Consider the following 115343-nt stretch of genomic DNA (forward strand, 5'->3'; position numbering starts at 1 on the left):
CACGAAAAATTATTTTAGTAATGTTATATATTTGTAGGCAAAATCTATGATAATAGAGAATTTGAGAAACAGGTTTTCTATATGAAAATATTAGGAAGGTGAGAGAATTGTATAATGAAGAATTATTTATTGAGGGTTTTGCGGATGAATTACGTAGGAAAAGAGAACAGCAGTCTTTAAGCTTAAATCAACTGTCAAAAAAATCAACTGTTAGTGCTTCTTTTATTATGCGGATAGAAAAGGGAGAGAGAACAAATGTCAGTATTGAAGTTTTATTCAAGCTTGCGAATGCATTATGCATCAATATAGTTCAACTACTTGAAAATAGTCAGAAAAATTAACAAGGTAACTATTTTGAAGACGCTCATGTCGACTATAAAGGACATGAGTGCTTCTTTTGACTATAAAAGACAGAATATTTTGACAAATGTTCATATTCCCTTTATACTATGGAAGTTGAATTTCTGGGAGGGGTGAGAATGAAATCGAAAGGAATAGTCAAGAGAGTGAAAAAGCCATCTTTTTGGGGGAACCACGAAGAGAAAGTTCCTTTAGAACTAAAAGAATGGGTACTTAATCAATACTTTAGTCAAGGCTGGTTATATATTTACTGCGATAGCTCATGCAGTAAATTGAATCATGGGATGTCTGTTGCTTGTACATACGTAGGTAATGGTTCTGTGATGGTGACACAACAATTAGTTTATTCACCAGCGGATGTTTGTGGGAAAAATGTGTTTGGAGAACTTAAATCTGTCATTTTTGCCCTTTTAAATTTTTCTAAGTACATAGAAACAGCACACAAGGGTGTAACTATATATTCTGATTTGGATGACATTGAAATGTTGCTATCAAAACAGATTGTATTTAAAAAAATTGACACACTAAAAACGGTACAAAATGAATTGATTGATCTTTTTGTAAAAATGCAAACCGAAAATCCAGAATTAACGATAGAGGTAAAGTATTTGACAAGACAATTTAAAAAACATAATCCCTTTATGAAGGCATCACATAATGCGAGCAGAAGATTATTAAAAAGAAGTTAATAAATTGGAGGAATAAGATGAGCGATATAAATGTGTTTAGAACACAATTATGTGGTACAGAAGATGCCACTAATATAGAAATGGCAATTGAGAATATTATCAAAGAGGTTAATTGTTTAAACCAATTATTAATTTTTGATAAAAGCTATGAATTAATCTACTTTGAGGATGATGTATACAAACATTTAAAATGCCTGTCTATCAAAGAAAAGAACAACCTTATTAATAAACTGTTGAGAATCTATTTTAGGGAAATTGACACAGCTTAACAGCTTAATAAGGTAGTGTGTTTAAATAATATGGATGACTTTTTTGAAGATGGGTATTTGTCGTACTACAAAATAAATATGAGCCATAAATAAAGGTGTGAGCTTTGTATGAGTATAATCAGACCTAAAATAAGATAACACAGGACCTATCACAACAGGAATGAAATAAGTTTTTGGAACGAAGCAATCCTAATTCAAATGAGGGAATAGAAGGATGAAAAAAGGAAGGAACTTGTAAGTATTTTGCTAACAAGTTTCTTCCTTTTATAAAACATATGTTCTTCTCTGTGTTAAAATAAAAGGAGCGTACCAAAGGGTTGGGAATATCCTCAAGACCAATGGGGCTCCTTAACTATCGTTATTATTATTTGGTATACTTTAGATATTATATACATGTTCCAGGTGAAATGTCAACGAAAAATTTCGGGGGTGAAATAAGTGGAAAGGCAATTAAACAATATAGATATACTGCAATATGGGGACTTTAACTCAAATCAAGTATTTTTTATTCAACGTTGGATTGAACTTCTCAATATACATACTCATAGTAAATATGCTGTAAGATATTTGAATACTCATCAAGCTCTAAAAGAGTTAAATTATGTTTGTAAAGAAATGATTGAAGGTAACATAAAAAGGAATGATAATCATCTTTTTATTGTTTTTGAAGAAGTGAAGAAAGTTATTAATGGTGATGAAGTGCTTAAAAAGAATGCAGTTTCATATTCAAGAATTTTAGAAAACTCTCTTCAGAGAGCCCCAAAAGCAGAAAACATCACAAAGCTTTATTCAATTATTTATCAAGTTGAATATGTTATTCGATATATAGAAAAGCATTACTTGACATGGGTGATCACTGAAATAGACGGTTTGCTGTCAAATAGTGAAGAGCGGTTCGCAGAAATAGAAAATGCTATGCAAACCTTAGCGAGTGAACTGATGGGAAGGGGATGGTCCGTAGATGAATTATATTTGTCTGCCTTCGAATCATTATTGACAGCTGAGGATAGTGTTAGTAAAAAATTTGAAAAGTTTTTTAGTAAGTTGAGTAGTGAACCACTGCCGTTTGTATTTTTATTCTCAGTAAAAAAGGATTTAGCAAAAGGTACAAAATCAAGGTTAGTTGAATTGAAATTAGAATTTTTATCTGGTCAAGAAGTATTGAATACTTATTCTGACTATGAATTAGAAAATCATATTTCTAAGAATAAAGAGTATGTGAGGGTAGTATATGATTCCTTAGATGCCTATTCTGGTGTAAATAATGCTTGGCAAAAAATTGTCGGAAAATTAGATATATTAAACTTCTATGGGTTTCCTATTCCAGATTTTGATACGTCACCTATCATACTGTTACCCGATTCTCCTAAATACTTGCGAAATGTTGAAGTAGATTTGTCAACTAAGAAAAGAAAATTCAGGGCTCCAGATTCTATGATGAATAGAGTTCTAAATCAACTTGAGACTGGGGATAAAGAGGTTAATAGGAAGTTGAAAAGCTTATTTGAGTTTACAAGAATAAGTGATGAATCTCTGTCTCCTCAATCTACATTCATAAACCTTTGGATAGGCATTGAATCTTTTGTTCATTCAAGAGAATTTGACGGTGGTATAGAGAATGTAAAAATGTTTGTTTCCGCCTTTTCAACTCATAACTATATTTATAGCCTAATTAAGAATTTTCTTGAAGATTGTAATCGTTGCGATGTGGAAATAATCTATAAAGAACGAAACTATAAAATAGGAAAACTGACTCCACAAGATGCACTATCTCTTTTTTGGAATGAAGAGTTTCTCAATAATATGACAGAAGAGTTTAAAGATCATAATATCTTGCTATCTTACAGACTTAGAGAGCTCTGCAATATATTAAAAGATAGTAAAAAATGTGCAACCCTTCTTGAACAGCATAAAAAGAATGTTCAGCAACATGTTCATAGGTTGTATCGAATAAGAAACTCGATCGTACACTCTGGTCAAATGCAATACAATAATACAAATTTATTCTCAAAACATTTATATGAGTATATAGAGTATGCTATGTCTGTTGTCATGCATCGCTTAGAAGAAGATTCATCTGCAAGTTTGGAGCAGATTTTTGCACAAGTAAGAGATAGTGTTGATACTACCATTGAAACATTGAGTAATAGTAGACTTTTAGATCAAGACACATACATTAATCTTTTATTAAGAGGTGCTTTCTAAAACTGGATCATTCATTTTCTACAGAGTTGTACAAGCAGTTATCAAACAAACTCGATAACTGCTTGTGGGGAAAGTGAAATTTCGACTGGCTTTGTATCTTAACCATTGCCTTTAGATTGATACGGTGAACCGTACCATAAGTAAGTATGGTTTTCTATTTAAGATCACTAATACTGTAAAATAGTTGAATAATTTCCCCTTTAATAGCAGCGTAGTGTGTAAAATTATACTACGCTGTTTTATAATATATATGAGTGATATTGAAAAAATTGGTAATACACTATTGAACAATTGTGGCGTAAAAAATAGGTTTGTCTCAATCAGGGATAACCATTCGATGGGGTGAATTTATGAAAGAGAAAATAATAAGGTTAGATAATAATATTTTCTTAAATTATCTATACTCGGAGAAAAATGCACCTACCGTTTTATTTCTCCACTTTAGTGGTGGGACATCACATATGTGGAATGGTATATTTCCGTTATTTCAAGAACATTACCAACTTATTGCCCCAGATTTTCGTGGTCATGGTAAATCTAGTCGCCCTATGAAAGGGTATCATATTGAGGATATGGCAAATGATATATTCCTCCTGTTACAACAATTGGAAATTCCAAATTGTCATGTTATTGGAAGTTCATTAGGGGCTGAAGTAGGTGTCTGCCTTGCTTCAAAGTATCCGGATTTTGTTCTATCTTTAACATGTGAAGGGGCTTTGTATAATGAGTTTGGCGAATATGGAATCTTTAATGGCAGTATTGAGGAAATAGAAGATGAAAAGTCAAAAATTAAACTAATTTTAGAAAAAAGAAAACTGAATACTTATAGCTCATTAGAAGAGTTTATATCAAGTGAAAGGGCCATTTTCGATAAACACGGAATTTGGAACTCTCATGTGCACCAATTTTTATCTAGTTGTGCAGAACGATTAATAGACGGCTCCTATGTTAGTCACTATAAAAATGAAGTAAGAATTGAATATATTCAAAAATACTGGGAAGTAAAATTCGAGGAATATTACAAAAAGGTTGTGTGCCCCGTTCTCTTTATGGTAAGTGAAGAAGAGTCGAATAATGAGAAAATAAGAAATAGTTTAACCTACTTTAGGAGCTTAATTCCTTTATCAGAGATTAATCAAACTAAGGGATCAATACACGCTTATGTTTGGATGCAGAAGCCTGATGATGCTGGTAATGTAGCTTTTAAATTTATACAAAAATACTATTCAATCTAGTTAGTAGATAAGTAGAAACAAATATACATTCCACTTAGGATAGTTGAAGTAAGCACAATAGTACTGCTTTAATCAGAACACCGTTGCATAAAAAATACCACAGTATCAATTACTGTGGTAAAATCCTAATTTAATAATTTCATGCACTTATTACAAAGGCTTAAAAAAATCTAGAGCGGTCGTGCATTCATCGATGTGGAACCACTCCACAAAAGTATTTCGCCAAACCGATGAGGTGACTCTCCTACTTTCCAATTATAGCCCAGTTCCCCTTTTAATAGTTCGATCGGGTAATCCTTATCTTTCGTTTGGCGCCACTTGCCCTTAATTACTTTACCTTCAATTAAACTATTCCATACATAAGTGCCATCACTCTGGATGATTAGTCCACCATTCAAGGCGCCAATGCTTGTCGTAGTAATATAATAATCCTTCGTTTCTAAAGTTGCGGTTGAGCTTGGGGCATACACTTGATACGTATTGAACAAGTGAGAAACATCTCCTGGATTAATGGTGAATTTAATCTTCCCCTTTTGCCCCTCTCCTGGGATGGTCCATGTCCCACTTAAGTGATTCACATCTGTCATTTTCACGGTGATTGTATTTGCAGGAAGTTCGGTCACTCTACCATTCTTATCTGTTCTACTAACTTGGGAGAATACAAGCTTATCACCTTGCACTTTTCCCTTAATGGTATCAACAAAACCATATACCACTTCATCCCATGTTATTGTTCCTTCAAACGTGCCTGCGTTTTCATTATAGTTATTAAAAGCAATAAAAAAGTAATCTCCATACGCATGTCCGTCTTGAAGAGATGCGCCGTAATTTGATTTGCCTGATTTTAAGATAGTCTTAATATCATATTTAACAAGCGTTCCTTTCAAAAATTTCCCCTTCACACTTTTTCCGTTTGCTAATAGCAATGTCCCACTGCCTTCGAATTTCCCATTCTTGAAATCCCCGGTATATTTTTTATAAACAGAACCCTTTGGAAAAGTAAGTGTTCCTTTTCCATTTGGAATTCCCTTTATAAGCTGGCCAACATACAAGGCTCCACTTTTGTATTCCACAGTATCCTTATTAGATGCTGCTTCTACTTTCGTTGAGTTAACGGACCAGTACACTGCCGTTGAAAGCAACAAACCCAAAATAAGTAAGATGTTAACAATGCGTTTCACTTCAATCACCCTCTCAGATATATTAACCTTACTTTTATAACGCAGCATGTCCTACTAAATTACATTCAGGTAGGATAAGGGAAAATTACACACCAATTCTCTCTTTATTTTGGTAATAAATTCCTTTAAAACAACTATATGTATAGTTAACTGAAAATTCAATCAGATAAAGTGGCATTTCTGTGAATCATTCTTATATGGGCTACACATTTTGAACTAATAGACTTTTAGAGAAGAAGTTATTTGAATCAATAACAATAGCGAATATTACGAAACTCTTTATCAAAACCATATTTAGTGCGTATAAAGAAAATATGTAATCAATAAAAAGCCACTAAGCTTATACTCAGCGGCTCATATTATTTTTAAGATTAATTATTTGATAAGAAGTTATAAATGTTTGCTTCGCCAGCCCCGTATAGTGGATCATGCCCGACTTTGCCAAAATCAATGGAACTTTGTCTGATAGCTGCTGCCACTTGGGCTGGAGTATACTCAGGGTGTACAGCTTTGATGACTCCAGCAATTCCAGCAACTTTCGGAGCCGCCATGGAAGTTCCATGTAAATAGGAATAGCCATGCCATTGTCCGTCACTGAACTGTGTAGTTGCATTCCCACCTGCTACTGGATAAGTAGGGTAGGTAGATAAAGTTCGATAAGTATAATCACGTTTATCTAAATAGTTTCCAGTTGGATCTTGACGATATAAACTATCATATAATGGACCATTATCCCCACCTGGAGCAGCTACATCTATACTATTTCCATAATTTGAGTAGAAGGCAATGCTATTATTGGACCATTCATTTGAAGAAGATACGGTAATCACCCCTGGAATTTGGGCTGGAACAACACGAGATGGACCTTTAATGTCTATGCCGTAAGTATCCTTCCAGTAGGCTTGCATATCATGTAAATCACCTAAGTTTTTCGAGTCATTTCCAGCAGATACTACAACAGTTACACCTTTTTGGATTGCATACTGAATAGAACGTTGATATGCAACCATTGAAGCAGAATCACCTTTCTCATCTAAGTTGTGGGCCATCCAACGCCAACCCCCAATTGACATATTAATGACTTCTACTCCATCATTTGCTGCAGTTACAATTGCATCGGTAATCCATGATTGTTGTGCTCCACCAGTAGCTCCAAAAACTCGGTATGCTCTGACCGTTAAATCCGGACCTACACCTTTCACCTTTCCATTAGCTGCAATAGATCCTGCGACATGTGTACCATGGCCATTTTGATCCCAAGCATCTGTTGTGCCAGGTACAAAAGTTTTTGATCCCGCTAAATCAACATTTTCCTTTAAATCCGGATGACTAAAATCAATTCCTGTATCAATCACAGCTACAACCGTATCATGATTACCTTTATTTAGCTTATATGAATCTCCTTCATGTGTTATACGTTGCATGTCCCATTGTTTGTCCCAATAGCTTTCAGCGTCTGAATCTAATGTAACTTTCTGACCATCTGGGGTACCAGGAGTAAAATTCATAGCATCATCAGGATCGGGTTCTAAGTATGCTTCGAGCTCTCTTCCAGCTGATTGAATGTTTTTATCTTCCTTCACTTTTGAAAGGAAGGATGGATCTTCTGACGCTACTTCAATAACTCCAATTTCAGGTATAACTCTTTCAACAGTTCCTCCTGCATTAGAGATTGTTTCTGAGTAATTATCAGGTACCTTTCCTTTATACGCTACTACATAGTGCTCCGTTTTAGGTGCTGCCTTTGTTATTTTTGTTGGGAATCCAACAAATAAAGAGAATGATAGAGCCGAACAAATAGATAGAATTGCTAGTTTTTTCTTCATGTAATCTCTCTCCTTTGATGAAATAAAAAATATAAACACTATATTAATACTCTATTCATCTTATGGAAGGATTATATTAAATCCCCTAAAAAACGAGAGGAAATGCCTAACTTCTAGTTATCATCCTTCAATTTAATAGTTAATATGGTAGTTCTACAAATTACTGCTATAAGACTATGGATAGTTTTAGAAAAGCCACATTTATATTCATTGATTCATCGACAATCTATCGTTTTGAAGAATCTAATATTATTTGAGAGGTACTATACATGGGCTAAAATGCTACAAGACATCACTTCCTCCCTTTTAAACAACCTATACACCTAGTAAAATTTGTAAAATGTAGTCCGATATTATAATAAGGATTTACTAGGGATTGGGGGATGTAGAATGTTTATAAAGCAAAATACCTTGCTGAATTATGAAGGTTATAAAATTAATATGAGTAAATTAATTCATAGACAACACCAAAAAGAGAAATTAGAACCTAGTAATATAACGGAAGAAGAACTGCTTAATAGGAGAGCGAAAAACCACTTTCAACAGATGAAGGATGTAGCTTTAAATCCGGAAAGTATCGAAAATGATTTATTGATGTCTTTCCAATCGGAAGGATTAACATTTATGAAGCCTGAGATGAATGTGGGTCCACAATTGATGTTAAATGAAACGGAATTTCATAAACCGGAAATAACCGATGTACAATTTATACAAAATTTTGTGGTGAAAGAAGCATTTTACCGTGATCAAATTAAGAATAATTTTTCTGGTGAAGATTTAAAAGAACGTTTAGCTCAGTTTGAACAATCGGTTACTCGTGCAAAGGAAAAGCTTGTTGGTCTATATTCTGAGTCAATTGGTCGTTTTTTTAATAATGAAGAAAGCTGGATTTACAATGATAACCCCATTTTTCAGGAAGTAAGTCAAGAAAAGGGAGAAAAATTATTCAATGTAGAAAGTTTTAAACAACATGTTATAACTATAATGGAAAAACAAGGTGAACAATTAAAAAAGATCAAAGATGCAAATAAAGACTTATGGCAAACGATGATTGAAACAGGGGGAAGATCTTTACATCTATTTCAAAATGAATTAAAGAGTACCACTGACCAAACCATGGCGACAAATTTTTCTTTGGAAGAAATGAGTTATACAGATATGAAGGAACTTGGAACCTTTATCGATGCAATAGGAAAGGGAATCTCGACGAATTCAGAAATCTTTCTCGGTGCTTATCTTGGTCAAATGCAAGGGAAAACATCGTTATTTTTAAATAACTCTTCTTTGTCTGAGAATATGAAGAAAAAGCTACAGGAAACTGTACAAAGTAAAATCGGTACAAAAATAAAATGGACAAAGCTTTCACCGGAAATAAATGCACAATTATCTGCAAACAGGGGAAACAAAAGTGATTGGGTAGATGATTTTCGTGCTATTATTGAACGAATTGATGTTGAAAAAATCCTCTCACAAAAAAATGAGGCTTTAGAAGATACTTTTCAAAAGTTCCAACAACTAGCTTTAAATCCAGCTGAGCAATTTCGTTTCAACTATATGAATGCATTGAATTCATTAAAACAAACGCTTGGTTCAGATCGGTTTGCTATAGGATCCATTGATATCCTAACTCAAGATTGGAACACATTTACGAACGCCTTATCTATCGAACCATCAATTAAACAACAATATTTAATACCTTCTAAGGACTTTAGTATTTTAGATGAAAGAGTCTAGTATAGAAAATAGCATCTTCTAATTTGAAGATGCTGTTTTGCTGGTATTAGTATTCATTTTTAATTACAAAGAATGAGCCTCGAATTGTTCCGGCTAGTTTAGACTTCTTCCTAGCAAATTTAAATTTCTCTTCTAACTCATTTGGAACTTCCATACCCTCAGAAAGCTTAAAACCAACTGATTAAACTTAAATATTTCTCTCGAAGGAATCACATCCATTTCCTCTCTCTAATAACGGTAAATAAGAAGAATGAACTAAAAGAATACCCGAATGGACTAAATTCAACAGTAGTGTTAGTTAGGAACTTATATCCGTTTTTTACCAATTCGACCAATTGTCTTCTCGATAATGCTATGATTATCTCTATTATCATAGTGTAAAAGGAGAAAAAGAATGGGAATGAACAAATTAGCGTTATTTGGAACGATTTTGACGGCTCTTTTATTAGGAGCATGTGGAAGTGACACAGATGTTAAAGAAGAAGTGGTAAAACCGGTTACAGCTGAGGACCAAAAAGAAGACGCGATTGAAACAGAAAAGGAATCAAATAGCAATGACGATGGAGCAATCTTAAATCCATTTATCGCAAAAGATTTAAATGCAGATGTGGAAGTTGTTTATACAAATAAAAACCCCGAATTGAAACATGAGTTTAGTAAAGATGTAACCATTCAGATTGACGAATATCAAATTGTCCATGTGTCTAACATGAACGAATCGAGTAAGACGAATTTTGATGGAGAAGATGAAGGTTACGTTCTAACATATAAAATGACATTGGTTAATAATTCTGAAGAAGATGTGTATTATGCTGGTGGAGTTTCTTTATTGTCAGATGATGGGGTAGATTATATCATTCCGAGACAGCATCTTGTTGATCGTGATCAATGGCTTAAAGATGATAGTTCAGAAAATTTTTCTCAATATTCAAAAGGGCAAACCTTCACTGGAATGAACGCTCATTCCATGACAAAAGCACAATTTGAGAAACTAAGCTCACCAACATTGAAAATTGATGCGCTATTCTTAAATGATGATGTCTCGCAAAAATTAGGGGAAGATGTTATTTTCAAAATTCCATTTAATGAAGAGGGTGTTGAAAAAGCCGCATTTTCATCACAGCTTTACCAAGATAAAATGACAACTGATAATATTGCGGAAAAAGAGTTAATTTTCGATAAAGCTGATATTAATGAAACAAAAGAAATCGATGGAGTTAAAGTTACGTTAAATGGTGTTCAATATGCTAACATAACACCAACTGAGGCATATAAAGATAGTTTTTCCGACTTTGGTGAAAGTGGAGTTGTGGCGTTGACGGCGAAGATTACTGTTGAAAATGGAAGCGATACGCCGTTTGATAAGTTTTTTGTTGATAGAAAATTGATCATTGACGAAAATCGCGGAACAATGTTTAATCAGGGCATGCTAGAGCCAAGTTACAGAGGTATCTTCAATCCTGGTGAGAAAGCAGAATTCTTGACAGTTTTCTTATTCAGGAAGGATGAATTTGATATCTTTAAAAAGTTTGAACTTGTAGTCGGCCCTTTAAAAGATAGCGAAGCAAACCCACTATTTAAAGAGAAGACGATTACATTTGTTTTGCCTATGAAAAAGTAATTATTAAATATAACAACCTTCCAGAATTTGTCTGGAAGGTTGTTTTTTTGTGCGTCATTACAAAATAAAGCTAACAATAATACTTGAAAGGATGCTTACAAGTGTGGCCCCATATAACAGTTTCAATCCAAAACGTGCAACGGCATTTCCCTGCTTTTCATTCAGACCTTTAACTGCCCCTACAATAATTCCGATAGATGAGAAATTAGCGAAAGATACGAGAAATACAGAGAGAATTCCCGTTGTTCGTTCACTAAAGTTATAATTGCCTTCTGACAAATCTAACATCGCTACAAATTCATTCGTTAATAGCTTAGTCGCCATTATCGCCCCTGCATTAACTGCTTCTGAGAAAGGAACTCCCATAATAAAGGCAATTGGTGCAAATAGATAACCTAATATTGTCTGGAAGGAAATGTTAAATATTAGTTCAAACACTTGATTGAACCCAGCCATTAAAGCTATGAACCCAATCAACATTGCCCCGACGATTATTGCAACCTTAAAGCCATCCAAAATATATTCACCAAGCATTTCAAAAAAGGATTGCCTTTTCTGCTCATGTATTTCTAATATATCTTCCCTAGGGTTGATCTCGTACGGATTAATAATAGTCGCAATGATAAATCCCCCAAACAAATTTAAAACTAAGGCTGTGACAATATATTTTGGTTCTAACATTGTCATATAAGCTCCGACAATGGACATTGACACTGTCGACATCGCAGAAGCACATAAAGTATACAAACGCTGATTCGAAAGATGGCCAAGCTGTTTTTTTAAAGTGATGAAAACCTCGGATTGTCCGACCATCAATGAGGCAACTGCATTATAGGATTCGAGTTTCCCCATTCCATTCACCTTACTTAAAAGCATTCCAATCCCCTTCATAAGGAAAGGCAAAATTTTAAGATACTGGAGAATACCAATTAATGCAGAAATAAAAACAATTGGAAGCAATACATTTAAAAAGAATGGAGACTCTCCCTCGTTTGCAATCCCGCCAAACACAAAAGAAATTCCCTCGTTTGCAAATTTAAGTAACCCGTTAAACACAGCAGCTATCCCTTTGATAATAATTAGTCCAAATTCTGTGTTTAACAATAACAATGATAAAAGAACTTGAATAACAAGCATACTAATTATTGGTCTGAATTTTATTTCTTTTCGATTAGAACTTGCCAACCAAGCCAAAAACAATACAATTAAAATACCTAAAATAGAGATAGCGTATTGCATATGTAACCTCCTGATGATAAATAACGCTAGCAATAAAATTGTTTGAGTATAAGCGACTTATCTGTCTTATAAATACAATAGATATTTTAACCATGTTATATAAAAAAGAACCGGAGATCGTTTATTTAAATAAATATATCTACTAAAGAAGAGGTGTTAGAGGCAATTCTTACATTAAGCAGTATGGTTGGCTTTAATCGCATTGGTGAATAGTAAAACGCTTTATAAAAAAATCTCAAAGACACTGTTTTTAGCAGTATCTCTGAGATTGGTTTTTCAATTTAATAATTGTTTTGGCTACTTCTTCTTTCGTAATCTTCAAAGATGCATATTTCCGTACATCATTATTGCCCACACATACACTAAAGTGAGCCTTTTCAAATAAACATTGATCGTTACTGTCATTACCAAAAGCAATGAAGTCCCTTATGTGCAGTTTTTCAAGTCCATATACTTTATTAATACCTAATGGACTTATGTCAATTGCATCTTCGCTTTTATAGGGTGTAATACTTACTGGTAATCTACTAAGCTTATCAATGATTGCTAGAGAAGGTTTAAATAAAACTAATTTACATACCTTTTGTAGCTCTAAAAGTGAGTAATTTTTTGCAGAGCTATGGTTAATATTTTGATATATTGGATGGGTTGTATTTCCGGTAAATGCGTAATCCCACTCACCATCTGCTAAATAGGTAAGCTGGTATTGTTGAATAATTGCATATAAATGTTGTAATAGATCAGATGTGAAAAAATTAGCTGTAATCTTTTCATTTTGTGAAATAAAGCAACCGTTCCCACCAACTAATTTCCCTTTTTTGAATTGCTGCGGTAATACGGGTATTAAATCACGAATTGGTCGGGCTGAAGCAAAAATAACTTCATGGCCATCCGCATTAAGTTCTATTAGCGCATCAATAATTGTTTCATGAATTGTTTTACCATCAAAGCATAGTGTCCCGTCAATATCGAATACAAAGTTCATTTCCTCGCCTCCCAAAGTAAGTATAATGAGATTGAAGTGCTGTTTGTTGAAAGGACAGGTGTCTCCAGTTATGGATTTAGAGAAATTTTACAATCTATATAACTATAAATTCCCACATGAAGTAGAAGGGCAACTATTATTGAAAACGTATCAAACGAATGAAACAATGGAGTACTATCTAAAAGAAATGGTGCTCCATTATTTTCATATTTAAGAATAAAATAACTTGTTCTGTAAAATATCCATTGCACGTTCAAGTTCCTCTAAATCCTCATTCGTCATATTTTGAATACGTTCGAGAAAGCGAGAATTTATTGACTTAAACGCTTTATCCATTAATACTTCCCCTTCAGAAGATAAACGAATAGATTGTTTCCGTTTATCTTTACTATCACTAAATTTTTCAATTAAATTCTTTTCACTTAACTTGCTTAGTTCACGACTAGTGTTTGGCATAGACATTTGCATACAATCATTAATTTCACTAGGTGTTACAGGTTGACTAACTGCAATATTCTCTAAAATTTTATATTGAACTTGGGTAATAGATTCAGGTTTTACATCTTTCGTTAGTTCATAGGTTACACGATGTACAGATGCCGAAAATGACACAAGTTTATTAAATAACATATCTTTGTCCATTTCTCTCACCTCTTAATGTAAAAGGTAACAAAAAAATTATCAAAAAACAATTATCAATTGATAACAAATGAAAAAGGTGGTATTATTTGGTTATCAAATGATAAGTAAGAGGTGCGCTATGAAAATGCTAATCGTTTATACTCATCCAAATCATACAAGCTTGAATTATGCCTTTTTACAAAGTGTATTAAAAGGAAGTAGTGAAAACCCCTATATTACAGATATAAAAGTGATAGATTTATATAAAGAGGGATTTAACCCTCTCCTAGTGTTTAACGAGGAAAAACGAAGACGTGATATGCATATTGATCCTAATACCGAAAAATATAGAAACCAATTAACTTGGGCTGATAAAATTGTATTTGTTTACCCAATTTGGTGGGGAAGACCGCCAGCAATGTTACTTGGATATATCGATCAATTATTTGCTTCCAATTTTGCTTATAAAGATAAAAAGGGGTTACTTCCAGAAGGTCTTTTAAAGGGAAAATCTGTTGTATGTGTTTCCACAATGAAGGGGCCAACACATTATCCACTGTTATGGTTAAATAATGCACATAAAGTTTTAATGAAAAAGGCATTATTCAATTTTGTAGGGATTAAAAAAGTGAAGTTTTTTGAATTTGGAAATATGGAAAGTGCGAAGGGGAAACAAGAGAAGAAATTAGAAAAAGTTTATAATTACTTTAAGCAACTTGACCATTAGCGTTTACAAGTAAAAAAAGACATAGCAACAACGCTATATCTCATTAAAATACTTTATTTTAAAATGTTCTGTTCTTAATAATTGTTGTATTAATGCTCTATCAAAATCATTTTCTATAGGTTTATTAATATAAATGTAGTCAATTTCAGATAAAGGTGAGTTAAGTAATTCCATTAATTCGATACTTTCATTATATCGATCAATAAATACACCTTTAACTGTATGATGGGTTTCTAGTAGTTGAATCAATTCATTAATGTGGTTGATCGCCATTTCAGCAATTTCATTTTCACTTTTTTGATAATAAATTGCGATTTTCATCCATTATTTCACCCTTTCTTAGTAGGGTATGTTAAAAAGTAACTTTATAATTTTAACATCATTATCGATTATAATACACGAAAATATGTTAAAATCAATTCACTAGAACAAGTTGAAGGGAGATAAAACTATGTTATATAAATTCATTGACTTGTTCGCAGGGATTGGTGGGATTCGTCTAGCATTTGAGGAATACGGTCAATGTATCTTCTCATGCGAATGGGACGTAAAAGCTCAAGAGACTTACCATGCAAATTTTGGAGAAACACCAGTGGGCGATATTAGAACCGTTGATGAAAAAGAAATTCCAAATCACGATATACTTCTTGCAGGGTTTCCTTGTCAACCTTTCAGTATAGCGGGCGTTTCCAAAAAAAACTCTTTAGGTAGAAATCACGGTTTTCTTGATGAAACACAAGGGACATTATTTTTTGATATTGCCCGTATTATTAGAGAAAAACACCCTCAAGCCTTTTTGTTAGAAAATGTAAAAAACTTGAGGAGTCATGATAAAGGAAATACCTTTAAAGTCATAAAAAATATTTTAGAAAACGAATTAGGGTATACGGTTTATGATGCAGTATTAAATGCAAAAGGGCTTGTTCCACAAAACCGTGAACGTATATATATAGTTGGATTTAAGAAACCTTTAAAGTTTGAATTTCCAGAAATTCCAAAAGAAGGTCCGCCTCTACGTTCTATTCTAGAAGAAAACGTAGAAGATAAATACACGTTATCTGATAAACTATGGGCATATTTGCAAGCATATAAAGAGAAACATGCCAAAAAAGGGAATGGATTTGGGTATGGGCTTGCAGATCTCGATTCATACAGTAGAACATTATCAGCCCGATATTATAAAGATGGAAGCGAAATTCTTATTCCTCAAGAAGGGAAAAACCCAAGAAGATTAACACCAACTGAATGTGCCCGCTTGCAGGGGTTTCCAGATACTTTCAAGATTGTCGTTAGTAACACTGCGGCTTATAAACAATTTGGCAATAGTGTAGCTGTTCCAGTCGTTCGATTAATTGCAGAAAAAATGATACAAGCAATTGAAAGTGATGATTTACTACAAGTTGAGGAAAAAAGGGGAATGGCACATGCAGGGAAGTGAAATACTAGTAAGTGCAATTGAGGCGGCCAATCAAAATGGTCGCTTTTTTTGTATTTATTTCAGCAAATGATGTTGGAATCAATGGAGCACATCAGGAAGGGATTTATTTAAATAAAAAGGCTTGGAACCTGTTTTTTGATGAACCAATCCCTCCAACAGGAATTCTAGATAAACAGGTAAAAATCCATATAAACGATTGGAAACCATTTGAAAGTAGGATTGTTTACTATTCTTCCAAAAAGGAATTCCGAATAACTCAATTTTGGACAAATACACCATTCGAAAAAAGTGAAGCAGTTGGGACATTACTTGTGTTTATACCTGTTTCTCCACAAGATTATAACGTTTATTTATTTAATACAGATGATGAAATGGAAGAGTTTATTGATACATTTTCATTATCTCTGCTAAATAATTTTGCCATTTATCGTAAAGAAAAAGGACAAGAAATTGCAGTAGAGCAAACATTAGAAGATATCATTGGTCAAGTAATTGAGGGGATGGGGAACTTTCCGACAACTACTGAAATGTCTAAGTTAGCTAGAAGTATTTATAGGAAAAAAATGACCCCTGATAAAAACTTACTGAAATGGGTGGAAACAGAATATACTGTTTTTAGAATGTTGGAAGAAAGAATATATAAGGACCAATTATCAAAACCTTTTAGGGATATAGAGTCCTTAATTGAATTTGCAAATATGGCTTTGAATAGAAGAAAAAGCCGTGCAGGGAAGAGCCTTGAAAATCACTTGAATTACATCTTTGCATCAGCAAACCTTCCTTTTGAAAACCCGGGACGAACGGAAGGGAATAAGAAACCTGACTTTTTATTTCCATCAACAAAAGAATATCAAAATAATCATTACCCAGAAAATAAGTTGATTATGCTCGGGGCAAAAACAACATGTAAAGATCGATGGAGACAAGTTTTAAATGAGGCAAATCGAATTCCCCATAAGCACCTACTCACATTGCAGCAAGGTATATCAAAGAACCAAATGGACGAAATGAATGAAGAAAATTTAACTTTAGTCGTTCCTAAACCTCTCCATCGTTATTATCCCAAAGAATATCAAGACCGACTTTGGACAGTAGAGCAATTTATCCAATATGCAAAAGTGAAATGTTTATAATAGTAAAAACCTTCCAGATGTCAGGAAGGTTTTTCACGTTAATTTTGTTGTGTGTTTCTCTTATTTCCTTTTTGCATGACGGTCTCATTTTTCAAGCCTGTTAATAAGGAATAACTCATGACGAGCATGATAATGGCAAACGGAAGCGCGGCTGCGATGGAAGCAGTTTGTAATACGTCCAAACCTCCTGCGAGTAGCAAGACAGCAGCTAAAGCAGATTGGATAACTCCCCATGTCATTTTTATTTTGTTGGAAGGATTTAAGGTCCCTCCTTCACTGAGCATCCCCAAAACAAAGGTTGCAGTATCGGCAACAGTTATATAATAAATGGCAACTACAGCGAAACCTAAAATGCTTAACAGTGTACTCAATGGTAAATGATCAAAAAATATAAAAATGGATAATGATTCGTCCTGGGTGATAAGTTTGGCTAAACTATGGTCCCCTTGAACAAGGTCAAGAGCGGTACCGCCAAATACGGACATCCAAAGACAGGTACCGAGTGTTGGAACGATTAATACACCAATGACAAATTCTTTAATTGTTCTACCCCTTGAAACTCGCGCAATAAACATACCTACGAAGGGTGCCCAAGCAATCCACCAAGCCCAGTAAAACAAAGTCCATGAAGCGATCCATTGCTCTCCTTCGCCAAATGGGGTAAACCGTAAACTCATTTGTAAAAAATCACTTAAATAAAGTCCAGTTGTATTAAAGAATACTTTAATAACCGTTAAAGCTGGGCCGACCATTAGTACAAGTAACATGATGGCAACGGAACAGATGATGGCTGCGTTCGATAAGAACTTGATCCCTCTTTCCAAACCGGTATTAATGGAAATGAGAAAAAGGATTGTAGCAACTAAAATGACAAGCAGTTGGACAAATAGCGTATTCGGCATGTCAAATATGTCATGCATACCTGCAGTCACTTGCATTGCCCCAAGTCCTAAAGAAGTTGCAATACCAAACACTGTGGCAAAGATAGATAAAATATCGATTGTTTTACCAATCGGGCCATGAATCTTATCGCCTAAGATAGGATGGAACGCTGAGCTAATTGCTGCAGGAAGTCGTTTATTATATTGGAAAAAGGCGAGGGCTAATCCAATGACCGTGTAGATGGCCCAGGGATGCAAACCCCAATGGAAGAATGTAAATTTCATTGCAGTATTCGCTGCTTCAACCGTATACCCTTCTCCATATGGTGGAGTTGTAAAGTGTGTGACTGGTTCGGCAACGCTCCAGTACACAATACCAACACCCATACCTGCACCAAACAACATCGCGAGCCAAGAAGCGGTTGAAAAATCGGGTTTGTCGTTTCTCCTACCAAGGCGGATATTTCCATACCTGGAGAACAATAAATAAATAGAAAAAAACACAAAGAACAGGGTTGTACCGAGATAAACCCAACCAAGATAATCAATAGAGCCATTATAAACGGCATTGGTAACTTTGGTTAGATTTTCAGTGAAAAATACTCCCCAAAAAATAAAAATGAGGGTCAACAATAGAGAGACAAAAAAAACACTATTTTCTTTAACCTTATTCATGGGAACCTCCTGCTGCTTGAAGAATACTTATTAGTTTAGCTTTGTCCATTGTTAAAGGGATTGTATTGAAATTCCCATTGATCCGTATTCATCAACTCATCATGCGGCACTTCATAACCGCCACCTAAATAAATCGTATGCCCCTTAATCGCAATGACCATAGCTTCAATTAACATATCATTATCCTTCTTTTTATAAATGTCTCCTATCTGTGTTGATAGCTCGGCGTATGGATGAATAATTTGTGGTCCGGCGTCATCATAATTTTCATCGATACCAGCCATATCTTTATAATCAATAGGATGGCTGTCAGGAGCACGTCCAGGAGCCATTAATAAATATTCACTATGCCGGATGCCATCCAAATCACTTGTTACGACTCCTTTATTATCAACAGTTTCAACCACTTCAATTTCATTTAATGAATAATGATCTAATGTATCTGGGGCAGGGTTATTAATTAAAATAAAGTCTCCAGCAGATGGGCGTTGATTTTGCCGAAGTGTATATACTTTATGATCAAAAATAAAGCTGTCGTTTTCTTTTGGTATATATTTTTCTATACTTGCTGCACTGGTGATATGTTGCGATAAATCCCTTAGTTTTATTAGATGGATCGAGAGTTTATACATTGGTTTTACGCCGTATACTTTGTGTAATTCGTTGTTATAGTAAACAAATTGCCCTTTTCGTACTTGATAAAGTTTCACTGCTAAATCTCCCTTCAATCATAGGTGGAGTAATATTTATAAAACTGCTAATTAAAGGCACCAAATTTCTTTTAGCATGCCTCTTTTTTTGAAAACCATGAAATTTAAAGGGAATATATTTTTTAACTATAATTAATAAAATTTGTTATAAAAGGAAGGTCAAGAACTCGCGGCGAATCCATCGTAACGATTTTTATAGGTAGAATTCAAAAGGAGAAGTAATTTCATCTTGGCAAATTAGAACGTTCGTACTCAAAAAAATGAAAGGGGTTTTTTAAAAATGATAACTCAAATTGCGGATGTTACTGGTGAGCTTCAGGTATAGGAAGAGCAATGTGCTAAGAACCGTTGTTTTCAATCGTTCAACGATAGTTAATGCACATTGTGTGTAATACTGCATGTTAAATGGAATAATAAGTGCACAAAAAAAGGGTGTGGGCATCACACATCACATTGCGAATGCTCACACCTAATGCCTACCACCAAATGTTAATCGAAATACTTTTGTAAGTCTTCCTCGGTTAATTTAGTTTGGGTATTTTCCTGGGTTTTCAATTGACTAATCATTTTATTGATAAAGTCGATTTGAAGCTGATATTGGTTAAACATGTTTTCAAATTGAAGTTTGGCGATTGGATCAAGCGTAATATGCTGTTCTTTCGCTTTTTGTCCTGATTGAAGGATTGCCAATTCCTTTTCTAAAAGTGTAAGCTGTTCGTCAAGTCCTGCAAGCTTCTCTTCTAGTGATAGCTCATGCATAAAAGACATCGCAGTATAAAAAGTGACAGGTAACCCAACAGATTTCTCACGTAAACCTTCTTTTACTAGTTGGTAAAATTCCTTTTGCCCTTTTTCCGTAATTTTATAAATTGCTTTAATGCGGTGACCCGTTTGTTCGACAGCATCGACCTCAACTAAGCCTTCCTTATTCATTTTTTTCAACGCGTGATAAATGGACCCTGGGAGAATTCCTGCCCAAATATCGGATTGATTTGTTTGCAAGATTTGCTGAATTTCATAGCCGGAAAGTGGTTTGATTCTTAGCATTCCGAGCACCATTAGACGTACCATGATAACACCTCAAATTTATTTAATCAACTTTGACTATTATGCTAAAAATAATATACCATTTCCGCCTTTATCAGACAACAGTACGGTGCTTATACTTTTTCACTTGTAGCTGTCCGTTTGATTCCCACTTGAAGGTAAATGCTGCTAATACTAGCAGTGCAACAGAATAAATCACTAGGATGATAATCATTTCTAATGGTGACTCATTTGAAATTTCTAATACAGCCCTTAACCCCTTCACGTAATAACCAAGTGGGAACAAGTCACCCATAGTGGAAACCCATTCTGGTGCTTTTTCTAATGAATAGAAAGTATCTGTCCCAAAAATCATAGGGAAGAAGAACAGATTTGATATCATATTAATTTGACCTTCATTATTGGCAAAATTAGATATTAAAAAGCCTAGGCAAGTGAAGCATAAAATCCCTATAAACATGATTCCAATGGATCCTAATAAAGAGATAATAGAGATTGTCACATCAAACATTAGAACGCCAGCTGTCAACACAAGCAAGTTAATCATTATTCCTAAAAGTGTTCGGGCAGCCGTCATAAGAAAAATAAAACTAATCGTTGGGTATGGAGTTAATTTTAACAGCTTATATACGCCTCGGCTACGTTGCCAGTGAACTTGAAAAGCTATACCTGATACTCCCCAAAACAATGAACTTAATGCAATGACCCCTGTGACAAGTCGAGGTGAATAGTCTTCGTTGTCGAAATAATAACCTAAACCAATTAACAAGGCGATTGGAAAAATTACCGAATAAAACATCGTAATTTTATCCCTCAGAGATGTTACCAACATAGTTTTAAAAATAGTTGTCATCATTCAAGACCTCCAATAGTTAATTTAATATATAACTCTTCTAAAGTTTTTACGTTGTGCAATTCACATAATTCGATGGCCGATCCTTCTGCAATTATAGTCCCTTGATCAATCATCATCACTCTGTGAGAAAGCTTGCTGACTTCCTCCATATCATGAGAAGTAAAAACAACGGATGCGCCTCTATTGTGTAAATTCTTGACTAGTTGATGAATTTCCCGTCTAGATACTGGATCTAGTGCAGCAGTTGGTTCATCTAAGAAAACAACTTTTGGGTTATGAACTAATGCTACTGCAATTGCGAGTCGTTTCTGCTGCCCACCGGATAGTTTTGATCCTTCTGTTTTCATAACATCACCTAACCCACATAAAGTGAGCAGTTCGATACCTTCTTGTTTGGAAAGTTTCTTTTTATAAAAGGCTGCAAATAGTTGTAAATTTTCAAATGCCGTTAATCCAGGGAAAAATGGAGTTGATTGTAATTGAACTCCTACAGATTTGCGAAATTCTTTATTCCAATAGTTTACTTCGCCTGCATCTTGCTTTTTTAATCCAAGAACCATTTCAATCATTGTCGATTTACCAGCTCCATTAGGTCCGATGATGGCAAGAATTTCATTTTCAAAAACACTCATAGAAATCCCTTTCACCACGGTTCTAGAACCATAGTGTTTCACAAGGCCCTGTGCTTTCAATAAGGTAGTTGACATTTGTACCCCTCCACTTTAATTATTATTGAATACTCAATGTTGACTACAGGTGTAAAAAAATAATACTCAACGTTGAGTAATTAACTTTATATTAACAATATATACATTTAATTTCCAAATGTAAACACAAAATTTAAAAAAATTAAAAAGCACCATTCCCAGTTAATAAGGAAAGTGCTATACGACTAGGATTGATTTAGTGTTTGCTTACTGGAGAATTAGATTATTTTTGCTTCCTTGTAGTTTGTAGCATAAGCTTGTTCGATTGGGGACGTTAAGTTTTTGATAAATGTTTTGAAGGTGTTTTTTCACGGTATGAATACTAATAAAAAGTGTTTGTGCGATTTCTTTGTTGGAAAACCCCCTTTGGACTAGTTCAATCACTTCACGCTCTTTTTCAGAAATACATGTGATTTGATCTTGTTGTTTTTCCTCAAAAGTAATCATACATTCAGATAAATATCTTGTAATAATTTCCAAACTTTTTACATCATTTAAGGAGAAAGGCTTATCCGATTTCGGTTTAACAAAACACACTCCTCCTAGTAATTTCCCCCCATTAATGATGTAAGCAACCATTTGATGATAAAATCCATGCCTTCTCATAAATTCATTATAATAGGCTTCATGTTCATACCGTTCTACTGGGATAATATCTTCTATCCTTAATACACGCTGTTTGGGTAGTTTGTGAAAAATTTGTTTTGGCATGTGGTAATCCCATTGGAAACAACCCTCTAAATAATCATTCATAGTTGATTGGTCTATGTTTAGGCGAATGGGATTTACTAGATTTGAATGATCATCGATTAGCCAAAAGTTTGATTGATGAAAACCGAATAACTTTTCAAAGGTTTTTAATACATGTGAACGAAAATCAATAATTGGTTGAGTCATTTCATCCATAAAATTAATGACTTTTTCATAGTCCCCGTTATTCAATGCTACCACCTAATCACCTCTAGAATTATTACTGTAATTTGACTATAATCACTCTTAACTTCTATTTCAAGACTATTCCGAAAATTATATTTAAGTGTAATTGAAAACAATCTTTCATCTAGCAATAATAGTCTTATAACGAATGAAAGGTAGTGAAAGTATGAGTTATTTAAATATGGCATTAGTTCAAATTGCCTCTCCAAGTAATCACCCCGAATTTGAACAAAGAAAGCAAGAGAACTTCGAAAAAATGGAGTATTATATTGATACAATCGCTAATATGAATCCTGCGGTGGACTTAATTGCCTTTCCGGAGTTATATTTACCGGGGTTAGATCCTGAAAACTGGTACCAGATGTCAGAAACTATTCCTGGTGCATTAACGGATAAACTTTGTCAAAAAGCAATCCAACATAAAAAGTGGATAGCACCGGGTTCATTATTTGAAAAAGCTGAGACGGAAGGAGAAGCATATAATACGGCGATTCTAATCTCCCCAGAAGGTGAAATTGTGATGAAATATCGAAAAGTATTTATTCCATATCCTTTAGAACCGTCTATCCCAGGAAATGAATTCCCAGTGTATGAAATTCCGAATATCGGGAAAGTCGGGTTTATGATTTGCGCGGATGGACATTATCCTGAAGCAGCTCGTAATCTTGCTCTAAAAGGTGCAGAGGTCATCATTAAACCTACATTACAAGGAGATTGGATTGGAGGACAACGAAATAATCTTCCTATCGCTATTACCCGTGCTGTAGAAAATCAATGTTTTGTTGTAAGTATAAATCATCCAAACCCAATTGGTATGGGACACTCTGTAGCAGTTGACCCAGAAGGTAGAATCATCGAGGAGTTAGGAGATTCAGAGTCCTTTACAATTGTGTATCTCAACCTTGATGAAGTTCGTCGAGTTAGAGAGTACGGATCACTGGGCATGTTTGGTTTCCTCAAAATGTTGAAGGAATTTAAAGAAGCGGGTAAACAAGTGGATGAATGTTATCAAGTTGGTATTGAGAATGCGCCAATTTACCAAACCTTCGAAACACCAAATGCAAAAACACCTGCAGATATTCGAAAGTACTCGCCTCAAACGCAACAAAAAACTTATAGTGTTTAAATGGCTTTATAGAAGAAGGCATCTTATAAAAAGCACCTTCTTCTTTTTTTAATACAATGCCCGTGAGAATGCTGGCTGCCATATTCCATCTTCATTTTTCCTCATATTGAATGATGTTTCGCTTCCATCGATTGTGGAAATGTACGTAATCTCACCACTTGTAGCGTTTATTTCTCTAAACGTACCTTTTTCTAAACCTGCAAATACATAGGCACTAATTAAATATTGAATTTCTCTTGTGAAATAAGCTTCACGTATTTTCTGTGCTTTCTTATTGTACTGTCTAATTTGTTTTGTAGAAGGGTCTTCCACAGTAGTAAATAATGCACAGGACATTTCATATTCAAGCTCCATTTCTGCCATGATATAAATCTTAGCGATAGAAAGAGGAGATACATCTTTGAATAATTCAATGTTCAAGCTTTCTTTAAATGCATCGTATAATACCTTTTCATCTTTATTTAAACTAAATGTTGGTTTGAAGTTTTGAACACCTACCACTTTACCTATCACTTGAGCATCGGTAATCGTTGTAATTGTATGTCCACTTTGATTATCGTAAATAACAAGTTCACTCTTTTTAGCCAATAACTCTTTATTTATAAAATTATCCATTACTTTACTAATATTATGGAAAAAATATGGATTCTGAAGCGGGTCATCTTGATTATTCTTATCAATCTTCTCTCCTAATCCATGGACTTTTAAAATTTTGCTATTCACTGAGATCTGCCCTTGTTCCATATGTACTTGATCACCGGCAAGCCCTAGTACTGTCGAAACAGCAATTCCATTTACCGTGTAATAAGCAACATAATCTCCATAGTTTAATGGCACATTTTCTTCGATAATCATCGGTAGTCCTCTGAGCATCCATTGGTTCCCTAATAGAAACGCATATTCTGGATTGATAATTTTAGAAGAATCCGCTGTTATAATTGAGAGAGGCTCCACTTCACTAGATAAAGCTTGTTCGGATTTTGGCGATAGTTGGGTGATGAACAAAAAGATGAGTAAAACGCAAGCCGATACAGTAATAGTGTGCACCTGCCAATTTGTTCGTTGTCTTTTTGGATTAACTTGCATTAAACGCCCCTTTACATCAGCAGTAAAAGGTACTTCATTTCGTAATTCTTCTTTTAATTTGTCCTTAAATTCCTTCATAAAACTCCCCTCCCAATGCATCATACATATCTTCTAAGGAATCATTTGTTTTTAATAGTTCACGTGCACGACGCAACCTTGTTCGAATAGTATTTGGCGATACATCTAATAGATTTGCAATTTCGTTTACTTCAAACTCTTCGTAATAAAACAGAATAATAACCTCCCTGTAATGCAAGGGTAAAGCAAGAACACTATCTTTCAATGTCTCGTACACTTCTTTTTGTACATACATTTTTTCGATAGAAGGTTCGCTTTTTCTAAAAAACAATATTTGATTCAATATTGTTTTTCGTTTTCTTTTTCGGAGTTTGTCATGACAACAATTTATTAAAATTCGGGTTAAATATGTTTTTATTGAAGAATCTCCACGAAAATTCGTACGATGAACTATATATTTCATTAAAGTATCTTGGGTAACCTCTTCTGCAAGTTGCCGGTCTTTAACGTATAAGAAACTTAGGTGATATAAATACTCACCATGTTTTTCGATAATTTCTTCAAGTTCCAACACAACCACCTCCTTTTTGTATTGTAAAGCTTAGACGTTGTATCTTTTGAAAATTGTTCAAATTAATTGATTTAAATATAAAAAGCAAGAGATCATTTCCTCCCTTGCTTTCAATCTTCCTATTTTAAACTAAAGTCACCTGAAGTTGTTCGTACCTTTAAGGATAGTTCCCCTTCTCCTGTTGCTCCAGAAATACGGTTTTTGGACTTTTCTTTATATTGAAATTGGGATACTTTCACGTTTCCTTCTCCGGATGTTCCTTCAAAGTCTAATGTGTAAGTAATATCGCCCATATCTAATGAAACGTCTCCACTTGTAGCATTAAACAACATATCAGTTGCTTTATTTCTAGCCGAATGAATATCCCCGCTAGTTGTTTCAAACTTTAATGCTTTTTCTCCTATTAAATTCTTACCGATAATATCGCCTGAAGTAGCTTTTAAGGCAATGTTAGTAGCTGATAAATCACTTAAATGGATGTCACCTGATGTTGATTCAACGTTTATGTCCTCAAAAGCTTTTTCAGGTACACGGATTGTTAATAAGGTGCCTTTATTTATGGCAAATACCGTAAAGGAAGATTGTTTTTTTCGCTCTACCTCTACTTGTAAATTTCCATTCTTCTCAGAGATTTTTAATTCAAAGGCATCTTTTAACTTTTCACTAACTGTACCTTCGAATTCCACAGAAATATTAGAGTGTGAATGTGGAAGAATTTCTATGTCAGTAGAGCTAGATTTTATAACAATAGAATTTACTTCTTTTTCAGTAACATAGTTATCTTGTATTTCCGTTAATTTTGTAGAAAAGGCAGTTGCACCTTCTGAAAAATAAATAAATCCTACACCTGAAATAACAATAATTGCTAGAAAAAGAACGATTGATCCGAGTATTTTCATTTATATGTTCTCCCTTTATTCCATAATAGTTTGAGATTATCAGCTGGCGTAAATAGGCCATTTTTTCCGTAAAATAAATAGGTTAAGCCTAACAATAAAACCCCTAGTATGAATTCGTAAACTAGTTTATCCGACGTTGCCACCTTTGTATTTAAGAGAACTAATGCTCCATCTGCCCCGTGAATAAAAAGGTCATTTACAAGGTTATGTGCTGCATGAACAATAGTTGCAGTAGTGAGTGAACCACTTTTAACATAAATATAAGCGTAAACAAGTCCTCCTTTTAGCCAACTTGCTGCTTTAAATGGGTCAAAGTCGCCCATGATAAAATGTAAGGCCATAAAAAGAATAGCTGAGATGAGAATCATACTAGGAATGCTGAAACTTTTTAAATTCAACATAAAATAACCGCGAGCTAACACTTCTTCTTTTAAAGCTGCGAAAAAGTATCCCACAATTGCAATGCCTAATAATTTGTAAAAGCCCCCTGTAAACACAAGGTCAAACTGAAATTGAGCTTTAACAATTCCGATGTGAGCTAAAGCTAAAATGAATACCCAAACAGTGATAAACGTGATGATAATGGCAACAGTTGAAAATAGAATATCTTTTTTTCTAAGGTGAAAACCTAGCATCTTAGGACTCTTTTTATCAACTGTTTTAATAAACCAAAATATTAAAATCGTATTCAACAAGCCTAAAGTGAAAGCCATCGTATGAAACAACAAAAAGTTTGTTTGTAAAGCATCAAATAGATCAAACCAAATTAATAATCCTGTCAAAATTGCAATAAGAATATTTGTTAAAAGGATAGAGGCAAATATTCGTAACGGTCCACGCAAGTTTTTCTTCAAAACTATCAACTCCTTCTACAAACATCATATAGAAAAAAAGTCATATGACCGCAGTGAGTGGAGTCATGATTTTGTATGACAATATCTATACTGTATTTCCACCATTTAGTAATATATAAGTAGGAAATTAGACGAGGTGTGGTGTTAATGTGGACAATAAACGCTGGATGTGGATTGATTGGTTAATCTTCTCCTTAAGGTGCAGTTGGTATGGTACAGGTTTAATCTACTATTATGTGTATAACGAAAGATTAGGGGAGCTGTCTTACCTTGATTTTGCCCTCTTCGTGTCGCTTGGATTCATCCTTCCGTTAGTTTTTTGGCGTCCGGGATATCGCAATCCAAGTCTATATTTACTAACAGAACTTTTCCTTTCTGGCGGGTTTTCAATCTATGTAAATATCATATTAGGTATTAATTTAAGTACCTCAATTATTCTTATGCCAATTCTAATGAGTGGTTACTTACTAACTAGAAAAACGGCACTGTGGACAATTCCATTTTTCGTCTTTCTTCTGCCTGCTAATCGTTATTGGACAATTGATAACCAGTTTAGTTTCTTCATGCAATATATTGATGTTCTTCTGTTCTTTGGAATAGGTTTAGGCTTTAATCTCATTACAAAATCACAAAAGCGTTACAAACATCTATTATCTGAGAATATAAAGCAATATGAACTTATCAAGCAGCAAAATAAAGCATTAGAGCAATATGCAGCAGAAGTAGAAAAACTAGCTTTGTTAGAAGAAAGAAATCGTATGGCGAGAGATCTGCATGATTCAATTGGTCATCATTTCACCTCCGTTACAGTGGGACTTGATGCCATTTCTTATATGATAAAAATGAATCCGAACCTAGCTGCAGAGAAGATTAATCGTTTAGCAGAAGTAGCTAGAACAGGATTAGAAGAAGTAAGAAGAACTATTCATCAAATTGCACCTATTGAAGAGGATGTACCGCTAACAGAGTTGCTTCAAAAATTGGTTAACGAATTTGGAGCTCATACAAATACGGAATTTTACTTTGAGACGATAGGTGACGAACCAGTGTTAGCTTCCCACGTAAAACTAACATTTGTCCGCTGCTTACAAGAATGTATGACTAATGCAAAGCGTCATGGTGAGGCTCTATATATAAAAGTGTGTGTTCAATATCTAGAAGATAGCATCAATCTACAAGTTTTTAACAATGGGAAAAGTATGGATCCCCAAAGTCTTGGTTTTGGACTATCCTCAATGAAAAATCGACTAGAAGAACTAAATGGAAAGTTGTTGATTGAAAGTAAGGAGATGGAGGGAGTTACCGTAATTTGTACCCTCCCGATAAGGAGATAACGTATGAAGAAAATAAGGCTACTTCTTGTAGATGATCAAGAATTAATTCGTGAAAGCTTAGCATTTGTTTTAAATACAGATGAGGACATAGATGTAGTTGGTTTAGCTGCAAATGGACAAGAAGCAATTGACCTTTGTGAAGAATTACAACCAACTATGGTGCTGATGGATATTAAAATGCCTGTGTTGAATGGAATTGAGGCAACGAAGGTTATTAAACAAAACTGGCCCGAAATCAAAATTATGATTTTAACGACATTCCAAGAAGTGGAACAAGTTGTGGAAGCTTTGTCAATTGGGGCAGAAGGTTACTTGTTAAAGGCAATTCACCCGAAAGATTTGATTTCAGGAATCAAACATATCCAAAATAATGGAACCCTGTTATCACAAGATTTAGCAAAAGCATTGGTAGAACAAGTTCATACTTCAAGAGCTGTGGACAAGGCATCTAAACCTAAATACGGGCTAACTGAGCGAGAAGAGCAAATCCTTCAATGCCTTGCCAATGGGTTAAGCAATAAACAAATCTCAGAAAAACTTTTTTTATCTGAAGGTACTGTAAAAAACTATATATCAAGTATTTATCATAAGCTCGATGTTAAAGATCGTTTCCAGGCTGCCCAAAAGGCAAAGGATGAGGATATTGTGAAGTAATGGTATTTGAATAAAAACAGTTTCTAAACAGAATAGAAACTGTTTTTTATTGTTCAAGTGGCAATAGCAAGGCACTAGTTCGAGTATTTAGACTCATAAAATTTAAACTCAAATCTTTCAAACATATACCAGATCAAATGAAATAACATATGACACATAATTGCTGCTAAAAGTCCATTTTGCCAATACAACCAGCCACAAATTAAACCGACCAATAGATTCATGCTGGAAGAATAGAAAAGTATTGTTTTTGTCACAGGATTTTTCATCTGATAGATTCAGGTAAGTGGGCAAGTGCAAATAAAACGGCTTACGTTTAATTCCCGACACAAAAGAAGACAGCCCTACTCATTACATGATGATAGAGGCTGTCTTTAAGGTCGATGTATGATTTTAGAACGAGTAACTAGTAGATTTATTCGCTTCAATCGTTTCTATGAATTTTTCAATGGTTGACGTTAAATAGGTATCGGCTTTTCTTATAAAAACAGTTTTAATTTTACTATATTCATCAGGTAGTGTATGGCATTTGATAAGCCCACTTTGTTCCATATGAGCAACAGAAGACCTTGGAACAAAGGAAACACCTAGCCCCATTGAAACACTACGTAGAATCGTTTCTAATGTACCGAATTCCATCACTTTTTGAGGTTTAATGTTATTGTCTTTATACCATAATTCAAGGCGTGCGCGGTATCCACAGCCTTCACTGAAACAAAGGAATGGTTCGTGTTTTAACTCTTCCTGCGAATAATCTCTCATATCAGAAATTAGTACAAGCTCCTCGTGAAACACTTCATGCGTTACAATATCAGGATGAAAATCAGACTCTGTAACAAATGCCCCATCCAGCTTATGATTTAGTACTTCCTCTTGTAATAGTTCTGTAACCCCAGTGAATAACGATAGATCCACATTTTTATATTTTTTCATATAGGAAGATAATATTTCGGGTAAGTGATAGACTGTTTCGACAGTGCCAATTTCTAATTTTCCAGAGGGTTCTTCATTGCTTTGAACAGCTTTTTTCATTTCATCTGTTAATAAAAGAATTTTTTTGCTATAAGTTAATAGCTTTTTCCCCTCAGGTGTCAACGTCATCCCCCGACGATGCCTATTAAACAATGGAGTGTTAAGCTCTGTTTCAAGCTTTTGAATTCTCGATGTAATATTCGATTGAACATAATTTAACGCTTTTGCCACTTCTGAGATGGTCCCCTTATCTGCAACCATTTGAAATATTTCCAAATCTTTAAGTTCCATGTTGCTCACCCCATCCTAAAAAACATATTAACTTTATGATATCAAAAAAAATGATAGTAAACATCCTTTTTATTCATTTTACGTGATATAGAAATGAAGATAATATGTTGAATATGACAAATTGGTGAAAGGGGTAGAAGAGCATTGAAAAATAGTGTCTTATTAGGGGCTGTTTTATGTTTTATTGCTGCAGTTTCATGGGGGGCAATGTTTCCTGTAGCACACGCGGCTTTTGAATATATGGATCCTTTCTATTTTACAATCATACGATATGGATCGGTTTCTATAATTCTAGTTGCAATTTTATTATGGAAAGAGGGCAAGAGTGCTTTTCGTTTTGAAGGAAAAGGTCTACAATTATGGTTTTTTGGCACAATGGCCTTTACAATCTATAATTTATTTATTTTCTGGGGGGAAGATTTATTAGGTCACTCAGGAGTAATGGTAGCATCGATTATGGAATCGCTCATGCCGATGATATCTATTGTGATTGTTTGGATGATTTTTAAAAACCGCCCACACTCTTTTACATTAGGATGTGTTTTAGTTTCATTTGTCGGTGCGGTATTAGTTATTACAAAAGGCGATATTCAAGGATTTCTTGGGGCAACAGAACACTTTATTCCTTCTATGCTTATCTTCATTGCAGTGATTGGATGGGTAATTTATACAATGGGGGGAAGTGAATTTAATGATTGGTCAGCTTTACGTTATTCCACGTTAAGTTGTTTGCTAGGAACGATTACAGCAATTGTAATAACAGTAGGAACAACGCTATTTGGTTTTACAGATGTTCCCACAGTAGATGACATACTAGTAGTAAGCCCGCATTTATTGTTTATGATAATTTTCCCTGGGGTTATTGCACTACTTGGATGGAATATTGGAGTAAGCATCTTAACACCATTAAATGGCTTATTGTTTATTAACTTTGTTCCTGTTACGACTTTACTAATTTCTATTTTCCAAGGTAATTCTGTAACAGTATTCGATCTTATTGGTACAATCTTAATTATTATTTCGCTTCTATCAAATAATATCTTTGTACGAATGTTACAAAAGAAAGACTCAAAACAGAGTGTCCAAACGATTTTACATGAGCGGATATCTTAATAGCTATTCTAGAGGGGGAATATGGTGAGTATTCGCCCCTTATTTAATTAAATTGTTGATACCCATTTCATAGAAGGGATACATATCATCCAGTTCCATAATATGAGTTTGAACTGGCACACCATACATTAAAGCTAATAGTTGACATACTAATTCGTGATATTGGGAAGCATCAATTGATTTTATACCGGAAAGATAGTAAATAAAAACTTCCTGTAAGTTAAGAGGCTTTACCTTTTGTTCAAATGCTTCTTGGTTAAACAGATAATATTCATAGGGTGAAACTTCAATAATAGCGGGTTTTTCCGTAAGTTTACTATAGTAGTTGACGAGTGACACCATAATTTTCTTTCCAGGTGTAGCATCGTCACAAATGGATTTAAATAAATGCAATAATCCATCTTCACCATAAAATTGTTTGCAATGAATTTCAAAACTTCTATCATAAAGCCACTTCATCACAAAGTAATCTAAAACTTGCTCTTTGTAATGAAAGTATTTAAAGAAAGTCACTTTAGTCGTATTAATGTTCGTACACAATTCTTCTATCACAATATCATTGAGATTTTTGCTTTTCAGTTGATTGAGCATCTCTTCCAATATCGATACTTTCAAAAGCGCTGTCTTCTTCTCTCTTACTCCGAATGTTTCCATTAGTTTGTTGCTCCTTATTTCTATTTTTAATCCAAGTAATACCATATATTATACAAAGAAAGATAATAATCATATAAAAAATAGTAGTAGATATGCTTTTACAAATTGTAAAAATATCTGAAATATATACAATGTGTATGGGTACTGCAGATTTATAGGAAAGCATTATAAAAATCATTATATTTTCGAGGTAATCAGCTACCATAGCGATAAATGGTAAGGACAAAACAATCATTGAGTATTTTGATTTACTATTTTGAGAAAGGCGGGTTAATAAAATAAAGGTACATAACCCAGTTAAGCAATTAAGAAGAGGAAATAACAAATCTAATGGCAACTGGACATAGGTATACAATTCATAGCCTTTTTCTGTTAGGTGTGAAAGAAATGTTGTTGCATATTCATGAGTATAACCTAGAGGCTTCATATCAAAGATGAAAAGACCTGCAGCTTCATGACGTATACGTGGAATCGTATAGATTTGCATAAACAAATAAATAGCCTGAGACAGGATTAAAAATAACAGCCACATCTTAATTGTTACTTTGTTAATCAACCGATTTAACATTCAAATAACCCTCCATAAAATTTACTTAGGTAAATAAATTAACCCGAGTTAACAAAATGGTAAGGTAATTATCCACTGTAGTCAATACATTTTTAATTAAAAAAACCAATTCCAGATCCAAATGTTTAGGCTATAATTTAAGCCTTCCCCAAACTATATTAGAAAGCCGCTTTTCTATACGAAGAAAAACGGCTTTTAATATTGTATAAAAATTCATAGCTCTCTATTTAGGTATTATGCTATATTTTACTTAAATTGGATATTAACAAAGGGGATGAATTTTTGAAAAAAGTCTATTTATTTTCTGTCAGTTTATTTTTCTTACTGATATTTGCTATACAAGTATCAGCAGAAGGAAACTTAGTTGCAGATAAAACACACGTTTATTATGTCAACCATTGGGATAGTAAAACGGGGATATATAAAGAAAAATCAGATGGGTCTGGTAAGGAACTTATCCTTCCAATCGCAGTTGATGTTGATGATCAGCAGCTTGAGATAATTGGTGTGAAGAATGATTGGATTTATTATAGTTACAAAAATTACTATATTAAAGAGCACGGGATATATAAGGTACAAACGAATGGACAAAATAACGAATTAATCTCAAATTTAAATTATGAAAGTTATGATATGAAGCTATCAGGCAGTTGGATTTTTTATGTCGAGAGATTTTATTCCAACAATATTGAATGTGACTATATACTGTATCGAGTAAACATTGTGAATGGGAAGCAAGAACAGCTTGATAGTTGCATGAAATATCCAAACTTTGAAGTAATAAACGGCTATATATACTTTGTAAATATGGTTAAAAACAAGGATGTTGTATTAACAAGAGTAAATTTGGATGGCAGTAAAAAGCACCTTTATTCGAACATAGACATGGAGGGAATTTATTTCGATATCGTTGGTGATTGGATTTATTATCGAGATGATAACACTCCAAGTAATGTTTATCGTGTGAATTCGAAGACAGGTAAAAAACAAGCTTTAACTTCTCATAAAGAACGTTCATTTTACAGTGCAGATGCGATTGAAATTTCTGGGGGCTATATATATTACAATATTTGGAGCGATAAACAAGAGGTTTTTGAATTATATCGTACAAAACTAGATGGAACTGGTGACCAAAAGATTGGACCTATTTACAACTCCTTTTATATTGCAAATAATCGAATTTATTCATTTTCCCTCTTAAAAGAACAAATGAAGATTTATACAATTAACGGTTCAAAGGTTACAAACGTTAAAGCCAATGGAAATTCTACTGCAAATCAAAAGATTGAAAAGATAAGTATTCAACCAAAATACGGAAATCAATTGTATCCAGGCTTTGGTAAGGGAATTAATTCTACAGCTCGATTTGTGCTTGGAAAAAATAAGCGAATCTATTTATTAGAAAATGGTACTTTAAAGAAACTAGATGGAAATTTAACAAATGTTCATCAGTTTGCGGAAACAACAGGATATAATCTAGTTGTTTTAAGAAGTGACGGTACTGTTTGGCAATGGGATGGGAATACAGATAATAAGAAGGAAAAATTCTTGCCTGCAATTGGGATAAAGAAAAAAGTGAAAGATATAACGGGCAATTCATTATTTGATTCATTTGCATTATTAGAAAACGGTAATGTTGTAAGATTAGTTTTTAATCCTGTGCAACGTGGAACTACTGAAAAAGAAATACTCATTCCTGGTCTTAAGGATATCGTCCAAATTAGCGCTTCAGATAGTTATGCTTTAGCGTTGAAAAAAGACGGAACAGTTTGGGCTTGGGGAGAAAACGAGTATGGTCAGCTTGGTAATGGAAAGAAGAGCTACCAATATCAAAACCCAGCAAAAATTGCAGGCTTAAAAGATGTTGTACAAATTTATACGGACGATACTTTTGCGTTAGCCTTAAAAAAGGACGGAACGGTTTGGGCATGGGGAGAAAATGAAGTTGGACAACTTGGAAAAGCTGGTTCAACAAAACCAATTATGCTAAAAGGGCTTTCAAAAATTGTGAAGCTTTCTCCGGGCGATACTAATTTCGCAATTGATATAAACGGCGATGTTTGGGCTTGGGGTGCGAATCATTATGGTCAAATGGCTAACAATAATATTAAGTATAAATGGAGTAGTGATGACGACCCAGCATTTTTAACAATCGACACATACTATATTCCACTTCCAAATCCAACACCAGTGAAGATAAAAGGAATTTCCAACGTTGAGGATATTGCAATTGAATTCCCTGGCCAAGTAACAGCTTTAACGAAAAACGGGGAAATTTATAAATGGGGAAATCTATCTGACGACTATCTTACTTATGATGGATACTATGACGAATCGATGAATGAGGAAATGATAAATCAACGGAAGCTCCAATTAACTCCAAAACTTATTACAACAATGCCGAAATAACAATCTATTGAAAAAGGGCAACTTTTAATTTCAACTAAATCAAAAGTTGCCTTTTCTTTATGAAAAATTCCTAGGAAATTTTATTTCAGCACATATGTTTGTTCTAATTTAATATCAGTGCCATCTTTTAATTTATAGTCAAAAAACTGTAGTATCAGTTGATTCTCTTTTTCAAGACATTTAATTGGATTAATGTCTGCTTTTCCACCTTGCAGAAGATTGGAAAGTAACGGAGAAATCATTGATAAATCGGTTAAGCTTAAGTGTTTTGCCCCTTGGAAATAAGTTGTATAGGATTCTACAAAATTACGATTCTCAGCTTTGTTTGCAGCATAAGTCGGATTACTGTCAAGTTGATTCCAAACATCGTCAGTGTAGATATTTAGCACAGGGGTTGTATACGTTTGGTTGCTTGCCTCTAAATTATTTTGTTGGTAATTAAAGATAAGCTCACTGAAAAATGGAGCATCTAAATTTACAACAGCATCTACGTCTTCTCGTTCTCCTCCAACCCAAACACTTGCTGAGCCGCCCATAGAGTGCCCAAATATCCCGATTTTTTCTGGATTGATAAGTTGATAAACAAGGTTATTGTCAGTTTTAGACTTTTGAAGAATAGTATCAATAACAAAATTCATATCGTCTGTTCGCAGTTTCATCCATTTTTGGATCAGCCCAAAGACCTCTTCATTTGTATAAATACCCTCTTTGTTCGCATCAACAACTTCCTTCATATATTCAGTGTTAATGGTCGTAACTTCTCCTTTATCTGAAACAGTGAATAAAGAATGATAAGGGTGGTCGATGGAACAAACAACATAGCCATGACTTGCTAGTTCTTTAAATGTAGATGCATTACTTGCTTTAACACCATTAGCTCCGTGGGAAAAGACTAAAAGTGGATAAGTGTCATCAGCTTTTTGAGGATACCAAAACTCAACATTAACACTTCGATTATTGTTAGGATTTCCAAACTCATCTTTACGACTTTCATCAACATATGTGACCGTCTTTGTCGCTACTTTATATTCACCTGTTATTTCTGGCATTTGATATTGCGGAAAAATGATTGCAGGTACAAGCGCCAAAAAGAAGATACATATCATAAAAATTGCATTTAATATAATTCGAAAGTTTTTAATTTCTTTTGTATATGCTTTATTACGAACTAGCGAAATTGCTGCCAACCCTGCTAATAGTACAAGTACAATCGTAATCATTACCCAACGAAAACTCCAAGTGATTACTGGTGAAAGTACAAGGATTAAAAATAAGATTAATACGGCAATTCTAGACCAATTTTTACCTCTTTTATGGTGTTGCCTAGTTACGATACAGTAAATAGCAAAACCTACTTCTAAAATTAAAGCAATACAAAACAGTACGATACCCATAGTTTTATTTTCCCCTTCATCTCAACTTATAATTTGAGAATAAGAAATTGCGGAAAGAAAATCTATAAAAAATCAATAAGATGCATTTTCAGCTATGTAAGATGCAAAAGAGGTGTCTCAAAAGCAATAAGACACCCCTAAATTTATGGCTATTCCTCTAAGCCTTTTTTTAATAAGTTAAGTTTTTCATTTATTTCATCTGACACTTTTTTATCCTGATGCCAGGAAAGTAGACGAACAAGGCCATAAATTACAGCAATTTGTATCGCAAGGGTTAGTCTGCTTGATGCACTATCTACAATACCTGTCACCGAACCAAGAATTATTAATAATGCTTCTAACGCTAAGAAGTGGATGGCCATTCTAATTTGGGTATTTTTTGCACTTAAATTATGCGGTGAATACAGTATAAAGCCTAACAAAGAAGCAATGAATGAAAAGGTCATAATGATATAAATGGACTTCAAATCAAAAGTTGACTCTGGATAATATAGTTGCCTTAAAAATGTAAGGATGATAATTATAAGTGTAAAGATAATAAAGAATTGCTGAATTACTTTTTTTATGAATTCGGATAATTGCATTGTGCCCCTCCTCTTATAAACCAAGTATCTTTTTAAGATCTGGTACATACTTCCGAGATATCATAAGACGTTCCCCGTTATCTAGCACTGCTTCAAACCTACCGCTAAAGGATGGTGAAATATGTGAGATTTTTGTGATGTTAATAATAGTTGATTTTGATGCCCGAAAGAACTTTTCTCCTCTGTGCATTTCTTCAATCTCATAAAGTTTGTGTTTCACTTCATATACTTTATCTTTGCAATAAATAAAAACTTTCCCTTCTACTGCCTCAAAATAGTAAATATCGCGAAGTTTAATTTGGTGAATTTTATCATCCTCATGACCGACAAGAATAGAGTGATTCATTTTCAGTTGGTTTGCAATTTGATGGATTTCCTTATTTACTTCATGACACCGAATACAAATTTCCTCTTCTTGATCTTTATTAATTACTTCAATTGAAACTTTCATAAGCTGCCTCACTTTTTAATGGCTTTAATAGTATTTTAATTCATAGAGAAGCAATGGAAAATCCTAATTCATGCCAAATTATCATTAAAACTGTATAATGGGAGCGAAAATAAAGACTTTTAGAAGGGAGATATGAACATGGCACAATCATTAGCAGGAAAAGTGGCATTTATCACAGGTGCAGCAAGAGGAATTGGTAAGGTAACAGCACTCTACTTAGCAAAAGAAGGTGTGAATATTGGACTGGTTGCAAGAACAGAATCGTCTTTAAAAGATGTGGCTGCAGAGATTGAAGGTTTAGGTGTCAAAGTTGCCTATGCAACAGCGGATGTATCCTCGAAGGAGCAAGTTGATACTGCAATCGCCTCATTAACAGACAGTTTAGGAACTGCGGATATTTTAATTAACAATGCGGGAATTGCCTCATTTGCTTCTGTTTTAGATATGGACCCTGAGGAATGGAAAAAGATCATTGATGTAAACTTAATGGGTACTTATTATGTAACTCATGCCGTATTACCACAATTAATTGAGAAAAATGGTGGGGATATCATTAATATCTCATCAACAAGTGGGTTAAGTGGAGCTGCTACTTCAAGTGCTTATAGTGCTTCAAAATTCGGGGTTATTGGGTTCACAGAATCATTAGCACAAGAAGTTCGTCGAAATAATATTCGAGTTTCTGCTTTAACTCCAAGTACTGTAGCAACGGATTTAGCTCTTGACTTAAATTTAATTAAAGAGAATGATGAATCTAAACTAATGCAACCTGAAGATATTGCAGAATTTATTGTAAACCAATTAAAATTAAACCCACGTATTTATGTGAAAACAGCTAGCTTTGTGGCAACAAATCCGTTTTAAAAAGATATTCACTAGTTAGCCTAAATAAGGAAAGTCATATAAACTATAAATTATATTAATTTTTCTTGGAGGATTACCTAGTGAATTTAAAAAAGAAGTGGATTTTATTATCCATAGTGATCATCATTCTTATTGCCGGATTTTTAGATATTAAATATCAAGGATTATTCTATCAAATACTACCGGATTCTTTACAATCTTATTTAATGGACTTATTCTAGTCTCAAAATCAAAGCCAGAGAAAATTTACGCTAAGTAAACTTCTCCGGCTTTTTTATATCTATTTACTGTCTTATGGATATATGCGCTTATTTATGACAATTATTTACTTCGATTGTTGGATTCGTTTGTAAAAAAGTAGATTTATATTAAAATAACTCTATTAATTAGAGAGAAGGATTGTTCATGTGGATTGTAGCAGCAATGTTAACAATGTTTTGTTTTGGAGTAGTGAATATGGTTTTCAAAGTTACCTCAGGGAGAGGGTTATCAAAAGTACATATGCAATTCTTCTTTTACCTTATTGCCTTTTTAATCGTGCTCTTTTATGGGATTATTGTAGAGTTTTCACCGTTTAATGGATTAACAATTATTCTTGGTGCGACCATCGGAATTTTAAATGCAAACGGGAATATTCAAATGTCTAAGGCTTTTGAAAAAGGACCAGCAAGCATTACTTCTCCTCTAATAAGTACAAATACAATTATTCCATTATTAAGCGCGGCACTTATTTTTCATGAACATATCACACTATTGCAATGGGTGGGTATTATTGTAATGCTCGGTTCTGCAGCAATCATTCAATATGTACCTAGTCACAATATGCAAATTGATTATAAACCATGGCTATACCGTATTTTATTGTCGATTGCTTCTTTTGGGATACTTGGGGTGCTGATGAAAACTTCTTCTAACTTACATATTGATTCGGTTAATACACTTGTTTGTATGTATGGTGGTGGAGCTATCTATTTATTTTTAAATAGCTTCATCATAAGGGAAAAATGGCGTCGCAGTGAATTAACATTAGGCACTGTTATTGGCTGTATCAGTGTTGTTGGTTATAGTAGCTATTTTTTCGCCCTAAAGACAGGGATTGCTAGCATCGTCTTTCCAATTGTAAGTTTAAGTTGTTTAGTTGTCGTCCTAGGTAGTTGTTTACTATTTAAAGAAACACTTAAAGGGTATCAAATCGTAGGGATTGTTACCGCACTAGTTGGGATTGTATTAACTAAAATTTAGCAAAAAGCCACCCTTCGCATATGAAAGGTGGCTTTCTATTTTATAACTCTATTTTTCTAGAGCGAATAATGAAAGATTTATTTTCAGAACTTTCTAGTGAAAATGTATTGCCTAGTCCATCAACCACATCAATTACAATTTGCATATGCTCCCAATATGGAAGGTTTGAACGATGCATATAATATGGAACGTCTAAAACCATCCCAATTTGTTCATCTTGACTACCAAGATAAAAATCACTCTCGGTCATACATACAGGTGAAGTACCGTCACAGCAACCTTCTGAATGAACAAAGATTAGTTTTCCAAAACGTTCTTGCAATTGTTTGATTAAGCTTAGAGCATTTTCTGTCGCAATGACTTTTTCCATATTAGAAGAAGCCCATTGATCCTTTATTGTAGCCTACTAAAATACATTTTGTTTGTTGATAGTGGCTAAGCATCATTAAGTGGTTTTCGCGACCGATACCAGATTGTTTGTAACCACCGAATGCAGCATGTGCTGGGTATTGGTGATATGTGTTTGTCCAAACACGGCCAGCTTGGATAGCGCGGCCTGCACGGTATGCAATTTCGCCATTACGAGACCATACACCTGCACCTAAGCCGTATAATGTATCGTTAGCGATGGCAATTGCTTCATCAAAATCTTTGAATGTTGTAACAGATAGTACTGGACCAAAGATTTCTTCTTGGAAGATACGCATGTTGTTTGTACCTTTGAATACAGTTGGTGCTACATAGTAACCTTCAGCTTGGTCACCTTCTAATTTGTTTTGGTAACCACCGATTAGAAGTTCAGCACCTTCTTCTTTACCGATTTCGATATAAGAAAGAATTTTATCTAATTGTTGTTTAGAAGCTTGTGCACCCATCATTGTTTCTGTGTCTAATGGGTTACCAATTTTAATTGCTTTTACGCGTTCTAATACTTTTTCCATGAATTTATCATAAATAGATTCATGTACTAATGCACGTGAAGGACAAGTACAAATTTCGCCTGAGTTTAGAGCGAATAATACGAAACCTTCAATTGCTTTATCTAAATATTCATCATCTGCATCCATTACATCTGGGAAGAAGATGTTTGGTGATTTACCACCAAGTTCTAATGTTACAGGAATAATGTTTTCAGTTGCATATTGCATAATTGAACGACCTACAGCTGTTGAACCAGTGAAGGCGATTTTTGCGATACGTGGGTTTGTTGCAAGTGGTTTCCCAACTTCTAAACCAGTACCTTGAACGATGTTAAATACACCTTTTGGTAAAATATCTTGGATTAGCTCGATTAATACACACATAGAAGCTGGCGTTTGCTCTGCTGGTTTCATCACGATACAGTTACCTGCAGCTAATGCTGGAGCAATTTTCCAGGCTGCCATTAGTAATGGGAAGTTCCAAGGAATAATTTGTCCAACAACACCCAGTGGTTCGTTGAAGTGATATGCTACTGTATCACCGTCGATTTCACTAATACCGCCTTCTTGGGCACGAATAGCACCTGCAAAGTAACGGAAGTGATCTACTACTAATGGAATGTCAGCATTTAATGTTTCACGTACAGCTTTACCATTGTCCCAAGTTTCAGCAACAGCAATTGTTTCTAAGTTTGCTTCAATACGATCTGCAATTTTATTTAAAATTTGTGCACGGTAAGCAACAGTTGTTTTACCCCAAGCATCTTTTGCAGCATGTGCAGCATCAAGTGCTAATTCAACGTCTTCTGCTGAAGAACGAGGAACTGTAGTAAATACTTTCCCTGTTACTGGAGAAATTACATCAAGGTATTGACCTTTAACTGGTGCAACCCATTCTCCACCGATGAAATTTTGATATTGTTCTTTAAAATTAACTAAAGCACCTTCTGTATTAGGATTTGCATAAATCATGTGTTTAGTGCCTCCAATGTTGTTAGTATTTTAATATATTAGTTAGTTGTCATATTTTCGACATAAATAACTATGAATCTATAATGCTCTTTTAATTTAAAAAGTGCAAGCGTTTACACTTGGTAAAAATATTTAGTATTTTTTATAAATTATCAAAAAAGTATCATCGTTTATTTTTAAGTTGGAGTGAAAGTTTTCTAAGGTATTATATTAATAGAATTTTAATCACATAAAAAACGTTATTCTACAAAAGTGAATAACGTTTTAGAAGGTGCTATTAATTAGTTAATGTATCTACTTCTAATGTAAACTCCATGTTTCTTCTTTTTTCTTCGGCATAAGGCCAGATTTGGTTTGCCTTATTGACTAATTCCTCTAATTTACTTTTATCAATATTACTTCCCTTTACTTGTAACTCAATTGCCAATCGATACCCTTGATCTGGTTCGTCTTCTAGCAATGTTACATTTGCTGTAACTTGGGATTCAAAATCAATCCCTTCTTTATTCGCAACGATTTGTAAAGCACTATCGAAGCAAGTCGCATATGCAGCTGCAAATAACTGTTCAGGGTTTGTCACTTGATCTAATTCCTCGTCTCGGTTGCTTCCTGGTATTGCAGTTGCCATATTAATAACACCATCAGATGATTGAACTTTCCCTTCGAGACCACCGTAAGTCGTTGCAGTTGTAGAATATAGTATTTCAGACATAAGCTATCACTCCTTAAATTAATGGTATATAACCATCATTACTTTTCCCAATAGATGTATCTTTTATGTAGTAAAGTCACAAGAATGGATTTCAATATATATGGCACAATAGTCTAAAAATAAATATTGATAAGTAGGTAAAAATGGTACTTCCTACTAATGTAATATTTTGGTATTATTTTTATATTAAATACTATATTTATAATAATATTTACAGTTGAAAATAACTAAAGTAGGTGAAAAACAATGTCAATGTCGTTGAAGAAAAAATTGGTTATCCTATTAATGTTATTAATGACAGCTATTATTGCATGTACGATTCTTTTTTCATTCATTGAGAGTTCAAAAATGAAAGATAGTTCTCAAAAATTGACCAATGAAATTGATCAACAATCGAAAGAATTAGTTAGCCAACAATTAGAACAGCTCACAGGCTCGATATCGAATCATATCGTAACAGTAGAGAAAGAAATTGATAAGAATATGCTAAATTCAGCTTATCTTATTCAGCATATGGACTCTACGAACGACCTTTCTACAGATGACTTGGAAAAGTTAAAACAACAAACAGGTATGACAGATATCTATTTGACTGATGAAAACGGTATATTTACAACGAGTACAGAAGAAGCATCAATTGGTCTAAACCTATTTGATATATGGGATGGATATAAAATGCTTCTTACAGGGGAATCTACTTATTTACCATCATTTTTAAAAATTAAAGAAGAAACAGGAGAAATTTTCAAATTTACTGCTATTCCTAGAGCAGACGGAAAAGGTATCATTGAAACAGCTCTAAATGCTGAGGCAATTGAACAATCCATTGCAACGTTTATTCAACAAGATAGTGCGATTCAAAGTATTAATTTAGTTGATGAATTTGGACTAGTATTAACTGAAAATATAAATGGTGATTATGAAAGTAAGTGGAAAAAAGGCAGCAAAATAGAAGATAAAAACGTTCAAGCGGTCATCGAAAATGGCAAACCAATTATAAATGTACATAAAGATCAAGTTTCAGAAATTTATTATCCAATAAAAGTTGATGGGAAAACGATTTATGTTATTAATTCTCAAATCGACGCAAACCCATATTTCCTTGCTTCTGTTTCCGCAAATGATGCATTAATAGAGGCACAAGGAGCGTTTTCAAAATCTAGTACAAATATTGCCATTGCAGTAATTGTAGTGACAGTGTTGTTCATTAGTCTTTTAATTTTCATCATTACGAAATTCTCTAACAAATTACAAAGATTCTCTGGGGTTTTAAGAAATATGAGAACTGAAGCAGATTCCATTTCTGTAGGTACAAGAGATGAAACAGAACTGAAAAAAATTCAAGAATCGATACAATACGTAATTGATGAAAGCAAAAATGTGTTTAAAACAATTGAGAAAAGCACGGAAAATTTAACATATATACAAAGTGATTTTAAAGACAAAATGATCCATATGTTAGAAAATATCGGCCAACTTTCCCAAGCAGTTCACGATTCGGCTGTGATTAATCAAAAGCAATTGGAAAATGTAGAATTAGGGAATGACATCGTTTTAAAGATGAGTAAAGGCGTAAATCAGGCTAGTATTATTAATAGTAAGTTAATGGACGCTTCAATTAAGACAACAAACAATGCCAATAGTAGTATTGAAGGTCTTAAAAAAATGTCGGACTTTATTCGAAAGATAGACTTTGAAACGAACACCAACCAGCAAAGGCTCGAAAAACTACAAAATAACTCAACTGAAATTAGTGGTATTATTTCGGTTATTCAAGGGATATCTGAACAAACGAACCTTTTAGCTTTGAATGCATCAATCGAAGCCGCAAGAGCAGGAGAGGCTGGTAAAGGTTTTGCTGTTGTAGCAGGGGAAGTTAAAAAGCTTGCCGAAGATAGTAAGGCTGCAACAGAAAAGATTGGGGAAATCCTTTATGAAATTCAAGTAGATGTTCGTGCTACAAATGAAGCCAACTTTGAACTGACAGATTTTATTAAAGATAGTCATCAAGATGTGGAGTCTGCTGTAGTTCAAATTGAAAACTTAATTGATGAATCGAAAAACACAGCACAAGAAATTAATAATTTAAACAAACAATTTGCTAGTTTATCAACGAATGAGAAAGACGTGCAACAAGTCTTCGCGCATTTAAATGAAAGTATCGAACGAAATGCAGCTAATAGTGAAGAGCTACTTTCGATGATTATTGAAGTTGAGGAAACGTTAGAAAAATTAAGACAACTATTTGAAAAGGTAAATAATAGTACAATAGAGTTAGAGCAAGTAATAGCATATTAACTATCGACCCACTCGATTTTTTTCGGGTGGGTATGTTTTTTCTTCTAGTTGTTAGCCCTAGCTTGAAATTATTAATTCGTTTAAAATTAATAATTATATTAAACGAATCGACTAAGCATGAAATAAGCGTTTTTCGTACAATAGAAATAGGGGGGGAGAATATGTTCCTAGATCAACTGAAAAACCAAATTCATCAAAGTAAATCCCAATTTATCGGTGAAGAAACCGCTTTTAAATCAGCAGTTTTAATTCCGCTAGTAGAAATAGATGGGGAATGGCATATTCTTTTTGAGGTCCGTGCATTTACTTTGAGAAAACAACCAGGGGATATTAGTTTTCCAGGTGGTAAAATAGATGCTACAGACCCTACTCCATTGGATGCAGCTTTACGAGAAACCCACGAGGAGCTAGGCGTAGACCTGAACACAATAAATGTTATTGGAGACTTAAGCCCCTATATTGCTTCCCCTTCATTTATCGTCTATCCGTTTGTAGCAACACTCGATTATACTCAGATTTCTTACAATAAAGCAGAGGTTGAAGAGGTATTCACGGTCCCTGTTAAATGGCTCTTAAATTATAAACCTTATATGCATCTAGTGTCTGTTGAAATTGTTCCTGAAGCGGATTTTCCCTTTAATAAGATCATGAATGGACAAAACTATCAGTGGAGAGGTCGTTCAGTAGAAGAATGGTTTTATGATTATGGGAAGTATACCATTTGGGGATTAACTGCAAGGATATTAAAACATTTCATTGGGCAAATAGAAAATTGTGACATCTAGCCTAAGAGTGACAAGATAATTATGAAGTTAACATGGACTTATTGACGAAAAATCAATTTCACTGTTTATGTATTGCCAAGTTTTTTGTCATTATAGTTTTCCACTATTTCGAAATCCTATGTATACATACTTTGTGTGCCTCTTTACAATACTATGTTTTAGATATGCATTATCTAATTTAGTAAAGGAGGAAGGGATTTTTATGGCGAAACATACGGATCAAAGTTGGAAACAAGACCACCCAAGTACTTTGTTTAGTAACTCAGTTCAAAAGGCAGACCGCGCAGTAAAGCAAGCAATGTCACATCCAGAAGAAATCGCGGTAGAGCATGCATTTAATTCAATCTCACACGCAGAAAATGCACAAATGAATGCAGTACAACATAATGAGCATATGGACATCGTTGAACAAAATATAGAACATTTGGATCAATTAAGACAGCAAATTGAGGGAGTACAGGATATAGTGGAAGATAAATAATAAAAATGAAACGTTATTCTAATCAAACAGAATAACGTTTCATCCTTTCATTATTTAACTTTGTTCACCACATCTACTATTACATCCACCACGAGTTCTGGCTCATCATGCATAATTGCATGGCCGCTATTTTTTGCAATAATAAGTTCGCTGTCTTCTGAAAGCTCGAGGGTTTGTTTTTGTTGCTGTTGCCAGGTTTCCTCCATTTTATTACTATCCTTTTCAGAGAGCCCAATTGCTGTTCCATCAATCGCAATCCCATGTGTCACAATAACTAATGGAATATCTCCAAGGGATTGATTACGAATAAGATCTTCTACCATTCCCATATTCCTAAGTTCATCTTCTTGTGCATGGAAGAATTTTGGACGAAACTCAATATTAAGAAATAAATCACGGTGTTCCTCAGGTATATCTTTCAAAAGGGAGTCTTTCATAAGTCTAATTACACCACTTTGCTTCATTAAACTTAGCGTATTTTTTGAAGGGTTCCCCATTGTCATAGGGTCAATTCCAGCATCGATTAATAATTGATTTGTTTCATTTGAATAATCCTCATGTCGCGAATCTAACAATACAATCCCAGCCACCTCATCTTTATAGGTTTGGGCAAATAATCTCATGTACATACCACCAAGAGAGTGACCCACTAAAATGTAAGGACCTTCAATGTTTTCCTTTTTTAAAGCTGTGTATAATTCGTTCACAATATTTTCGCCTGTTCTTTCAGTATCAGCCTTATCACTCCAGCCGTAGCCTGCACGGTCATAGGTAACAACTGTTCCATATTGTGAAAGTTCCTCAGGTATGTCTAACCAAATGTTGCTTGACTCTCCGCTACCTGCTTCGAACAGTATTGTCGGGCCACCTTCACCATAGCGTTGAAGGTGAAGATTAAAACCGCCGACATCAACAAGTTTCCCTTCTGGAGGATATTTTTTTGCTCCGTAATAACCGGCAATTGCCTCAAAGGAAAAGCCAACAACTGATAAAAGAACTAGCAAACCAACAACACTGATAAATATTTTTTTAAATAACCCTTTCTTCTTTTTTTGCATCATTATAAACCTCTACTTTCTATTGGATTAGATAAAGGTGAAACAGTTTTATTCGGATTTTTTGAGAGTGCTTTTTTTACTAAAATCATCGAAATAATTAAGATGGGAGTAAGCATCAAACTAGACTCAACGCCAAATCCTGCACCATTCCAAATGGATTCTTTAATAAATGTTATTTCCATAAGCGATTCTACTTGTTTGCCCCCATTTAAAAAGCCAAAAACAGAAGATTGAATGAAGTTGATCATAAAGTGAAGGCTAATTGGCATCCACAAACTTCCCGTCATAAAACGTACTTGTGCAAACAATACACCTAATAAGAAAATATTAAGTAGTTCAATTACGATGAATTCGAGAGGTTTTGCAAATGCATCTGGATTCATGAGATGAACAGTTGTAAATAACAATGCGCTAGTGATAATTGCTACCGTATTATTAAATGATTGATTAAGCATTCCATATAAATAGCCCCTGAAAAATGTTTCCTCACCGAAAGCGATAACAAGGAAAAGAAAACATTGAAAGGTTAATGCTGATAAACTCCAACTTTGTAACTCAAGTGAAATGCTATTGTTTAATAGCATACTTATTACACTAAATGTTGGGATGATTGCAGCGACTAATCCTCCAAAAAGTAAAAATCTTAATATTTTGTTCATCTCAAACCCAAGAGACCATTCGTTATTCTTTTCAAACCATACAAACATCGTGATCGAAGCAATGATTAAACCAAATTGTGATGTAAAATAACTGCTTTCTTTGTAGAAAGGGTTAAAAACAATCGTAAGGATGATTGCAGTTGCAAACATAATGCCAAATCCAAGAAGTATCTTCCCTATAACTTTGGAAATGTTCATTTGTAAAACCTCCGTTAATTAATTTCTACACTCATATTATTTATTTTTAGTCACAGCAAGTTAGTGAGGGGAGTCATCAATAAGGTCATTAAAAACTACAACTGCTTATTACTTTCTAATGATTGTTATCCGTTCATCGAGGAAAGTTTCTGAAATATCGTTCGTGAGTGTTGATTTAAAATATTGAAGTAGTAACTTCGACGTTAATTTCAATTCCTTTTTCGGATTAACTTTATCTCTTATAGATAGATAAGGACTATAAAAATAAACATCGGTAAAATTCATGTGGGTAGCTCCGTCAATCGTTGCGAAATATTCTTCATGATTTCCCATGTGAAATGTAAGAAGAGGTTTCCCGCTCTTGTCGGAATTTATTGAAACTCCTGATTTAATATTGGCTCTATGGAACAGAGTCGGATAGTTGGCAATAGAATGAGCAATCACCCCGATATTTTGTAAATCTAAATGAAATGGAGATTTTCCATTCAATGAGGATAGGTATTCAACAATTTGTTTTGTATCTTGATTTTCGGTTACGACAACAATAAATCCATGGCTTGCTAGCTCTTCTCCAATGCCAGTGAAATAAGAATCACTTAAATCGTGGGAAAGAATAATAACTGGGAAGCCATCATTATTACTTGCTACGGGGGTACCAAATACCGAATTTGCTTTCACCTTTTCCAGATGGGATTGAAAAAAAGGGGAAAGATCCTTTATCTCTTTAAAAGACAAATACGATGCTTTTTCTTCTCCAGATGCTAATGTGGGGTACCAAATTTTCATTGTTTCACCACTTAAACTCTCATGAACAACTCCTGTTTCAAAATTTCCTGTTGGTTTTGGTAGTTGGAAAATTGGCAAAAGAATTGGGAGAAGAATGGACAATGGTATCCAACAAACTAAAAATGATACGTAGAAATGACTCGAACGTTTTCTGATAAGTAGGTTCCTTTTAGAAATAAGGAAAATGATGAATACACCTAAAAGATAGGAAGGAACCATTTGCCACCGAAAGCCTTCAAAGAAAATTTGAATGAAAGCTAAAGCGACGATAAAAACAAATATCTTGTAAATCACCTTCTTATTCTCTTTAGGAATTATAAATAATGAAATTGCAATTAATGTGATTGCAGATATATAAGATAATTCCAATATCCTCATTCGTATCCCTCTTTCTCATCCTTTCAAAATTAGTGTAATCTTTGAAGGTCATATACATGGAGTGAGGGGAGTAATAAAAATAGTCATAAAGAGATTCTCGAGGCGTTTCAAAATTGTTTATCAAACGTAAAACTGCCTTTCATAACAAGCGTTATATTACTAAATTAATTATCATCTAGTGTTTTAATGAATTACCGTAGTAACTAGGAGAGATGACTTATATTCAATAAACTTTATTAGAGTTATTTAATAAAGGGAGTTGTGTTTATGGAGGAGCAGTTATCAACAAAAAGTATTTTAAATCTTTACCTTATGCCGGGGGTTTTCATGACGGCAGGGTATATTGTTTTAGGAGGTTATTTTTTCACACAAGGGTATCCAGTTCTCTTAGCATTGCTTCTTACTATTCCATTTGTGTTTTTGCCCACATTTATTATTCACTTTTGTAGGTTAGCCAAAAGGCAGAATGGAAGGTTGTCTTTTAAGGGGGTCATTCTATATAGAGAGAAGTTGTCCTTTTTTCAAATCATCTCTTATAGTTTATTAACAGTCATTTTAATATTAATATTTTTTGCAATCGGTTCTCCCATTGATGCATTTCTTACAGAGAACTTATGGAGCAAAATCCTGCCAGAGTGGTTTCTAAACAAAGATGATATTTCTTCATTTTCACCTATCTTTATAGTATTAATACTTATATTAAATCTTGTTTTTAATAGTTTAATAGGACCTATTGTAGAAGAGCTTTATTTTAGAGGTTACGTATTACCAAGGCATGAACATCTAGGTATTTGGTCCCCAATTATCAATGCAGTTTTATTTGGTCTATATCATTTTTGGCAACCTTATATTTATGGATCTGTCATATTAGGGCTCATCCCATTAACATTTATTGCTTGGAAAAAAAAGAATATTTATATCGCAATTATCGCTCACTGTACCTTTAATTTAATTGGATTTTTTATGCTATTAAAATCAATTTCACCCTTTTGAAGTATATTCGAAAATGTAATTATTAATGGAAAAGTAGAAAATGAAAACGCAAGAATGTGGATTTACCAGCATTCTTGCGCTTTTATTTTGGCTATATACTACTTAAAATTCTTTCAAAGATATCTCTTTTAACTTTGTAAAAATCAATTCAAGATCATTTCCATTTGGATAGTGGGCAGATTGTTCTAAAGTAATAATTTCTTTTCCTGCGGGTGCTATAAGACTTTCTGTGTATTCCTTTGTCAGCTCGTAGTTTGTAATTTTATCATGCTTACCTTGGAAAATATAAACGGGCACTTGTAATTCACGGACTTCCTCTACTAGGTTCAATTGTTTCATTTCTTTTTGTAAGTCTTTTGCTTTAAATAAACTAAAAGTTGCACCGGAAATCATCGCTTTATATAAATCTATTAAAGTATAATCTGGAGATATTAAGGAGGGTGCAATCAATCCATAAATACTTGCTTTCTCCACAAATTGATCACTATAATTGTCTCCGCCATATTTGGAGATGTATTTTGAAAGCATTTTGTCTTTTTCGTCAAAATACGGAGGCTCCTCAAGGCTTTCCATATCATTTAGCATTTTTTCATTCTTTTCCGAAGAGGCAATTTCGGTCAGCCATTCTTTCGCTCGTTTTTGGTTTTCTACATCATTCACAAACTGGGAGATCCCAATATATGCATGAACCTTCGTAGGGTAACTTTGACTATATTTCGTTCCTATAATTGACCCCCATGATACACCTGCAATGATGACATTCTCTCTATCAAATCTTTCTAGTAAATAATCAACTATAACATCTGTATCTTTTACAAATTGCTCAATGTTCATGCTATCTAATGGAATATCCTTGTGATAGCTTTTGCCAGAACCCCTCTGATCATAATAGACGGCAATAAAATCTTCTGTTATTTGTGGGAAAGCACCTCGAGCACTCACTCCAAAGGGAAATGGTTGACCAGGTCCGCCATGTAAAAACAAAATGATTGGTTTTTCTTTCTTCTTGCCTTCTAATAATAAATATTGTTTCGTACCATTCACTTCGAGTTCAACTAATTCGCTTAAACCACCATTGGCTTCTAACTTGTTCCCTTCCTTTGCAATTAAATACTGATTAACTGCTCGTATAGCAAGAAGTAAGACAACTAAAACCAATACTAATATGCAGACTACTTTTAATAACTTTAATGTAAAAACCATCCCTTGATTTCCCCTCGTATTTTCTTACTACTATTAACGTTTGTAGATGGTAAATGATGGCAACAATTTAATGTAAGATAAGGAAAAAACCAATCATCACTCTTCTTGCATTTTCTTTAACGCACTAGTGCGATCACTAACCTCTAACTTTGCATATATTTTTGAAATATAGTTTTTAACTGTTCCCTCTGTCAAAAATAATCTCTCTGATATAGCCCTATTACTTAATCCGTTTGCTATCAATTGTAAAATTTGCCCTTCCCGTTCAGACAATCCGAATTTTCGATAGAGCGATTCGTCTTTTGTTTCATTTGGAATGCTTGAAAGTAGCTGCCTTGCTAACTGTTGTGGGATAAGCATTTCACCACGGGACACAAGTCGAATACTAGAGGCAAGATCTTTTGGATGAATTGCTTTTAATAAATACCCTTCTGCTCCGTAACTAAGGGCAGTTTTAACATAATCGACCTCTTGAAATGTTGTTAAAATAATTACTTGGATATTTGGCCATTTGGACTTTATTTGTTTGGTTGCTTCAATTCCATTCATAACAGGCATATTAATATCCATCAAAATAACATCTGGCTGATGAGATTCACATAGAAGGATAGCTTCTTCACCATTACTTGCTACTCCCACCAAATCCAAATCTTCTTCCATGCTCAATACTATTTTTAAACTTTCTCTAATTAATTCTTGGTCATCAACTAATAGTAGTTTTATTTTGTTCATTATAAACTCCTTTCGAAGGGATCATGCAGGTGATGGTTGTACCAACATTTTTTTCTGATTGAATAATTAAATCCCCACCTAATTGGGATAAACGTTCTTTCATTGTCTGTAACCCAAACCCAATTTTTAATTCTTCAAATCCTTTCCCATTATCTTTTATTTCGAGCATTACTGACTCTGGATGAAAAGTGAGGTTAATAGCTATGTTTGTTGCTTCACCATGTCTTTTGGCATTTGTTAAGGCCTCTTGTAAACAACGATTAAGTGTCATTTCTATTGCTCTTGTTACTGAATATTGTGTACCTAATAATTCAATCGTTACTTCTGTATTTGTATATTCGGAAAACTCTCTCGCTAATTTTTCTAGTTTGTTCGAGATTGAGAGCTGATCATCTTCGGCCATGTTATGAATTTGTTGCCGAACTTGAGTGAGCCCATTTTTTGTAACTTCTCTTAATATCGTTAACCTTTCTTTTGCATCATTCGGTGAAATATCGATTAAGTACATGACCGCATCCATACCAACAATAACAGAGGTAAAGGTGTGACCAATCGTATCATGTAATTCACCAGCTATACGATTTCGTTCTGCAGCTAAAGTTAGTTCTTCTACTTTTTTAGAATATTGTTCAAGTACTTTATTTTGAGATTGAATCAATGCAGTTTTGCTTTGATTTTCTTCCAATAGGAGTCTCATTTTACTTTGAGTTGTAAGAAAATGATTAAAAATATAACCGAAAGTAAATAACATAAAAACAATAAGGGTATAATTGATAATCTTATAAAAATCAGGCTCTTGGTAATAATTAAAGCAAGACAATAAAAGTAATGTAATGGGACCAAAGATAAGTGTACGTCTCCGCCCAATAAAGCCGATTATCAATGCTGGCATAAATAAGAAAGAAATCCCGATTGGCTCTTGTAAATAAAATAAAAAGTATAGATGAAAACTTCCAACTAACATAAATTCGGTAATTGAGAATAAAACATCGTTAATATATCTAGGACGCCAAAAGAGGTGGGGGATGATGATACATAATGCAAACCATAAATAGAAGAAATAATTGTTTGAACCAATTAAATCAGGATTATTTAAAAAATAGAAAATTCCGCAACCGTAATAGATAAAGCGTATTGTAGCTAAAATATAATCTATCCATATCCAGCTTCTGCTTGTATTCATATTATTCATCCTTAACATATTTGAATTTTTATTTAATTTTAACAAAATTAACCATATTGAGGAATTATATGTTTTATGGACTATATTTTTTGGCATATAAAGTTCTTCTCCAACATGTCTTATGTATCAAATTTGAACAGAAAATGGCCCTTATTGGAATGAGATATACTACATATTCGAATTACTATGTCACAAATTAATTGTCATTTTTAATTAAACAATACTGTAAAAGGTATGATATTTTCTCTTACCTGTATATCTTTGGATATAGGTGTAAATAATGATGGCTTAAAATTTAGATTTTTAATGGTATAATAGTTGACGTTAAGAAACTTACTTTTAATTTTCTTGTTTTTTTAATGTATTTTTATGAAGTGTCTTTTGACTAGCATTTTAAAGCTAATATCATATAATAGTAGATATTTCAATCTATAAATATTAGTGTTATACTAAATTGAAGATTTAATAGATACAGAAAAGGTGTGTTCTAGGACAGTCGACTTTTGAAACACCTAAGGAGAGCGCCTACATCTTTTTTGCAAATATAGGGGAGATAAGGAAGGTTATTATGAGTAACAGACATGAACAAACAGACGTTATCTTAATCGGTGCTGGGATTATGAGTGCGACTTTGGGAACGTTACTGAAAGAATTAGTACCAGAATGGGAAATTAAAGTGTTTGAAAAGCTCGAAAAAGCTGGAGAGGAAAGCTCTAACGAATGGAATAATGCAGGTACTGGTCACTCTGCATTATGTGAGCTGAACTATACTGTTGAGAAACCAGACGGCTCTGTAGATATTAGCAAAGCTATTAAAATCAATGAACAGTTCCAACTTTCTAGACAATTCTGGGCATATCTTGTTGAAAAAGGATTAATTCGCAATCCACAAGATTTCATTATGCCACTACCTCATTTAAGTTATGTACATGGGGAAGATAATGTTAAATTCTTAAAAAACCGTTTTGAAGCAATGTCAAAAAGTCATTTATTCGAAGGTATGGAATTCTCTGATGATCCAGAGAAATTAACTGAATGGCTTCCACTTATGATGAAAGAGCGCGTATTCAACGAGCCATTAGCAGCTACAAAAATTGACTCTGGTACGGATGTAAACTTCGGTGCATTAACACGTATGCTTATTGACAACTTAGCACAACAAGAAGTTGAAGTGAGCTACAAACATAGTGTTCATAGCTTAAAACGTACAAACGATGGCCAATGGGAAGTTGCGGTGCACGACCTTGATGGCTGTAAAATGAAATATTATAAAGCGAAATTCGTCTTCCTAGGTGCTGGTGGAGGAAGCTTAGAATTACTACAAAAATCTGGTATCCCTGAAGGAAAACATATTGGTGGATTCCCTGTAAGTGGATTATTCCTAGTATGTAAAAACCAAGAAATCGTAGAACAACATCATGCAAAAGTTTACGGTAAAGCTGCAGTTGGTGCTCCACCAATGTCAGTTCCTCACCTTGATACTAGATATATTGATAACAAAAAATCATTACTATTCGGACCATTTGCTGGATTCTCACCTAAGTTCTTAAAAACTGGTTCATATATGGATTTATTTGCATCAATCAAACCGCATAACCTTACAACGTTGTTAGCAGCAGGTGTTAAAGAAATGTCTTTAACAAAATATTTAATCCAACAACTGATGCTTTCAAAAGAGCAACGTATTGAAGAATTACGTGAGTTTATTCCAAATGCTAAATCAGAGGATTGGGATATCGTAATTGCTGGCCAACGTGTACAAGTTATTAAAGACACTGAATCAGGAAAAGGAACTCTACAATTTGGTACTGAAGTTGTAAGTGCTTCTGACGGTTCAATCGCAGCATTACTAGGAGCGTCACCAGGAGCTTCTACAGCTGTTCACGTAATGCTTGAAGTAATGAAAAAATGTTTCCCTCAAGAAATGAAAAGCTGGGAACCAAAAATTAAACAAATGATCCCATCATATGGTGTTTCATTAGTAGAAAATCCAAAACTTTTCAAAGAGCTTCTTGACTCAACTGCGAAATCTCTTGGTTTAGACAAAGATCAAGAAACTTCTAAAGAAGAAGAAAAAGTATTAGAAACAGTTTAATGTAAATTAAGAACCTTTAATCGAAACTTGGTTAAGGGTTCTTTTTTATATAATACTCTAGAATTATAAATGTAATGTTAATTCTCAGTAAAAAATGATAAGCTGTTTGACGTTTATAATAATTTACTATATTATTATTTGAGTAAAAGAATGCCCGGACTTGAACGGGAGAGGTTCATAGCTGTAAACCCTCTATAAAAAACTATGGAAACATGTCTATTACGCCATGTCCATAATGGATGTGGCTTTTTATATGTTTTTTCATATTTTTATTAGATGATTTGAAGCCTCTCTTACAAGTGTTGGGAAACATCATTAAGGGAGGCTTTTTTATGTCTGGTAGAGGCCATGAAGAAGGATTAAAAGACTTAACATTACTAGGAAATCAAAATACAAAATATGCATTTAACTATGCACCTGAAGTGTTGGAGGCAGTAGACAATCTTCATTCAAATCGCGACTACTTCGTTAAATTCAATTGTCCCGAGTTTACTAGCTTATGTCCATTAACAAATCAGCCGGACTTTGCAACAATGTATATTTCTTATATTCCTGATAAGAAAATCGTAGAAAGTAAATCTTTAAAACTTTATTTATTCAGTTTCCGTAATCACGGAGATTTCCACGAGGATTGCGTGAATATTATTATGAACGATTTAATAAAATTATTAGATTGTCGTTATATTGAAGTATGGGGGAAATTTACACCACGCGGAGGTATATCAATTGATCCATGGTGTAATTACGGAAGACCAGGAACGAAATATGAGGAAATGGCAAATTACCGTTTAATGAATCATGACCTTAATCCAGAAAAAATCGATAACCGTTAATAAAGAATTCAACTTATAAAAAGAGGTTCTTAGCTGACCCTCTATAAAAAACTAAGGAGATTAAAACATGAGAATTTTATTTTACTTATTATCAATAGTCATTGCAAATGTAATAACTGCTGCATTTGCGCCGATGCAATTAGGCATCTTTATCGTACCAATGGGGACTCTTCTAGTTGGGGCAACATTTATTTTTCGAGATCTTGTACAAAACAAGTATGGTCGAAAAAAGACATATTTGTTCATTTTGTCTGCTTTAGTTTTATCCGCAATTGTTTCATTTATGTTGGGAGATACACTAATGATTGTTGCTGCTTCAGCTATTTCCTTTTTAATTTCCGAAACGGCTGATACAGAAATCTATTCTCGTCTAAAATTATCGATGGCGTGGCGTGTGTTCTATAGTGGAATAATAGGTGGATTTCTAGATTCGTTAATATTCGTAATCATTGGTTTAAGTCCAATTGGAGCAGGTGTGTTACCTTGGGAAGCAATACCAGCTGCTATAGCAGGACAATTTATAGTGAAATCAATAATTCAGATGATTGGAGCTATTCTTTTAGGTCAAATTTATGGATTAAATGGGAAACAAGCCATTACTGAATAGCAGTGAAAAAAGGATCATCCGTGGATGGTCCTTTTTACATGTGAATTGTTTAAACTGGGTAAACGGTTTTATGGTCAGCAAAAATAGATATTGTATTGTTGCCCTTATCAAAATGAACTATTCCCTCTGAAGAATAATACCAAGTTTTTTGATGTTCCCCTTCAACATGGAAAATATTTAATTCATCGTGAAATTGCAATAAATTATTTGCAGACTCTTTATCCGCTGAAAATGAGATTTCCCATTCATTGTCTACAGGTTTAATTTGATATTCATTTGTTTCAAAGAAAAGTCTACTGCCAACCGTATGACGTACATATAACATTTATTCTTCACCCCCTGGAAGGTCGATTAAAAGAATAAATGAATCTTGTTTAGCTTGTAATGTGATTTCATGTAACTCTGTTATACGTGCATCGTCCCGTTCATTTAACGTTACTTCCTCATTAATCGTAAACGAGCCTTCAATAACAAAAAGATAGATTTTCCGTCCCACTTGTTGTTCAAATTGAATCTCTTTTCCCGCATCTACTTTAGACAAATACATCGTCAAGTCTTGATGAATACGTGCTACATGATCTCCACCATTAGTTGATACAATAGGCAATAACTGATTCGTTAATTTTTTAGGATCAAATGAAATATCTTCGTAGGATGGAGTTAATTGTTTTTCATTCGGCATGAACCATAATTGTAAAATATGCGTTTCCTCATCTGATGTAGGATTAAATTCGGAATGAAGTACCCCAGTTCCAGCTGTCATCCTTTGAATATCCCCGAATTGAAGAATACCGACATTATTTAAACTATCCTCATGCTTTAATTGCCCTTTTAAAACGATGGAGACGATTTCTGCTTCTCTATGTGGGTGAATGCCAAACCCTTTTCCAGGTTGAATAATGTCGTCATTTAACACACGCAATGGTCCAAAATTAGTATTATCAGGATCGTAATAAGGGCCAAATGAAAAACTAAAATTACTTACTAGCCAATCATTTTCAGCAGTAAAACGTTTAGTAGAAGGAGTATGTTGAATCACAATGATCACCTTTTATCATTTATTTTGAATTCAAGATAATTATACAATATATAAGAGATAATTACCAAGAATATAGAAATTGGTTGTGTATACTAATATACATAAACTTTTTGAGGAGCTACTAAATGAAATATAAACAAATTGTACAAGGTCGGTTACTTAAGAGAGTTAACCGATTTATTGCTGAGGTAATTATTAACGGTAGTATAGAACGGGTCCATGTTAAAAATACAGGAAGATTAAAAGAACTTCTTTATCCTGAGAATGCTGTAATTTTGGAAGCTAGTGATAACCCTAAAAGAACGACAAAGTATTCAATTATTGCGGCCAATAAAAATAACAAATGGATTAATATCGATTCTCAAGCACCGAATGCAACTACCTTTGAGGCATTAAAGGAAGGGAAAATAAAAGAGATTGGAGAAGTGAGTTTACTAAAAAAGGAGGTAACATTCGGAGACTCACGATTTGATTTCTATTATGAAAAGGGGAATGAAAGAGGATTTTTAGAGGTGAAAGGTGTAACTTTGGAAAAGGATGGGGTAGCTAGTTTTCCAGATGCACCTACTTTAAGGGGAACAAAACATGTACTCGAAATGTGCCAAGCAGTTCAAGAAGGGTATAAAGGGATAATTTTATTTGTTATTCAAATGCAAGGATGCAAAAAGTTTGTACCGAATCAAGAAATGGATGCAAACTTTGCAAAAGCGCTTCAACAAGCCTCTCAACAAGGGGTGAAGATTATTGCCTATGATTCAATTGTTGAGGAAGATGGATTACTTTTGGACGAGCCAATTCCAGTGAACTTTGCACAGAAATAAAAGGGGGACTATTTAGAAATAGCCCCCTAAGCACATACATTATTGCGGGAAATGAAAGGCATAAATAAACTGTACAAAGTCTTCAAAAGGAAGAGAAGATTCACCAGGTAGTTCACCATTTCCTGTTACACTTGTTCGAATAGATTTCCCCCAAATTTGTAAACTATCGTTATTTGGATTATAAAAATAAACACGAGTGACCCCTTTTGGATCGTTTTCAACTCGTTGGATAAGTATTGCATGGGCGCCAAGTACTTGACCTGAACGATTATAAATTGTGATGCCAACCGGTTGTGGTAATCCTTTGTTGACACTCGGGTTATTCGTAGGGTGATAATAATAATAAAAATTATCTAGGAAATTCAAATCGCTATAAATATCTGAAAACCCTGACCATATCCCCGTCATATGGAAAGCTGGATTAATCCACTTATGAGGATCTTGCCCACGTCCATCTGCAGCTTTTAACATTTCAAAGTAAATTGCATCAAGGTGTGGGACAACCAAATAAGAAATAAAATCAATATGGTCTTCATCTTCTAAAGGAATTAGTGAAAGTGCATTAGATGAGATTGTTTTCCCTTCAAAATCGATTGAAAAGTTGCCTGTCTTTAAAAATTTATTCATCATATTTAACAACATAACCGGTTCTTTTTGTGACCAATAACTAATGGCTCTAGTTGATTGGCAAGTGGGATTAAACCCTTGCCCGATGCCCAATGGTGTACCTAAAATATTCACCATTTCAGATACGATTAGAGATTTTAAATAATCATTACCTCTTATTTCCTGTAATTTGTTAGTTCTAACGAGAATATCTTCATGAATAGGTGACGTCATTAATTGTTCTAACTCATAGACAAACTCATTAGTAAATATATCCCTTTGTAATAAACAAAGTAATCCATAAATGCTTCTTCGAGTATCTATCGTAACCGAAGTTGATATAAGCGATAAAATAATGGGGAGATTTGACTTTAAATTGTCCCGTGATTTGTTATCGATTGTTAGCAAGTTTTCAAGCAAATGTTGTTTTTCATTGGCGGCAAATTTCAAGAAAACAACATGATAAGGGGAAACAAGACCTGTCTGCAACATTGAGGATTTTAGCTGATGTGCTTCCTTTACTAAGGCATTATCATCACAAGTTTTTAGTTTGTTTTCATAACTTTCTATAGTGCTCGTTGCCATTGTTGTTGGTGAATACACAGCTTTTTCGTAGCGAGTCAGTTTTGAGTCTGTTTCTTCTAGTCCGCCAGCTAATTTTTTAGCACTTGCAATCAGTTTTAATATTTTCTCTGTAACAATGGGTCTTTGCACAGCGAGATTATCAACTTCTTGGTAGAGGTTTTCAAATACCCTTTCTGAAAAACAATGTTCAGAAATAAATCTTAATATTTCTGACGCCTGTTCGTCTTTATAAAGTTGTTTTACTCGGTTTTCTTCCGTTTCTTTCATAATCAATAAATCAATATTTAAAGCCAAAACCTTCGTTAAAAACTCGGTTGCTTCGCCGGCTGTCATTTCTGGATGTATATATTCCCCTCTAGCAATTGCAAGGATTCTCAGTTCACTTAAGATCTCTGCTACCCCTGTCGTCCCTCCAGCTTGAAGAGTTCCTCTAACAAGTGTTGGATTTAGTTTTTTCACATCTTCCCATGGCTTTCCAATAAACAACCCAGAGGAATCAAAGAGATGTGCGTACCGATAAATCTTTTCCAATCCATTTGGTTCTTTCAAAAGATCTGAGGCAATGTCAAAAACGGTTTGCTGAAAAAACTTTTTACTTAGTAACGGTGCAAGCAATAGCTGTTGAAAGGCTTTTTGAAATGAATTCTCTGATGAGTAAAGGTAAAGTCCCATTTGTTCGTCCTCCTTTCAGCAATTTCCAAAAGTGCAATCTAAGTTGGTTAAAAACTTCTTATTTTAGAATATTTAAAATTTTGATTAATGTACCATGAAATAAATACTATTTCAAATTGTTTTAACTCTTTAGGAATAAAAAAGACCTCGAAAAAATTTCGGGTCTTTTGTCTAATTGTTTATTAAAATGTATGATTTAGGAAGCTATCTTATTATGCCCATTCATAATTTTTGCCCCAACTTTCCCTTGCCAAAGTTTCCACTTTTTCAACGATCGTTTCTTCTACGATATAAGCATCACCTTGTTCATATGGGTTGTAATGATATGCATACATTCTTGAAACAAATTCATGGAACGGTAAGGATGACTCCCCTTCAAGCTCGCCAAAGCCAGACACGCTTGCTTTAATATTTTGCCCCCAATTTTGTGTGCCATCATTATTCGGATTGTAGAAGTAAATTCGGCACTCGCCATGTTGATCTTTTTCGATTCTTTGGATAGAAACAGCGTGAAGACCAAGTAGTTCTCCGTGTACATTTGTTAAGAAGATGCCTACAGGATTTGGATAAAGCATTTTGTAGCCTTCATTGTAGTCAGGATGATGTGTTGCATAGAAGAGTTTTACGAATGAAGAATAGTTTGTAACATTTAATGTAAGTGGATCAATAACATTAATAAAACCACTTGGAATCCATTCACCATAAAATTCACGGTTAACCCATTTATGGCCGTCTTCACCGCGAAGAAGAGTACGTTTCATCATTTCGGTATAAATTTTATCAAGGTGTGGAACTAGAAGAATAGAAACTGGGTCTAAATCTTGTAGGTTTTGAGTTGCAACACCATCAAGAAGAAGACTCGAATTTATTAGTTCTCCTTCAAAAGCCATTTCAATGTTATTATCACGGATTGCACTTGTAATCAATGTAAAAAGTTTATCAATATCATATTGTGCCCAAAGAGAAATTGCTCTAGCAGATTGGCAAATTGGATTTACCCCTTGCCCGATACCTAAAGGCTGCCCAAGAACACTTACTACTCCAGCTACTAATATACCATTGATGCTAATGCCATTTAATCCATTTACATAGTTTGATAGCGCAATTTTCACTTCTGCATGAATAGGTAGTTCAAACAACTGTCGTATTGCAGGAATTAGCGACTCTAGTTTGAGAACTCCGCGATTTAGCATTTTAGAAAGACCATAAATTGCTTGCTTTGTTTCAGGGTAAATAGACAGCTGAATAATATCATGAATTAATTCTTTATTTTCGTTAAAACTTGTCACACCTGTTTCTGATAAAAGCAATGCACTCGGAATAATTTCTTGATACTTTCGATTTAAGAAACGAAGGAGTATTGCATGATAAGGTGAAACGAGACCAGTTTCGTACATTGATTCTGCAAATAGCTCTGCCTCACTAATTAATTCTTCTTTTGAAGCTTGTTCTAATTTCAATCTATATTCTCTTTGGCCAGCAGCTTCTTCACTTAATGGTGTTGGAGTATCTGTAGCTCGAGAGTACTTTTCTAGTTCCTCAACAATTTTACTATCAATCTCGTCATTGATTAGTAACTTAGAATTTTCGATTAACTCAATGATTCTCCTCGTTAAAATAGGACGTTGGACAGTCATTCGATTTATTTCCTGAACCATTTGCTCTGCCACTGATTCAAATGAAAGTTCTTGTCGGAGGTAGGTAAATAAATTTTGAGCTCTTATTAGATGTTCTTCTAGTTCAGTTTCTTGTTCCTCAGGGAAGAGTAAATCAAGATTTAGAGCTAAAACTTCATTAAGGAATGAACTTGCATGCTCTGGACTTAAACTTTCATGTTGATAAGTCCCTTTTGCAATTGCAAGCATTCTCATTTCGCTTAAAAGTTCAAGAATTGAGTAGATTCCTCTAAGTCTAAGTGAACCTCCTACAAAGGGAGGTTGTAATTTTGTTGGGTCTTCCCAATCTCCATCAAGGAAAACACCTGCTTGGTCAAATAAATGAGCATATTTAAAGAGCACTGACATTCCTTCACTAGTGGATGCCAGCTCGTTTGCTAATTGGTAAACATCCGTTTGATATAAGCTTTTTGCAAAGGGTTTTGCTTGATTTAATGTATCAAGAGCCGATTCAAATTTCACCTCTAAAGGGCTGATTTTATTTGCAATCGGTTTTTTTCTAGTAGTTGCTTTTCTTTTAGGGGCAGTAGTTGTCTTTCTTTCTTTTATTACCGTATTCATTCTTTGAACCACTCCTTATAAGTAGAAATTATGTTTTTCATATTCTTCTAAAAGGCTTCGCATCTCAGTGCTATCTTCGCCGAAAAAGTAAATTGATCCATAATGATTTCCAAATCCAACTCGTTCAGCTACTTTCGCCGTTGTAGGTATGAACATATTGTGTTTTAAGAAATACGGATGTTCCTTCAGTTCATCAGGGATATTGAGCTTTGAAATAGATTTTACTTTTGGATAAACCATCAAATTTCCGGAATGCCCTTTTGCAGAGACAACTTCTTCTGGGAAAAAGGCATTTAATTCTTCCTCCGTTGTTTCAGGATCGCAGCATAATATTTGCCCTTGATATGGACTAAATCCATAAACTCTTTCGATATGCTCAAAAATATGACCGCCTGGAATACGTGCAGCTACCTCACCGAAATAAATTGTTCCATCTGGTGTGATGAAGAATTCCGGGTGTAAGATTCCATTTTCTACTTCAAAAGCACTCACAAGTTTTTCAATTTGTTCTCTAATTTGTGGTCTCCATTGTTCAAGACTAGGAGATGCAGGGACAAAATTGGAATGTCCAAGTTTAACGTATTCCGTAATGTTTAGGAAGTGTACTTTACCGTTATGAATAAATGCCTCACAAGAAAATTCTTGACCTTCTAAATGGCTTTCCATAAGGAGAGGGAATTCAGAATCGTCTATTTCCTCAATATCTTCTCTCTTTTTAATCATTCGATGACCAACAGTCCCAGCCTTATCAAAGGGTTTTACATGGATAGGCTCGTAATTTTCCTCATCCATATTTAATAAAGCTTCATTCATTCGTTTTAGGAAGTGTGCCACATCTTCTTTAGTGAAAGCTTCCTCAAAGACTCCAACACGAAGTCCAGCTAAGTGGGCTCTTCGTTTCATTAAAGATTTGTCCCGTAGTAGTAAGGATTTATTAAAGATTCTAGGATTTTCCCAAAGTAATGAATTTAACATACCTGCCCATTCAACTGTCTCTTCATATATAGGAACTGCAACTTTTGTTTTAAAATCTTTTAGTTGTTCATAAAGCTCCATTGAGTGCTCAATTGGAACATTGAATTGCCATGGTACAAATTGTATCCCGTTTTTATCAGCAAAAGGCTTAAATTCAGGAGGACCAACAACGACATACGGGCGGTTCATTTTATCGATCGCCTCTATCGCCTGTAAACTCCATCCTAAAAGTGCTGTTGTTTTTTCGTGAATTTGTTTCATCTCCATAATTCAACCTGCCTTTTGAAATGTATTGTAAAAATTAGCAAATAAAACATTGCAAATACTATTTTACTGATAATAATCAGAATTCAAATTGTTTCGACAAATGATTTCAATATTCTTACAAAATTTAATGTGTGTAATATTTTCTTAACAATTTTTTAAAAATCAAATTACCAATTTGATGGTAGAATAGGTCTTGCTCAATATTCAGATTTAAATGAAAATTGAAGTATTACCGGAACAAAAGGGGTATGTTACATTGCTAATGCAAAGAGGAGAAAGTTTAAAGGCAAGCTTAATCGAGGAAGTATTTAGTACTAGTAACTGGTTTAATAGGTTGAGAGAGTATTTCCCAGAGAGAGAAATGAAATCAAAAGAGCACTTTGAAATACTTTTTCAAGAACAAGCAATGTATCAACTAATGGAAGGCCCAGATTATATTGTGGTTTATTTTGAGCAGCAAGATTATATTTTCATCGACTATATTTTAGTTTCTGGGACAAATCGAGGTAAAGGTGTCGGCAGTATAGTACTAAACGAATTAAAGAGTAAGGGAAAAGCAATAATTCTTGAAGTTGAACCTATTTGCATGGATGATCCAGATTCGGAAAAACGAGTGCGATTTTATGAACGCCATAACTTCGAAAAAATGGATATTGGGTATGAGAGGATCCATAATGTAACAAGTGAGTTGAACAAGATGGATATTTATTGCTGGTCTCAATCACCTGTTTCAGAAAAATGGGTACTAGATCGAATGAAGGAAATCTATACAGAGGTTCATGCTTACAAAGTAAAAGAAATTTACGGTCGCAATCCGCAGCCAGTCTCTGAAGTTCTTTGGCTTAAAGGAAGTATTGAAAAATTAGCTCAATAATGTCTAACGGAAAATTATTTAACAAAAATATTAAATAAATAATATAAATCTGCACTTCTTTTATAGAGGTGCAGTTTTTTTCCTTATTTTTAGGAATACCTAATCATCTACCTCTTAAGACAGTATCCTCCTTCATATGTATCTAATCCTTTTTAAACACATCTCGATTATTAAAATTTCCTATCACCTAAGAATTCAACATTTCAACCTTCTCTGAATGAAAAAATCTATGAAGTTAAGAAGAAAATTATTATTTTATGTCATCTTTCTCTTATTATAGGGTAGGTTATTAATGATTATTGATTATATAAATGCTAAATTATAGTAAAAAATAATATACTACTTCTATCGTTAACTAGGTTATAATAACCATATTAATAAACTAAAAGTACTGCTATCTCGAAGGGGGATAATGATGTCAAATATAGATATACAATATATAAGGGGATTAAAAAAGGGGGAGGTTATTCCCAACGATATTTATTTTAATAAAACGTTATTAATAAAAGCTGGAACTCAAATTGATGATATGATCTTAAAAAACTTAAAAAGTTGGGGTATAACAAAGTTAAATAGCTTATATATTAAGAACGATAATCATCCAGATGAAGAGCTATTGCAATCATATCAAACTGCTGTAAAAAAGAAAGAAAAAATATTTTATTCTAAAGAGCTATTTGATATAAAAAAATTATTTTTCGAAAGTTTGCAGTATGTTGTAAGTGAAACAAGATACGGTTTGATTTTAAATAGTGACACAAATATATCATGGCTTGAGAATTTATTTATTTCATCATTATTAAATACCGAAATATCTATCGCCCTATTTAATCTAAAGAAAAAAGACCCATATAGTTATTATCATACCTTCGATGTATTTTTATTAGGATCTCTTTTAGCTGAAAAGTCTGGGATTAAAGATGTTCGTTCCTTTGCAATGGGCTGTTTACTTCATGATATAGGAAAGTTAGATATTGGAAATGAATTGCTGCAAAAAGAAGGGGCACTTTCAAAGGCAGAATTTGATGAAATCCAAAAACATACTCTATATGGAATAGACTTTATTGTTAAACATAAAATCATTGGCCCATTTTTAGATATAGTAAAATCACACCATGAACGTTTAGATGGCACAGGTTATCCAGAAGGGTTAAAGGGGGACGATCTTTCAGAAGAGGTTCGTCTTTTAGGTGTAGTTGATACTTACTCGGCATTAACATTACAACGAGCTTATCGTGAGGCATTCCCTGCGAAAAAAGCAATTGAGTTATTGCTAAGTAAAGGAAATAAATATGATATAAAATATGTTATTAAATTAATGGAGTTAATAAACATATATCCGACTTCTAGTATCGTAAAATTATCAAATGGTAAGAAGGCACGTATTCGTTTTGTAAATGATAATCAGCCCTATTTTCCAATTTTAGAGGAAATTGGAACAAGGAAAGTGTATCAGCTTCCTTTAAACTTTTCGGTTACAATTAGCCGCTTTGTAGAGTGGGATCAGGTTGTCGATACTTCAGGAGAAGACTCCATCGATAAAAAAGAGCTTTATTGGAATTATTTCTCCTCAAATCTGATTAGTGGCAATATGGAAGAAGCACTGAATTTTTATAATTTACTTACGGATGGTTTAGGAATAAATAATATTTTCATCGATGTCATTGTCCGCCTTATTAAAGAGATCGAATCTAAAAAATTGGAAGGCGAGCTTTCTACGGGTGAAGAGCATGATGCCTTCTTGAGAATTAAAGATATCTTAGTGACAAATTTAAAATAGCATGAGTTAGAGAAAGGGGATTTTCTACTATTATAATAGTGTAAAATCTCCTTTTTTTATTCGTAATCGTGATGAACATGCAAAAAACATATAGCAATAATGTTAGTATAAAAATTTAACTTCAATAATATAAAACTGTATCAATAAATTATTTTAAAATGGACAAAATACGTTAAGAGAATCCATTCTTATTTTTAGGCTTTGATTCTCTATAAAAATCAATGAGGAGGAACGCTGCTAATGACAAACGTACAAGTAAACTGTGCTGTTTCAAACTGTTTTTTCCATAAAGAAGGAAATATTTGTGGTGCAGAAAAAATTCAAGTAGACATGGATTACCACTCTAAAAACAGAAATACAGAGTTTGCTACTGATTTAGACTTCGACGCAGTTTCAGAAGAAGCGAAGAACTCTAATGAAACATGTTGTAAAACGTTCAAACCGCAAAATAAAAAGAAAAGTTAGCAGCTTACAAAACATTGATTATGAGGGACTATAGAGCGTGTTCTCTTAGTCCCTTTTAAATAATATTAAAGAGTGATGAAATGAAAAATTTAATTTTAGATAAATTAGAAGAGATTGAAGATGAGTTTCATGTTAAAGTACTGTTTGCAGTGGAATCAGGTAGTCGAGCATGGGGTTATTCCTCCAATGATAGTGATTATGATGTTCGATTTATTTACTGTCCCTCACCTCAATGGTATCTTTCCATTGATCCACAAGGAGTAGGAGGGAAAAAGGATGTCATCGAAGTACCTATCAATAACGATTTAGATATGAATGGTTGGGAAATTACGAAAGCTTTACGTTTATTTAGAAAAAGCAATCCCACTATATTTGAATGGCTAAAAAGCGAAATTGTGTATTATCAAGTGCCTACTTTTTTTGAGCAGTTAAATGCATTGGAGTTATCTGTTTTTAATACAAAAGTATGTTTATACCATTATTTTAATATAGCTAGGACAAATTACCGAAAATGTTCTCAGAATAGTAAACTATATTTTTATGTGTTAAGGTCATTATTTGTTTGTCATTGGATAGTTAAAAACCAAACTTTCCCCCCAATACATTTTGAACAGTTGTTGCAAATATTAGATATAAATAATGAGTTAAAAGTAGAGATAAACACTCTGTTAAATCTGAAGCGGAATTCTAATATATTGGGGTTTCATGGGGATTTTAAGGCAATAAATGAATTTATAGAACACGAACTTATTCGTTTGCAAGAATTTTTAAATTCACATACTGTAAGTTGTATAGACCATACTGAACAATTAAATCATCTATTTAGAGAAACGTTGAAAACAGTATGGGGTAATTCGATATAAGGGAGTATAAAAATGATTACCAATATTGGAACTGTAGCAATTTATGTAGACGATCAACAAAAAGCAAAGGAATTTTGGACGAAGAAAGTTGGGTTTGTAGTAATAGCAGAGCATCCAATGGGGCCGAATGCATTTTGGCTTGAGGTAGCTCCAGAGAATGCAAAGAGTCGCCTCGTTATTTATCCAAAAGCAATGATGAAAGGCTCTGAAAACTTAAAAGCGTCAATTGTTTTTGAGTGTGACAATGTTTTAGAAACGTATGAAACGATGAGAGAAAATGGCGTATCGTTTAAAGGCGAACCACAAGAAATGCAATGGGGTACTTTTGTACAATTTAGTGATGAAGATGGAAATACATTTTTACTAAGAGGTTAATAGATAGCATCCTAAACGAACTAGGGCATTTTAGATAAAAGAAACCACATCGGGATAGGTGTGGTTTTTCTCATTTATAATTGACTTATCCAGAAAACATGTAAACCGAAAATTCCTACATACATACAACTAACTCCTACTAAGGCTATAATATAAATGTTTTGGAAGGCATCTTTACTATTCTTATAAACTAAGAATGATACATAGATAATTAACAAAGACAATCCAAGCTTGAGACATACAAAAAAGACAGGACTCGCTGAAAAAATGGAATTCATTATAGGATTTAATTCATCAATGAAATCATTCATCAATCCAAAGTTTGTGGCTATTCCATCAAAAACATTCAAAAGCGCTACTAAAACTCCGAGTAATACAACCCAACTTTTTCTTTCCATCTGATCTACCCCTTGTTAAATAATTACATCCCTATTTTTTACATAAATAACAGTTTTAATACGGTGAGTAATGTTAACTTTTTACCCTTTATAATATTTATTTGATTTAGTAAATATTTATTATTTATGGAAATAAAATGTGTAGAATGATCAAATTTAGGGGGTATTCACATCAGGCCAAGGCTTATTAATGGGATTAAACAAATGGGGATTGGCTTTATCGCAGCAGTTGGTGCTGGTTTTATTGTGGGAGTATTATTGCGGCTTATAATGAAAATCGTAGCAATTATCTATCCTAATCTTTCGACGGGTTTTACTTTTAAAGGGACATTCTTATTAGTTTTGATGGGAACTGGATTTACATTAGCTGTCAGCATGTTGTATATGTATTGTCGTATGTATTTAGCTCGGAATTGGATCCTAAGCGGAATGTTATATGGATTCATTGTTTTATGTATTTTTAGTTATCCCTTCTTTTTTTCAGATGAACCGAATAGTGAATTAAATGGTCCCCAGAAACCTCTAGGGATAATTTTATTTTCCCTTCTTTTCATAATAGGTGGTCTTCTATTAGCAAAGTTCGTAAATATCATTGAGAATTGGGTTGAGAAGTCAACATCACGTATTAAATATTGTTACATTGCATTCTGTATATTAATTATTCCGACGCTTTTTATCACATATGGGATTGTAAAGGATTTGATAGAGGAATTTTTGAGGTACTAACTGTTTTAAGCCCACTACGAAAATGCAGTGGGCTCCCTTTTGGCTAACGATAGTTGACATAGTGAAACGTTATTGAATTAAGTATTCCTCATTTAATTCCGAAATGTCTACTTCGGAGCGTTCTTCTAAGGAATGTCTTAAATGTACTGTGGCAGTCTTTCCGTCTTCATGTAATTTATCAATCCATATTGAAACACCATTATAACTTACTTCATATTCTTTAGGGGAAGAGTAAATTTCCTGAGCACGGCTAAATTCCAAAGTAAAAGGCCTCCTATTGCTTACGCTTTGTATTATGTTTCGTCTTTTCAACTAGTTGGTGAAGTTCATCTAGTTCTGATGCAATTTCTTCTCTCATTTTGTTTGGAGCTATCTTTAAATTTTCTGGTGTTTGGGGCAATGATTGCTTGTTTGTACCTTTACTCTTGCTATCGTCTCTACCCATTAGAAACACTCCCTTCTAATTGTTCATTCTTAATATGGCATCGTCTCAATTTTTTTATCACAAAAAAATACACAACATGCAAAAATTCTACATGTTGTGTACAACTTACTTTATTCTAAACTTACTCCTGTTTTTGATGAAAGATCTTCCACTCCATACAGCCAATCTCGAATTAGTTGTCTTGCTTCGTCCAATCCTTGATTAGCTTCTGTCATTTTATTACTGTCTTGTTCTTCTAATGCAGCAATCATTATTGCAAATGCGTTATATTGGATATTTGCTGCATCAATATACGTTTCATGTAAGTCCCGTATTTCTTGATTTTTTGGCATAATGGCTTCTAAGTCAATTACAAATTGGCGATAACCTGGTAATACTTCATCTACCAGTGTGTAGTACATCGTTTCATCATCCACATAGTTAACACCCGTTACACTGTCATACAATCCGATTAAGCGCTCTTCCTCTGGTGCTAGTACTACGATATCATCCAAATAGTTAGAAAATGCATCTGCTAGGTCTTCATTGGAGTTAGATATAGCTGGTTCGGTTGGTTTTGTAACGTTTGGAGTGTCTTTCGTTTCTTCTGCTTTAGGAGGTTGTTGTTCGCTAGTAACTGGTGTTGTAGGTTCTTCTTTTGGTAAAAATGCACTACAACCGAACAAAAACATGAATGAAGCAACTAAAATAAAAAGCAAAAGTTTTCTCATTGGGGTCTCCAATCCTCCCAAATAAGTTGGGAATTTTTTATAATAAACCACGATTTATTATATTCAACCTATATTCGATTGTTATTTTGTCCCAATAAATTATTTTTAGGAGAAAAGTTTTAAGACATAATTTATTCTACTTTTTGACATGCTAATGGTTAAGGAGGAGAAGACATGTTTAATAAGTATAAAGCGGGTGACATTGTGTATGTGTTTATTCGAAATCCGCATATACCGGATGTAGCTACAATTCAGGAAGCAGCAATTGTTAAAAACCCAGAAAATCCAAAAGAATTGGCCGTATTTTTGTATGAAACGTATTATCCTTTAACAAAAGAATTAGCTATTTACTCCACAATCGAAGAAGCAGAGCAAGCTTATGACAAATATTTTGGGGAAGATACAGCATGAGAAAGCCATTTATCCCTCAGCTTGTTTATTTTGAACCAACAGCTTTAGACTATCCTCTTGGAAAAGAATTAAAAGATAAATTTGAAAATATGGGAATTGAAATTCGTACGACAACTTCCCACAATCAAATTCGGAATCTTCCTGGAGACAATGATTTTCAAAAGTATCGTATTGCAAAATCAACCTTAGTAGTGGGAGTACGAAAAACGTTAAAATTTGATACGTCAAAACCATCTGCTGAATATGCCATTCCATTTGCAACGGGATGTATGGGACATTGCCATTACTGTTATTTACAAACAACGATGGGCAGCAAACCATATATTCGTACATATGTTAATGTGGAAGAAATATTGGAGCAAGCAGACAAATACATGGCTGAACGTGCCCCTGAAATTACACGGTTTGAAGCATCGTGTACTTCAGATATTGTAGGTATTGATCACCTAACCCATACTTTAAAAAGAGCGATTGAACATTTTGGACAAACCGAATATGGACATTTACGATTTGTTACGAAATTTCATCATGTGGACCATTTACTTGATGCGAAACATAATGGGAAAACTCGTTTTCGCTTTAGTGTGAATGCGGATTATGTTATTAAACATTTTGAGCCGGGAACTTCTCCGTTAGCAAGTAGAATTGAAGCGGCTGGGAAAGTAGCAAGAGCGGGGTACCCTTTAGGATTTATTGTGGCACCTATTTATTTACATGAAGGATGGCAAGAGGGATATCATCATATGTTTGAAAGGCTTGATGCAGAACTTCCTCAAGATGTGCGGGATGATATTACGTTTGAATTTATTCAACACCGTTTCACAAGACCTGCAAAAAAGGTGATAGAAAAAAATTACCCAATGACTAAGCTTGAATTAGACGAAGCAAAAAGACGTGTAAAATGGGGAAAGTATGGAATTAATAAATTTATCTATCAAAAAGATGAAGAGGAAGAAATGAAAGAACAATTGTATCGTTCAATGGAAAAGTTTTTCCCAAAGGCCAAAATAGAATATTTCACATAATGTATGCCGGATACAAAGACAATTTTAGTCCTTGATATCCGGCATTTTTATTTTTACATATAAAGACCTGCTAAAAAGATTCCAAGGGTTTCTTCGTAAATTTCATCAAACTGAGATAGAGGAAGAGGATTTGTACCTGTGCCGAGCTCAATCGTAAATCCAGGTCTACGCCAATCTTGAATAAACCAATCTTTGTAACCTGCATAGCTTTCTAATGTTTTTACTGGTTGATAGCCACTTACCCGACTAAACTCATTTGCCATTACTTCGGATTCAGGAGGCTCTAGATTTTCGTAACCCCAGTAGATGACTTCTCCTTGTGTATGGAAGGCAAGTACCCTCGAGAAATCTCTTCTACTAGTTAAGTCCGCCATTGCAATTGCCTCTGGTTGAGTAAGTGGTGCTTCCCCCCCATAATCTCTTGGACCTGGTGTTTTTGGATTTCGGTCACGTTCCTTTTCCCAATTTGCAGGGAATTGATCGTTTAAATCCACCCCATTAATATTGGATTTCCAATTAGAAAAATTAGAGCTCCCATTATTCCACTCAATCACCTGATTTCTCCAAGATGCATTTTGTGGGGCACCATTAATCACTAAATTTACACCATCTGGATTCACCATTGGTACGATTGAGAGCAATGTTTGAAGATATAAAGGAAGTGAGGATAAGCCACGAATTGAATTTTGATTGGTAAGCGATAATAAATAGTCATTTAAAAAAGTCATTAAAACAGGTGTAGTAATCCATTCGTTTGCATGGAAAGAGGCATTGTAATGAACTCGTTTAGAACCATTCCCGATGACTACTTCAGGAATATCTAGTCCTAACACGGTATTGCCAATTGGCGCCATTTGTATAAATGGATAAACGGCAACGAGTGTCCATAAATCATTCATCATCGTATTGTAATCGTAGTCTTGTTTGCCATTAACAAAACGCCAAGTGACCCTCCGTGGAATCCGAATTGATTGCCCTATTTGAAGGCGATTTGGATTTAAGTTAGGGTTTACAAGGAAAAGTGTTTCAACAGGTAAATTATTTCGCTCGGCAATTAACCATAAAGTATCTCCGCTTCTTATTTGATAATTGATCGTTACGTAACCTGGGACGCGTAATGTTTGCCCTATGTTTAAGAATTGTGGATTGATATTGCGATTTGAGTCGATAATTAATCGAAGTGGAATCGAAAATACTTGGCTTAAATACCAAAAGGATACTCCGGGTCGAACGTATATATCCATTTCATTCCTCCTCTTTATACGAGCTTTTCTATCTCAAAATTGTCTTCTAATAACGCCCAATTTTGTGGGTATGGGTAGCCTAATGCCCAATAACTGATTCCTTTTAAATTATATTGTTTGGCCATATTAAACTTTGCTTGGGCACTGCGAGCATCTTCAAACCATACTTCATGACCTTGCCCTTTCTCATCGACATATCGGAAAAATGGCGATTGCGTTGTTTCATCGTATTGGATCGTCGCATTATATCTTGTTGCGCGGCGAATCGCTTCATGAGGACTAAAGGTTTCTGCGACAGCCCCCTCTCTATGAGGGATTTTCCAATCTCTTGCATAGATTTGAAAACCTAAAAAGATTTTTTCTGCAGGCATAACAGAAAGTGCATATTCGACTACTCGTCGCATTTGATTTATCGGTGAAATCGCCTGTGGAGAAGCCCCCCTCCATCCCCACTCATATGTCATAAGCACCACAAAATCGGCTATTCTACCATGAGCTTCATAGTCATGAGCTGTATATAATAAACCTTCCTGTGCCCCACTTGTTTTTGGTGCTACGGCTGTTGACACAAAATAGCCTTTTGGGTGTAGGCGATCCACTGCAAGCTGAATAAATTGATTGTAATTTTCACGGTCTCCTGGTTGCACATATTCAAAATCTATATTTAACCCTTTATATCCTTTGTCCTCCATTACGATAAGAATATTTGCAATTAGCTTTTCACGAATATTAGGGTTTGCTAAAACTTCATGAGCTAAATTTGTTCCTACGTCAGTCGTAGAAAGGTTTGTAATTGAAAGCATAGGTGTCACATTTTTAGAACGAGCAGCTTCTAGCATTAGATCCTCTTTAAATGGTTGAAGCGTACCATCTTCTTTAATCATGTAAGCAAAAGGACTTAAATAGGTTAAAAGGTGGCCAAGTTCATTAACAGTTTGTGTAGCTTCTTCATCCTTCTGATACGTATAAGCATTCACTTGGATGGTTGGCCTTTTCCTAGGAATTTGTAGTTGAGTACCAGCAATGATGATATTAGGATTTTGGATTTTGTTAACATTCATGATGGCTTGAGCGGTTGTTCTGTACTTATTAGCAATTCGCCATAATGTTTCCCCTAGTTGGACGGTGTGGATGATTGGTGGAATATATAAAGTTGTTCCTTGAAGAATCGAGTTTGCATTCGTCAATCTATTTGCCATAATGATGGAATTAACAGAAATTCCGTAGTTTTGTGCAATGGTCCATAAATTTTCGCCAACTTGAACGGTGTGAATGGCACCAGCTGTAGGAATGACAATTGCTTGGCCGATTAATAATTGATTTGGATTTGGCAGCTGATTAACTTTCATAATATTATCCACGCTTACGTTATAGCGGCTTGCAAGTAACCAAAGTGTTTCTCCTTGTCGCACAACATGTACGAGCACTACATAGCCCCCTCTAAAATATGTTCAATAGAGTAATATATGAAAGTTTTAAAAAAAGTAGCAGTTAAATTTAAAGAGAAGGAGGGATTACCTATAAATTCGGGGATTTAACTTTGGGTGGCAGGGTTTTAGTTTTTCATAGAACGACGAATTGTGGGTAGAGGTAAGTACCTGATATAATAACCGGGCATTGTGGCATACCCGGATTATTAGTAATTATTTCATAGGCAATACTATATTACTTCTTTCTCATAATAAAACTCAAATGTCTTCCAGCTTTTTTATCTTCCCGATATGAAAAGCCTTCCAAACTTTTGTAAGTACATGTTAGATCGAGTTGAATATTTTCTGATGGGATATCTGCTAGCTCGCATTGCTTCTTCACAGTTTTTTGATTATCTATATGGTACTTTTCCGTTCCATTATTAAAAGTAATAAAGTCATCAGCATAACCAAGGTTTTTATATTTCAAATATACATCTTCATCTACTTCGAACTTTTCTTGACTAATGGCGGGTCCAAGTATGACATGAAAACCAGTTGGATTACAATGTTCAACATGTACTAAATGCTGAAACACTTTCCTTGTTATTTCCTTTACTGTTCCTTGCCATCCTGAATGAATAACACCGACTAGTCCAGCCGATTCATGATAAAAAATGACAGGAACACAATCTGCAGTAAATGTGCATAATAAAATATTAGGTTCGTAAGTATAAAGTGCATCTGTATTATTAATCGCAGTTTCTGTGCTAAGAGCTCCTCTACCGCTATCAGTTACTGTAACTCGGTGGACATTGGCGCTATGGGTTTGGTTCGCACAAACGAATTGTTCGATGCCACAATTTAAAGTAGATGCTAATTTTAATCGATTTTCAATCACCTGTTGTGGGTTTTCACAAACATGTAAGGCCATATTATTTTGCTCGGGTTCTGACTCGTCTTTTAGCGTTGTTCCACAAATAAGCAAATGATTATCTAAGTAAAATTTTGATTTCATTTCATCACCCCAATTTCATCATAACATACCCAAAAAGCCGTCCCAAACATTGGAACGACTTTTTTATTAGTGTGTAGGTACGATTTCTACATTATCTACTACTGTATATAAATCTGTACCACTAGTTGATAATTCAGAAATCACACGGTACCAATCTAGATTTTCAGATGGCGTATTTGATATAGTGATCGGCATTTTATCTAAGCGTTTAATTGAACCATAAACTAAATACTGATATGCGCGGTTCGACGGATTATTTTTAACAATTGGCTCAGTTCGAACACTAACTTGTTCAGTTGTTGTAATGCCAACTTGATACTTTTTGTAATCTTTGCCGCCGAGTTTTTTATCAGTACTATACATATGGCCCGCTGTTTTTGCTCCCCAATAAGGATCTGTTGCATAACGAACATTCATGCCAATCATTTTATTCCCTAAAGCAACCCCGTTATATTGGAAGGCATCCATTTTAAGTGGGTTAAAATAAGTTGAGTTTATGCTGCTGATAAAATCGTTAATATTTTTCTCTACTGAAGTGAAAAACTTCTTAGAGTTCTTGTCTACTACCGATGAACAAGAATCATCATGATCAGGAACGTTTAGACCAAATAAGTTGTTATAGTATTGAGCATGACAACTCATTCCATAGTCGCTTTCGTGGATTGCAAGGGCAAGGATGAATAACGCATTAACACGATGTTCTTTTTCAATAGTCTTTAATGTGTTTCCAAGTCCTTTTAATTTGCTTTTCGTTGTTGCGTTCGCATATCTTGCTGCACCTGAATTTTGTCTTTCTTGGAGTGCACTTGCAATATACTGATCTAACTGTGCTGCCGTATAGCTAGTAGGAACACGCGGAGACATGTATTGGAAATAGGAATAGCTTTTACCTACAAATTTCCCGTTAGCATCATAGAAGTTAATTCCATCCATGCTATAATACTTTTCGCCATTTGTCATGAAAGTGGGTTTTTCACCAATTAAATAAGCACCATCATATTTTCCTGAAAGAGGACGATATACGTAATGATATAATCCTGTACTATTAGCTGAATAATAGGATTTCACATTGGGTGCAGGCGTAAGTTTTACATCTCCATGCTTCACATACATTTCTTGACCAGCTACATTGACCTTCACATAGTCTTCGTTTGAGTCTACATAGGCTAATTCATTATTTTCTGCAATTCCACCGTAATCCTTTTTGAAAGTTGGATCACCATAATAAACTGTCATAACTTTAGTAGAAACGAAACCACTAGGAATTTTTAAATATTCGCCATTTTGCATAATTCCTTGATTTGATTTTAAATTGGCATTTGCTTGTTCAAAAGTTTCATAGTTTGCTACTTTTGTAGAAGTGCCATTTGGTTGTATAGCCACAACGGAGTATCCTTCAGTAATTTTAAATGGTTTTGCAATTGCTTGTTTCAAAGTTTTATTCTGGTTATTTACCATTCCAGAAACGGCTTTCGTAATATGTAATGTGTAGGTTTGACCAAGTTCGTAGCCTTCACTAGGAGGATGAACTGTTACGATTTTTTCGTTAATAGAATACGTAACATCTTGTTTTACGTTTTGACTATTTGTCACATAAATAGTGTTCTGATTGACAGTATTCTTGTCAACAGGGTTGTTAAACGTAATTTTCCACTCTTTGTTGGTAGGCACATTTTCAACCTTTTCAGATAGGTTTGATGCACTAGCATTCGATGGAATTATTAGGAATAGTGCCGTTAGAAGTAAACAAATAAACTTCCATTGCTTTTTAAATTTAAGCATAAGTTAACCATCTCCTTTCTATTAATATTCTATCATTATAGCAGTTAAGGAAACTATTAATATAATCTGGCAATGTTTGGTTCCCCTCTATTTTCTAATTATATAGATTGATAGATTATTAATAAAATTTTTCGCTCAAAATTTTGGTAAGTTACTCTAATTTACTAACAGAAAAAATTACCAAACTAAATATTATTTCATGTATAACAATTATTGCGCTTAAACAAACTTTGATAATTTAGGGTTTCAAGATTAATTGTTAATAAACGTAACGATTTCGTAACAATATAACCAATATTTGCGGGGTTAAATTTTATAGAAAACTATTTTAGTATAAAGGTACAACAAACAGGAAGGATTGATACGATGTTTAACCAATTGAAAAAAGGCGTTATGGCAACTATTCTTGGAGCATCTTTATTAATACCGGTAACTGCATTAGCAGCTAATTCATCATATACAGTAACTTCAGGGGATACTCTTTGGAAAATAGCAGTAAAAACTCAAACAGGTGTTCAAGAATTAATCAATGTAAATCCACAACTTGCAAATCCAAACTTAATTTATCCAGGTCAAAAAATTAACGTACCAGAACAAGAAGGACAAGCAGTTGAGACAGAAGTTGTTCGTTTAGTAAATGTTGAGAGAGCGAAAGTTGGACTTCCAGCATTAAAAAGTGATTGGGAAGTAGCTCGTGTAGCAGAAGATAAATCACAGGATATGGCAGACAAAAATTACTTTAACCACACTAGCCCAACTTATGGTTCACCATTTACGATGTTGAAAAACTATGGCATTAACTATCGCTCAGCAGGGGAGAATATTGCACAAGGCCAACGTACAGCAGCAGAAGTTGTGAATGCTTGGATGAATAGTTCAGGTCACAGAGCAAATATTTTAAACAAAAACTTTACTCATATTGGTGTTGGTTATGTAGCAGATGGCCATTACTGGACACAAATGTTTATTCAAAAATAGTAACAAATGTACGTCGGGAACAAATTGTTCTCGGCGTTTTTTTAATAGCAAGTTAAATGCTAAAATAATCATAAAATGATTCACCAGAAAGAATGAAATCTTCCATGAATAATTTTTTGTACCACTACATGAGAAAGCAATTGAGACAGCAAAAGCAGTAGGTATAGTGGAAATTAAACGGGACAAGAAGAAAAGTAGTTCCCTAAACGCTTACGAAACTATTCAAAAAGAAGTTGATAAAGGTAGGGTTGGTTTTAAACGTAAATATGTAAGATGTTAATGCTCTTTTCAACAAAAAAAGGTGTCCCACTATTTGAGTGAGACACCTTTTTGATTAATCCTCTTGTATTTCTTTACGGTTTTTCTTAAGCATTTTAGAAAGGATTTCGTAAACGATTGGTACAACAACTAATGTCAATAATGTAGAACTTAGTAAACCGCCAATTACTGTGATTGCTAAGTCTTTTGACATTAAACCGCCACCGCCGCCGAATCCAATTGCCATTGGTAACATTGCACCGATTGTTGCAATGGCTGTCATTAAGATTGGTCGTAAACGTGTAGCCCCTGCTTCTAAGATGGCTTCACGCATTGAAAGTCCGTCACGTTCCATATGAATGATTCGGTCTACCAATACAATAGCGTTTGTTACAACGATACCAATTAACATTAATAGCCCCATCATTACTTGAACGGAAATTGTATGTCCTGTAATGAAAAGACCAACAAATGCACCGATGACTGTAAATGGTAATGAGAATAAAATTGAGAATGGAGCTAACCCTTCACCAAATGTTACAACTAATACAAAGTATACAATACCGATTGCTGCAATCATTGCAACACCAAGTTGAGTGAATGTTTCAGCCATATCTGCTGCAACACCAGCTACCCCTGTTGTTACACCTTTTGGTAAGTCAAGTTTGTCAATCTTCTTATCTGCTGCTTGTGACGCTTCAGAAATATCATCCCCAACAACAGTACCAGAAACCGTTGCATAGTATTCGCCTTTAGAACGGTTTAATGTATTAAGAGTTGTGCCTTTTTCTAAAGTAACAAGCTCTGATAAAGGCATCGTAGTACCAATACCTGTTTCAATTTCGATATCTAGCATTTCTTCTAACGTTTTTGGTGTAGCTTTTGCTTTACGTTGAATGATTACATCAATATCATTTCCGTCTGATTCAACGGTAGATAGAACTTCTTTACTTCCTTTATCCGAAAGTGCCATTACGATTTGACCAGTTGTTAAGCCATATTGTAAAACGTGTTTTTGATCCACTTTGAAGACATTTTCTACATATGGGTCTTCGGCATCACTTGAGATATCTTCTAAGTTTTTCACACCTACCAAAGCATCTTCTACTTGGTCAACTGCTTTCATTAAGTCATCTAAATCTTCACTATAAAGAGTATAGCTGATTTCATTTGATGACATGGACATAGAAGTGAAGTTTTGGGATTTCCATTCACCAGATTGGCCGATGTTAAATACGTATTCCTCTACTTCTTCCCGTGCCTCTGGGAAGTTTTCCATATCTGGGTCAAAGATTAGGTACATTAATGCACCGCCTCCTCCACCACCCATCATCATTGCGGTAGGATCAGCATTTTCAGAATCTGTTACAGATAATTGAAGAATGTCAATATCTTTACGTTTCATTAATTCTTTTTCTACTTCTTCAATGTTTGTTAACGTTTCTTCTTTTAGTTCTCCTGCTGCAGGTGTGTATGTTAAGTACATTACCTTTTCTTCAGCAGCTCCCATGAAACTAAAACCAATTAAAGGTGTAAGGGCAAGAGAACCAACTAATAAAATGATAGCGATTAGAGAAGTGATAATCTTATGATTTAACGTTTTTTCTAATACGCCTTTATACCATAATGCAAGTTTGCCAACTTCTTTGTGACTACTTTCTGTTTTCTCTCCGTATAATTTTTTACGGAATAAGAAATGAGAAAGTGCAGGAACGATTGTAATTGCTACGAGTAGTGAAGCCCCTAATGCAAAGGTCATTGTTAATGCAAATGGCATAAACAATTCTCCAACCATGCCTCCAACAAAAATAAGTGGTGCGAATACTGCAACCGTTACGATTGTTGAAGCTAAAATTGGTTTGAACATCTCTATTGTTGCCTCACGAATTAATGCGCGGCCGCGTAGTTTTTCTTCTCTTAAGTGCATACGACGATAGATGTTTTCCACCACTACAATGGAGTCGTCGATTACACGACCAATTGCTACCGTAACGGCACCTAATGTCATGATGTTTAATGTAATATCCATCCAGTGTAACAATAATAATGCCATAAAGATTGAAACCGGAATGGAGATAATTGAAATAATAGTTGATTTAAAGTCACGTAGGAATAGTAAAATGATTAATACAGCAATTAAACCACCAAACACAGCCTTTTCAACCATTGAGAATACAGATTCCTCAATCGGTTCACCTTGGTCAAGAGAAATGTCGACGATTAACCCATCAATCTTCTTTTCTTCCTCTTTAATTAAATCTTTTACTGCATTTACAACTGTTACAGTGTTTGCTTCTTGACCTTTAACGATTTGAATAGCAATTGCGTCTTCACCATTTGTACGTGAAACAGATTGAACTTTTCCTACTGTTTCGATTTTAGCGATATCAGCTAGTCTTACGAAAGGAACTGGGTTTTCAGCAGACGGTGTTACGGGAATCAGCATTTCTTTTAATTCATCAACTGTTTTAAACTTGCCATCAATCGCAATAGCTTCTTCCCCTTCTACAAATTCATAAAGACCAAGAGAAAGTGCCATATCACTTGCTTGAACCATTTGTTTTACTGTATCTTCAGTTAGGCCAAGTGTAGCCATTTTTTCTTCGTCATATGTGAAATTTACTTCTTCGATGTGTTGTCCTGTAATTGTTGCAGAAGCAACACCGTCGATTTTTTGAATTTTCGGTAATAATACATCTTCAACTGTTGACGTTAAATCAACAATATCTTCTTCTGAACTACTAACGGATAATGCAATTACTGGCATCATATTCATGCTGATTGCCATTACAGTAGGTTCTTCTACAACTTCTGGTAATTTTACATTATCTAAAGCAGACTCTAATTGGCGCTTTTTTTCATCCATATCTACGCCATATTCATACTCTATTTGAACTTGAGAGACGTTTGATGAAGAACTTGAGAATACAGCTTTTACATCTTCAAGACTTTCAACAGCCTTCTCCATCGGTATAGATACTTCATTCATCACTTGTTCTGGAGTAGCACCTGGATAAATACCCATGACAATTAAGTATGGTATAGAAATATCAGGTATGGACTCCATTTTCATACGCGTACCTGAATAAATACCCGATACTGTAATGATGATCGTCAATAACCATACAGCAAGTTTATTTTTCAGGACGAAATTAACTAAACCTTTCACTATTACACCTGCCCTCATTTGACTCTTGTGTTTCCGTTATTTATACTAATGACTAATTGGTCAGTTGTCAATGAATGAGTAGGAGTGTTTACAAATGGTTAAAAAACAACTCATAATGGAAAAATCATTGGAGTTATTTGTTGAAAATGGGTTTGAATCAACTTCAGTTCAACAAATTACGGAACGATGCGGTATATCAAAGGGAGCTTTTTATCTTCATTTTAAATCAAAAGATGAGTTAATTTACTGCTTAATTGACCAGTTTATGAGTGAGTTTATTGCTGATGTTGAACGGTCGGTCAGCGGAGATACGCCACCCGAGGAATTATTGTATAATTTCTTACATTTAATATTTAGCGAATTTCAGAAACAAGCGAATATCGCAAAATTGTTTATGAAGGAACAAGTCGTTTCGTTTAATAAAGATTTGTTAGAAAAAATGCAAATGTATCAAATAATGTTTAATCGAATTATTCTTTCGGTCGTACAAAGGCAATATGTTCAAACAGATAAAAAGATGCATCTCGACATTGTTATGGTAATTAACGGACTTACAAAAAGTTACTCGGAGTTAATCTTTCTAGATAATTATTCCGTTGACTTAGATAAATTATGTAAATCAATTGTCGAGAAAGTGTCGATTATTGCGCAGCATGCAAATATTCATACGATTACACTGGATTATTTTGCATCTACAAATCATCAAATACAAATCACAAGAGAATCAATTATCGAGCTCATCAATGAGGTGCTAAATGAAATTGATGATCATAAAATAGTTCGAGAATCTTTAGTATTATTAAAGGAGCATCTAAAGGAATCGAATTTGAGCGAAGTGCTCGTACAAGGATTGCTCAAAAATATAAGAACACATACAAGATGTAAGTGGATTGCTTTCCTTTATCAATTAGAGATTGAAAAGGAAGGAGGACAATAAAAAATGAGTACCATTATTGACTTAATGGTACTCATTTTTTGTTTAATATAGAGTAAAGAAATTATTGATTCATTGTACTATGTTTTCTTCCGTATACAAAGTAGAAGATAAGTCCGACTACAAACCAAATGCTACATGCAATCCAAGTATGAATAGATAGTTGAAGCATTAGGAACAGACAGGCAATAAATGATAGTATTGGCAGGATTGGGAATAGTGGAACTTTAAACCCACCCTTTGGAATACTTTTATTTTTTCTTAAGAAAATAACACCAATTGAAACGATTGTAAATGCAATCAACGTTCCCATGTTAACTAATTCAGCCAAAGTATTTAGTGGTATGAAACCTGCACAAAAAGCAACAGCAATTCCGAAAATCCAAGTATTAATATCAGGTGTATTGTGCTTAGGATTTAGTTTTGTCAGTATGTTCGGAAGTAGACCATCACGAGCTATGGCAAAAATAAGACGCGAGCCCCCATATATCATGACTAGTATTACGGTCATCATCCCCGTTACGGCCCCTAAAGATATTACACCCGAAATCCAATCTTGCCCAACAAGTTGAAGTGCATAGCTAACAGGATTGCTTACATTTAAGTCTGTAAATGGGACAATTCCAGTTAAAACCAATGAAACCGATATATATAGGAAGGAACAGACTAATAATGAACCAATGATTCCGATTGGTAAATTCCTTTGAGGATTTTTTACTTCCTCAGCAGCTGATGAAACAGCATCAAATCCGAGATAGGCGAAGAAAACAAGTGCTCCACCTGCAAGTACACCTTCAAAACCAAATGGCATAAACGGCTGCCAATTATCTGGTTTTACGTAAAATACACCAACGAAAATAAATAGTAAAATAACCCCGACTTTGACAAAAACCATGATTCTATTTATTTTAGCGGATTCCTGCATTCCAAGCGTTAATAAATAAGTGATAATAACAACAATTAGTACTGCGGGTAAATTAATAAATGTACCACCATCTGGATTAAAAGGACCTGTTAAAGAGGCTGGAATAAAAATGTTTAATCCCTCTAATAACGAGATTAAATATGCAGACCAACCAGTTGCAACAGATGCGGAAGCTAATCCATACTCTAATATTAACGCCCACCCAACAAACCAAGCTAGTAACTCTCCAAAGATAATATAGCTGTATGTATATGCACTTCCAGTAACAGGTATTGCTGAAGAAAATTCAGAATAACACATTGCTGCAAGGGCACAAACTAGAGCTGCAATTAGAAATGAAAATACTATAGCTGGCCCTGAATGACTAGCAGCTACAGTGCCGGGAAGGATAAAGATCCCTGTCCCAACAATGGCACCAACACCTAATAAAATAAGATCAAAGGCACCTAATGTTTGTTTTAGTCGTACACCATTATTTTTACTTAACAAATCATGAATATTCTTTTTTCTAAACAAATTTGACAACATAAACACCTATTCTTTTTATTATGAAAAAAATACTACTATGATTACGGTCGACGGTCAAATATTTATTAAAGAAAATGACGAATTTTATCGAATGTGTAGATAATTTCTAACAATTTACCAAATATAATTTTCCGAATTGTTAAAAATTTATTATTTTTCATAATACTATAAATAATTAAAAAGCTTAAGCCCCTATAAAAAGGACTTAAGCTTAATGAGGCTATTTATAAATGGATGTTATTTAATCTCGTCGTTAATTTTAATAAACTCTTGGATGTTTAGTAGAAATATATCTGTTAATTCAGGGTCGAAATGTATACCTCGTTGGTCTTGGAAGTATTTAATGATTTTTTCCATCTTCCAACCTTTTTTATAGACACGATCACTAATTAAGGCATCAAATACGTCAACAATCGCAGTAATTCGGCCATACAAGTGAATTTCTTTCTGCTTTAAGCCTCTAGGATAACCAGTGCCATTATATTTCTCATGGTGTTGATGGGCAATAATCGCAGCGGCTTTTAAAATAGGGCGTTCAGAGTGTTTTAACATATCGTATCCAATTTGAGCATGGCATTTCATAATTTCATACTCTTCTTTAGTTAGTTTGTCAGGTTTGTTCATTATAGCGTCACTTATTCCAACCTTGCCAATATCATGCATAGGGGATGCTAGCTGGATAATTTCTGATTCTTCTTCTGATAAACCGTACTTCAATGCTAAAAGCTTAGAAAATTCAGCTACCCTCTTAACGTGATTCCCAGTTTCTTTAGAGCGCATTTCTCCAATTTCCCCTAATGTGTAAATAATTTCCCTTTGTGTATGGTCAATTTCTTCAACTAAACAGACGTTTTTAAACGTTGCAGAGGTTTGGGAGGAAAAAATGTCAATAATTTTCTTATCCCAATCTGTTAAAGTTCTCGCAGTAAAGAAATAGATAAAATAGTGGCGGTTAAAAACTGTCCCGAGATAAAGTAAAAATGAATCGTTACCTATAAAACTTTGATTACTTTGAAAATGTTGAGTAATTTGTTCTGTAAATTTACTGAGAAGATCATGGATGGATACATTATCAAATATTCCATTTTTAATTAATATTGATGTACCTTCTATTGTTCTTTGTAAAAAAACTCCACCAATTTTAGATGAATCATTTAGTCTGAGGAGAGAGATGAACTGTAACATGATGGTGTTTACTAATTGATATTTCGAAGTATCTTTAATAATTTCAGATGTTGCAGATATAACGTGCTCTAACCTTTTTTTACTATCATCCACTACAAGCAAATCCCGATAGGCACGTAACATAAAAATAATGGATGTAAAAAGCCTTTGTGGAGTAAGTTCTGATTTTTCTTTGTAATCATTTATATTTTGGGAAATAATCACTTTATCTATGGGAAATTGGTTAGGTTGATTGATTAAAAGGAAAATACGAGTTTTGTTGTTTTGCAATTCGTTACGTAAGAAGTCTATAATTTTTAAGCTGACATCTTTCGTTTCTAGTACAGCATCAAGAAGAATGAGTGCTATATTGTCATTTTTACATATGATCTGTTTTGCCTCATTTGCAGTGTAAGCGTGAAATAGTGAAACAGGTTTTTCTTCAAAAATGACATCTTTTAGGGTGCTTTTTATCTTATCATGTATTGTTGGATCTTCATCCACAATTAGTATTTTCCATGAATCGATATGTATGTCATCTTCATTATAGTTTTGAAACAAGGTTTGAAAATTGTCTAAAGGTAACTTACTGTCCATCAGGAACCTCCGCCAAGATTAATTTGGAAGAATTCTTTACTTTATAGTAAAATAAGGTAATTTATTAATCGCAATGTATTAGTTATTAATTTTTATATAGAAAAATTTTAACAGAAACCGTGCAATATGTTATAAAAAATTTCATTTCGCTTTGAAGTTTATGTATAAAATGTGGACAGTATTAGGGTATTTTAGAAAAAGCTAGGTATATTTTAGAGAAATCATTAATGTACCTAGCTTCTAAAAATGGTTATCTTCCTTGGTAGCTATGAATCAAATCACCGTTTTGTCCACGTGCAAATACATCCGTACGATTTGGCCCCCAAGATACACTTGCTGGCGCACTTGTTAAATTTCCGCCTAGAGACTCCCAACTATCCCAACGTGAACCGTTCCAAGTGCGTTTATAAAGTCGGTTCCCTGTGCCTCTAACAAATACATCAAGTTGATTATTGCGTCGTGATGATACAGTTGGGCTACTCGTTAATGTTCCGCCTAAGCTTTCCCAATCAGACCATACAGAGCCGTTCCACCATTTATGGATTAAATCGTTATTTTGCCCTCGAGCGAACACATCAATACGATTTGGTCCCCATGAAACCGCTGCTGGTTCTGAATTTAAGTTACCACCAAGGTCTTCCCAATTTTCCCATCGAGAACCGTTCCATGTTCTTTTATATAAACGATTGTTAGAACCTCTGACAAATACATCTAACTGATTTGCTCGTCGTGAGGAAGCAGCAGGACCACTCGTTAATACTCCGCCAAGGTTTTCCCAATCATTCCAACGCGAGCCATCCCACCATTTATGATATAGTGCATTATCTGTTCCTCTGACAAATACATCAATACGATTTGGTCCCCAAGATACTGCTCCGGGAGAAGAGGTTAATACACCACCAAGGTTCTCCCAGTTACTCCATCTACTGCCGTCCCACCAAATGTGGTAAAGGGCATTATCCGTACCTCTTGCAAAAACATCTAGTCGATTCGCTTGCCAAGAAGATACAGTAGGTGCACCAACAATTGATCCACCAAGGCTTTCCCAATCAGACCATCGCCCACCTGGTGTAGGAGTCGGTCCTGGTCCGGGACTTGGTTGTTGTCCTCGTAGAATATTAACTGTTATCTCAATAACTCTTGTTAATACACGATCGATTGTGTTAAGTGGAAAATTTAGTTGACGAATAAGAAGATTGAACCAAGGTGTTTCACTTTGGAATTGCTCATAAATTTCGTTTGAAGACCTGTTAATGTTTGCTTCATTTCGAGTAAAGTTAACGATTAAAAAAATAAAGGTATCAACAAGCTGCCTATTCACCCCAGCCTGCTCTAATTGTGTATAAAGATTACTATGACGCGACCGAATTTCTTGCATAATTTCCTGAACATTTGGTCGATCAGATTGCCTAGAAGGTTGTTGTTGCCGCTGTGGTTGTCTTGGTTGTTGTTGTGCAGTATGCTGAGGATACTGTTGAGGTGTGGGGTACATAGGAACATATTGAACATAATATGGATAGCCATTATACATGTACACTTTTTTCATTCCCTCCATTTCTATGATAGTGTATGCAGTACACTTCAAAGTGGGACTATGAAGGAAGAGCAGAAGTATTTCTACTAATGAGCTAGTTTAGCGGTGGTTTTTTACCAAAAAGTAGCGAAGTTTTTGGTCTTTCTAATGGAGTAATATTTATTATAAAGTAGCTAATAATGAGGATTAGAATAACAAGGGAGTAAATTAGAGTATCAATAGGATGATCATGTTCAACGATAATAAGTCTTACCATCGCTGTTATGCCGATATAGATAAAGTACCTTAATGGGAAATGATATTCTTCCTTAAAGTACTTCACAATCATTGTAATGAACTCAAAATATAAAAAGAATAAAAGAATATTTGCAAGGAACACTTTATAATCGCTACCTCCTGAAATGAGGAGGATTTTAAAAAATTCAATGATTTCCCTAATGAGCAGAATTGATAGAATAACAGCTAAAGTAATTAAACAGCCATTTAAAAACCATTGTAAAGTTTTTGGAAAGTATAGCCTTGCATTGTCCCAGTTCCATTTTCCCATAAACGGTTTTTCCTCCTTTCACAGAGTTTAAATTTGCTATTTTAGAAAACTATCAGCATGTTGTACTTTATGAATAAATGATTAAATTAATGAAAAGGCATAAACGGTTTGTATGGAAAATTTGTTACAGTTATGGGGTATTTAATACAATAGAAGGAGTTTTTATGGAAAAGTTATTATATGAACGAAGCATAAAACGATATTACATCAACGTTATTTTTACAATTTTGGTTATGTTAACAGGTTTAAGCGTTCTAAATCCACGCATGGGACTAGATGAGATGGGTTTTTTAATACATGCATTACTTGTAATGATCTTATCTGTCTGTTTAATATATTATCCTAAAAATAGGACCCGCTATTTTCGATTGTGTATAGTTCTTTTATCCTTTGCGTTATTCTACTTGCTTTTCTTTTTATACCCTGAAACCGGCACGACAATATTATTAATTTGTTTTATCCCTGCAATTTCAATTTTGTTTTTTGATGCAAAGCTCTTTTATTTTTCCATCATTTTAAATACCCTACTTCTTACTCTAACTGTAACCTATATACAATTAGGACATTTAGAAGCAATGTATCCATATTTAACGGAGGATTTAATAGGAAATTGTATTAATCTAATTGTTAGTCAAATTATTCTCTCATTTATTTTTCATTTAACTTCCGAACGAATAAGAGCACAACACTTGTTTTATGAGCAAATGAAACATAATGAAAGATTGAAAACAACGGGTGAATTAGCTGCGGCAGTTGCCCATGAAATAAGAAATCCTCTGACAGTCGTGAAAGGTTATTTGCAAATCTATGAACAAGATTCAGCAGGAGATAATCAAAAAAAGCAAAACTTTAGACTATTAATAGAAGAATTAGAAACTGCAGAACATGTAATAACGGATTTATTATCTTTATCAAAACCATCAAATAATAGAGAAGTTGAGAAAATTGAAATTAAACCAATAATCTATAATGTAGCAGAATTACTTCAATCTTATGGTCTATCTACAAAGAATAAAATTGATGCATATGTAGAAGATGATTGTACCATTATTATGAATAAAATAGAGTTACATCAACTGCTCGTCAATATTATTAAAAATGCAATTGAAGCATCCTCTAGTGGAGATTCAATTGTAGTAAGAGCAGTTAAAAAGACAGAGAATGTGGTAATTACAGTATCCGATTATGGAAAGGGAATGTCAGCACAAGAATTAGAGTCGATTGGCACCCCATTTTATTCACTAAAAGCAAAAGGAACAGGGCTCGGGATTATGATTTGTAACCATATTGTTGCAAATAATAACGGTTCGATCCATTATGAAAGTGTATCTGGCAAAGGGACAACTGTTACAATTACGTTCCCATCTCATCACTAGGGCTTGATGTAAATTATGCATAGGATTGGTGTGACGAAGATGATTAAAAAAATATCAACAAATTTATGGTTTAATATAGAGGCAGAGGAAGTAGCAAATTTTTATGTTTCTATTTTTAAAAATTCGAATATCGAAAAAGTGACACGATATGGAAAAGAACGCCACGAGTTGGAAGGGTTATCACAAGGGGATGTAATGACAGTAGAATTTCAACTTGAAGGACAATCTTTTGTAGCTCTAAATGGTGGCCCTCTGTACAAATTTACTGAAGCGATTTCTTTCATTGTTAACTGCGATTCACAGGAAGAAATTGACTACTTTTGGGATAGACTTTCTGAAGGTGGGGAAAAAAAAGCGCAAGTGTGCGGATGGTTAAAAGATCGTTATGGTGTTTCGTGGCAAATTGTTCCTACCATTTTAAATGATTTAATAACAGGAGACAGCTCCAAAAGCGAAAGAGTAATGAAAGTGTTGCTACAAATGAAGAAAATTAATATAGAGCAGTTAGTAAGAGCCTATAATGAAGAATAACAATTTACTTTAAAGTGGGGGCACTTAAATGGCAAGTTCGATTGTAGAAAAGTTGAAGCTGACCAAATATAAAAATGTGGCATTATTAAATGTTCCAGTAGGTTCTCATTATTTTGATGGGATATCTGATTGCGACACAGTGCTAGGAACAAAAAAATATGACTTAATTTTTTCATTTGTCTTAGATATGCAAAGCTTACAAAGTGGCGTTAGCGAGATAATAGAAGGTAATTACTTAAGCACACAAGGATACTTATACTTTGCCTATCCGAAGAAGGGGAATAAAGTATATCAAACCTTCATTCACCGCGACGAATTGTTAGAAGGCTTAGGTGCAGATCGAGATGGGTATATAGGTAATAGTACGATTAAATTTTCACGCATGGTTGGCTTAGATGATGTATTCACGGTAGTGGGCTTAAAAGAAGATTCAAAAACAAAAAATAAGGTTTCGACTAAGAAAAATCAATATGTTGATGATTATATAGATTATATTCCTCAAATAGAACAAAGTTTAGAAGATGCTCCTAATTTGTTAGCTTTTTATCAATCCTTAACTCCAGGCTACAAAAAAGATTGGGCCCGATATGTATACAGTGCAAAACAAGATGTGACTAAGAAAAAACGACAAGAAGAAATGAAAAAGATATTAGCTGAAGGATATAAAACGCGAGATCTTTATAAGTTGGGTAAAAAATAATATCACATTAGTAAGTAACGGTATTTTAAAAGAAACCGTTACTTTTTTATTTTATGATTTCGTAATATTACTTTAAAATAGTTTTATTTAACATAATAATATTTATTTGCAAAGTAAGAACAACCGAAGCATTTTCAGAAAAGTGTTGCATTTTAGTTAACACATAATATTCTGTTTTTAGAAAACAATCTAAATTTACTAAAAATTTTACTAGACTAAATAGGTAGAATGTTTTACAATCGTAAAGTCTAACAATCAGAAAAAGGATATGGGGATAATTTCATCATTCAGAATATTTCGATTAACTATTGCTGTATTCTAATGTATTAGCTATAATTATCAGAAATATCAATATTCTTTGAAACATCTATGCGGGGGGATATAAAAATGACAGAGAAAAAGACATTAAAGAGATTTGCATCGGTATTTCTAGCATCATCATTAATAGTAGGAGCTTTAGCAGGTTGTAGTTCTAGCGAGGAAGGAACAACTACAACAACTAGCGGTGGAAGTTCTTCTGGTAGTAGTGATTCTAGTGAAGTCATTAAAATCGGTGCTAACTTAGAACTTTCTGGTGCAGTAGCATCTTACGGATCATCTATTGGAAAAGGTGCAGAGCTTGCAGTTGAAGAAATTAACGCTGCTGGTGGTATCGATGGTAAGCAAATTGAATTAGTAAAAGTAGACAATAAATCAGAAAACTCAGAAGCAACAAACGCAGCTATTAAACTAGCTACTCAAGATAAAGTTACTGCAATGATTGCTCCTGCAACATCAGGTAACGTAATTGCAACTGCTCAAATTGCAAACCAATATAAAATTCCGACTGTTACGGCATCTGGTACTGCTCCAAACGTAACAGAAAATGAAGATGGTTCAATCAATGATTACGTATTCCGTACATGTTTTATTGACCCATTCCAAGGAATTGTAGCAGCTAACTTCGCAACTGAACTTGGTGCAAAAAATGTAGCAATTTATGCGGACAACTCTTCTGACTATGCAAAAGGCTTAGCTGCATCATTTAAACAGCAAATTGAAGCAAACGGTGGGAAAGTTGTAGCAGAAGAAGCTTATGTTGCAAAAGATGTAGACTTTAAGTCAACATTAACAAACCTAAAATCAAAAAACCCAGAATTTATCTTTATCCCTGGTTATTATGAAGAAGTTGGTCTAATCGTTAAGCAAGCTCGTGAATTAGGAATTGATGTACCATTAATGGGTGCTGATGGTTGGGATTCTCCAACACTAGTTGAACTTGCAGGAAAAGATGCATTAAACAACACATTCATTACAAATCACTATTCATCTCAAGATCCAGAGGAAACAATCCAAGGATTTGTTAAAGCATTTGAAGGTAAATTCAACGAGTCACCAAACGCATTCCACGCACTTGGTTACGACACAGTTTACTTTATTGCTGATGCAATCAAACGTGCTGGATCAACAGATGGTGAGGCAATTCAAAAAGCTTTAGCTGAAACAACAGACTTAAGCTTGATTACAGGTACATTCTCAGTTGACGAAAAACACAACCCAGTTAAATCTGCAACAGTTCTAGAATATGTAGACGGCAATCAAAAGTTCAACTCTAAAGTTAATCCGTAAGATACGTATTTTGCGTATTTGAACAAACAAGGGGGGCTTGAGGCCTCCCTTTTTACAGTTTTCTATTATCAATTTTTTCACAATAAAAAGAGTTACATAGAATCTTAGGAACTAAAATATTTTAATTATAAAGGACTAATTAGTTAAAGGAGTGAGGACTCATGGAATGGTTGCAACAACTAGTGAATGGTATATCACTAGGTAGTATTTATGCGTTGATTGCACTAGGATATACAATGGTATATGGGATTATCAAGTTAATTAACTTTGCCCATGGTGACGTATTTATGCTAGGTGCCTTTATAGGATTCTATGCAATCGCACGGTGGGATATCGGATTTATCCCAGCATTAATTATCTCCATGTTACTTTGTGCAATCATTGGAGTTATTATTGAACGGGTTGCCTATAAACGATTACGGAATGCGACTCGTATTGCAGCATTAATTACTGCAATTGGGGTATCTTTATTAATTGAGTATACAGTAATCTTCTTCAGAGGAGCATCACCTGAAGCTTATCCTGAAGTAATGGCGAATAAATCAATCTCAATTTTCGGAGCAAGTATTAGCTCACAATCTATTATGATTTTAGCAGTAACAATCGTACTGATGATTTTATTACAATTTATCGTTCATAAAACGAAAATTGGTAAAGCGATGCGCGCGGTTTCTCATGATGCGGACGCAGCACGACTAATGGGGATAAACGTTGACAATACAATCTCAGCTACTTTTGCAATTGGCTCAGCTTTAGCTGGGGCAGCAGGTGTAATTTTCGGTATTTATTACACAAGAATTGATCCTTTAATGGGGGTACTACCTGGCTTAAAAGCTTTCGTAGCAGCAGTACTAGGAGGTATTGGAAGTATTCCGGGTGCTATGGTTGGCGGTTTAGTTTTAGGGGTAGTTGAAACAATTGTAAGTGCTATAGGATATTCTTTATGGCGCGATGCAGCAGCCTTTGTAATTTTAATTTTAATCTTAATCTTGAAACCATCGGGTATATTCGGTAAAAACGCCCGTGAGAAAGTGTAGGTGACATTGCATGAAAAAGTCTAAAGCCTTTTGGGGATTCCTCGTTTTAGCACTAGTAATCTATGCAGTCGTACAGGGCATGATCTCAGGCGGAATGCTAGATTTGTATTATCAAAACATCCTAATTCAAATGTGTATTAACATTATGCTTGCAGTAAGTTTACATATCGTAATTGGGATAACAGGTCAGTTTTCAATCGGCCATGCTGGGTTCATGGCAGTAGGTGCGTATATAAGTGCAATTGCAACAATGAAATTAGGATTACCACTAATCGTAGCCATTTTACTAGGTGCGGTGATTTCAGCATTAGCAGGACTACTTGTAGGGATTCCAACGCTACGACTTAAAGGCGACTATTTAGCGATTGCTACTTTAGGATTTGCTGAAATAATTCGTATTATTTTCTTAAACGTTGAGTATGTTGGTGGTGCTGCTGGTATGGTAGTAACCAACATGACAACTTGGACATATGCATTTGTCGGAGTAGTCATAACTATTTTGGTCATTGCGAACTTTACCAATTCCCGACACGGCCGTGGGTGTATTTCAATTCGTGAAGATGAAATTGCTGCGGATGCGATGGGTATTAATACAACCTATTATAAAGTTGTTGCCTTTACAATCGGTTCCTTCTTTGCAGGAATTGCAGGCGCAATTTATGCACATAACTTTTTCATCATTCAACCAACAACATTTAACTTCTTAAAATCTTTTGATATTTTAATTTATGTGGTTCTTGGCGGTTTGGGAAGTTTATCAGGTTCTGCGATTGCTGCTATTTTCTTAACATTAGTATCAGCATATTTAGCAAACTTCCCTGAAACACGTATGATTATTTATTCAGTAGTATTAATTATCGTAATGCTTTATCGCCCAACAGGATTAATGGGAACGAAAGAAATTACATCATTATTTAAGTTTGGTAAAAAGGGAGGTTCTAAAGTATGAGTAACCTTCTAATTAAAACAGAAAATATGGGCATCCAATTTGGAGGCTTAAAAGCTGTTCAAAATGTAAACATGTATTTAAATAAAGGTGAATTAATTGGATTAATTGGTCCGAATGGTGCTGGGAAAACAACAACTTTCAACATGCTAACTGGTGTGTATCAACCTACTGAAGGTGGGATTACCTTTGAAGGGAAAAAGCTCAATGGGCTTAAACCATATCAAGTTAGTAAGCTTGGAATTAGTCGTACGTTCCAAAACATTCGCCTATTTAAAGATTTATCGGTTCTTGATAATGTAAAAGTTGCAAACCATAATCTTGCGAAACATTCTCTATTATCATCAATATTCCGATTACCAAGCCATTTTTCTGGCGAAGCAAAAATGGAGAAGGAATCAATTGAGTTTTTAAAGATCTTTGGATTAGATGTATATAAAGACGAGTTTGCAAAGAATTTACCTTACGGGATGCAACGCCGATTAGAAATAGCACGTGCGTTAGCTGCAAATCCACAGCTATTGCTACTGGACGAACCTGCAGCGGGGATGAACCCACAAGAGACGCATGATTTAATGGAATTGATTGCATTTATTCGGAAAGAATTTGGTTTAACAATTCTTTTAATTGAACATGATATGCATTTGGTTATGGGGATTTGTGAACGTATTTATGTACTAGACCATGGCCAATTAATTGCAGATGGAACGCCAGAAGAAATTCGAAACAATCCAAAAGTAATCGAAGCTTACCTTGGTGAGGAGGTTATTGATTAATGCTTAAAGTAAACAACATCGACGTATTTTATGGAAATATTCATGCATTGAAAGATATCTCCTTAGAAGTAATTGAAGGTGAAATCGTTACACTAATTGGAGCTAATGGAGCCGGTAAATCTACATTATTAAAAACATTATCTGGTCTATTAAAACCAAAGCATGGTAATATTTTATACTTTACACAACAAATTGCTGGAAAACCTGCTCAAACAATTGTAAAAAGTGGTATTTCCCATGTTCCAGAAGGTCGTCGTGTATTTTCTAACATGTCTGTTGAGGAAAACTTAGAACTTGGTGCCTATTTACGTAATGACCGAGATGGAATTAAAAAAGATATGGATTATGTGTATGAGCTGTTCCCAATTTTGGATGAACGTCGTAAGCAATTGTCTGGAACTTTGTCTGGTGGGGAGCAACAAATGTTAGCGATGGGCCGTGCACTAATGGCTAAACCAAAGCTATTATTGATGGATGAACCGTCAATGGGGTTAGCACCACTTGTAGTTAAAAAAATATTTGAGATTATTAAGGCTGTTAATAGCCAAGGAACAACGGTTTTACTAGTAGAACAAAATGCGAATATGGCGCTGTCAATTGCTGACCGTGCTTATGTTTTGGAAACAGGTAAAATTGTACTTTCAGGAACAGCAAAAGAACTACAAGAAAGCGAGCAAGTAAAAGCAGCTTATCTTGGAGGTCTATAAAAATAAGACAAGTCTATGTTTTAAAATAGTAAAACTAGTGAAGAAATGAGTCTTCACTAGTTTTTTTGTGGCTCTATATTTCTACCAAACTATTTCTTCAGGATATTTTAAAGAAAGTGGTAATTCATGAATTTCGTGCTTTGTAACGCTTGCTGTGGCTAAAATTTCTTCTTTTAACATGACATATGCTTCATCTTCAATCATTAAACGGATTGCATAAGCTGCTAAATTTTCCTTTCTTTCTTCTTTTGATAGATTAATATATTCCAAGTTTAAAAGATCTACATATTGTGTTGCATATCGGAAATAGTTTAATGATCGATTTTGTATTAACTGTTGGAGAACGGTGTAATGTTCATCTGAAAGCTGATATTTTAAACAATCTAATACATTTCCTTGAAATTTTCGAATGATGGCTATATGTATATTCCACAAAGTGTCGTCTATCATTTCATTATGTAATTTAATAAAATCAGATAAAGCTAATGCTGTAAAAACCAATTCTGGCCATAATATTTCAACGCTAAAATATACGTTTTTTTCTGGAGCAATCATATTGTGGTGTTTTAACATTTCGCGATGGACACCATTTGAGACAAGTTCTATATTTTTTTCACCTTGTACAGCTTTTCGTAGGTTATAGCAAACATTTAAAATTCGGTGTCTTGCTCCTTGGTAATCGTAATAGCGATTTTCATCTCCTATAACAACATATATAGCACTGACTAACTCGTCTAAATCCCAATAATCACCGCTGATACGTGCACCTGTCAGTCGTTCTGTACACTCGATTGATAACAACATCCCCAACCCCTTACAAATTTAAAGTTTGGAAACACAAGCATAGGAGTTTGCTTGTTGTTTCCCTTTTCAATATTAAACCTTTTACCCCTTCTTTGGCTTGTAGTTTAATAATTTGAATAGCTCGTTTTTTTCTTTATCTGTTAAGTCGCGCCATTGACCTACTTTTAAATTACCAAGATGAATATTCATTATGCGAATTCGTTGTAGTCGTTTTACTGTATAGCCTAATGCAGAACACATCCGACGAATTTGCCGATTTAAGCCTTGTTCCAAAATAATTTTGAACACTTGTGAAGACACTTTCTCCACTTTACAAGGAAGTGTAACGGTATCTAGTATTTCAACACCAGAAGCCATTTGTTGTAGAAAGCGGTCCGTTATTGGTTTGTCCACTTGTACAATATATTCTTTCTCATGGTGATTTTCTGCACGTAAAATTTCATTTACAACATCTCCGTCATTTGTAAGGAGTAACAATCCTTCAGAATCTTTATCTAGTCGGCCAATGTGGAAGATTCGCTTTGAATGACCGACAAAATCAACAACATTTCCTTTAATATGTTTTTCCGTTGTACTAGTAATGCCAACTGGTTTATTCAATGCAATGTAGACAAGTTCCTCTTCCTTTTTGACAGGATTTCCATCTACACAAACGACATCTCCATCATTTACTTGACTACCAATTGTAGCAACCTCACCGTTTATTGTAATGCGGCCTTCTTCAATCCATTTATCTGCTCCGCGACGAGATACAATTCCAGTTTCACTTAAATATTTATTAATTCTCATAAAAACTCCTAATGTTTATTTTTAGTATACAATAACCTAAAATTTCTAACTTTACTATTGTAGACATCGAATTATTTTGAAATACATAGGGCTATATACTTAATACTATTTTATAGTAAATTAGATACATTTTGTAGAAAAAACAGACATAAAAAAGAAAATACTATTTCCCTTTTTTGAAATATTTGCTAAATTATAAACATATAGTATACAAATACCTTTTAATAGATTGGGGAAGTAAGTGCTAAAAGGTATTTGTAGAGATTAATAGGTGAAAAGGGGAGAATTAAACATGTCAGTATTAACAATGGCGTATGCATTTCCGAACACTGAAGGAGCAGTTGTAAACTTTAAAGAAAAGTACGACAACTTTATCAATGGACAATGGACAGCACCAGTTAATGGAGAGTATTTCGACAATGTAACACCAGTTACCGGAAAAGTGTATACAAAAGTCGCACGCTCTACTGCTGAGGATATTGAGCTTGCTCTAGATGCAGCCCATGCAGCAAAAGAAGCTTGGGGGAAAACTTCAGTTGCCGTGAGAGCAAATATTTTAAATAAAATTGCTGATCGCATGGAAGAAAACTTAGAGATGCTAGCAGTTGCTGAATCTTGGGAAAATGGTAAAGCCGTTCGTGAAACATTAAATGCAGACTTACCTCTTGCGATTGACCATTTCCGTTATTTTGCGGGTGCAATTCGTGCTCAAGAAGGTGGTATTAGTCAAATTGATGAAGATACTGTAGCATATCATTTCCATGAACCTATTGGTGTAGTTGGACAAATTATCCCTTGGAATTTCCCGTTGCTAATGGCTTGTTGGAAATTAGCACCAGCTTTAGCGGCAGGTAACTGTGTTGTGTTAAAACCTGCAGAACAAACTCCTGCATCTATTCTAGTTTTAGCAGAGTTAATTGAAGACTTATTACCGCCAGGAGTTTTAAATATCGTGAACGGTTTTGGTTTAGAAGCTGGTAAACCACTTGCTTCAAACCCTCGTATTGGCAAAATTGCGTTTACTGGTGAAACAACAACTGGTCGTTTAATTATGCAATATGCATCTCAAAATATTATCCCTGTAACATTAGAACTTGGTGGTAAGTCACCTAACATTTTCTTTGAAGATATTTTTGAAGAAGATGATGAGTTTTTAGATAAAGCAATTGAAGGTTTCGTATTATTTGCGTTAAATCAGGGTGAAGTTTGTACTTGCCCATCTCGTGCATTAATTCAAGAATCTATTTACGAGAAGTTTATGGAGCGTGCATTAAAACGCGTTGAAGCAATTAAAACAGGAAATCCATTAGATCCTACTGTTATGATGGGTGCTCAAGCTTCTTCTGAACAAATGGAGAAAATTTTATCTTATTTAGATATTGGTAAACAAGAGGGTGCAGAATGCCTAATTGGTGGAGAACGTAACCAGTTAGACGGTGACCTAAAAGACGGTTACTATATTAAGCCGACTGTATTTAAAGGAAACAACAAAATGCGCATCTTCCAGGAAGAGATTTTTGGACCAGTTGTTGCTGTAACAACGTTCAAGACGAAAGAAGAAGCTTTAGAAATTGCAAATGATACGTTATACGGTTTAGGTGCTGGTGTTTGGACACGTGATATGAACACTGCATACCGTTTTGGTCGTGCAATCGAAGCTGGTCGAGTTTGGACAAACTGTTATCATGCATATCCAGCTCATGCTGCATTTGGTGGATACAAAATGTCTGGAGTTGGTCGTGAAACACATTTAATGATGTTAAATCACTATCAACAAACAAAAAATTTATTAGTAAGCTATAGCCCTAATAAATTAGGATTCTTCTAAGAGAAAAAGTTGCCGATCAAATGCCACATAAACGTGGCATTGTCGGCACTAATAATTCGTGAGTGTCTGGTGTAAGATGCTTGAAGCAAAACACTTGTCCAAAAAAAGAGATTATACCTATTCAAAGGGGGGCTCTTGTGATAGAACGGGTAACCGCTACAGATGTTGCACTTGAACTTATCGAAAAGCTAACTAAAAAGCATGGGCCTATTATGTTTCACCAATCGGGGGGCTGCTGTGATGGTTCGTCACCAATGTGTTATCCAGACGGTGACTTAATTATTGGTGATGCAGATGTCCTTTTAGGTGAAATAGGTGGCGCCAAGTTTTATATGCATAAAAGCCAATTTGATTATTGGAAACATACTCAGTTGATTATTGATGTAGTGGATGGTCGTGGAGGAATGTTTTCATTAGAAGGTGTGGAAGGGAAACGATTTTTAACAAGATCTCGTGCCTTTACATCTGAAGAACAGTCACTATTAAAATAATTTTAAAATATGCATTTCATTTAGTTGAAATGCATATTTTTAGTTTTTCAAAAAAATGTAATTTACTTAGTTGACAATGCAATATTAGATATGATAAATTTATCTTGAATTAGAGATAATTAGTTTCAAGTTAAATGAATCTAATTATTTTTTTAAAGTAATATCTCGAATTCAAAACAATTAAATTGGGGGAGCTTTAAAATGACTAATTGGATAATTGATCAATCACACTCGCAAGTTGGCTTCGAAGTTAAACATATGATGGTTTCAAAAGTAAAAGGAGATTTTGGATCTTATACTGCTGATATTAATGCTACAGATTTAACAGATCTTACTACTGCCCAAATTTCATTTTCTTTCGATGTTGCAAGCATTAACACTCGTTCAGAAGACCGTGATAATCACCTAAGATCTGCTGACTTCTTTGACGTAGAAAAATATCCAAAAATAACATTTCAATCAACAAACATCGAAAAATCTGGTGATGACTACAAAGTAACTGGAGACTTAACAATTAAAGATGTAACGAAACCAGTAACATTTGAAGTAGAGTATGGCGGTAAAGGGAAAAATCCTTGGGGTGTTGAAGTGTACGGTTTCGAAGCCCAAGCAAAAATCAATCGTGAAGAGTTCGGCTTAACGTGGAATGCAGCACTTGAAACAGGTGGCGTATTAGTTGGTAAAGACATTAAAATCAAGGTTGAGTTAGAGGTTAACCCAGCTGCATAATCATTTAAACGCAAGAATGAAGGATAATCATTCTTGCGTTTTTTCTTTATAATCTAATGGTTGTAAATTTTATAATATTTGTGCACAATTTAATAGTAAGATTATGGTATATATCGCCATAATGAAAGGAATGAATTAGTATGATTACAATAGACCCTCAGCAAAATAATAAGCGAGATAATTATAAATTGATGATTGGATCCATTATTCCTCGACCTATCGCATTTGTCACAACACAATCAGAAGAAGGTGTACTGAATGGGGCACCCTTTAGTTATTTTAGTATCGTTTCATCAAATCCACCTACAATTTCATTAGGGGTTCAACGGATTAAAGGGAAGATGAAAGACACTGCCCGTAATATTTACAATAACAAAGAGTTCGTTGTACATATTGTTGATATTGAAAATTTATTAAAGGTAAACGAAACTGCAGCAACATTGCCACCAGAAGAAAGCGAGATTGAATTAGCAAAGTTGACACCGGTACTAAGTTCGAAAATAACTGTACCCGGCATTATGGAATCAAAAATTCGTATGGAGTGTAAGTTAGTACAAGCCATTCAACTTGGTGGAGAGTTGACGAATACCGATTTAATTATTGGGGAAGTAGTGCAATTTCATATTGATGAAACTATTTATAGTAATGGAAAGATTGATGCAAAAGGTTTAAGTGCAATTAGTCGTTTAGCAGGCTCCGATTACGCAACGATTGGAGATATCATTACAATAGAAAGGCCAAAATAACAAATGAACGATTGAGATGCTCTAGCTTCCATATGAAACTATTTTTTCAAATTGTTTCGTACAAAACTACAGAGGTGGACAATATGAACAATGAGCAATTTATAGAAGCATTTCAACAAAACTATAATCGTGTTTTTAACTATATGGGTGGAGGAGATATAAAACTATATATTTCTTTGGCATGTAAATATACATTGGCAATGAAACAATTTAGTGGTGTCCTTCTTCAAAAAGTTTGTGAACAGTTAGCGGAAGAAGGTAATGGTTCCTTTTCTATATCTGATTATTCCACCGCTAACTATCGTTTAGCAGCTCATATATTTTTGGAAGGAAATTTAAATAAAAATGTTTCTGACATCATGATAAATGACCAGTTCTTAAAAGAGGCTAGATTTAAGAAATCACCCTTTCGTGGGATAGGGGCACTATTTTTACAAGAAGATAAACAACAGCATGCAGCAAGAGCCAAACAATTGTTTGTTGAAATGAATCGGAATCAAAGGATTTTAACATCGAATGGTGATATACCATATGTTGTCTTTTTAACGTCAAATAAGGATAACAATCCACTAGAACAGTCACAAACTATTTTTGAATATTATACTTCTTTAAGAAAACAGCAGTTTTCAATGGGTAATCATCTGCAAGCTTTGACACAAATAATGACGATGTATAGTTCTGATTATAATGAAATGTTATTGCAATATATTGTACAACTTAAAACAGAACTAGAAAAAAGGGGAATAAGGGTAAAGAAAATTCACTACCCATTCATCGGTGTTTTAGCTTTGGCAGCTACAAATGCTTCAAAACTCGACGATATTCTAAATCTACATAACCAATTGTTGAAACTCAAAGTATTTAAAACTGCGAAAAATTATGCGCTTATTGTGGCCATTCAAAAAATTATACAAGACACTATTGAAGTTCAGGAAGTGATTGAACTCTCTCCAATCAGTAATTTAACACAATTAGTTGATTTGCTTGATATAGCGGAAATACTCATCGAATTTAGTCGTTTATTACCAGGCGGAATCTCGGAAGTGGTGGATTTCTTTAACTAACAGAGGGTCCCGAAATTTTGAATTATCTATTTCCCTAGTATAATAAACAAGAGGTGATTTCAATGGAAGTGAAAAAACTTTGGATTGATGGACAATGGGTAGAAGCAAAAAATTGCTACTCATTAACTTCACCCTATTCAGGGGAAGAGATAGCAAAAGTAGCAAGGGCTTCTGTTCAAGATGTAGAGAGGGCGATTGTAGGGGCACATGCGACTTTTCAATCTTTTAAGAAGACAACATCCTATGAGCGGGCAGAAATATTATATAAAGTAGTCGAGCTAATTCGTAATCGAAAAGAAGAGTTCGCAAAAATTTTAGCAATGGAAGCAGGTAAACCACTTTCGGTTGGGATGATGGAAATTGATAGAACAATCGCCACATACCAATTCTCTGCAGAAGCTGCAAAACAATCAATGGGTGAAACGGTACCAATGGATGCGGCACCTGGTACAAAAGACCGGATAGGTTATACAAAACGAGTTCCGATTGGTGTTGTATCGGCTATCACACCATTTAATTTTCCGTTTAACTTAGTAGCACACAAACTTGGACCAGCATTTGCGGTCGGTAATACAGTAGTATTAAAACCTGCCACACAAACTCCATTAAGTGCACTTGTTTTAGCAGAGGTATTTAAAGAAGCTGGTTTACCAGATGGTGCGCTTCAAATTGTAACAGGCTCTGGAAGTGAATTAAGCGATATTTTAGTTACACATCCTTTAGTGAAAAAAGTAACGTTCACGGGAAGTGGGGCAGTTGGTCTTAAATTAAAAGAAAAAGTAGGTTTGCGGAAAATTACGTTAGAACTTGGATCAAATGCTGCGGTGATTGTTGAGCCAAGTACGCCTATTGAAAAAGTGATATCTCGTTGTGTTACAGGAGCATTTGGATATGCTGGGCAAGTATGTATTTCGTTGCAACGGGTATATGTTCATGAGTCAATTTTTGAACAATTCACAACTGCATTTGTAGAAGAGACAAAGAAATTAAAATTGGGAGATCCATTAGATGCAACAACGGATGTGAGTGCAATGATTCATCCAAGAGAAGTAGAACGAATTAAACAATGGATAGAAGAAGCAAAACATCAAGGGGCTGTTGTGGCAACGGGGGCTGAATTTACAAAAAGAACTATGACCCCAACTGTTATGACAAATGTTTCACCAGATATGAAAATTGTTTGTCAGGAAACATTTGCGCCGATTGTATCCATCGTGCCTTACAAAAACTTAGAAGAAGCAATCTCTTATGTAAACTCATCTGACTTAGGGTTAAATGCAGGAATTTATACAAATGTCTTAACCGATGCAATGAGAGCAGCTGATGAAATAGAAGCTGGGGCTGTAGTAATAAATGATGTCCCTACATTCCGTGTGGATAACATGCCTTATGGTGGCGTGAAAAATAGTGGATATGGTCGTGAAGGTATTAAATATGCGATTGAAGAAATGACCGATTTAAAATTCATTACGATAAAAACAACTTTCTAAATTACTAGCAGAACTGATTAAAAAAATGGAGGTTCTACGAATGGGCAATGCATACCCAATGAGTAATTCACGTTCTTACCAAACGCATTTAGTTTTACCACCTGATACAAATCATCATGGTTCAATTTTTGGAGGGAAGGTTTTAGCTTATATTGATGAGATTGCTGCTATTACTGCAATGAAGCATGCAAGATCTGAAGTAGTTACGGCGTCAATCGATTCTGTAGATTTTGTTTCACCTGCCTATGTTGGAGATATTTTAGAATTAGAATCGATGGTGACTTCTACAGGTCGGACATCCATTGAAGTATATGTACGGGTTATGACTCGAAGCATACGTACAAGTGAGAAAAAGTTAACAACAGAATCTTTTGTAACGATGGTTGCAATCGGTGAGGATGGAAAACCAATACCAGTACCAGGCGTATTTCCAGAAGAGGAATGGGAAAGGAAACTTTTTGAAACAGGTGGTGCTAGGCAAAAGCTACGCAAGGCAAAACGTGAAAATACAAAGGAACGTCGAAAGTTGCTAGATCCTGAAAAAGAATAAAATGAAAAGGCAGAATGGTCTCAAACCAATCTGCCCTTTTTAATATCAATCTTGTAATTCTTGCACAACATTTAGTAATGAATCAGATGACGAGGATACTAATGTAGCACTTGCTGTTAATTCATTAATTAAGTTTGATATTTCATTAACATCTTTTGAGGTATTTGTATATTGTTCTTTGATACCTGATACTGCTTTTGCAATGGAATTAAAGGATTCCTCTAAACTTTTTTGTGTTTGAACGCTTTTTTGAACTTGTTCATCGACATTATTAACGGATGACGTCATATTTTCGATGTTGTTTTCTGTTTCACGAATTAGGTGAGATACGTTTTGCACTGCGTTTTTCGTTTCCTCCGCAAGTTTCCGTACTTCTTCAGCAACTACTGCAAAGCCTTTCCCATGTTCTCCAGCACGCGCTGCTTCAATAGACGCATTAAGTGCAAGAAGGTTTGTCTGATCTGCAATCCCAGTTACTAAGCCAACAATTTCACTAATTTTTTGTGACGACACACGCAAACTCGACATGGATTTTTCTAATAAGTTAACGCTATCTAAAATGACATTCATTAAGTTAGTTTGTGTTTCTAAATGGTTTTTGCCAAGATTTGATTTGTCCTCTGTATCTGCCACGAAATCCAATCCTTGTTTTGTTGCTGATGAAATGTTTTCAGACTGGTGAGAAATGACATATAATGATGCAGTTGTTTCCTGACTAATTGCATTTAACTCTTCAGCAGTATTACGAATCGTTGCTACTAGATCTAATTTAACTTGTAAATCTTCCATACGAATTCGTTGTTGCTCGGCTTCGTAAGCTTGGATAACAAGTTGTTGTTCAAAATTAATAACTTTTGAAAAAGCATTTATAGCCTTGCATGCATCTTGCTTCGAAATGTCCAGCTCATTGACAAAATTAATGAATGTAGTCATTAATGATTGAAATGAACTTAAATACATATTGGATTCAAGTCCGATTCGAACATGGGCAGCTGCAATTGCTTTACGTTCTTCTATGTATGAGTCATTAATTTTACTTTCAAATATGTCAGACAGATGTTTAGATAACGTTATTTTTAAACGATCTATTTGTGAATGGCGATTGATTATATCCAGTAAATTACTACTTAGAGAGATGGCGTCATAAAACTGATTTACCATGGTTGGGATAAACTCCCCTGAGAGCGGTTGCAATTGTTTTAATATGGCTAGATCTTCTTTTCGTAACTGGATAAGTTCAATCTGTTTCAGTAAGTCTGGGTAATTTGAAAGGTCAAGCTTCACATCATTTAAGTATTTATCGACTTGGAAAAAGTTCGTTACTTGTTGTTTTTGCGCTTTGCTCTTGAAAATAACCATAGTATTCTCCATTCTATCTATATATTTTATAAACTCTAGTTTTAATTTGTTCTATATTACAACAATTCTACTACAAATTTCCACATAATGGGCAATATTCCTTTGTTATTTATGACTTTTTCTACATTATGTAAGTACTCCCGTAATGCTTAATTTGTAATTTTTTAATTTCCCATGTAAAATTACGAGTAGTTTATACAATTCTGTTCTAATTGAAATACTATACATAGTAAAGGAAGAGTTAGATGGAGAAACGACGTCTTAAATTTATCATTCCGACGATGGTGATTGTTGCGGTTACTGCTATATTTATGTTAGGTAAATACTATGCTGATGTGCCGTCGAATCATAAGGTTTTAATTGTTATTAGTGCGACTCTTTTATCAGGGGTTTTAGCGCATGGGTTATTTCCGCATGATGATGAAGAAGTGCCAGATCCAAAGCCTACGAATAATATCAATAAAAAAGGAAAATAAATTTTTAGAGCATGGAGATGTCTGTGCTTTTTTTATTAATTAATGAAACTTAAGTAGAAATGAACCGTATATGTATTATACAAAACGCAACGAAGGGCTGAAGTGTTATGGATAATAAGTGGGCCAAAGTAATCGTACATGCAAGTGCATTTTTTGCTCCAGTGTTAGTTCCGATTTTATTTTTCTTGTTAAGTTCTGAGGAAGAGGTAAAACGTGTTTCCATTCAAGCGTTACTATTCCAAGGTGTGATGTGGGTGTTAATCTTTGTTTCTTCATTATTAAGCTTTGTACTAGTTGGAATACCATTTTTAATAATCTTTGCAATTATGACAATTATTGTTCCAATCATTGGGATAGTGAATGCTCTCAATGACACAAATTGGAATTACCCTATAGTTGGTCGCTGGGTATAAGTTTTTTGGTAAATCATAACAAATATAGGTTATTTACATTAAAATAAGGGAATACTACATCGACATAGCCGGTTTATAGGGCATGTCGATTTTTTTTATCCTCACCTAAATACATAAATGATGGAAACGGAACTGCAAAGGCATTATAAATAAAAAATTAAATCAGGCGTTTTAATTGCAATTTAATTTCCCTATTTATATAATAAAGTCAAAGATAGTCAAAGTCAGTATTAAGTGAGGTGAGGTATAAAAATGAGAAATATATCTGACATCATTGAAGGGTATTTAAAGCAAGTTATAGAATTAGGTGGTCAAGGACTTATTGAGATAAAACGAAGTGAATTGGCAGATAAGTTTCAATGTGTACCTTCACAAATAAATTATGTCATTAATACAAGATTTACGGCTGAGAGAGGTTATTTAGTTGAAAGTAAACGTGGAGGCGGTGGCTATATTCGAATATTACGTGTAAAAACGAATTCGAAAATCGATTTACTTGAAGATATGATAAGTCAAATTGAAAAAGGTGCAACTCAATCAATGGCTGAAGACATAATTTATCGGCTAATTGATGAAGAAGTGATCACGAAGCGAGAAGCTAAACTCATGTTAGCCGCTGTCGATAGATCTACACTTAGATTGCATTTGCCTGCTAGAGATGAACTTAGATCGTATATTCTAAGGTCCATGTTAACGACTTTAAAATATGACAAATAGAGTTCTATCCGACTCATTGAGTTTAAAAAACAATATAATCTTAAAAAGAGGTGATTGGTCATGATTTGTGAACACTGTCAAGAACGTCAGGCATCAGTCACGGTAACACAAGTAATAAATGGCCAAAAAAGTGAACGACATTATTGTGAAGTATGTGCAAAACAATTTCACCCCTTCAATATCGACTTTCATAAGGAAGAGCAAATTCCAATCCATCAACTAGTGGCTAATTTATTTGGGTTACCTGTTTGGAACAATACCCAAGAAAAAACTCAAACGACAACTCAGAAGGCAACCCAATGTCCTAAATGTGGCTTTACTTTCCGTCACTTTCTGAATGAGGGTAAACTTGGTTGTCCACAATGTTATGAAACCTTTAGCAAACAACTCCCACAAGTACTAACTAAAATTCAAGCAGGAACAACACATAGCGGAAAAGCGCCTGGGAAACCATCAAAGGATCACACTTGGGTAAAAAAGCAAATTGAAACCATTCGTGAGCAATTACAAATAGCTATTATGGAAGAACGATTTGAAGATGCTGCAAAGCTGCGTGACGAAATAAAAGAATTAGAACGAAAGCTTGAACATGGGGGTGCGGATACACCATGAATCTTGAACATTTTCTAAAAAGTGAGGCGCCAGGATGGATGGATGGTAAAGGTCTTGATGCAGATATTGTATTAAGTACACGCATTCGATTAGCCCGTAACTTAGAAAGCTATCGATTCCCTTTAAGTTTTTCAGAACAAGAGGCAAAACAAGTAGATGAAGTGGTAACACAGGCACTATTAAACATAAATAAAGATAAGCGGATTTTTTCGCATTTTACAATACAAGAAATGCCCGCATTACAACGACAAGTATTGGTAGAAAAACATTTGATTAGCCCATTACTCGCAAAGAAAGAAAAACATGCTTCAGTTTTATTATCTGAAGATGAAACAATGAGTGTAATGGTCAATGAAGAAGATCATTTACGTATTCAATGTTTACTACCAGGGCTTCAACTTTCAGAAACTTATGCTTTAGCAAATCAACTCGATAGTCAATTAGAAAGACATTTGCCATATGCTTTTAATGAAAGCTTTGGTTACTTAACAAGTTGCCCTACTAATGTAGGAACAGGTCTTCGTGCTTCAGTTATGATGCATTTACCGGCTCTTACATTGTCAAAACAAATTAAAGCGGTGACGCAAATGTTAGCTCGCTTTGGAATGGTTGTAAGAGGAATTTATGGTGAGGGAAGCGAAAATTTGGGTAATATTTACCAAATTTCGAATCAGGTTACGTTAGGAAAATCCGAAGAAGAGATCATTGAGGACTTACAAAATGTTGTCGTTCAAATCATTCAAAATGAAAGAGGAGCAAGACAATCTTTACAAAAAAATTCTCGGATTGTATTAGAAGATCGTTTCAACCGCTCACTAGGAACACTACGATATGCGCGGGTTATGACGAGTGAAGAAGCGGCAGCTAGTTTATCGAATGTTCGACTTGGCGTTGATTTGGGCATCATTAAAGATGTGCCATTGAATATATTAAATGAGTGCATGATTTTAATTCAACCAGGTTTTGTACAACAGTATGCAGGTACAACTTTACAACCAACTGAGCGCGACATCTTTAGAGCAAAATTATTACGCGAAAAACTCAATGTAAATAGTCAAAACTCATTGGAAAAAGGAGAGGAAAGATATGATGTTTAACCGATTTACACAACGAGCACAAAAAGTGTTGCAACTAGCACAAGAAGAAGCAATTCGTTGGAAACACGAATCTATTGGTACAGAGCATATTTTGCTTGGTTTAATTCGTGAAGGTGGAGGCATTGCTGCAAAGGCGTTAGAAGCGATTGATGTAAGCCCACAAATTATTGAATCCGGAATAGAAGAACTAGTTGGTAAAGGACAAAAAGATGTAGGGCCAATCGTGCATTATACACCAAGAGCTAAAAAAGTAATTGAATTGTCAGTAGATGAATCGAGAAAACTTGGTCATGCATATATCGGTACAGAACATATTTTACTTGCCCTAATCCGTGAAGGGGAAGGTGTAGCAGCTCGTGTATTAGCAAATGCGGGAGTCAGCCTAAATAAAGCTCGTCAACAAGTGTTGTTATTATTGGGTAATAACGATGCTGCTCAAAGTTCAGCAAATCCAACACAATCGGTTAATACACCAACTTTAGATGGATTAGCTCGTGATTTAACTGCAATTGCTCGCGAAGGTTCTCTTGACCCAGTAATTGGTCGTAGTAAAGAAATCACACGAGTTATTGAAGTGTTATCTCGTCGTACGAAAAACAACCCTGTGTTAATCGGTGAACCAGGTGTTGGTAAAACTGCGATTGCAGAAGGATTAGCTCAACAAATTGTAAACAATGAAGTACCTGAAACATTACGTGACAAACGCGTTATGACTTTAGATATGGGTACAGTTGTTGCAGGTACAAAATACCGTGGTGAGTTTGAGGACCGTCTGAAAAAAGTAATGGATGAAATTCGTCAAGCAGGGAACGTTATTCTGTTTATTGACGAGCTTCACACATTAATTGGTGCTGGTGGTGCAGAAGGTGCAATCGATGCATCGAACATTTTAAAACCATCATTAGCTCGCGGTGAATTACAATGTATTGGTGCGACTACTCTCGATGAATATCGCAAATACATTGAAAAAGATGCTGCCTTAGAGCGTCGTTTCCAACCAATTCAAGTAGATGAGCCGACTGTAGAAGAAACTATCCAAATTATCAATGGTTTACGTGATCGTTATGAAGCACATCACCGAGTAAAAATTACAGATGAAGCAGTAGAAGCAGCGGCTAAATTATCAGACCGTTACATTTCAGACCGCTTCTTACCAGATAAAGCAATTGACTTAATTGACGAGGCTGGTTCAAAAGTACGTTTACGCTCATTCACTGTTCCACCAAACTTAAAAGCGTTAGAAGATAAATTAGAAGGTGTTCGTTCTGAGAAAAACGCTGCTGTATCTTCTCAAGAATTTGAAAAAGCAGCAGCATTACGTGATACAGAGCAAAAAATTAAAGACGAACTAGAACAAACAAAGAAAACTTGGAAAGAAAAACAAGGTAAAGAAGAATCGAAAGTGACAGTGGATGATATTGCACAAGTTGTTGCAATGTGGACTGGAATTCCAGTTTCAAAAATCGCCCAAGAAGAATCAGCAAAACTTCTTAACCTTGAGGAAGAATTGCATAAACGAGTGGTTGGTCAAGGTGAAGCAGTAGAAGCAATTTCTCGAGCAATTCGCCGCGCTCGTGCAGGCTTAAAAGATCCAAAACGCCCAATTGGTTCATTCATCTTCCTTGGTCCTACTGGTGTAGGTAAAACTGAGCTAGCTCGTGCTCTTGCCGAAGTTATGTTTGGCGATGAGGATGCGATGATTCGTATCGACATGTCAGAATATATGGAGAAACATTCGACTTCTCGCTTAGTGGGTTCACCTCCAGGATATGTTGGATTTGATGAAGGTGGTCAATTAACAGAGAAAGTTCGTCGCAAGCCATATTCTGTTGTGTTATTTGATGAAATTGAAAAAGCGCACCCAGATGTATTCAACATTTTACTTCAAGTGTTGGATGACGGACGTTTAACAGACTCAAAAGGTCGAAAAGTAGACTTCCGTAATACAGTTGTGATTATGACATCTAACGTTGGTGCAGATGCATTGAAATATCGTAAGAGCCTTGGTTTTGGTACTGGCGATACTACGAGCAAATATAAAGATATGAAAGGAACAATGCTAGAAGAATTGAAAAAAGCATTCCGTCCTGAATTCTTAAACCGTATTGACGACATGATTGTATTCCACTCACTTGAAAAAGACGAGTTAAAACAAATCATCTCATTAATGGCTAACTCTTTAACAACTCGCTTAAAAGAAAATAATATCGAGTTAGAATTAACAGATGCAGCTTTAGAGAAAATCTCAGAAGAAGGGTACGATCCTCAATACGGAGCACGTCCATTACGCCGTGCATTACAGAAACATGTGGAAGACCGTTTATCTGAGGAGCTACTAAAAGGAACTGTCTCTCCAGGAGGTCAAGTAGTATTTGATTACGTTGATGGTGAGTTCGTAGTTAATGCGAAGAATACAGTAGGCTCTAAATAACAAAAAGCCCCAGCGTTCGGCATAGAATACTGTCCGAAGCCGTCGAAAAATGTTTCATGTGAAACATGTCAAAAAAGCGTGAAAATGTTGAAAAGACATTTTTGCGCTTTTTTATTTATAAATAGCTTCTGTACTATGCTGGTCGAATTGAATAACTTCAAAACTCTAACCCGATAATTGTCATAGATTCTGTTATTATGTTGTCTTTTGATAAGAACTGTCGTTTAAAAGGAGCGTTTAATTTTTTGAACTCACTGTTATCATGTGCTCAATCTGTTTTTGTCATGTACAATAAATTTACTAGTCTTAAGAGGAAGGGGATTTCCATGGCTAAGAAAAAAACAAAATTTTGTTGTAATTCGTGTGGGTATGAATCGCCAAAATGGATGGGGCGTTGTCCAGGATGCGGCGAATGGAATACGTTCGTAGAGGAAGTTGAAATCGTCACAAAAGGTCCTCGTGGTGCGTTCCAACATTCCAATAGTGTTAGTCAAAAGGCAACACCAATTATTCAAGTCGAAACACAAGAAGAGCCCCGAGTTCATACAGAAATGTCTGAGCTTAATCGAGTATTAGGTGGGGGGATTGTACCAGGTTCACTTATATTAATCGGAGGGGACCCTGGTATCGGAAAGTCCACTTTACTCATGCAAGTGTCTGCACTTCTTTCCAATAGAAATCATCGAGTATTGTACATATCGGGTGAAGAATCGATGCGTCAAACGAAACTACGTGCTTCCCGACTCGGTGTTCAATCTCCAGAGTTATACATTTATTCCGAAACAAACTTAGAATTAATTCACAAGACGATTGAAGAAGTGGGGCCGAAGTTTGTAATTGTCGATTCCATCCAAACAATTCATCATCCAGAGGTAACGAGTGCACCTGGTAGTGTATCACAAGTACGAGAATGTACAGCTGAGCTTATGCGAATTGCCAAAACAAAGGGCATCGCAATATTTTTAGTTGGACACGTTACGAAAGAAGGACAAATTGCAGGACCTAGATTACTAGAACATATGGTTGATACCGTTCTTTACTTTGAAGGAGAGCGCCACCATACTTACCGTATATTACGGAGTCAGAAAAATCGCTTTGGTTCCACAAACGAAATTGCCATTTTTGAAATGATTCATTCAGGGTTAAAAGAAGTGTTAAATCCATCTGAACTATTCTTAGAAGAACGATCTCATGATGCAGCAGGCTCAACGATTGTAGCTTCGATGGAAGGGACTAGACCTATTTTAGTTGAAATTCAATCGTTAGTTACACCAACGAGCTTTAATTACCCTAAACGAATGGCTACTGGTGTCGACCAAAATCGGGTGCAATTATTAATGGCGGTACTTGAAAAACGAATGGGTATGCTCTTACAAGCTCAAGATGCTTATATTAAAGTGGCAGGTGGAGTAAAATTGGATGAACCTGCTATCGATTTAGCTGTTTTAACGTCTATAGTATCGAGCCATAAAGATCAGCCTGTTAAAGGGACAGATTGCTTTGTAGGTGAAGTTGGACTAACTGGAGAAGTGCGTCGTGTCTCAAGAATTGAGCAACGTGTTCAAGAAGCTGCAAGACTTGGGTTTAAACGAATCTTTATTCCTGCATCTAACTTAGGGGGATGGGATTATCCAGAGGGTATACAAATCATCGGGATTGAAACAATCAACGAAGCTTTAAGAGCATGTTTTAACGACCTATAAAGTTCATTTTGTGCTCATATAAACTTTTTGTTATATGAGCATTTTTCTGTTTAATTTTGGGTAAAAATAAAACATAAGTTGTTATATCGACTTATGTAAAATGGGGAGCTAGTACCTTTTATTATTTTACGGAGTTGTAATTTAGGCAATCTAGTTTCAGACTATGTATAATTAACATAAGAAGGAAAAGGAGGTGGAAATATGCTAAAAAGAGTGATCCAAATTGCTTTCTTATTTATCGGTGGAGCGTTAGGTTTTGTCTTTTTACCGCCATTATACGAATTTATTAATTTATCATCTAATCCATGGCTTAACAATCCATATGTTTCGGTAGCATTAGGTGCAATTTTATTATTCCTTTTATCATTTTCATTGTCAGACTATTTTGTAAAGCTAATTGTTTGGATGGAGGGTGTTTTAGTTAAAATCCCTGCAGCAGATCTTATTTTTGGTACACTCGGACTAATTGTCGGTTTGCTCCTTGCCTACTTAATCGGATTTGCCATTGAGCGTATTCAAATCCCAATCGTTACGGAAGTTATTCCAATATTGTTATCTATTATTCTTGGTTATCTTGGTTTCCGAGTTGGATTTACTAAACGGGATGAATTGATTCAAATGCTGGCAAGATCTGGTCCAAGTGCAAAAAAGAAAGGGCCAGATGGAAGTAATTTCCCTGCCGTTGAACCAAAACAATTGTACAAATTGCTGGATACTAGTGTCATTATTGATGGAAGAATTGCTGATATATCATCTACTGGATTTATTGAAGGTGTTCTAGTTGTTCCACAATTTGTTTTAACAGAGCTACAACATATTGCAGATTCATCGGATACATTAAAAAGAACTCGTGGACGTAGAGGTTTAGATATTTTGAAAAAACTCCAAGACGAGCGTGCAACGACCGTTCAAATTTCTGAAGTTGATTTTGAAGATGTGAATGAAGTAGATTTAAAATTAGTACGACTTGCTAAGAAAATGGATGCACAAATTTTAACAAATGACTTTAATTTGAATAAAGTTTGTGAACTACATCATGTGCAAGTGTTAAATATTAATGATTTAGCAAATGCAGTAAAGCCTGTAGTCATTCCAGGAGAAGATATGCAAGTAGTTGTGATTAAAGATGGGAAAGAACATAACCAGGGTGTTGCTTATTTAGATGACGGTACAATGATTGTTGTGGAAGGTGGCCGAACATTTATTGGTCAATCCATTACCGTTACCGTAACAAGTGTATTGCAAACTTCTGCAGGACGTATGATTTTTGCAAAACCGAAAGATGAACAAGTAGCATAAACGGTTTTAGAGTGGGATGTGACGGTGTGCAATATGAAGTAGTACTCCCTGCTGCGGGAAGTGGAAAACGCATGGGAGCAGGTCAAAATAAATTGTTTTTATTGTTAGCAAATAAACCGATACTTATTCATACTCTTGAAGTATTTCAACAGGACGAAAATTGTACAGGGATATGGTTGGCAGTAAAACCAGAAGAACGCGAATTTATTCAACAGTTATTAGAGCAATATAGCATTACAAAAGTAAAGGGTTTACCAAATGGGGGCGAGGAACGACAACATTCTGTACACTCCTGTATAAAAGAAATGGAACAAGTAGAAATTGTCCTTGTTCATGATGCAGCAAGACCTTTTATTACACATGAAATTATTATGCGACTTGTAGAACGTGCAAAAGAACAGGGTGCAGCAATTGCAGGAGTAAAAGCAAAGGACACTATGAAAAAAGTGCGAGATGGCATTATCATAGAAACCGTGGATCGCGAAAGTTTATGGATGATCCAAACACCACAAGCTTTCCGATTTGATCTATTGGCTGAAGCTGAAGATGTAGCAGAAAAAGTTGGCTTTTTAGGTACTGATGAAGCAATGTTAGTAGAACGACTCGGTTACCCGGTTCATATTGTGGAAGCAAGTTATGATAATTTGAAGA

113 protein-coding genes, 2 pseudogenes and 2 riboswitches (1 of these 117 only partly in view) are annotated in these 115343 nt (G+C 34.6%); of the genes and pseudogenes, 61 read left to right on the forward strand and 54 right to left on the reverse strand.

Annotation, left to right across the window (positions count from 1 at the left end; translation table 11 throughout):
* The first annotated feature begins 107 nt into the window (after positions 1–107).
* The 5 genes from CRO00_RS08800 (at position 108) to CRO00_RS08820 (ending at position 4758) form a co-directional block, all read left to right on the forward strand.
* Positions 108–341 (forward strand): helix-turn-helix domain-containing protein, encoded by a 234-nt coding sequence (locus tag CRO00_RS08800; protein WP_161946646.1) that lies wholly within the window; start codon positions 108–110, stop codon positions 339–341.
* A gap of 138 nt (positions 342–479) precedes the next feature.
* Complete coding sequence (locus tag CRO00_RS08805) at positions 480–1049, forward strand: hypothetical protein (protein WP_097073323.1); 570 nt, start codon at positions 480–482, stop codon at positions 1047–1049.
* A 17-nt stretch (positions 1050–1066) separates the two neighbouring features.
* A complete protein-coding gene (locus CRO00_RS08810; RefSeq protein WP_097073324.1) occupies positions 1067–1318 on the forward strand; it encodes a hypothetical protein in 252 nt (83 codons plus the stop codon).
* 438 nt (positions 1319–1756) lie between these two features.
* A complete protein-coding gene (locus tag CRO00_RS08815; protein ID WP_097073325.1) occupies positions 1757–3523 on the forward strand; it encodes a hypothetical protein in 1767 nt (588 codons plus the stop codon).
* Between the two features lie 350 nt (positions 3524–3873).
* Complete coding sequence (locus CRO00_RS08820; RefSeq protein ID WP_097073326.1) at positions 3874–4758, forward strand: alpha/beta fold hydrolase; 885 nt, start codon at positions 3874–3876, stop codon at positions 4756–4758.
* A 170-nt stretch (positions 4759–4928) separates the two neighbouring features.
* Here CRO00_RS08820 and CRO00_RS08825 read toward each other — a convergent pair whose 3' ends face one another.
* Both CRO00_RS08825 and CRO00_RS08830 read right to left on the reverse strand, forming a co-directional pair.
* Positions 4929–5939 (reverse strand): MORN repeat-containing protein, encoded by a 1011-nt coding sequence (locus tag CRO00_RS08825; RefSeq protein ID WP_161946647.1) that lies wholly within the window; start codon positions 5937–5939, stop codon positions 4929–4931.
* A 371-nt stretch (positions 5940–6310) separates the two neighbouring features.
* Positions 6311–7765, reverse strand: a complete 1455-nt coding sequence (locus tag CRO00_RS08830) for a S8 family serine peptidase (RefSeq protein ID WP_097073328.1) — start codon at positions 7763–7765, stop codon at positions 6311–6313.
* Positions 7766–8155: 390 nt separating this feature from the next.
* Here CRO00_RS08830 and CRO00_RS08835 point away from each other — a divergent pair, with 390 nt between their 5' ends.
* A complete protein-coding gene (locus CRO00_RS08835; RefSeq protein ID WP_097073329.1) occupies positions 8156–9499 on the forward strand; it encodes a hypothetical protein in 1344 nt (447 codons plus the stop codon).
* 46 nt (positions 9500–9545) lie between these two features.
* Here the strand turns inward: CRO00_RS08835 and CRO00_RS08840 are convergent.
* Positions 9546–9680, reverse strand: a pseudogene (locus CRO00_RS08840) (phage tail protein); the annotation flags it as partial.
* 213 nt (positions 9681–9893) lie between these two features.
* Between CRO00_RS08840 and CRO00_RS08845 the strand changes: the two are divergent.
* Positions 9894–11120 (forward strand): DUF5068 domain-containing protein, encoded by a 1227-nt coding sequence (locus CRO00_RS08845; RefSeq protein ID WP_097073330.1) that lies wholly within the window; start codon positions 9894–9896, stop codon positions 11118–11120.
* A gap of 57 nt (positions 11121–11177) precedes the next feature.
* Here CRO00_RS08845 and CRO00_RS08850 read toward each other — a convergent pair whose 3' ends face one another.
* Both CRO00_RS08850 and CRO00_RS08855 read right to left on the reverse strand, forming a co-directional pair.
* Positions 11178–12359, reverse strand: a complete 1182-nt coding sequence (locus CRO00_RS08850) for a NupC/NupG family nucleoside CNT transporter (protein ID WP_097073331.1) — start codon at positions 12357–12359, stop codon at positions 11178–11180.
* A gap of 250 nt (positions 12360–12609) precedes the next feature.
* Positions 12610–13344 carry an HAD-IIB family hydrolase gene (locus tag CRO00_RS08855; protein ID WP_097073332.1) on the reverse strand — a complete coding sequence of 245 codons (735 nt, stop codon included), beginning with the start codon at positions 13342–13344 and terminating at the stop codon, positions 12610–12612.
* A 70-nt stretch (positions 13345–13414) separates the two neighbouring features.
* Here CRO00_RS08855 and CRO00_RS20125 point away from each other — a divergent pair, with 70 nt between their 5' ends.
* Positions 13415–13558 (forward strand): hypothetical protein, encoded by a 144-nt coding sequence (locus CRO00_RS20125; protein ID WP_161946648.1) that lies wholly within the window; start codon positions 13415–13417, stop codon positions 13556–13558.
* Here CRO00_RS20125 and CRO00_RS08860 read toward each other — a convergent pair.
* A complete protein-coding gene (locus CRO00_RS08860) occupies positions 13555–13986 on the reverse strand; it encodes a MarR family winged helix-turn-helix transcriptional regulator (RefSeq protein ID WP_097073333.1) in 432 nt (143 codons plus the stop codon). The genes CRO00_RS20125 and CRO00_RS08860 overlap by 4 nt on opposite strands.
* A gap of 118 nt (positions 13987–14104) precedes the next feature.
* On the opposite strand from CRO00_RS08860, the gene CRO00_RS08865 reads away from it, so the two are divergent.
* Positions 14105–14692 (forward strand): NAD(P)H-dependent oxidoreductase, encoded by a 588-nt coding sequence (locus CRO00_RS08865; protein ID WP_097073334.1) that lies wholly within the window; start codon positions 14105–14107, stop codon positions 14690–14692.
* A 33-nt stretch (positions 14693–14725) separates the two neighbouring features.
* Here the strand turns inward: CRO00_RS08865 and CRO00_RS08870 are convergent, their stop codons facing one another.
* On the reverse strand, positions 14726–15013 hold the full coding sequence (locus tag CRO00_RS08870) for a hypothetical protein (RefSeq protein ID WP_097073335.1): 288 nt from the start codon (positions 15011–15013) through the stop codon (positions 14726–14728).
* Between the two features lie 130 nt (positions 15014–15143).
* On the opposite strand from CRO00_RS08870, the gene dcm reads away from it, so the two are divergent.
* Together dcm and CRO00_RS08880 are read left to right on the forward strand one after the other, a co-directional pair.
* Complete coding sequence (dcm, locus tag CRO00_RS08875; RefSeq protein WP_097073336.1) at positions 15144–16130, forward strand: DNA (cytosine-5-)-methyltransferase; 987 nt, start codon at positions 15144–15146, stop codon at positions 16128–16130.
* Between the two features lie 35 nt (positions 16131–16165).
* Positions 16166–17263, forward strand: a complete 1098-nt coding sequence (locus tag CRO00_RS08880) for a type II restriction endonuclease (protein WP_097073337.1) — start codon at positions 16166–16168, stop codon at positions 17261–17263.
* 38 nt (positions 17264–17301) lie between these two features.
* Here the strand turns inward: CRO00_RS08880 and CRO00_RS08885 are convergent, their stop codons facing one another.
* The 6 genes from CRO00_RS08885 to CRO00_RS08910 form a co-directional block, all read right to left on the reverse strand.
* Positions 17302–18819 (reverse strand): glycine betaine uptake BCCT transporter, encoded by a 1518-nt coding sequence (locus CRO00_RS08885; RefSeq protein ID WP_097073338.1) that lies wholly within the window; start codon positions 18817–18819, stop codon positions 17302–17304.
* Between the two features lie 35 nt (positions 18820–18854).
* Positions 18855–19529, reverse strand: a complete 675-nt coding sequence (locus CRO00_RS08890) for a hypothetical protein (protein WP_097073339.1) — start codon at positions 19527–19529, stop codon at positions 18855–18857.
* Between the two features lie 489 nt (positions 19530–20018).
* Positions 20019–20600, reverse strand: coding sequence for a PadR family transcriptional regulator (locus CRO00_RS08895; protein ID WP_097073340.1), 582 nt, complete (start codon positions 20598–20600; stop codon positions 20019–20021).
* Between the two features lie 70 nt (positions 20601–20670).
* A complete protein-coding gene (locus CRO00_RS08900; RefSeq protein WP_097073341.1) occupies positions 20671–21432 on the reverse strand; it encodes an ABC transporter permease in 762 nt (253 codons plus the stop codon).
* The gene (locus tag CRO00_RS08905; RefSeq protein ID WP_097073342.1) at positions 21429–22139 is read right to left on the reverse strand and encodes an ABC transporter ATP-binding protein; all 711 of its coding nucleotides are present in this window, start codon (positions 22137–22139) and stop codon (positions 21429–21431) included. Before CRO00_RS08905 ends, CRO00_RS08900 begins: the two co-directional genes overlap by 4 nt.
* A 207-nt stretch (positions 22140–22346) precedes the next feature.
* Complete coding sequence (locus CRO00_RS08910) at positions 22347–23081, reverse strand: helix-turn-helix transcriptional regulator (RefSeq protein ID WP_097073343.1); 735 nt, start codon at positions 23079–23081, stop codon at positions 22347–22349.
* A gap of 160 nt (positions 23082–23241) precedes the next feature.
* On the opposite strand from CRO00_RS08910, the gene CRO00_RS08915 reads away from it, so the two are divergent.
* Positions 23242–24201, forward strand: coding sequence for a carbon-nitrogen hydrolase family protein (locus CRO00_RS08915; RefSeq protein WP_161946649.1), 960 nt, complete (start codon positions 23242–23244; stop codon positions 24199–24201).
* Positions 24202–24249: 48 nt separating this feature from the next.
* On the opposite strand, the gene CRO00_RS08920 is transcribed toward CRO00_RS08915, so the two are convergent.
* From CRO00_RS08920 to CRO00_RS08935, 4 genes are all read right to left on the reverse strand, one after another.
* Positions 24250–25365, reverse strand: a complete 1116-nt coding sequence (locus CRO00_RS08920; RefSeq protein WP_097073345.1) for a hypothetical protein — start codon at positions 25363–25365, stop codon at positions 24250–24252.
* Positions 25352–25876 carry a sigma-70 family RNA polymerase sigma factor gene (locus tag CRO00_RS08925; protein ID WP_097073346.1) on the reverse strand — a complete coding sequence of 175 codons (525 nt, stop codon included), beginning with the start codon at positions 25874–25876 and terminating at the stop codon, positions 25352–25354. Before CRO00_RS08925 ends, CRO00_RS08920 begins: the two co-directional genes overlap by 14 nt.
* A gap of 119 nt (positions 25877–25995) precedes the next feature.
* Complete coding sequence (locus CRO00_RS08930) at positions 25996–26775, reverse strand: DUF4097 family beta strand repeat-containing protein (RefSeq protein WP_097073347.1); 780 nt, start codon at positions 26773–26775, stop codon at positions 25996–25998.
* Positions 26772–27629 carry a CPBP family intramembrane glutamic endopeptidase gene (locus CRO00_RS08935; protein WP_097073348.1) on the reverse strand — a complete coding sequence of 286 codons (858 nt, stop codon included), beginning with the start codon at positions 27627–27629 and terminating at the stop codon, positions 26772–26774. The genes CRO00_RS08930 and CRO00_RS08935 overlap by 4 nt, the downstream gene beginning before the upstream one ends.
* Positions 27630–27778: 149 nt before the next feature.
* On the opposite strand from CRO00_RS08935, the gene CRO00_RS08940 reads away from it, so the two are divergent.
* Together CRO00_RS08940 and CRO00_RS08945 are read left to right on the forward strand one after the other, a co-directional pair.
* On the forward strand, positions 27779–28963 hold the full coding sequence (locus CRO00_RS08940) for a sensor histidine kinase (protein WP_097073349.1): 1185 nt from the start codon (positions 27779–27781) through the stop codon (positions 28961–28963).
* Positions 28964–28966: 3 nt separating this feature from the next.
* Positions 28967–29617 (forward strand): response regulator, encoded by a 651-nt coding sequence (locus CRO00_RS08945; protein WP_097073350.1) that lies wholly within the window; start codon positions 28967–28969, stop codon positions 29615–29617.
* 74 nt (positions 29618–29691) lie between these two features.
* On the opposite strand, the gene CRO00_RS20610 is transcribed toward CRO00_RS08945, so the two are convergent.
* On the reverse strand, positions 29692–29886 hold the full coding sequence (locus CRO00_RS20610; protein WP_141396951.1) for a CPBP family intramembrane metalloprotease: 195 nt from the start codon (positions 29884–29886) through the stop codon (positions 29692–29694).
* 124 nt (positions 29887–30010) lie between these two features.
* Complete coding sequence (locus CRO00_RS08950; protein ID WP_097073351.1) at positions 30011–30880, reverse strand: LysR family transcriptional regulator; 870 nt, start codon at positions 30878–30880, stop codon at positions 30011–30013.
* A gap of 144 nt (positions 30881–31024) precedes the next feature.
* Here CRO00_RS08950 and CRO00_RS08955 point away from each other — a divergent pair, with 144 nt between their 5' ends.
* Positions 31025–31993, forward strand: a complete 969-nt coding sequence (locus CRO00_RS08955) for a DMT family transporter (RefSeq protein WP_097073352.1) — start codon at positions 31025–31027, stop codon at positions 31991–31993.
* A 39-nt stretch (positions 31994–32032) separates the two neighbouring features.
* On the opposite strand, the gene CRO00_RS08960 is transcribed toward CRO00_RS08955, so the two are convergent.
* Positions 32033–32584, reverse strand: coding sequence for a hypothetical protein (locus CRO00_RS08960; protein ID WP_097073353.1), 552 nt, complete (start codon positions 32582–32584; stop codon positions 32033–32035).
* Positions 32550–33215: a hypothetical protein gene (locus CRO00_RS08965; protein ID WP_097073354.1), complete on the reverse strand. Its 666-nt coding sequence runs from the start codon at positions 33213–33215 to the stop codon at positions 32550–32552. Before CRO00_RS08965 ends, CRO00_RS08960 begins: the two co-directional genes overlap by 35 nt.
* 282 nt (positions 33216–33497) lie before the next feature.
* On the opposite strand from CRO00_RS08965, the gene CRO00_RS08970 reads away from it, so the two are divergent.
* The gene (locus CRO00_RS08970; RefSeq protein ID WP_141396953.1) at positions 33498–35624 is read left to right on the forward strand and encodes a DUF5050 domain-containing protein; all 2127 of its coding nucleotides are present in this window, start codon (positions 33498–33500) and stop codon (positions 35622–35624) included.
* An 80-nt stretch (positions 35625–35704) separates the two neighbouring features.
* Here the strand turns inward: CRO00_RS08970 and CRO00_RS08975 are convergent, their stop codons facing one another.
* From CRO00_RS08975 to CRO00_RS08985, 3 genes are all read right to left on the reverse strand, one after another.
* Positions 35705–37018 carry an alpha/beta hydrolase family protein gene (locus CRO00_RS08975; protein ID WP_097073356.1) on the reverse strand — a complete coding sequence of 438 codons (1314 nt, stop codon included), beginning with the start codon at positions 37016–37018 and terminating at the stop codon, positions 35705–35707.
* Positions 37019–37167: 149 nt separating this feature from the next.
* Positions 37168–37602, reverse strand: coding sequence for a DUF3021 family protein (locus tag CRO00_RS08980; RefSeq protein WP_161946650.1), 435 nt, complete (start codon positions 37600–37602; stop codon positions 37168–37170).
* A gap of 13 nt (positions 37603–37615) precedes the next feature.
* On the reverse strand, positions 37616–38053 hold the full coding sequence (locus CRO00_RS08985; RefSeq protein WP_097073358.1) for a LytTR family DNA-binding domain-containing protein: 438 nt from the start codon (positions 38051–38053) through the stop codon (positions 37616–37618).
* 138 nt (positions 38054–38191) lie between these two features.
* On the opposite strand from CRO00_RS08985, the gene CRO00_RS08990 reads away from it, so the two are divergent.
* Both CRO00_RS08990 and CRO00_RS08995 read left to right on the forward strand, forming a co-directional pair.
* Positions 38192–38917: a 3-ketoacyl-ACP reductase gene (locus CRO00_RS08990; RefSeq protein WP_097073359.1), complete on the forward strand. Its 726-nt coding sequence runs from the start codon at positions 38192–38194 to the stop codon at positions 38915–38917.
* A 405-nt stretch (positions 38918–39322) separates the two neighbouring features.
* Positions 39323–40159: a DMT family transporter gene (locus CRO00_RS08995; protein ID WP_097073360.1), complete on the forward strand. Its 837-nt coding sequence runs from the start codon at positions 39323–39325 to the stop codon at positions 40157–40159.
* Between the two features lie 40 nt (positions 40160–40199).
* Here CRO00_RS08995 and CRO00_RS09000 read toward each other — a convergent pair whose 3' ends face one another.
* The 3 genes from CRO00_RS09000 to CRO00_RS09010 form a co-directional block, all read right to left on the reverse strand.
* Entirely contained in the window at positions 40200–40529 is a 330-nt protein-coding gene (locus CRO00_RS09000; protein ID WP_097073361.1) for a DUF779 domain-containing protein, read from the reverse strand.
* A gap of 1 nt (position 40530) precedes the next feature.
* Positions 40531–42051 (reverse strand): acetaldehyde dehydrogenase ExaC, encoded by a 1521-nt coding sequence (gene exaC, locus CRO00_RS09005; RefSeq protein WP_097073362.1) that lies wholly within the window; start codon positions 42049–42051, stop codon positions 40531–40533.
* A gap of 277 nt (positions 42052–42328) precedes the next feature.
* A complete protein-coding gene (locus CRO00_RS09010; protein WP_097073363.1) occupies positions 42329–42763 on the reverse strand; it encodes an Ohr family peroxiredoxin in 435 nt (144 codons plus the stop codon).
* Between the two features lie 246 nt (positions 42764–43009).
* Here CRO00_RS09010 and CRO00_RS09015 point away from each other — a divergent pair, with 246 nt between their 5' ends.
* From CRO00_RS09015 to CRO00_RS09025, 3 genes are all read left to right on the forward strand, one after another.
* Positions 43010–45061 (forward strand): methyl-accepting chemotaxis protein, encoded by a 2052-nt coding sequence (locus CRO00_RS09015; protein WP_097073364.1) that lies wholly within the window; start codon positions 43010–43012, stop codon positions 45059–45061.
* Positions 45062–45222: 161 nt separating this feature from the next.
* On the forward strand, positions 45223–45846 hold the full coding sequence (locus CRO00_RS09020; protein WP_097073365.1) for an NUDIX hydrolase: 624 nt from the start codon (positions 45223–45225) through the stop codon (positions 45844–45846).
* A gap of 202 nt (positions 45847–46048) precedes the next feature.
* Positions 46049–46327, forward strand: a complete 279-nt coding sequence (locus CRO00_RS09025) for a hypothetical protein (protein WP_097073366.1) — start codon at positions 46049–46051, stop codon at positions 46325–46327.
* Between the two features lie 50 nt (positions 46328–46377).
* Here the strand turns inward: CRO00_RS09025 and CRO00_RS09030 are convergent, their stop codons facing one another.
* The 3 genes from CRO00_RS09030 to CRO00_RS09040 form a co-directional block, all read right to left on the reverse strand.
* A complete protein-coding gene (locus tag CRO00_RS09030; protein ID WP_237658367.1) occupies positions 46378–47385 on the reverse strand; it encodes an alpha/beta hydrolase in 1008 nt (335 codons plus the stop codon).
* A 2-nt stretch (positions 47386–47387) separates the two neighbouring features.
* Positions 47388–48242, reverse strand: coding sequence for a CPBP family intramembrane glutamic endopeptidase (locus tag CRO00_RS09035; protein ID WP_097073368.1), 855 nt, complete (start codon positions 48240–48242; stop codon positions 47388–47390).
* A 108-nt stretch (positions 48243–48350) separates the two neighbouring features.
* The gene (locus CRO00_RS09040) at positions 48351–49406 is read right to left on the reverse strand and encodes an alpha/beta hydrolase (RefSeq protein ID WP_097073369.1); all 1056 of its coding nucleotides are present in this window, start codon (positions 49404–49406) and stop codon (positions 48351–48353) included.
* A 267-nt stretch (positions 49407–49673) separates the two neighbouring features.
* Here CRO00_RS09040 and CRO00_RS09045 point away from each other — a divergent pair, with 267 nt between their 5' ends.
* Entirely contained in the window at positions 49674–50399 is a 726-nt protein-coding gene (locus CRO00_RS09045) for a CPBP family intramembrane glutamic endopeptidase (RefSeq protein WP_097073370.1), read from the forward strand.
* 102 nt (positions 50400–50501) lie between these two features.
* Here the strand turns inward: CRO00_RS09045 and CRO00_RS09050 are convergent, their stop codons facing one another.
* The 3 genes from CRO00_RS09050 to CRO00_RS09060 all read right to left on the reverse strand — a co-directional run bounded on the left by CRO00_RS09050 (position 50502) and on the right by CRO00_RS09060 (position 53517).
* Positions 50502–51602, reverse strand: coding sequence for an alpha/beta fold hydrolase (locus CRO00_RS09050; RefSeq protein ID WP_097073371.1), 1101 nt, complete (start codon positions 51600–51602; stop codon positions 50502–50504).
* Positions 51603–51698: 96 nt separating this feature from the next.
* Entirely contained in the window at positions 51699–52334 is a 636-nt protein-coding gene (locus tag CRO00_RS09055) for a response regulator (RefSeq protein WP_097073372.1), read from the reverse strand.
* A complete protein-coding gene (locus CRO00_RS09060; RefSeq protein WP_161946651.1) occupies positions 52306–53517 on the reverse strand; it encodes a sensor histidine kinase in 1212 nt (403 codons plus the stop codon). The genes CRO00_RS09055 and CRO00_RS09060 overlap by 29 nt, the downstream gene beginning before the upstream one ends.
* 568 nt (positions 53518–54085) lie before the next feature.
* Here CRO00_RS09060 and CRO00_RS09065 point away from each other — a divergent pair.
* From CRO00_RS09065 to CRO00_RS09075, 3 genes are all read left to right on the forward strand, one after another.
* Entirely contained in the window at positions 54086–55612 is a 1527-nt protein-coding gene (locus CRO00_RS09065) for a malate:quinone oxidoreductase (RefSeq protein WP_097073374.1), read from the forward strand.
* Between the two features lie 164 nt (positions 55613–55776).
* A riboswitch (PreQ1 riboswitch) is annotated at positions 55777–55824 on the forward strand.
* Positions 55825–55944: 120 nt separating this feature from the next.
* Complete coding sequence (gene queF / locus CRO00_RS09070) at positions 55945–56445, forward strand: preQ(1) synthase (RefSeq protein WP_097073375.1); 501 nt, start codon at positions 55945–55947, stop codon at positions 56443–56445.
* Between the two features lie 16 nt (positions 56446–56461).
* A riboswitch (PreQ1 riboswitch) is annotated at positions 56462–56506 on the forward strand.
* A gap of 6 nt (positions 56507–56512) precedes the next feature.
* The gene (locus CRO00_RS09075) at positions 56513–57052 is read left to right on the forward strand and encodes a VUT family protein (RefSeq protein WP_097073376.1); all 540 of its coding nucleotides are present in this window, start codon (positions 56513–56515) and stop codon (positions 57050–57052) included.
* Between the two features lie 49 nt (positions 57053–57101).
* Here the strand turns inward: CRO00_RS09075 and CRO00_RS09080 are convergent, their stop codons facing one another.
* Both CRO00_RS09080 and CRO00_RS09085 read right to left on the reverse strand, forming a co-directional pair.
* Positions 57102–57377 (reverse strand): hypothetical protein, encoded by a 276-nt coding sequence (locus CRO00_RS09080; RefSeq protein WP_097073377.1) that lies wholly within the window; start codon positions 57375–57377, stop codon positions 57102–57104.
* A complete protein-coding gene (locus tag CRO00_RS09085; RefSeq protein WP_097073378.1) occupies positions 57378–58091 on the reverse strand; it encodes a pirin family protein in 714 nt (237 codons plus the stop codon).
* Positions 58092–58216: 125 nt separating this feature from the next.
* On the opposite strand from CRO00_RS09085, the gene sfsA reads away from it, so the two are divergent.
* Complete coding sequence (gene sfsA / locus CRO00_RS09090; RefSeq protein ID WP_097073379.1) at positions 58217–58912, forward strand: DNA/RNA nuclease SfsA; 696 nt, start codon at positions 58217–58219, stop codon at positions 58910–58912.
* 39 nt (positions 58913–58951) lie between these two features.
* On the opposite strand, the gene CRO00_RS09095 is transcribed toward sfsA, so the two are convergent.
* From CRO00_RS09095 to CRO00_RS09105, 3 genes are all read right to left on the reverse strand, one after another.
* Positions 58952–60775: a hypothetical protein gene (locus CRO00_RS09095; RefSeq protein ID WP_097073380.1), complete on the reverse strand. Its 1824-nt coding sequence runs from the start codon at positions 60773–60775 to the stop codon at positions 58952–58954.
* 212 nt (positions 60776–60987) lie between these two features.
* Positions 60988–63012: a hypothetical protein gene (locus tag CRO00_RS09100; RefSeq protein ID WP_237658368.1), complete on the reverse strand. Its 2025-nt coding sequence runs from the start codon at positions 63010–63012 to the stop codon at positions 60988–60990.
* Between the two features lie 15 nt (positions 63013–63027).
* Positions 63028–64254, reverse strand: a complete 1227-nt coding sequence (locus CRO00_RS09105; protein ID WP_097073381.1) for an ATP-grasp domain-containing protein — start codon at positions 64252–64254, stop codon at positions 63028–63030.
* A 214-nt stretch (positions 64255–64468) separates the two neighbouring features.
* Between CRO00_RS09105 and CRO00_RS09110 the strand changes: the two genes are divergently transcribed.
* From CRO00_RS09110 to CRO00_RS09130, 5 genes are all read left to right on the forward strand, one after another.
* The gene (locus tag CRO00_RS09110; RefSeq protein ID WP_161946652.1) at positions 64469–65128 is read left to right on the forward strand and encodes an N-acetyltransferase; all 660 of its coding nucleotides are present in this window, start codon (positions 64469–64471) and stop codon (positions 65126–65128) included.
* 415 nt (positions 65129–65543) lie between these two features.
* Positions 65544–66908: an HD-GYP domain-containing protein gene (locus CRO00_RS09115; protein ID WP_161946653.1), complete on the forward strand. Its 1365-nt coding sequence runs from the start codon at positions 65544–65546 to the stop codon at positions 66906–66908.
* A 240-nt stretch (positions 66909–67148) separates the two neighbouring features.
* On the forward strand, positions 67149–67373 hold the full coding sequence (locus CRO00_RS09120) for a DUF1540 domain-containing protein (RefSeq protein WP_097073384.1): 225 nt from the start codon (positions 67149–67151) through the stop codon (positions 67371–67373).
* Positions 67374–67453: 80 nt separating this feature from the next.
* On the forward strand, positions 67454–68236 hold the full coding sequence (locus CRO00_RS09125; protein ID WP_097073385.1) for a nucleotidyltransferase domain-containing protein: 783 nt from the start codon (positions 67454–67456) through the stop codon (positions 68234–68236).
* A 12-nt stretch (positions 68237–68248) separates the two neighbouring features.
* Entirely contained in the window at positions 68249–68611 is a 363-nt protein-coding gene (locus tag CRO00_RS09130; RefSeq protein WP_097073386.1) for a VOC family protein, read from the forward strand.
* A gap of 74 nt (positions 68612–68685) precedes the next feature.
* Here CRO00_RS09130 and CRO00_RS09135 read toward each other — a convergent pair whose 3' ends face one another.
* Positions 68686–69009, reverse strand: coding sequence for a DUF5658 family protein (locus tag CRO00_RS09135; protein ID WP_097073387.1), 324 nt, complete (start codon positions 69007–69009; stop codon positions 68686–68688).
* 204 nt (positions 69010–69213) lie between these two features.
* On the opposite strand from CRO00_RS09135, the gene CRO00_RS09140 reads away from it, so the two are divergent.
* On the forward strand, positions 69214–69735 hold the full coding sequence (locus CRO00_RS09140) for a hypothetical protein (RefSeq protein ID WP_097073388.1): 522 nt from the start codon (positions 69214–69216) through the stop codon (positions 69733–69735).
* A gap of 69 nt (positions 69736–69804) precedes the next feature.
* On the opposite strand, the gene CRO00_RS09145 is transcribed toward CRO00_RS09140, so the two are convergent.
* The 3 genes from CRO00_RS09145 to CRO00_RS09150 form a co-directional block, all read right to left on the reverse strand.
* Positions 69805–69996 carry an H-type small acid-soluble spore protein gene (locus CRO00_RS09145; RefSeq protein WP_097073389.1) on the reverse strand — a complete coding sequence of 64 codons (192 nt, stop codon included), beginning with the start codon at positions 69994–69996 and terminating at the stop codon, positions 69805–69807.
* Between the two features lie 13 nt (positions 69997–70009).
* The gene (locus CRO00_RS20290) at positions 70010–70180 is read right to left on the reverse strand and encodes a hypothetical protein (RefSeq protein ID WP_202615648.1); all 171 of its coding nucleotides are present in this window, start codon (positions 70178–70180) and stop codon (positions 70010–70012) included.
* Positions 70181–70290: 110 nt separating this feature from the next.
* Positions 70291–70890 carry a hypothetical protein gene (locus tag CRO00_RS09150; protein ID WP_097073390.1) on the reverse strand — a complete coding sequence of 200 codons (600 nt, stop codon included), beginning with the start codon at positions 70888–70890 and terminating at the stop codon, positions 70291–70293.
* A gap of 174 nt (positions 70891–71064) precedes the next feature.
* Between CRO00_RS09150 and CRO00_RS09155 the strand changes: the two genes are divergently transcribed.
* A complete protein-coding gene (locus CRO00_RS09155) occupies positions 71065–71301 on the forward strand; it encodes a transcriptional regulator SplA domain-containing protein (RefSeq protein ID WP_097073391.1) in 237 nt (78 codons plus the stop codon).
* Positions 71298–72326 carry a spore photoproduct lyase gene (splB, locus tag CRO00_RS09160; protein WP_097073392.1) on the forward strand — a complete coding sequence of 343 codons (1029 nt, stop codon included), beginning with the start codon at positions 71298–71300 and terminating at the stop codon, positions 72324–72326. Before CRO00_RS09155 ends, splB begins: the two co-directional genes overlap by 4 nt.
* A gap of 53 nt (positions 72327–72379) precedes the next feature.
* On the opposite strand, the gene CRO00_RS09165 is transcribed toward splB, so the two are convergent.
* The 4 genes from CRO00_RS09165 to CRO00_RS09180 all read right to left on the reverse strand — a co-directional run bounded on the left by CRO00_RS09165 (position 72380) and on the right by CRO00_RS09180 (position 77779).
* Positions 72380–73570, reverse strand: a complete 1191-nt coding sequence (locus CRO00_RS09165; RefSeq protein WP_097073393.1) for a M14 family metallopeptidase — start codon at positions 73568–73570, stop codon at positions 72380–72382.
* A gap of 14 nt (positions 73571–73584) precedes the next feature.
* Positions 73585–74997 carry a glycoside hydrolase family 18 protein gene (locus CRO00_RS09170; protein ID WP_097073394.1) on the reverse strand — a complete coding sequence of 471 codons (1413 nt, stop codon included), beginning with the start codon at positions 74995–74997 and terminating at the stop codon, positions 73585–73587.
* 238 nt (positions 74998–75235) lie between these two features.
* The gene (gene pgeF / locus CRO00_RS09175; RefSeq protein WP_097073395.1) at positions 75236–75997 is read right to left on the reverse strand and encodes a peptidoglycan editing factor PgeF; all 762 of its coding nucleotides are present in this window, start codon (positions 75995–75997) and stop codon (positions 75236–75238) included.
* A 66-nt stretch (positions 75998–76063) separates the two neighbouring features.
* A complete protein-coding gene (locus CRO00_RS09180; RefSeq protein WP_097073396.1) occupies positions 76064–77779 on the reverse strand; it encodes an N-acetylglucosaminidase in 1716 nt (571 codons plus the stop codon).
* Between the two features lie 366 nt (positions 77780–78145).
* Between CRO00_RS09180 and safA the strand changes: the two genes are divergently transcribed.
* Positions 78146–78757, forward strand: coding sequence for a SafA/ExsA family spore coat assembly protein (gene safA, locus CRO00_RS09185; protein WP_097073397.1), 612 nt, complete (start codon positions 78146–78148; stop codon positions 78755–78757).
* Between the two features lie 74 nt (positions 78758–78831).
* Positions 78832–79037 (forward strand): annotated as a pseudogene (locus tag CRO00_RS09190) (DNA alkylation repair protein); the annotation flags it as partial.
* A 54-nt stretch (positions 79038–79091) separates the two neighbouring features.
* Here the strand turns inward: CRO00_RS09190 and CRO00_RS09195 are convergent.
* Positions 79092–82184, reverse strand: a complete 3093-nt coding sequence (locus tag CRO00_RS09195; RefSeq protein WP_097073398.1) for an efflux RND transporter permease subunit — start codon at positions 82182–82184, stop codon at positions 79092–79094.
* Positions 82185–82278: 94 nt separating this feature from the next.
* On the opposite strand from CRO00_RS09195, the gene CRO00_RS09200 reads away from it, so the two are divergent.
* Positions 82279–83121 (forward strand): TetR/AcrR family transcriptional regulator, encoded by an 843-nt coding sequence (locus CRO00_RS09200; RefSeq protein WP_097073399.1) that lies wholly within the window; start codon positions 82279–82281, stop codon positions 83119–83121.
* A gap of 61 nt (positions 83122–83182) precedes the next feature.
* On the opposite strand, the gene CRO00_RS09205 is transcribed toward CRO00_RS09200, so the two are convergent.
* The 4 genes from CRO00_RS09205 to psiE form a co-directional block, all read right to left on the reverse strand.
* Positions 83183–84568: a branched-chain amino acid transporter BcaP gene (locus tag CRO00_RS09205; protein WP_097073400.1), complete on the reverse strand. Its 1386-nt coding sequence runs from the start codon at positions 84566–84568 to the stop codon at positions 83183–83185.
* Positions 84569–84808: 240 nt separating this feature from the next.
* Positions 84809–86332, reverse strand: a complete 1524-nt coding sequence (locus tag CRO00_RS09210; protein ID WP_097073401.1) for an HD domain-containing phosphohydrolase — start codon at positions 86330–86332, stop codon at positions 84809–84811.
* Between the two features lie 250 nt (positions 86333–86582).
* Entirely contained in the window at positions 86583–87878 is a 1296-nt protein-coding gene (locus CRO00_RS09215; RefSeq protein ID WP_202615649.1) for a PLL family lectin, read from the reverse strand.
* An 82-nt stretch (positions 87879–87960) separates the two neighbouring features.
* Entirely contained in the window at positions 87961–88413 is a 453-nt protein-coding gene (psiE, locus tag CRO00_RS09220; protein WP_097073402.1) for a phosphate-starvation-inducible protein PsiE, read from the reverse strand.
* Between the two features lie 164 nt (positions 88414–88577).
* Between psiE and CRO00_RS09225 the strand changes: the two genes are divergently transcribed.
* From CRO00_RS09225 to CRO00_RS09260, 8 genes are all read left to right on the forward strand, one after another.
* Positions 88578–89789, forward strand: a complete 1212-nt coding sequence (locus tag CRO00_RS09225; RefSeq protein ID WP_097073403.1) for an ATP-binding protein — start codon at positions 88578–88580, stop codon at positions 89787–89789.
* Between the two features lie 39 nt (positions 89790–89828).
* Positions 89829–90320, forward strand: a complete 492-nt coding sequence (locus tag CRO00_RS09230) for a VOC family protein (protein WP_419865871.1) — start codon at positions 89829–89831, stop codon at positions 90318–90320.
* Positions 90321–90348: 28 nt separating this feature from the next.
* Positions 90349–91020 carry a YdeI/OmpD-associated family protein gene (locus tag CRO00_RS09235; RefSeq protein ID WP_097073404.1) on the forward strand — a complete coding sequence of 224 codons (672 nt, stop codon included), beginning with the start codon at positions 90349–90351 and terminating at the stop codon, positions 91018–91020.
* Positions 91021–91407: 387 nt separating this feature from the next.
* Entirely contained in the window at positions 91408–92628 is a 1221-nt protein-coding gene (locus CRO00_RS09240) for an ABC transporter substrate-binding protein (RefSeq protein WP_097073405.1), read from the forward strand.
* 161 nt (positions 92629–92789) lie between these two features.
* Complete coding sequence (locus CRO00_RS09245) at positions 92790–93665, forward strand: branched-chain amino acid ABC transporter permease (RefSeq protein WP_097073406.1); 876 nt, start codon at positions 92790–92792, stop codon at positions 93663–93665.
* A gap of 10 nt (positions 93666–93675) precedes the next feature.
* Entirely contained in the window at positions 93676–94614 is a 939-nt protein-coding gene (locus CRO00_RS09250; protein ID WP_097073407.1) for a branched-chain amino acid ABC transporter permease, read from the forward strand.
* Entirely contained in the window at positions 94611–95387 is a 777-nt protein-coding gene (locus tag CRO00_RS09255; RefSeq protein ID WP_097073408.1) for an ABC transporter ATP-binding protein, read from the forward strand. The genes CRO00_RS09250 and CRO00_RS09255 overlap by 4 nt, the downstream gene beginning before the upstream one ends.
* Positions 95387–96094, forward strand: coding sequence for an ABC transporter ATP-binding protein (locus CRO00_RS09260; protein WP_097073409.1), 708 nt, complete (start codon positions 95387–95389; stop codon positions 96092–96094). The genes CRO00_RS09255 and CRO00_RS09260 overlap by 1 nt, the downstream gene beginning before the upstream one ends.
* 81 nt (positions 96095–96175) lie before the next feature.
* On the opposite strand, the gene CRO00_RS09265 is transcribed toward CRO00_RS09260, so the two are convergent.
* Positions 96176–96895: a DUF6904 family protein gene (locus CRO00_RS09265; RefSeq protein ID WP_097073531.1), complete on the reverse strand. Its 720-nt coding sequence runs from the start codon at positions 96893–96895 to the stop codon at positions 96176–96178.
* An 84-nt stretch (positions 96896–96979) separates the two neighbouring features.
* Positions 96980–97687, reverse strand: coding sequence for a 23S rRNA pseudouridine(2604) synthase RluF (gene rluF / locus CRO00_RS09270; protein WP_097073410.1), 708 nt, complete (start codon positions 97685–97687; stop codon positions 96980–96982).
* A 307-nt stretch (positions 97688–97994) separates the two neighbouring features.
* On the opposite strand from rluF, the gene adh reads away from it, so the two are divergent.
* From adh to CRO00_RS09305, 7 genes are all read left to right on the forward strand, one after another.
* Complete coding sequence (adh, locus tag CRO00_RS09275; protein WP_097073532.1) at positions 97995–99515, forward strand: aldehyde dehydrogenase; 1521 nt, start codon at positions 97995–97997, stop codon at positions 99513–99515.
* Between the two features lie 137 nt (positions 99516–99652).
* Positions 99653–100006: a DUF779 domain-containing protein gene (locus CRO00_RS09280; protein WP_097073411.1), complete on the forward strand. Its 354-nt coding sequence runs from the start codon at positions 99653–99655 to the stop codon at positions 100004–100006.
* 201 nt (positions 100007–100207) lie between these two features.
* The gene (locus CRO00_RS09285) at positions 100208–100735 is read left to right on the forward strand and encodes a YceI family protein (protein WP_097073412.1); all 528 of its coding nucleotides are present in this window, start codon (positions 100208–100210) and stop codon (positions 100733–100735) included.
* A gap of 140 nt (positions 100736–100875) precedes the next feature.
* Entirely contained in the window at positions 100876–101481 is a 606-nt protein-coding gene (locus tag CRO00_RS09290; RefSeq protein ID WP_097073413.1) for a flavin reductase family protein, read from the forward strand.
* Positions 101482–101564: 83 nt separating this feature from the next.
* Positions 101565–102545, forward strand: a complete 981-nt coding sequence (locus CRO00_RS09295) for a DUF4003 family protein (protein WP_161946655.1) — start codon at positions 101565–101567, stop codon at positions 102543–102545.
* Positions 102546–102607: 62 nt separating this feature from the next.
* A complete protein-coding gene (locus CRO00_RS09300) occupies positions 102608–104035 on the forward strand; it encodes an aldehyde dehydrogenase family protein (protein WP_097073415.1) in 1428 nt (475 codons plus the stop codon).
* Positions 104036–104075: 40 nt separating this feature from the next.
* Positions 104076–104585 (forward strand): acyl-CoA thioesterase, encoded by a 510-nt coding sequence (locus CRO00_RS09305; protein ID WP_097073416.1) that lies wholly within the window; start codon positions 104076–104078, stop codon positions 104583–104585.
* Between the two features lie 45 nt (positions 104586–104630).
* Here the strand turns inward: CRO00_RS09305 and CRO00_RS09310 are convergent, their stop codons facing one another.
* The gene (locus tag CRO00_RS09310; RefSeq protein ID WP_237658369.1) at positions 104631–105944 is read right to left on the reverse strand and encodes a globin-coupled sensor protein; all 1314 of its coding nucleotides are present in this window, start codon (positions 105942–105944) and stop codon (positions 104631–104633) included.
* Between the two features lie 245 nt (positions 105945–106189).
* Here CRO00_RS09310 and CRO00_RS20295 point away from each other — a divergent pair, with 245 nt between their 5' ends.
* The 9 genes from CRO00_RS20295 to ispD all read left to right on the forward strand — a co-directional run.
* A complete protein-coding gene (locus CRO00_RS20295) occupies positions 106190–106420 on the forward strand; it encodes a hypothetical protein (RefSeq protein ID WP_097073418.1) in 231 nt (76 codons plus the stop codon).
* A 107-nt stretch (positions 106421–106527) separates the two neighbouring features.
* Positions 106528–106833: a DUF4870 domain-containing protein gene (locus tag CRO00_RS09320; RefSeq protein ID WP_097073419.1), complete on the forward strand. Its 306-nt coding sequence runs from the start codon at positions 106528–106530 to the stop codon at positions 106831–106833.
* Between the two features lie 252 nt (positions 106834–107085).
* Positions 107086–107550, forward strand: a complete 465-nt coding sequence (locus tag CRO00_RS09325; RefSeq protein WP_097073420.1) for a CtsR family transcriptional regulator — start codon at positions 107086–107088, stop codon at positions 107548–107550.
* A gap of 60 nt (positions 107551–107610) precedes the next feature.
* Positions 107611–108162, forward strand: a complete 552-nt coding sequence (locus tag CRO00_RS09330; protein ID WP_097073421.1) for a UvrB/UvrC motif-containing protein — start codon at positions 107611–107613, stop codon at positions 108160–108162.
* The gene (locus CRO00_RS09335) at positions 108159–109259 is read left to right on the forward strand and encodes a protein-arginine kinase McsB (protein ID WP_097073422.1); all 1101 of its coding nucleotides are present in this window, start codon (positions 108159–108161) and stop codon (positions 109257–109259) included. The genes CRO00_RS09330 and CRO00_RS09335 overlap by 4 nt, the downstream gene beginning before the upstream one ends.
* The gene (locus CRO00_RS09340) at positions 109249–111690 is read left to right on the forward strand and encodes an ATP-dependent Clp protease ATP-binding subunit (protein ID WP_097073423.1); all 2442 of its coding nucleotides are present in this window, start codon (positions 109249–109251) and stop codon (positions 111688–111690) included. Before CRO00_RS09335 ends, CRO00_RS09340 begins: the two co-directional genes overlap by 11 nt.
* A gap of 326 nt (positions 111691–112016) precedes the next feature.
* The gene (gene radA / locus CRO00_RS09345) at positions 112017–113393 is read left to right on the forward strand and encodes a DNA repair protein RadA (RefSeq protein ID WP_097073424.1); all 1377 of its coding nucleotides are present in this window, start codon (positions 112017–112019) and stop codon (positions 113391–113393) included.
* A 201-nt stretch (positions 113394–113594) separates the two neighbouring features.
* The gene (locus CRO00_RS09350) at positions 113595–114692 is read left to right on the forward strand and encodes a PIN/TRAM domain-containing protein (protein WP_097073425.1); all 1098 of its coding nucleotides are present in this window, start codon (positions 113595–113597) and stop codon (positions 114690–114692) included.
* A gap of 26 nt (positions 114693–114718) precedes the next feature.
* Positions 114719–115343, forward strand: the 5' portion of a protein-coding gene (gene ispD / locus CRO00_RS09355) for a 2-C-methyl-D-erythritol 4-phosphate cytidylyltransferase (protein WP_097073426.1). Its footprint extends 65 nt past the window's final position; 625 of the gene's 690 nt are visible here — the first part of the coding sequence; it begins with the start codon at positions 114719–114721; the stop codon falls past the right edge of the window.

This window comes from Ureibacillus xyleni, assembly GCF_900217795.1.
Taxonomy (GTDB): Bacteria; Bacillota; Bacilli; order Bacillales_A; family Planococcaceae; genus Ureibacillus; species Ureibacillus xyleni.

What these genes read in the sequence shown, in the direction of transcription:
- CRO00_RS09130 (WP_097073386.1), top strand. Translation starts at nt 68,249, where the DNA reads ATGATTACCAATATTGGAACTGTAGCAATTTATGTAGACGATCAACAA.
- CRO00_RS08860 (WP_097073333.1), bottom strand. Translation starts at nt 13,986, where the DNA reads ATGGACAAAGATATGTTATTTAATAAACTTGTGTCATTTTCGGCATCT.
- CRO00_RS09140 (WP_097073388.1), top strand. Translation starts at nt 69,214, where the DNA reads ATGGGGATTGGCTTTATCGCAGCAGTTGGTGCTGGTTTTATTGTGGGA.
- CRO00_RS08980 (WP_161946650.1), bottom strand. Translation starts at nt 37,602, where the DNA reads ATGCAATTATCCGAATTCATAAAAAAAGTAATTCAGCAATTCTTTATT.
- CRO00_RS08850 (WP_097073331.1), bottom strand. Translation starts at nt 12,359, where the DNA reads ATGCAATACGCTATCTCTATTTTAGGTATTTTAATTGTATTGTTTTTG.
- sfsA (WP_097073379.1), top strand. Translation starts at nt 58,217, where the DNA reads ATGAAATATAAACAAATTGTACAAGGTCGGTTACTTAAGAGAGTTAAC.
- splB (WP_097073392.1), top strand. Translation starts at nt 71,298, where the DNA reads ATGAGAAAGCCATTTATCCCTCAGCTTGTTTATTTTGAACCAACAGCT.
- CRO00_RS09025 (WP_097073366.1), top strand. Translation starts at nt 46,049, where the DNA reads ATGGCGAAACATACGGATCAAAGTTGGAAACAAGACCACCCAAGTACT.
- CRO00_RS09105 (WP_097073381.1), bottom strand. Translation starts at nt 64,254, where the DNA reads ATGGAGATGAAACAAATTCACGAAAAAACAACAGCACTTTTAGGATGG.
- CRO00_RS20290 (WP_202615648.1), bottom strand. Translation starts at nt 70,180, where the DNA reads ATGGGTAGAGACGATAGCAAGAGTAAAGGTACAAACAAGCAATCATTG.
- CRO00_RS08920 (WP_097073345.1), bottom strand. Translation starts at nt 25,365, where the DNA reads ATGAAGGAATTTAAGGACAAATTAAAAGAAGAATTACGAAATGAAGTA.
- CRO00_RS08915 (WP_161946649.1), top strand. Translation starts at nt 23,242, where the DNA reads ATGAGTTATTTAAATATGGCATTAGTTCAAATTGCCTCTCCAAGTAAT.
- CRO00_RS09075 (WP_097073376.1), top strand. Translation starts at nt 56,513, where the DNA reads ATGAGAATTTTATTTTACTTATTATCAATAGTCATTGCAAATGTAATA.
- CRO00_RS08895 (WP_097073340.1), bottom strand. Translation starts at nt 20,600, where the DNA reads ATGGTACGTCTAATGGTGCTCGGAATGCTAAGAATCAAACCACTTTCC.
- CRO00_RS09100 (WP_237658368.1), bottom strand. Translation starts at nt 63,012, where the DNA reads ATGAATACGGTAATAAAAGAAAGAAAGACAACTACTGCCCCTAAAAGA.
- CRO00_RS09335 (WP_097073422.1), top strand. Translation starts at nt 108,159, where the DNA reads ATGAATCTTGAACATTTTCTAAAAAGTGAGGCGCCAGGATGGATGGAT.
- psiE (WP_097073402.1), bottom strand. Translation starts at nt 88,413, where the DNA reads ATGGGAAAATGGAACTGGGACAATGCAAGGCTATACTTTCCAAAAACT.
- CRO00_RS08985 (WP_097073358.1), bottom strand. Translation starts at nt 38,053, where the DNA reads ATGAAAGTTTCAATTGAAGTAATTAATAAAGATCAAGAAGAGGAAATT.
- CRO00_RS09290 (WP_097073413.1), top strand. Translation starts at nt 100,876, where the DNA reads ATGATTACAATAGACCCTCAGCAAAATAATAAGCGAGATAATTATAAA.
- CRO00_RS08865 (WP_097073334.1), top strand. Translation starts at nt 14,105, where the DNA reads ATGAAAATGCTAATCGTTTATACTCATCCAAATCATACAAGCTTGAAT.
- safA (WP_097073397.1), top strand. Translation starts at nt 78,146, where the DNA reads ATGTTTAACCAATTGAAAAAAGGCGTTATGGCAACTATTCTTGGAGCA.
- CRO00_RS08880 (WP_097073337.1), top strand. Translation starts at nt 16,166, where the DNA reads ATGGTCGCTTTTTTTGTATTTATTTCAGCAAATGATGTTGGAATCAAT.
- CRO00_RS08845 (WP_097073330.1), top strand. Translation starts at nt 9,894, where the DNA reads ATGGGAATGAACAAATTAGCGTTATTTGGAACGATTTTGACGGCTCTT.
- CRO00_RS09080 (WP_097073377.1), bottom strand. Translation starts at nt 57,377, where the DNA reads ATGTTATATGTACGTCATACGGTTGGCAGTAGACTTTTCTTTGAAACA.
- CRO00_RS09300 (WP_097073415.1), top strand. Translation starts at nt 102,608, where the DNA reads ATGGAAGTGAAAAAACTTTGGATTGATGGACAATGGGTAGAAGCAAAA.
- CRO00_RS09050 (WP_097073371.1), bottom strand. Translation starts at nt 51,602, where the DNA reads ATGGTTTTTACATTAAAGTTATTAAAAGTAGTCTGCATATTAGTATTG.
- CRO00_RS09210 (WP_097073401.1), bottom strand. Translation starts at nt 86,332, where the DNA reads ATGGACAGTAAGTTACCTTTAGACAATTTTCAAACCTTGTTTCAAAAC.
- CRO00_RS09015 (WP_097073364.1), top strand. Translation starts at nt 43,010, where the DNA reads ATGTCAATGTCGTTGAAGAAAAAATTGGTTATCCTATTAATGTTATTA.
- CRO00_RS08905 (WP_097073342.1), bottom strand. Translation starts at nt 22,139, where the DNA reads ATGTCAACTACCTTATTGAAAGCACAGGGCCTTGTGAAACACTATGGT.
- CRO00_RS09340 (WP_097073423.1), top strand. Translation starts at nt 109,249, where the DNA reads ATGATGTTTAACCGATTTACACAACGAGCACAAAAAGTGTTGCAACTA.
- CRO00_RS08995 (WP_097073360.1), top strand. Translation starts at nt 39,323, where the DNA reads ATGTGGATTGTAGCAGCAATGTTAACAATGTTTTGTTTTGGAGTAGTG.
- CRO00_RS08830 (WP_097073328.1), bottom strand. Translation starts at nt 7,765, where the DNA reads ATGAAGAAAAAACTAGCAATTCTATCTATTTGTTCGGCTCTATCATTC.
- CRO00_RS09155 (WP_097073391.1), top strand. Translation starts at nt 71,065, where the DNA reads ATGTTTAATAAGTATAAAGCGGGTGACATTGTGTATGTGTTTATTCGA.
- CRO00_RS08900 (WP_097073341.1), bottom strand. Translation starts at nt 21,432, where the DNA reads ATGATGACAACTATTTTTAAAACTATGTTGGTAACATCTCTGAGGGAT.
- CRO00_RS08855 (WP_097073332.1), bottom strand. Translation starts at nt 13,344, where the DNA reads ATGAACTTTGTATTCGATATTGACGGGACACTATGCTTTGATGGTAAA.
- CRO00_RS09115 (WP_161946653.1), top strand. Translation starts at nt 65,544, where the DNA reads ATGTCAAATATAGATATACAATATATAAGGGGATTAAAAAAGGGGGAG.
- CRO00_RS09040 (WP_097073369.1), bottom strand. Translation starts at nt 49,406, where the DNA reads ATGAGGATATTGGAATTATCTTATATATCTGCAATCACATTAATTGCA.
- CRO00_RS08950 (WP_097073351.1), bottom strand. Translation starts at nt 30,880, where the DNA reads ATGGAACTTAAAGATTTGGAAATATTTCAAATGGTTGCAGATAAGGGG.
- CRO00_RS09310 (WP_237658369.1), bottom strand. Translation starts at nt 105,944, where the DNA reads ATGGTTATTTTCAAGAGCAAAGCGCAAAAACAACAAGTAACGAACTTT.
- CRO00_RS09010 (WP_097073363.1), bottom strand. Translation starts at nt 42,763, where the DNA reads ATGTCTGAAATACTATATTCTACAACTGCAACGACTTACGGTGGTCTC.
- CRO00_RS08835 (WP_097073329.1), top strand. Translation starts at nt 8,156, where the DNA reads ATGTTTATAAAGCAAAATACCTTGCTGAATTATGAAGGTTATAAAATT.
- CRO00_RS09325 (WP_097073420.1), top strand. Translation starts at nt 107,086, where the DNA reads ATGAGAAATATATCTGACATCATTGAAGGGTATTTAAAGCAAGTTATA.
- dcm (WP_097073336.1), top strand. Translation starts at nt 15,144, where the DNA reads ATGTTATATAAATTCATTGACTTGTTCGCAGGGATTGGTGGGATTCGT.
- CRO00_RS09045 (WP_097073370.1), top strand. Translation starts at nt 49,674, where the DNA reads ATGGAGGAGCAGTTATCAACAAAAAGTATTTTAAATCTTTACCTTATG.
- CRO00_RS09150 (WP_097073390.1), bottom strand. Translation starts at nt 70,890, where the DNA reads ATGAGAAAACTTTTGCTTTTTATTTTAGTTGCTTCATTCATGTTTTTG.
- CRO00_RS09135 (WP_097073387.1), bottom strand. Translation starts at nt 69,009, where the DNA reads ATGGAAAGAAAAAGTTGGGTTGTATTACTCGGAGTTTTAGTAGCGCTT.
- pgeF (WP_097073395.1), bottom strand. Translation starts at nt 75,997, where the DNA reads ATGAAATCAAAATTTTACTTAGATAATCATTTGCTTATTTGTGGAACA.
- CRO00_RS08975 (WP_097073356.1), bottom strand. Translation starts at nt 37,018, where the DNA reads ATGGGTATCGTACTGTTTTGTATTGCTTTAATTTTAGAAGTAGGTTTT.
- CRO00_RS09225 (WP_097073403.1), top strand. Translation starts at nt 88,578, where the DNA reads ATGGAAAAGTTATTATATGAACGAAGCATAAAACGATATTACATCAAC.
- CRO00_RS09030 (WP_237658367.1), bottom strand. Translation starts at nt 47,385, where the DNA reads ATGCAAAAAAAGAAGAAAGGGTTATTTAAAAAAATATTTATCAGTGTT.
- CRO00_RS09060 (WP_161946651.1), bottom strand. Translation starts at nt 53,517, where the DNA reads ATGAATACAAGCAGAAGCTGGATATGGATAGATTATATTTTAGCTACA.
- CRO00_RS09125 (WP_097073385.1), top strand. Translation starts at nt 67,454, where the DNA reads ATGAAAAATTTAATTTTAGATAAATTAGAAGAGATTGAAGATGAGTTT.
- queF (WP_097073375.1), top strand. Translation starts at nt 55,945, where the DNA reads ATGTCTGGTAGAGGCCATGAAGAAGGATTAAAAGACTTAACATTACTA.
- CRO00_RS08885 (WP_097073338.1), bottom strand. Translation starts at nt 18,819, where the DNA reads ATGAATAAGGTTAAAGAAAATAGTGTTTTTTTTGTCTCTCTATTGTTG.
- CRO00_RS09240 (WP_097073405.1), top strand. Translation starts at nt 91,408, where the DNA reads ATGACAGAGAAAAAGACATTAAAGAGATTTGCATCGGTATTTCTAGCA.
- CRO00_RS09330 (WP_097073421.1), top strand. Translation starts at nt 107,611, where the DNA reads ATGATTTGTGAACACTGTCAAGAACGTCAGGCATCAGTCACGGTAACA.
- CRO00_RS09350 (WP_097073425.1), top strand. Translation starts at nt 113,595, where the DNA reads ATGCTAAAAAGAGTGATCCAAATTGCTTTCTTATTTATCGGTGGAGCG.
- CRO00_RS20125 (WP_161946648.1), top strand. Translation starts at nt 13,415, where the DNA reads ATGGATTTAGAGAAATTTTACAATCTATATAACTATAAATTCCCACAT.
- CRO00_RS08805 (WP_097073323.1), top strand. Translation starts at nt 480, where the DNA reads ATGAAATCGAAAGGAATAGTCAAGAGAGTGAAAAAGCCATCTTTTTGG.
- CRO00_RS08945 (WP_097073350.1), top strand. Translation starts at nt 28,967, where the DNA reads ATGAAGAAAATAAGGCTACTTCTTGTAGATGATCAAGAATTAATTCGT.
- CRO00_RS09200 (WP_097073399.1), top strand. Translation starts at nt 82,279, where the DNA reads ATGGTTAAAAAACAACTCATAATGGAAAAATCATTGGAGTTATTTGTT.
- rluF (WP_097073410.1), bottom strand. Translation starts at nt 97,687, where the DNA reads ATGAGAATTAATAAATATTTAAGTGAAACTGGAATTGTATCTCGTCGC.
- CRO00_RS20610 (WP_141396951.1), bottom strand. Translation starts at nt 29,886, where the DNA reads ATGAAAAATCCTGTGACAAAAACAATACTTTTCTATTCTTCCAGCATG.
- CRO00_RS09260 (WP_097073409.1), top strand. Translation starts at nt 95,387, where the DNA reads ATGCTTAAAGTAAACAACATCGACGTATTTTATGGAAATATTCATGCA.
- exaC (WP_097073362.1), bottom strand. Translation starts at nt 42,051, where the DNA reads ATGATTTATGCAAATCCTAATACAGAAGGTGCTTTAGTTAATTTTAAA.
- CRO00_RS09245 (WP_097073406.1), top strand. Translation starts at nt 92,790, where the DNA reads ATGGAATGGTTGCAACAACTAGTGAATGGTATATCACTAGGTAGTATT.
- CRO00_RS09095 (WP_097073380.1), bottom strand. Translation starts at nt 60,775, where the DNA reads ATGGGACTTTACCTTTACTCATCAGAGAATTCATTTCAAAAAGCCTTT.
- CRO00_RS09305 (WP_097073416.1), top strand. Translation starts at nt 104,076, where the DNA reads ATGGGCAATGCATACCCAATGAGTAATTCACGTTCTTACCAAACGCAT.
- CRO00_RS08930 (WP_097073347.1), bottom strand. Translation starts at nt 26,775, where the DNA reads ATGAAAATACTCGGATCAATCGTTCTTTTTCTAGCAATTATTGTTATT.
- CRO00_RS09250 (WP_097073407.1), top strand. Translation starts at nt 93,676, where the DNA reads ATGAAAAAGTCTAAAGCCTTTTGGGGATTCCTCGTTTTAGCACTAGTA.
- CRO00_RS09055 (WP_097073372.1), bottom strand. Translation starts at nt 52,334, where the DNA reads ATGAACAAAATAAAACTACTATTAGTTGATGACCAAGAATTAATTAGA.
- adh (WP_097073532.1), top strand. Translation starts at nt 97,995, where the DNA reads ATGGCGTATGCATTTCCGAACACTGAAGGAGCAGTTGTAAACTTTAAA.
- CRO00_RS09235 (WP_097073404.1), top strand. Translation starts at nt 90,349, where the DNA reads ATGGCAAGTTCGATTGTAGAAAAGTTGAAGCTGACCAAATATAAAAAT.
- CRO00_RS09255 (WP_097073408.1), top strand. Translation starts at nt 94,611, where the DNA reads ATGAGTAACCTTCTAATTAAAACAGAAAATATGGGCATCCAATTTGGA.
- CRO00_RS20295 (WP_097073418.1), top strand. Translation starts at nt 106,190, where the DNA reads ATGGAGAAACGACGTCTTAAATTTATCATTCCGACGATGGTGATTGTT.
- CRO00_RS09230 (WP_419865871.1), top strand. Translation starts at nt 89,829, where the DNA reads ATGATTAAAAAAATATCAACAAATTTATGGTTTAATATAGAGGCAGAG.
- CRO00_RS09180 (WP_097073396.1), bottom strand. Translation starts at nt 77,779, where the DNA reads ATGCTTAAATTTAAAAAGCAATGGAAGTTTATTTGTTTACTTCTAACG.
- CRO00_RS09035 (WP_097073368.1), bottom strand. Translation starts at nt 48,242, where the DNA reads ATGAACATTTCCAAAGTTATAGGGAAGATACTTCTTGGATTTGGCATT.
- CRO00_RS09320 (WP_097073419.1), top strand. Translation starts at nt 106,528, where the DNA reads ATGGATAATAAGTGGGCCAAAGTAATCGTACATGCAAGTGCATTTTTT.
- CRO00_RS09215 (WP_202615649.1), bottom strand. Translation starts at nt 87,878, where the DNA reads ATGAAAAAAGTGTACATGTATAATGGCTATCCATATTATGTTCAATAT.
- CRO00_RS08810 (WP_097073324.1), top strand. Translation starts at nt 1,067, where the DNA reads ATGAGCGATATAAATGTGTTTAGAACACAATTATGTGGTACAGAAGAT.
- CRO00_RS08990 (WP_097073359.1), top strand. Translation starts at nt 38,192, where the DNA reads ATGGCACAATCATTAGCAGGAAAAGTGGCATTTATCACAGGTGCAGCA.
- CRO00_RS09165 (WP_097073393.1), bottom strand. Translation starts at nt 73,570, where the DNA reads ATGGATATATACGTTCGACCCGGAGTATCCTTTTGGTATTTAAGCCAA.
- CRO00_RS08820 (WP_097073326.1), top strand. Translation starts at nt 3,874, where the DNA reads ATGAAAGAGAAAATAATAAGGTTAGATAATAATATTTTCTTAAATTAT.
- CRO00_RS09065 (WP_097073374.1), top strand. Translation starts at nt 54,086, where the DNA reads ATGAGTAACAGACATGAACAAACAGACGTTATCTTAATCGGTGCTGGG.
- CRO00_RS09110 (WP_161946652.1), top strand. Translation starts at nt 64,469, where the DNA reads ATGAAAATTGAAGTATTACCGGAACAAAAGGGGTATGTTACATTGCTA.
- CRO00_RS08960 (WP_097073353.1), bottom strand. Translation starts at nt 32,584, where the DNA reads ATGCTCAATCAACTGAAAAGCAAAAATCTCAATGATATTGTGATAGAA.
- CRO00_RS09020 (WP_097073365.1), top strand. Translation starts at nt 45,223, where the DNA reads ATGTTCCTAGATCAACTGAAAAACCAAATTCATCAAAGTAAATCCCAA.
- CRO00_RS08965 (WP_097073354.1), bottom strand. Translation starts at nt 33,215, where the DNA reads ATGTTAAATCGGTTGATTAACAAAGTAACAATTAAGATGTGGCTGTTA.
- CRO00_RS09295 (WP_161946655.1), top strand. Translation starts at nt 101,565, where the DNA reads ATGAACAATGAGCAATTTATAGAAGCATTTCAACAAAACTATAATCGT.
- CRO00_RS09000 (WP_097073361.1), bottom strand. Translation starts at nt 40,529, where the DNA reads ATGGAAAAAGTCATTGCGACAGAAAATGCTCTAAGCTTAATCAAACAA.
- radA (WP_097073424.1), top strand. Translation starts at nt 112,017, where the DNA reads ATGGCTAAGAAAAAAACAAAATTTTGTTGTAATTCGTGTGGGTATGAA.
- CRO00_RS09120 (WP_097073384.1), top strand. Translation starts at nt 67,149, where the DNA reads ATGACAAACGTACAAGTAAACTGTGCTGTTTCAAACTGTTTTTTCCAT.
- CRO00_RS09285 (WP_097073412.1), top strand. Translation starts at nt 100,208, where the DNA reads ATGACTAATTGGATAATTGATCAATCACACTCGCAAGTTGGCTTCGAA.
- CRO00_RS08870 (WP_097073335.1), bottom strand. Translation starts at nt 15,013, where the DNA reads ATGAAAATCGCAATTTATTATCAAAAAAGTGAAAATGAAATTGCTGAA.